A 114,337-nucleotide genomic window follows, 5' to 3' on the forward strand; every position below is an offset into this window, starting at 1 on the left:
GGCGCCCGCCCGTCCGGTCGACGGCGACCGTGGCGAGGTCGGCCGCCCGGCCCTGCCAGTCGGCGCCGTGCACCCGGGCGGCGGTCTCCCGCGTCCAGGCGGCGTGGTGCCGTTCGACGGCGGAGACCAGGGCGGCGTAGGCGTCCGCGGCGGCCGGCAGGGTGTCCGGGCGGGCGGCGGCGAGTGCGGCGGTATCCATGTCAGCGCGCCGGGGTGAGGGAGCGCAGGACGGCTTCGTCGGCGGCCGTGTAGCCGTCGGCGGTGCGGACGAGGTCGCCGCCGATGGTGTCGAGCTCGTCGGCGAGCCGCTCCAGGACGCGGTGCCAGGCGTCGGCGCAGTCGCGGAGCGCCGCGGCGGTGCGCCAGCCGGGGAGGGCCCCGACGGCGGCGTCGGCGGGGCCGAGGACGGCCCGCGCGTCGGCGCGCAGCCGTCCGGAGGTGCGCAGGGCGGCCTGCCCGGCGGCGGTCAGCTCACCGGGGTGCACACGGAAACCGGGGGACACGGGCGCCTCGCTCTGCAGGTCGGTCGGTCGGACGGCGGCCATGGTAGCCCTCCGTGCGCGTTCGAACACGCCGTGCGTTTCCGACGGACTGTCAAGAGCCGAATGAGTGGCGAGGCTGACAGGGCCCCAATTCGCACGCTAGTTTCTTGGCATGTCTCGTGGACGCCACCGTCATTCCTCCGTCCTCGGCCGGTCCGTGCCTCCTGCCGCCGTCGGCGTGCTGGTCCTTGCCGCGGTGGCCGCCCTGGTGGCCACGCCGGACCCGCTGGTCGCCCGGTCGGTGGGTGTCGCCGCCGTGGTGGCGGCCGTCGGCCTGGGCCTGGTGCTGCGTCAGCGCGACCGTGCCGCCCGCGCCGCCCTGCAGCTCGCGGCCACCCGTCGCCTGCGGGCCGAGGAGCGCTTCGAGGAGCAGCTCGCGGAGGCCGAGTACGCCGCCGAGGTCGCCGAGGAGCGCGCGACCCGGTTCGGCCGCCGGCTGACCGCGGAGAAGTCCCGTCTGGCCAAGGCCGAGACGGAGATCGCCCGGCTGCTGCGCGAACGCGCCGTGGCGGTCGCCGAGCAGACGCTGCGTGAGGCCGAGGCGGCCCGGCGTGCGCGCGACGCCGAGGTGCCCGCGCACCCGGTCAGCCCGGCGGCGTTCGTCCGGGCGGCCGCCGCGCTGCGCCGCATGGAGCGCCAGGGCGCCGAGGCCGCGGCCCGTCGTCAGGAGGGTGCGGCGCGCGCGCAGGTGGAGCTCCGCCCGCGGTCGCCGCAGCCGGTGCCGGTCGTCCGGCAGCAGGCCGTGGTGGCCGTTCCGGAGCCGTCCGTCCCGAGGTCCGGCACGGTGGTGCAGGCGGCCCGTCCGCGGGTGGGCCGCGGGCCCGGGTTCAGCTTCTTCGGGCGTCCGGCCACGGTCGCCGCGCTGCGGGCGGCGGCGCCGGCACCGGCGGTCGGCGACCTCGCCGACGTGGTGGGCGACGAGGCGCTCGCGGAGAGCGTGCGCTACGCGGCCCCGACGGAGGCCGTGCCGCGGGTGGCCGAGCCCGCTCCGGTGCCCGCCCGTCCCGAGCAGGACGAGGAGACGGAGCACCGCCGTCCCGAGGTGGTCGACCTGACGCCGCACGACGACACCGAGATGCTGCAGCTGCCGGAGCTCCGGGTGGGCCGTTCCTGACGGACCGCACGGCCGCGGCGCCGGCGGACACGCGAACGGGCGATGCCCGGACCCCTTCGGAGGGTCCGGGCATCGCCCGTTCGTGAGCGGCGGGCCGTTGACGGCCCGGGCGCGGTCGTGCCGCGCGTCCGCGGGTCAGACGTTGACGCCGAAGTCCTGCGCGATGCCGACCAGGCCGGAGGCGTAGCCCTGGCCGATGGCGCGGAACTTCCACTCCGCGCCGCTGCGGTAGAGCTCGCCGAAGATCATGGCGGTCTCGGTGGCGGCGTCCTCGGAGAGGTCGTAGCGGGCGATCTCGGCACCGCCGGCCGCGTTGAGCACGCGGATGTAGGCGTTGCGGACCTGGCCGAAGCTCTGGCTGCGGTTGACCGCGTCGTAGATCGACACCGGGAAGGTGATCCGGGTGACGTCGGCGGGCAGGCCGGCCAGGTTGACGTTGATCTGCTCGTCGTCGCCGGCGCCCTCGCCGGTGCGGTTGTCACCGGTGTGGACGACGGTGCTGTCCGGGGTGCTGGTGTTGTTGAAGAAGACGAAGTGACGGTCGGAGTACACCTTGCCGTCGTTGTTCAGCACGATCGCGCTGGCGTCGAGGTCGAACTCCGCACCGGTGGTCGTGCGGGTGTCCCAGCCGAGGCCGACGGTGACGGCCGTCAGACCGGGGGCCTCCTTGGTCAGCGAGACGTTGCCACCCTTGGAGAGGCTCACGGGCATGGTGTGTGTGTCCCTTCGGTCGCTTTTGTTCGGAAGAACGCTGGTCGCGGGGGCCATGGTTCCAGCCCGGGCCGGATTTCTCGTACGAACCGTAGCGGCGCGGCGCGGTCCGGCCGGTCAGATCCGCGGAAAACGGCCCTGGACCGTCCAGATGTTCGGATTGTCGGCCAGGCCCTCGTGGAGGTCCGCCAGATCCGCGAGCACGTCCTGCAGGAAGTCGCGGGCCTCGCGGCGGAGGTCGGCGTGGCGGACGACGGCCGGTTCGGCGTCCCGCAGCCAGGTGGCGGTGACCTCCACCCAGCCGAAGCGGCGGGCGAAGCGCAGCAGCTCGGTGTTCTGGGTGAAGTCGAGGTCGGCCGTCTGCACGGCGGCGGCGCGGCTGCCCTGCGGGTCGCGGTCCAGCTGTTCGACGACGTCGCACAGCGCCCAGGCGAAGTCGAGCACCGGCACCCAGCCCCAGCGCGTGCCGAACTCCCTGCCGTCCGCCTCCAGGTAGACGTCGCCGCAGAAGAGGTCGTGCCGCAGGCTGTGCACCGGGGCGTCCCGGTAGTCGGTCTGCGGGGGGTCGGGGAAGCGGGTGGAGAGGGAGTAGCCGAGCTCGATCACGGGCCCATTCTGCCCCGGGGCGATGCCGGCCGGGGCCGGAGCGGGTCCGCGGTGATAACCGCGTGACCGGGGGCGGTGCGGCGCGGGATGATGAACGCATGTCCGAGCCCATCCGCGTACGGGGGTCGGTGGTCGTCCCCGACGCCGAGCTCGTCTGGCGCTTCTCGCGTTCCTCCGGCCCCGGTGGCCAGCACGTCAACACCTCCGACACCCAGGTCGAGCTGCGCTACGACCTGGCGGCGTCCGCCGCGCTGCCGCCGGTGTGGAAGGAGCGCGCCCTGGAGCGCCTGGCGAACCGGCTGGTCGACGGCCGGGTGCTGGTCGTCCGGGCCTCCGAGCACCGCTCGCAGTGGCGCAACCGGGAGGTCGCCGCGGCGCGGCTGGCCTCGCTGCTCGGGGATGCCACGGCACCGCCGCCGAAGGCGCGCCGGGCGACCAAGCCGTCCCGCGGGATGGTCGAGCGCCGGCTGGAGAACAAGCGGCACCGGGCCCAGCTCAAGCAGGGCAGGAACCGGGTGCGCGGGGCGGAGTGACGTTTCGTCCGGCGGGTGCTCAGCCCAGCCGTCGGTAGTCGCCGCGGAAGTAGAGGAGCGGCCGGCCGCCCGCCGCGTCGACCCGGGCCTGCAGGACCCGGCCGAGCACCAGCGTGTGGTCGCCCGCGGGGACGCGCTCCTCGGTGCGGCACTCGACGGTCGCGAGGGCACCGTCGATCAGCGGGGAACCGGTGAACTCGCCCCGCCGGTGCGGGGTGTCGGCGAAGAGCAGACGGTCGCTGAGCCGGCCCTTCATGGCGAACCGCGAGGCGAGGGCCCGCTGCTCCTCGCCGAGCAGCGAGACGGCCCAGGTCTCGGCGCGGGCGAGCACGTCACCCATGCGGGAGTCCTCGCGGACCGAGACCAGCACCAGCGGCGGCTCCAGCGAGACGGACAGGAACGAGGTGGCCGTCATGCCCGCGTCCTCGCCGTCCTCGGGGTCGAGGGCTGTCACCAGGGCGACGCCGGAGGCGAGCTGGGAGAGCGCGGCCCGGAACTCGTCGGGTCCGGCGGCTCGGGCTTGGGAGGGCTGCGGGGAGCTTTGCACGTATCGCACGGTAGTCCGCGGGTCGGCGGGGCGGAATCGGGCCTCGGTCGTAGGACTCCGGGCTGACGCACCCCTCCCCGTACGACCGGTTGTCCGGTATCGTCCGGGTTTCCCTCGGCTCACCTGGGTATGGGCACGGGGGTGGCGTGTGATTTGAGTCACAAGTCATGGCCTATTGCTGACCGAGCGTGCCGATCGCTGTGCTCGCTGTGATTCAGTTCTTCTGGCAATCGGACGATAACCATCACCGCCAATCCGAAGCAGCCGGGGAGACCCCGCATGGAAGCCGAGTCGGAGCCTTACGTCCGCCTCGCGACCCTCCGCACCTTGCACCGGGTCGTGGCGGACCTCAACGCTGCCCGCAGCCTGGCCGGCACGCTGCAGGCGGTCGTCGAGGGGGCCGTCCACGGGCTCGGGTTCGACGCGGCGGCGGTGAGCCTGGTGAGGCCCGACGGCGACCTGGTGGTGGCCGCCGTCTGGGAGCTGGAGGAGACCGGCGTGGGCGGCCCGGCGGTGCTGCTCGGCCAGGTCGGCTCCCGGGAGTCCTGGGACCGCATGCTGAGCGTCAGCGACCACTGGGGCACCCTGCGCTTCCTGCCGTACGACCGCGGGTGGGCCATCGGCACCGACGTCCCGACCTGGACGGGCGACGGCCCGCTGCCGATCTACGCCAACGACTGGCACCCCCGCGACTTCCTCTTCGCCCCCATGTACAGCGCCGGCGGCGACCTGCTCGGCGTGCTCTCCGTCGACCGGCCGCGCAGCGGCAAGCGGCCCGGGGCCTGGACGCGCGAGGCGCTGGAGATGTTCTCCCTGCAGTCGTCCATCGCCATCGGCAACGCCCGGTTGCGGGCCGAGATGCAGCGGGCGCTGGCCCGGCTGGAGAAGGAGCAGCAGGCCCTGCGGGCCAGCGAGGAGAGCTTCCGGCAGGCCTTCGAGTACGCGCCGAGCGGCATGGCGATCACCGAGCTGCACGGGGTCGGGCGCGGCCAGCTGACCCGGGTCAACGACGCGCTCTGCCGCCTGCTCGGCCGGCCGCGGTCGACCCTGCGGCAGCAGAGCTTCGCCGACCTCGTCCACCCCGAGGACCTCGCCCTGCTGCAGCGCACCAGCGCCGAGGGCGGCCGGGCCGAGCTGCGGCTCTCCCGCCGGGACGGCGGCTACCAGTGGGTGTGCCTGCGCAACTCGGTGGTGGCCGACGCCGCCGAGGGCCCGAGCTTCCTCCTCACGCACGTCGAGGACATCGAGGACCGCAAGCGCCACGAACTGCAGCTGGCCCACCGCGCCAGCCACGACGCGCTCACCGGCCTGCCGAACGGCTCCGAGCTGAAGGCCCGGCTCGGCCGCCGCCTGTGCAGCCTCGCGCAGGGCGTCGGCGGGGCGGAGCACGGCACCGCGCTCGCCGCCTCCGGCCTCGGCCTCTACGGCGGCTACGGCGGCTCCGGCGCGGCCGGGCACGGCTACGGGCCCGCCGACGCGGCGCTCGACCGCGACCTGGAGGCCTTCGCCGCCGGCGAGGTGCTGGGCCGGTTCGACCACGGCCCCGCCCACGTGCACACCGCCGTGCCGGCGGACCTGCCCGACGACACCGAGCTGTGGGGCGCCCAGCACCGGCTGCAGCCGCTCGTCGACAAGGGCCTGGCCGTGCTCTTCTGCGACCTCGACGGCTTCAAGTCGATCAACGACCGGTTCGGCCACAACGCCGGTGACGCCGTGCTGATCGAGGTGGCCCGCCGCCTCCAGCAGATCGTCCGGGAGGGCGACACCGTCGCGCGGCTCGGCGGCGACGAGTTCGTCGTGCTGGCGGACGGCATCGGCCGCGAGGAGGCGAAGGACCTCGCGGGCCGGCTGCGCAACGCGATCATCCCGCCGATGCGGATCGACAACCGGGCGATGCGGGTCGGCGTCAGCCTGGGCATCGGGTGGGCGGGGTGCGGCATGTCCATCGAGGAGGTCCTGCGCGCGGCGGACGAGCGGATGTACGACGAGAAGCGGGCGCGTGGAGGTTCTGTGCGGGGCGCGCGGGGGGAGCGGTCCCACCGGCGTGCCGGGTGATGCGGGCGGTGATCGGCTTTTCCCGCAGTCCCCGAGGTTAGGTAGGGTGCCCCGGTACGAGCGTCCACCATCTGCCCGGGGAGTGACACCGTGACCACGGACGGCAGCAACGGAGCCCCCGAGGGCGCGGGCGACGACGATCCCTTCGCCTACCTCTACCGCCCGGCAGACGGCTCCACCGCGCCGAGCCAGCCGCGCAACGCGTACAGCCGCCCGATGGAGGTCGGCCGCGCCCAGTACGGGCAGCCGCCGGCCGCCCCCCAGCAGCCGTACGGACAGCCGCAGTACGGCGCCCAGCAGCAGTACGCGCAGCAGCCCGCCGCGGAGCAGGGGACGTCCCAGCTGCCGCAGCAGAGCCGCTACGCCGAGCGCTCCCGCCCGCAGCCGGGCGAGGACGGCCCGCGCGCCCGCCGCGGCAAGGGCGCGGTGATCGGCGCGGTCGCCGTCGTCGCGGCGATCGCGATCGGCGCGGGCATCGCGCTCTCCACCGGCGACCCGGACGGCACGCACAAGAACGGCAAGGGTGCCGCGAGCGCCTCGGCCGCGGCCAGCAGCGCCGCCCCGTCGCAGTCGTCCGCCGCGCCGAGCCCGACGCCGGACGCCGAGCCGATCGCCGACGCCGGCACCCTGCAGGCGCAGAACGCCCCCGCGGGCAGCGGCGTCAAGGGCGCCCTGTCGGCCGACGGCGGCTACCTGACGCTGCAGGCCGGCTCCACCGTCACGTGGACGGTGCTGGCCGACCAGGCGGGGCAGGCGAAGTTCTGGCTGCACTTCAACAACACCGCGGCCGACCTGCCGGCGCAGGTCACGGTCAACGGCAAGGACCACGTGAACGGGGTGACCTTCAAGAACTACTCGAAGGGCAGCACCGACGCGGACCACGCCTGGTACAGCACGAACATATGGCCGCAGCTGCAGGCCGGGAGCAACACCCTGACGGTGACGGTCCCGGCCGGGAGCAGCGGCACCATCCTGCTCGACCAGGTCGCGCTGACCCCGATGTCGGTCAGCACCTACCCGAAGGGCTGACGACCGCCGCGCGGCGGCGCCGGGCGTGCCCGTACCCGGGAGCGGGCGGCGGGACGTACGCCGCCGCCCGCTCCCGGTGGGACGGGGGTCAGGCCGCGACCGTCCTGGGGAGGCGGTCCGCGCCGGTGATCCACTCGCCGCGGCGCATCACCGCGACGAGGTCGTACGTGCCGGAGTCGAGGACGACGAGGTCGGCGTACTTGCCGGCCTCCAGCGTGCCGACGGAGTCCGCCAGACCGAGCAGCCGGGCCGGGACGGCCGAGAGCGACTCGGCGGCCTGGCCGAGGCTCAGGCCGTTGACGGTGACGGAGCGCTTGAACGCCACGTCGAGGGTGAGCGTCGAGCCGGCGATGGAGCCGCCCTCGACCAGGCGGGCGACGCCGCCGGTGACCTCGACCTCCAGCGGGCCGAGGAAGTAGCGTCCGTCGCCCATCGCGGCGGCGGCCATCGCGTCGGTGATCAGGGCGACCCGGCCGGCGCCGGCGGTGCCGTACGCGAGGTCGAGCACCGACGGGTGCAGGTGCACGCCGTCGTTGATCAGTTCGACGGTGACCCGCTCGTCCTCCAGCAGGGCGACGATCGGGCCCGGGTCGCGGTGCTGGATGCCCGGCATCGCGTTGAACAGGTGGGTGGCGACGGTCGCGCCGGCCTCGACCGCCTCCAGCGCCTTGGCGTAGTCGGAGTCGGTGTGGCCGACGGCGGCGATGATGCCGAGGTCGGCGAGCATGCGCACCGACTCCAGGCCGCCGGGGAGCTCGGGGGCGAGCGTGACCATCCGGGCGTGGCCGCGGGCGGCGTCCACGACCTTGCGGACGAGGGCCGGGTCCGGGTCGCGCAGCAGGTCCGGCCGGTGCGCGCCGCACCGGCCGGGCGAGATGAACGGCCCTTCGAAGTGCACGCCCGCCAGCACGCCGTCCTCGGCCAGCTCGGAGAGCACGGCGGCCTGGCGGCACACCTCGTCGATCTCGCCGGTGACGGTGGAGGCGACGGTGGTGGTGGTGCCGTGCTCCAGGTGGGCGCGGGCGGACCGCAGCGCCTCCTCGGCGATGCCGGTCGTGTAGGACGCGCCGCCGCCGCCGTGCACGTGGAGGTCGACGAAGCCGGGGACGACCGTGCAGCCGGTGAGGTCGAGGTCGCCCGGGGCGGAGTCCCCGCCGAAGGCGGCGATCCGCGCGCCCTCCACGGTGATGCGGCCGTTCTCGGTCACGCCGTCCGGCAGGACGAGTCGGGCGCCGGCCAGGGCAATGCGGTCCGCGGTCACGCGGTCACCTCCGTGGAGAGCAGGTCCCAGGCGAGCAGACCCGCGCCCAGGGAAGCAGCTGTGTCTCTGAGCGTGGCCGGGACCAGCTCGGGGGGCATCTGGAAGGTCAGCCGCTCGGAGACCGCCGCGCGCAGGGGTGCGAAGAGCGTCTCGCCGGCCTCGGCCAGTCCGCCGCCGATGATCACCGTCGACGGGTCGAGCAGGCTCTGCGCGAGCACGATCCCGTCCGCGAGGGCCTCGACGGCGTCGCGCCAGATGGCCTCGGCGCGCTCGTCGCCCGCCTCGACCGCGGCGGCGCAGGCCGCCGCGTCGGCGTCCGGGTCGTCGCTGGCCCCGGCCCAGGCCCGGGAGACGGCGGAGGCCGAGGCCAGCGTCTCCAGGCAGCCGCGGGCCCCGCAGCCGCAGAGCGGTCCGCCGGGGCGGACCACCACGTGGCCGATCTCGCCGCCGTAGCCGTGGGCGCCCGCCTCGATCCGTCCGCCGATGCCGATGGCGCCGGCGATGCCGGTGCCCAGCGCGATGAACAGGAAGCGGTCGACACCGCGGCCCGCGCCGATCCGGCCCTCGGCGAGCCCGCCGGTGCGGACGTCGTGGCCGAGGGCGACGGGCAGCCCGCCGAGGCGTTCGCCGAGGAGCTTGCGCAGGGGGAGGTCGCGCCAGCCGAGATTGGCGGAGAAGACCGCGATCCCGTTCTTCTCGTCGATCGTCCCCGGCACGGCGACGCCGGCGGCGAGGGGGTCGCACCCGAAGCGGGTGCGGCCCTCGTCCGCCAGGTCGGCGGCGAAGTCGAGGATGGCGGCGACGACGGCGTCCGTGCCGTGCTCCCGCCCGGTCGGTCGGCGTGCTTCGAACAGCACGGAGCCGTCCTGGGCGAGCAGCGCGGCTTTCATGCCGGTGCCGCCCACATCGAGTGCGATGACGTGCTTCACGGGGGACAGTCTCCCTTGTGGCGGTCCGAGAGGTCTAGTCCAGTTACTTGATTGGTCTGGTCCAGAACTGGTGAGGTTCGTCCCTTCCGGGGTGATCCGTGCCGGATTGCTCCTCCCGTGTCCGTCGTCTGTCTCCTTCCCCGTCGGGGCCCGGGTCGAGCACGGACGGGCGGGTCGATGTGCCGGCCGGGCGGGGCGGTCGGGGCTGCTGCGGGGCGGCCGGGGGTCGCCGGGGCCGGTCACCGTCGCGCCGTCGCCGCGGGGCTCCTCGCGGTCGGGCGATCGGTCGATCGGGTGTACGGGCGTGCGAGCGGGCGGGGCGCCGGGCCGGTCGCGGAGGTGGCGCAGGTCTTCACGGGAGCGGGCGCCGCGGTGGCCGCCGCCCGAACCCGCGTGGGGCGTGTCCCGATTCGTCCCGATCCGATTGCAGCCGGTGCAACGAGATCTGACACTTCGATAACTACCGTGCGGACAGGTCTGGACCACTTGCACGGGTGCTTGGGAGGGTGGCGGCGCTTCCCCTCCCGAAGGCGGTCCCCGCGTGAACACCCTCACTCGCACGCATGCGTTCCGCGCCGCCCGGCGCGTCCTCCTGCCCGCCCTCGCAGTCGCCCTCATCGCCGGCTGCGGCGCGTTCGGCAGCGGCTCCGGCGGCGACATCACCCTCCGTCTCGTCGCCGCCGACTACGGCGACAGCGAGGAGACGAGCACCGCCCACTTCTGGGACGACGTCGTCCACCGCTTCGAGGAGGCCAACCCCGGCATCAAGGTCCAGATCGACCTCCAGACCTGGAACGACATCGACAAGCGGGTCGCCTCCCTCGTCGCCGGCGGACACCCCCCCGACCTCGTGCAGACCGGCGGCTTCGCCGACCAGGTCGCCGCCGACCGGCTCTACCCCGCCACCGACGTGCTCTCCATCGACACCCAGGCCGGCATGATCGACGCCTTCGCCCGGGCCGGCCAGGTGCTGGGCAGCCAGTACGGCATCCCGTTCGTCGCCTCGACCCGCGTCTTCTTCTACAACCGGACGATCTTCGAGAAGGCCGGCATCGACCGACCGCCCACCACCTGGGACGAGCTCAAGCGCGACGCCGAGCTGATCCGCTCCAAGGTGCCCGGCGTGACCCCGTACGCGCTGCCGCTCGGGCCCGAGGAGGCGCAGGCGGAGTCCATGATCTGGACGATGGGCGGCGGCGGCGCCCTCGCCGACAACGCGGGCAACTACACCGTCGACAGCCCGCAGAACCAGGCGACGTTCGCCTGGCTGCGCACCAACCTCGTGGCCAGGCACCTCACCTACGCGGACCCGGCCACCACCGACCGCAAGACCGCCTTCAACGACTTCGCGGCCGGCAAGGTCGCGATGCTCAACGGCCACCCCGGCCTGATCAGCAAGGCCACCGCCGCCCGGATCGACTACGGCACGGCCGCCGTCCCGCGGCGCGACGCCTCCGTGAAGCCCGCCTCCTTCGGCGTGGCCGACTGGATCATGGCGTTCAAGGCCAACGGGCACCGGAGCGAGATCAAGAAGTTCCTCGGATTCCTCTACCGCACCGACAACCAGCTCGCCTTCGACGAGCAGTACAACCTGCTGCCGGTCACCCAGGACACCCGCGCCGAGATGACCGGCAGCGGCAAGCACAAGGACCTCACCGAGTTCCTCAACGCCCTGCCCACCGCCAACTTCTACCCGTACGGCGACCCGTCCTGGGACAAGGTCAGCGGCCTGGTCAAGCAGCAGATCGGCGGCGCCGTGAAGAGCGACGGCGCGGGGGCCCTCACGGCCCTGCAGACCGCCGCGGCCGCCGAGGCGGGGCGCTCCCGCTGACTCCCGGCCCCGGCTCCCCGGGTCGCCGGGGCCGCGGAGCCGGGGCCGGGCACCACCCGGTCAGGACAGCGTCAGCGCGTACGCCTTGCGCAGCGTCTCGTGCACCGTCCACGTGGTGCGGTCGCCCGCCCGCAGGACGGCGGCGTCGCCGGGCCCGACCTCCAGGGTCGGGCCGCCCTCGACCTCGATCGTGGCCCGGCCGCTCAGCACCACGAACATCTCGTCCGCCTCGGTGTCGGTCACCACGCCCGGGGTGATCTGCCACAGGCCGCGCAGCTCGCGGCCGTCCGGGGAGGTCCACAGCACGCGGCCGGTCACCTCGGGGGAGCCGGAGACGATCTGCGCCGGGTCGAGCGGTTCGGGCTCCAGCCCGGCGTCGGGGACGTGCAGGACGAAGGTCATGGCCCGACGCTAACCGCGGCGCCGCCCCGGCGGGTGCGGCAGAGTGTGTCGCACCCGCACGGCACAATGACACCCCGTAAGGGGAGGTGGCGATGACCGAGCTGACCGAGCGCGAACAGGCCGTGCTCGCCCTGGAGGCCCGCCCCTGGCGGACGGCCGGTGCCAAGGAGCGCGCCGTCCGCGCGGAGCTCGACCTGTCGGCGACCCGCTACTACCAGCTGCTCAACGCCCTGCTGGACCGCCCCGAGGCGCTCGCCGCCGACCCGGTGCTGGTCAACCGGCTGCGCCGGATCCGCGAGCGCAGGCGCGCCGCGCGCTGACGGTGTCCGGCCGCCGGGCCTGGGTACGGTCCCAGGCATGGGCATTCCTGAGCACCTCGTACCGAGCACCCCGGCCGGCCGGGACGGTCTGGCGGCACTGCGGGCCGACCCCGGCGGGGCCGTGCTGGCCTTCGACTTCGACGGCACGCTCGCGCCGATCGTCGCCGACCCCGACGCCGCCCGGGCCCACCCCGCCGCGGCCGCCGCGCTCGCCGCGCTCGCGCCGTTCGTCGACGCGGTCGCCGTGGTCACCGGCCGGCCCGCGGCGCTGGCCGTCGAGTACGGCGGCTTCGCCGGCGTGCCCGGCCTGGAGCACCTGACCGTCCTCGGGCAGTACGGCGCCGAGCGGTGGGACGCCCGCACCGGCGCGCTCACCGCCCCCGAGCCGCCGCCCGGCGTGGCCGCCGTGCGGGCCGCGCTGCCCGCCGTGCTCGCCCGCGAGGGCGCACCCGGGGGAACCTGGACGGAGGACAAGGGCCGCGCACTGGCCGTGCACACCCGCCGCACCGCCGAGCCGCAGCAGGCCATGGACGCGCTCCGCGCCCCGCTCGCCGCGCTCGCCGCCGAGCACGGCCTGATGGTCGAGCCGGGCCGTTTCGTGCTGGAACTCCGTCCGCCGGGCGTCGACAAGGGCGGCGCCCTGGCGGCCTTCCTCGCCGAGCGGCCCGCCGCCCGCACCGTGGTCTACGCGGGCGACGACCTCGGCGACCTGGCCGCGTACGCAGCCGTCGAGAAGCGCCGCACCGAGGGCCTGCCGGGCCTGCTGGTGTGCAGCGGTCCCACCACCGGCGAGGCGCCGGTGCGCGAGCTGGCCGACCGGGCCGACGTCGTCGTCGCGGGCCCGGCCGGCCTGGTGGAGCTGCTGGAGGCGCTCGCCGGGGAGCTCAGCGCAGGGCGTTGAGCTGGTCCAGGAACCACTGCTGCGGGGGCAGCGCGGTGGCCGCGGCGGCGAGCCGCTTGGTGCGGTCGGCGCGCTCCCCCGCGGGCATGGTGAGCGCCTGGTGCAGGGCCTCCGCGGTGGCGATCACGTCGTAGGGATTGACCGTGAGCGCGTCCTCGGCGAGCTCGGCGTACGCGCCGGCCTCGCGGGAGAGCACGAGCGCGCAGCCGTGGTCGGAGACCACGGGGATCTCCTTGGCGACGAGGTTCATGCCGTCCCGGATCGGGTTGACCAGGGCGACGTCGGCGAGCCGGTAGGCCGCCAGCGACCGCGGGAAGTCGTCGTTGACGTGCAGGATCAGCGGCTGCCAGGAGGCGGTGGCGAACTCGTCGTCGATCTCGTGCGCGATCCGCTGCACCGCCGCCGTGTACTCGCGGTACTCCGGCAGGTCGTGCCGGGACGGGTACGCGAAGGCGACGTGCACGACCCGGTCCAGCCACTCGGGACGGCTGCGCAGCAGGTGCCGGTAGGCGAGCAGCCCGCGGACGATGTTCTTGCTGAGCTCGGTGCGGTCGACCCGGACGATCGTCCGCCGGTCGCCCACGGCCTCCTGCAGCGCCGCGAGCCGGGCGTCGACGTCCGGCCGGTGCGCGCGCTCCCGCAGGAAGTCGGCGTCCGCGCCGAGCCCGTGCACGCCCAGGTGCGTGGTGCGCCCGGCGTGGGTGACCGTGCGCGCCGCCCGGTCGACGGTGGCCCCGAGCACGGCCTCGCAGCAGTCGGCGAAGGCGAGCGCCCAGCGCTCGGTGAGGAAACCGGCCCGGTCGGCGCCCAGGATGCCGGTGAGCACCTCGGCGGCGACGTCGTCGGGCAGCAGCCGGTAGTACTCGGGCGGCGCCCACGGGGTGTGCGAGAAGTGCCCGATCCGCAGGTCCGGGCGGAGCCGGCGGAGCTGCGCCGGGGCGAGCGAGAGGTGGTAGTCCTGCACGAGCACGGCGGCGCCGGGGGCCGCCTCGGCGGCGAGCGCCTCGGCGAAGGCGGTGTTGTACGCCGTGTAGGAGTCCCACTCGCGGCGGAAGCGGTCGTCGAAGACCGGGCTGACCGGGGTGTCGTACAGCAGGTGGTGGACGAACCAGAGGGTGGAGTTGGCGATGCCGTTGTAGGCCCGTGCGAAGGTGCCGGGCTCGATGTCCAGCATCCGGACGGCCTGGCCGCCGACGTCGTGCCCGGCGCGGTCCAGCCGGCCGTCCGGTGCCTGCCGGGCGGCCGTGCGGTCGGCGTCGCCGAGCGCGGCGCACACCCACACCGCGGACGGGTCGTCGATCGCGGACAGCCCCGAGACCAGCCCGCCGCCGCCTCTGCGGAGGGTCAGGGTGCCGTCGTCCTCGCTGGTGAAGGACACCGGGCCCCGGTTCGAGGCCACCAGGACGGGGGCGGCGCCGGACTGCTGCGGAGGTTCGAACGCGAGATCGGCCATATCCCCTAGCTTGCCGCCGGACCGGGGCGGCAAACCATTCGGCGGCGTTCCGGCCGGGTCGCCGCGCCGGCCGCTCAGCGCTCCCGGTACTCGGCGACCGTCCGCATCGGCGGCCGCTCCAGCGCCGTCACCGGGTGGGTGTGCGCGGTGAAGCCGCTGGTGCCCGGGTCACGGGTGAACTGCGTGAGCAGCGGGTGCACGAGGTCCTCGGCCGCCTTCAGCCGGTCCGCGCGGTCGAGCCGGTCCAGGGCGGTGCGGTAGATCGTGGCGGCCATCCGTCCGAGGGCCTGTCCGTCCTGGTGGCGGTGGTGCCGCACCCCGACGTCGACCTGCGCCAGCGCGTCCAGCCCGGCCGTCCCCAGGGCGTCGACCAGCAGGCCCAGCTCCACCCCGTACCCGGTGGGGAACGGCAGCCGCTCCAGCAGCGAGCGGCGCGCCGCGTACTCGCCGCCGAGCGGCTGCACGAAGCCCGCCAGCTGCGGCCAGTGCATGTTCAGCAGCGGCCGGGCGACCAGCTCGGTGACCCGGCCGCCGCCGGCCGGCACGACCGCGCCGTCGGTCTCCAGCGGCCGGTCGTACATCGCCTTCACCAGCTCGATGCCGGGATCGGTGAGGAGCGGGCCGACGATCCCCGAGACGAAGGCCGGGTCGAACTCGCGCAGGTCGGCGTCGATGAAGCAGACGATCGCGCCGGACGTCGCCAGCAGCGACCGCCAGAGCACCTCGCCCTTGCCGTGGACGGCGGGCAGCCCCGGCAGGATGTCGTCGCGGTGCACCACCCGCGCGCCGGCGGCCCGGGCGGTCTCCGCGGTGCGGTCGACCGAGCCGGAGTCGACCACCACCAGTTCGTCGACCAGCCGGTGGCGCTCCATCAGCTCCTCGCGGATCGCGGTCACGATCTCGCCGACGGTCGGTTCCTCGTCCAGCGCGGGCAGGACCACGCTGACCGTCCCGTCCCGTCCCGCCGCCCGTTTGGCGGCGAGCAGCAGCTCCACCGGGCGATCGGCCGCCGCCCAGGAGCGGCGGCGCAGCCAGGTCGCCACCTCCGGGAGGACGTCGGGACGGGGCAGCTCGGTCACGGTCTCGCTCCTCGTAACTTCTCGTCTCGCGTATCGGACGCGGGGTCTCGGCCCGCAGGCCTTCGGTTACAGTCTTCGTACTGCGGTCGCGCCTTCGCACGCCGGGGTCGCCGCAGCGCAGGACCGACAACTTCACAGAGCTCATCCAGAGGGACTGAGGGAACGGCCCGTCGACGTCCCGGCAACCTTCTCGCAGGGCGGTCACAGGCCCCCGCGGGACAGGTGCCAATTCCGTCCTGTGGCGCGCCCGCGTCACGGGGAAGATGAGGAGAGAGGCCTCCGCCACCATGGCTACCGCTACCCCTGCCACCGTTGACCTCGGCCCCGCCGCCGCGCTGTCCTGTCGCGAGTGCGGCACCCGCTTCCCGCTCGGACCGAGCTTCGCGTGCCTGGAGTGCTTCGGTCCGCTGGAGATCGCGTACGACTACGACGGCTACGACGCCGAGGAGCTCCGCAAGGCCATCGAGGCCGGCCCGGCCAGCATCTGGCGCTACGCCCCGCTGCTCCCCGTGCCCGCCGACGTCGCCGGCAAGCCCAACCTGAACCCCGGCTGGACCCCCCTCGTGAAGGCCGACAACCTCGGCCGTGAGCTCGGCTTCACCGCCCAGCTGCACGTCAAGGACGACTCCGGCAACCCGACGCACTCCTTCAAGGACCGCGTCGTCGCCTGCGCGATCGAGGCCGCCCGCGCCTTCGACTTCACCACGCTCTCCTGCTCGTCCACCGGCAACCTCGCCGGCGCGGTCGGCGCGGCCGCCGCCCGGGCGGGCTTCAAGTCCTGCGTGTTCATCCCGCACGACCTGGAGCAGGGCAAGATCGTCATGGCCGGCGTGTACGGCGGCGCCCTGGTCGGCATCGACGGCAACTACGACGACGTGAACCGCTTCTGCTCCGAGCTGATCGGCGACCCGATCGGCGAGGGCTGGGGCTTCGTGAACGTCAACCTCCGCCCGTACTACGGCGAGGGCTCCAAGACGCTCGCCTTCGAGATCTGCGAGCAGCTCGGCTGGCGCCTCCCGGAGCAGCTGGTCGTCCCGATCGCCTCGGGCTCCCAGCTCACCAAGATCGACAAGGGCCTGCAGGAGCTGATCAAGCTCGGCCTGGTCGAGGACCGTCCCTACAAGATCTTCGGCGCCCAGGCCGAGGGCTGCTCCCCGGTCTCCGCCGCCTTCAAGGCCGGCCACGACGTGATCCGCCCGGTCAAGCCGAACACCATCGCCAAGTCGCTGGCGATCGGCAACCCGGCCGACGGCCCGTACGTCCTCGACATCGCCCGCCGCACCGGCGGCACCGTCGAGGACGTCACCGACACCGAGGTGGTGGCCGCCATCAAGCTCCTGGCACGCACCGAGGGCATCTTCGCCGAGACCGCCGGCGGCGTGACGATCGGCGTGCTCAAGAAGCTGGTCGAGACCGGGCAGCTCGACCCGTCGAAGGAGACCGTCGCCATCAACACCGGCGACGGCCTGAAGACCCTCGACGCGGTCGCCGACTCCGGCCTCACCGCCACCATCCGCCCGACGCTGGAGTCCTTCCGCGCCGCCGGCCTCGTCTGAGCCCCCCTCACCACGTCCGCAAGGAGCACCGTATGAGCGCCACCGTCCGCATCCCGACCATCCTGCGCACCTACACCGGCGGCTCCGCCGAGGTCACCGCCGAGGGCACCACCCTGGCCGCCGTCATCGCGGACCTGGAGCAGAACCACGCCGGCATCGCCGCGCGCATCCTGGACGACGCCGGCAAGCTGCGCCGCTTCGTCAACGTCTACGTGAACGACGACGACGTGCGCTTCGCCGAGGGCCTGGAGACGGAGATCAAGGACGGCGCCAGCATCTCGATCATCCCCGCGGTGGCCGGCGGCTGCTGAGGCCCCGCCACGCGGACGGCCCCGGTCGCACCGGGCCGTCCGCGACGCGTACGCACCACCGGAGCCGCCGCCGGGAACGGAATGCCTTTTTCCGTTACCGGCGGCGGCTCCTGCCGTGCCCGGTGGAATTCGACGGGTCATGGGAGGAGTAGAGTGCCGAACGTGGCAGCGCCTCCCTCCGCGACGTCGCCCCTGAACTGCCGTAATACCCGGAATTCCCCGCGCGGCCGCGCCGGCCGGGCTGCGGGCGCCGGGCGCCCGGGCGGGCCGCAGGCCCCGTCCGCCCGCTGAGACGCCGCACGAAGGGCGCCAGGGCGAATCTGTCAGGCAAGTGTCAGAATTCCTGCAGCGTTATGTCGTGCTGCGCCCGTTATGTCCCGCGCGAATTGCGAAGATATGGCGCTTTCATCCCGTGATATCCCCCGGGATGGTGCGGGAATTCCCAGAAGTTGGCTCTGTTGCACAGGGCTCCTGTCCGGATACATTCAGCCGCGGTCGACGCATTCACCCGCCTGTCGGCCCCCTCCGCGGGGGCTCGTGCGGTGGTCTGCGGCGTACAGGCTGTGCCCAAGGGGGGGTTCCCTCGGGCCGGCCCACCGGACCTGGGAACGCATCCTGCGGACCCGTGAATGGCCAGCACAGCACAAGGGGAGTTCGGAATGGCTCAGGGCACCGTCAAGTGGTTCAACGCGGAGAAGGGCTACGGCTTCATCGCGGTCGACGGTGGTGCGGACGTCTTCGTCCACTACAGCGCGATCCAGATGGACGGCTACCGCACCCTCGAGGAGGGCCAGCGGGTCGAGTTCGAGATCTCCCAGGGTCAGAAGGGGCCGCAGGCGGACATGGTCCGTGCTGCTGCGGCCTGACACTGCGACCTGCGGAGCCCTCGGCTCGTCCCGAGCTGGTGGTCACACCTCGTCTTCGCGAAGGCCCGTACGACACCGTCGTACGGGCCTTCGACGTGTCCGGGCACGGGGTGCGGGCGGTGAATCATCCGGGCGGACACGGCGATCGGGCTTGCACTCGCCATCCGAGAGTGCTAACTATTGGCGTTAGCACTCACAGCATGAGAGTGACAAGCGGACCGGGTCGGTGAGGCCCCGGCGAGCGGTAGGGGAATGGACCCCCGCTCACAGGGCCGTCCGTCGCGGGCACCTCTGGTCCGAGCAGTCGACCGTGTCCCGGAGGACCACTTCTGATGGCCAAGATCATCGCCTTTGATGAGGAAGCTCGCCGCGGCCTTGAGCGCGGCATGAACCAGCTTGCCGACGCAGTGAAGGTCACGCTCGGCCCCAAGGGTCGCAACGTCGTTCTGGAGAAGAAGTGGGGCGCCCCCACGATCACCAACGACGGTGTCTCCATCGCCAAGGAGATCGAGCTCGAGGACCCGTACGAGAAGATCGGCGCGGAGCTCGTCAAGGAGGTCGCCAAGAAGACCGACGACGTCGCGGGCGACGGCACCACCACCGCCACCGTGCTCGCCCAGGCGCTCGTGCGCGAGGGCCTGCGCAACGTCGCCGCCGGCGCCAACCCGATGGCCCTCAAGCGCGGCATCGAGAAGGCCGTCACCGCGGTCTCCGACCAGCTCCTGGCCCAGGCCAAGGACGTCGAGACCAAGGAGCAGATCGCCTCCACCGCCTCGATCTCCGCCGCCGACACCCAGATCGGCGAGCTCATCGCCGAGGCGATGGACAAGGTCGGCAAGGAAGGCGTCATCACCGTCGAGGAGAGCAACACCTTCGGTCTGGAGCTTGAGCTCACCGAGGGCATGCGCTTCGACAAGGGCTACATCTCCGCGTACTTCGCCACCGACCTGGAGCGCATGGAGACCAGCTTCGAGGACCCCTACATCCTCATCGCGAACTCCAAGATCAGCTCGGTCAAGGACCTCCTCCCGCTGCTGGAGAAGGTCATGCAGAGCGGCAAGCCGCTCGTCATCATCGCCGAGGACGTCGACGGCGAGGCGCTGTCGACCCTGGTCGTGAACAAGATCCGCGGCACCTTCAAGTCCGTCGCCGTCAAGGCCCCGGGCTTCGGCGACCGCCGCAAGGCCATGCTCGGCGACATCGCCATCCTCACCGGTGGCACCGTCATCTCCGAGGAGGTCGGCCTCAAGCTGGAGAACGCCGGTCTCGACCTGCTGGGCAGCGCCCGCAAGGTCGTCATCACCAAGGACGAGACGACCATCGTCGACGGTGGCGGCGACAGCGACCAGGTCGCCGGCCGCGTGAACCAGATCCGCGCCGAGATCGAGAACAGCGACTCGGACTACGACCGCGAGAAGCTCCAGGAGCGCCTCGCCAAGCTGGCCGGCGGCGTCGCCGTCATCAAGGCCGGCGCGGCGACCGAGGTCGAGCTCAAGGAGCGCAAGCACCGCATCGAGGACGCCGTCCGCAACGCGAAGGCCGCCGTCGAGGAGGGCATCGTCGCCGGTGGCGGCGTCGCGCTGCTCCAGGCCTCGGTCGTCTTCGACAAGCTGGAGCTGGAGGGCGACGAGGCCACCGGTGCCAACATCGTCAAGGTCGCGCTGGAGGCCCCGATCAAGCAGATCGCGACCAACGCCGGCCTCGAAGGCGGTGTCGTGGTGGAGAAGGTGCGCAACCTCCCCGCCGGCCACGGCCTGAACGCCGCCACCAACGAGTACGTCGACCTCATCGCCGCGGGCATCATCGACCCGGCCAAGGTCACCCGCTCCGCGCTGCAGAACGCCGCCTCCATCGCGGCGCTCTTCCTCACCACCGAGGCCGTCATCGCCGACAAGCCGGAGAAGGCCTCCGCGGCCGCCGGCGGCGGCATGCCGGGCGGTGACATGGACTTCTGATCCCCTGCGGATCAGCGGTTCCGATCGTCCCGCGAGGGCGGTCTCCCCACGGGGAGGCCGCCCTCGCGGCGTTCCCGCCCGCCGCACCCCGCCGGGCACCGGGCCTCCCGGGTCCGCGACGGGCTGCGCGACAATGGGGGGATGGCCAGCCCTGAGATCGAAGCCGCCCTGCACGCCGCCCGTGCGCTGATCCTCGCCGACCTGACCGCCCGCGACGTCGCCGACGCCGCCGTCGTCTCGCTCGTCGAGAACGCCGTCACGCACCGCCGGTGGTGGCTGGAGCAGTGGCCCGACGGCACGGAGTACGTCCTCGGGCTGGTCGCCCAGGACGTGCAGGACGCCCTGCTGGAGGCGTACGGCCGCTGGCCGCTCTGCGAGGCCTGCGCGGCCGGGGGCGACCCGCACGCGCTGGGCGTCGAACCCGAGCTCGGCCCCGAACCGCACTGGGTGTGCGGCAAGGAGGGCGTGGCCGTCGCCGCCGTCGGGCACCTCGCGTGATCCTCATCGACCCGCCGACCTGGCCCGGTCACGGCAGGCTGTGGTCGCACCTCGTGAGCGACACGGGCTACGAGGAGCTGCACGCCTTCGCCGTGCTGCTCGGCGCTCCCGCGAAGGGCTTCGAGCGCGACCACTACGACATCCCGGCGGCCTGGTACGACCGCGCGGTCGAGCTCGGCGCCGAGCCGGTCGGCTCCAAGGAGCTGGTGGCCCGGCTGACCGCGGCCGGGCTGCGCCGCCGGAAGGCTAGCTTTCGAGACGGCTGAGCTCGGACGCCAGGTTCGTCCGGGCCGCCGCGTCGAAGCGGTCCCGGGCCTGCGCGGTGCGGTAGAGCGCCGGCAGTGCCAGCAGCTGCCGCAGGATCGCGGCGCGGCCCGCCCGGAAGGCGTCCTCCGGCACGAACGCGTACTCCTCGCGGACCTCGGCCGCGTACGCCGCGTACCGCTCCGGGGCCGACCCGAGGATCGCCAGGTCGGCGTCGCACAGCACCTCGCCGTTGCGGTCGCCCGCGGCGCAGTCGTGACCGGCCGTCAGGCGGACCAGCCGGGCGACCTCCTGGACGGACTCCTCCGCCAGCCCGGCCTCCCGCAGGGCGCGGACGGCGAGCTGGGCGCTGCGCTCCTCGTTCTCGGACCGGTCGGGCCGGTACACCGCGTCGTGGAACCACGCGGCCAGCCGCACCGCGTCGGCGTCGGCGGCGAGCGGGGCCAGCGCGTCGACGTGGTCGAGCACCGCGCGCAGGTGGCCGACGGCGTGGTAGCGGCGCTGCGGTTCGGCCCAGCGGGCCAGCAGGTCGCGGCCGTACGGCTCCGGGTCGGCGGTGGCGCCGCACCGGGCCAGCAGGGCGTTCCAGCGGTCGAGCAGGGCATCGGTCATGACGGTCATTCTGCTGCACCCGGGATTCCGCCGATCGGTGGACCCACAGGCCGTCCTGATGCGCACCGGCACCCCGTGCGGGGCCCCCGGCCGACTGCTCCGGCAGGGTCCGGCAGGGTCCGGCAGGGGTCCGGTCGAGGCCGGCCGGGAGGAGGCCGCCGCCCGGCCTCCGCCGGCGCGCCGCGGTCGCCGGCCGGCTCCCGGCGGGCCGTCGCCCCCTGCGGCGCCGGGCCGACGGATCGGGGGAGGGGGCTCGCCGGGGGGCGGGCCCGTGTGGCAAGGTAGCGATATGTCTAGACCAATTGTGGAAGTCATCGCGCTGACCGCCCAGGACGCCCTGGCCGCCGAGTCCGGCGGCGCCGACCGCCTGGAACTGGTCACCGACATGGCCGCCGACGGGCTGACCCCGTCGGTGGCCGACTTCGCGGCCATCCGGGCCGCCGTCGCCCTCCCGCTCCGGGTGATGCTCCGCATCCGCGACGGCTTCACCCCCGGCGACCTCGACGACCTGCTCGCCCGCACCGCCGCCCTGCGGGCCGAGGGCGCCGAGGAGTTCGTCCTCGGATTCCTCGACGCCGACGGCGCGGTCGACCTGGCCGCCACCACCGCCGTCGCCGAGGCGGTGGCGGGCTGCCGCTGGACCTTCCACCGGGCCATCGACCACAGCGCCGACCGCTCCGCAGTCCGCGCGGCCGTCGCCGACCTCCCCGGCCTGGACACCTTCCTCACCTCCGGCTCCCCGGCCGGCGTCGACGCGGGCCAGGGCGTCCTGGAGGGCGAGCTCGCCAAGGCCGGCGACCCCGGCTACCGCCAGCGCATCCTGGTCGGCGGCGGCCTGCGGGCCGAGCACGTGCCCGGGCTCCGCGCGGCCGGCTTCGACGCGTTCCACATCGGCGGGGCCGTCCGCGTCGACGGCTGGACGACGCCGGTCGACCCCGCCAAGGTCGCGGCCTGGCGCGCCCTGGCCGACGCCTGACCAGCGCCTGGACGCCTGACCGGCGCCTGGACGCTGGACGCCTGACCGGCGCCTGACCGACGGCCGCCCGGCGTCCGGCCGTCAGTCAGCCGTCAGCCGTCAGTCAGCCGTCAGCCTGCCGTCAGTCGGCCAGCTGGGCCGGCAGCGGCTCCGCGTGCAGCACCTGCAGGCCGGAGACCGCCCGGGTGAGCGCCACGTAGAGGCGGCGCAGCCCGGTCCGCTCGTCGGGCTCGCCCGCCACCACCGCGGCGGGCTCGTCGAGCACCACGTAGTCGTACTCCAGGCCCTTCGCCAGCGAGGCCGGCACCAGGGTCAGCCGGGCCTCGGCCGACGTCTCCGCGCCCGGGTCGAGGTACGGCAGCCCGGCCGCGGCGAGTGCCCCGGCGAGCAGCGGGATCCGGTCGTCCGCCGCGATCAGCCCGGTCGACCCCTCGAAGTCCAGGGCGGTGCGGCACGCCGCCACGACGGCGCCCGGCAGGTCGTCGTCGACCTTCCGGACCACCAGCGAGCCCGGCGCGTCGCGCACCGACCCGGCCGGTGCCAGCCCCGGTGCGATCGACGGCAGCAGCCGCGACGCGTACGCGATGACCTCCTCCGGCACCCGGAAGCCCTGCGTCAGCTCCTCCACGTGCGCGCCCGGCTTGCCCAGGTGGTGCAGGGCCTCCGGCCAGCTCGCCGTCGCCCACGGCGTCGTCCCCTGCGCGAGGTCGCCCAGGACGGTCGCCGAACCGGTCGAGCACCGCCGGCCGACCGCCCGGTACTGCATCGGCGAGAGGTCCTGGGCCTCGTCGAGCACCACGTGGCCGAGCGACGCGGTCCGCTGCACCAGGTCGCCCGCCTCGTCGACGAGCACCGCGTCGGCCGCCGACCACGGCGCCGTCCGCGGCGACCGGGGCGGCTTCGCCCACCGCACCGCGTCCTGCTCGTCCGCCGTCAGCACGCCGTCCGCGCACGCCGCGAGGAACTCCGCGTCCGACAGCAGCCGGTGCACCAGCTTCACCGGGTCGACCGGCGGCCAGCACTCCTTCACCACGGCCCTGACCGCGGCGTTGCGCGCCACGGCGTCCTGCACACGGTCGTCCGGTGCCTCGCCGCCGTGCTCCATCTTCACCAGCACCGTGTGGGCGATCCGCTGCGGCAGCGCCTCGCGGGCGGCGCCGTACCGGACGTCCCGGGCGCGCAGCTCCTCGATGATCTCCGTCAGCTCGTGCACCGGGACGCGCCAGCGCCGCGATCCCCGGACGACGACGCAGGGCTCCGACGGCAGCGTGATGCCGGACCGCACCGCGCGCCGCAGCACCTCGGCCATCCGGGCGTCGCCCTTGACCGTCGCCGCCGCCGCGGTGTCCGTGCCGCGCACCTCCACGTGCGCCACCAGCTGCTGGACGGTCGCCTGCGCGACGTCCAGCTCGCCGAGCGCCGGCAGCACCTGCTCGATGTACTGCAGGAACGAGCTGTTCGGCCCGATCACCAGCGTGCCGGTGCGGGCCAGCCTGTCCCGGTGCGCGTACAGCAGGTAGGCGACACGGTGCAGGCCGACCGCGGTCTTCCCGGTGCCCGGGGCGCCCTGCACGCAGACCGTGCCGCCGATGTCGGCGCGCACGATCTCGTCCTGCTCGGGCTGGATGGTGGCCACGATGTCGCGCATCGGGCCGACGCGCGGCTTCTCGATCTCCGCCGCGAGCAGTGCGGACCGGGTGTCGGTCTCCGCCGGGTCCGACAGGTGCTCGTCCTCGTACGCCGTCAGTTCACCGCCCGTGTAACCGAAACGGCGGCGCCGCTCGACGTCCAGCGGGTCCTTGCGGCTGGCCCGGTAGAACGGCTGCGAGACCGGCGCCCGCCAGTCGATCACCATCGGGTCGCCGCTCGCGTCGTGCACGTGCCGGCGCCCGATGTAGAACCGCTCGCCCGCGCCGCCCTCGGCCAGCTCCTCGCTGATCGCGTGCAGGTAGTCGAGGCGGCCGAAGAACAGCGGGGTGTGCGCCAGGTCGGCGAGCGCGAGGATGCGCTGCTCGATCTGGTGCTGCAGCACCGCCGCGGAGACCCAGGTGCCGGTGACGTCGCGCAGGTCGAGCGACTCGACGTCCTCGCGCATCGCACGCAGCGCCGCGCGCGAGGACGCCAGATGGTCGCGCTCGCGCTGCAGCGGATCGGCGGCGCCGGCGGCACCGGTGGCGGCGGTGCCGATGGTGGGGGTGGTGGGGGAGTGCACGGCGAACCTTCCCGGCTGCCCCGCCCGCACGGGACCGTACGGGGGCAGCGGACTCATCGTCAAAGCTCACGGCAGAAGGACACCGGCCGGTTGCCGAGCGGCCGGACCTCCCCCGGCTGCCGCACGACGGGGCACCACGGTTCGGGAGGGGCAGACCGGCGATGATAGCCGATCGGCCGCGAACCGTGCGAAGGCTTTGCCGAGGGCGGGCCCCGGTGCCTGCGGTGTCTGCGGTGCCTCCGGGGTCCGCCCGACGGCGGGCGGCAGGGCCGTCACCACCCGGATGGGGGCGGGCGCCCGGACCGCCCGTGAGCCGTCGGCCGGGCCCCGCCCCGACCGTCCCGGACGCCTCGGGGCTGCGGTCCGCACCCGTCCCGGCGGCTGCCCGGATCCGGCCGGCGGAGGCGCTCCGCCGCTGGCCCGCGCCCCTCGGGGCCTCCGCTCTCGGGGGCGTCACCCGCAGGACGTCGGGGTCGGGGTCCGCCGGAAGGACGACGCCCGGGCGGTCGCACGGCCGACCTCCGGCCGATGTGCGGCCGGCGGCCGGCTCCTTACCGTGGAACGCATGAGAAACGCACCGGACCACCCCGCAGCCCGACCCGCAGCCCACGCCGACGCCCCGCGCACCGCCGCGGGCCCCCGGCACCGCAGCCCGGTGGCGAGGGCCGTCCGCAACGTCGGGATCATGCTCGACACCGCCGCCCGGGTCGTCCTCCTGGGACGCGACGGCGTCGCCTCCTGAGCCACCGGGCCCCAGGCCCCGGCCCCCGGCCACCTGCCACCTGCCATCGGGCGCCGGCCGCCGGCCACCGGGACCGCGCGCCGGCCCCGGGCACCCTGCCCGCCGGACCGCCCGTCAGATGTCGTCCGCGTCGACGATCCGGTAGGCGTAGCCCTGCTCGGCGAGGAAGCGCTGCCGGTGCGCCGCGAAGTCCTGGTCGACGGTGTCACGGGCGACGACCGAGTAGAAGTGCGCCATGTGGCCGTCCGACTTGGGCCGCAGCACCCGGCCGAGGCGCTGCGCCTCCTCCTGCCGGGAGCCGAACGTGCCGGACACCTGGATGGCGACGGTCGCCTCCGGCAGGTCGATGGAGAAGTTCGCCACCTTGGAGACCACCAGCACGCTGATCTCCTTGGTGCGGAACGCCTCGAACAGCTTCTCCCGCTGGGCGTTCGACGTCTCGCCCTTGATCACCGGCGCGCCGAGCACCTCGCCGAGCTCGTCCAGCTGGTCGATGTACTGGCCGATGACCAGCGTCTGGTCCTTCTCGTGCTTGCGGACGAGGGCCTCCACCACCCGTCGCTTGGTCGCGGTGGTCGAGCAGAACCGGTAGCGCTCCTCGGCCTCCGCCGTGGCGTACATCAGGCGTTCCGAGTCGGAGAGCGTCACCCGCACCTCCACACAGTCGGCGGGCGCGATGTAGCCCTGCGCCTCGATCTCCTTCCACGGGGCGTCGAAGCGCTTGGGCCCGATCAGGGAGAACACGTCGCCCTCGCGGCCGTCCTCGCGGACCAGGGTCGCCGTGAGGCCGAGCCGCCGCCGGGCCTGCAGGTCGGCGGTGAACTTGAAGACCGGTGCGGGCAGCAGGTGCACCTCGTCGTAGACGACCAGGCCCCAGTTGCGGGCGTCGAACAGCTCCAGGTGCGGGTAGACGCCCTTCCGGCGGGTGGTCATCACCTGGTACGTCGCGATGGTGACCGGCCGGATCTCCTTGCGGGTGCCGCTGTACTCGCCGATCTCCTCCTCGGTCAGCGAGGTGCGCTTCACCAGCTCGTGCTTCCACTGCCGGGCCGAGACGGTGTTGGTGACGAGGATCAGCGTCGTCGACTTGGCCTCCGCCATGGCCGCGGCCCCGACCAGCGTCTTGCCGGCGCCGCACGGCAGCACCACGACGCCGCTGCCGCCGTGCCAGAAGCCCTCCACCGCCTGCTGCTGGTAGGGGCGCAGGGCCCAGCCGTTCTGGTCCAGCTCGATCGGGTGGGCCTCGCCGTCCACGTAGCCGGCGTGGTCCTCGGCGGGCCAGCCGAGCTTGAGGAGGGTCTGCTTGATCTGGCCGCGCTCCGAGGGGTGCACGACCACGGTGTCGGGGTCGATGCGGGCGCCGACCAGCGGGGCGACCTTCTTGGAGCGCAGCACCTCCTCCAGCACCGGCCGGTCGGTGCTGGAGAGCACCAGACCGTGGACGGGGTGCTTCTGGAGCTGCAGCCGCCCGTAGCGGCCCATGGTGTCGGCGATGTCCACCAGCAGCGCGTGCGGCACCGGGTAGCGCGAGTACGACACCAGGGCGTCCACGACCTGCTCGGCGTCGTGGCCGGCCGCCCGGGCGTTCCACAGGCCGAGCGGGGTGACGCGGTAGGTGTGCACGTGCTCGGGCGCGCGCTCCAGCTCGGCGAACGGCGCGATCACCCGCCGGCAGTCCGCCGCCCGGGGATGGTCGATCTCCAGCAGCAGCGTCTTGTCGCTCTGCACGATGAGCGGTCCGTCGTTCACGCGGGAAGCCTCCGGTACGTCGTGTCGCAGACTTTCCAGTGTCCCGCACTCGGGGGGCGTGCGGTGACCGGACGGCGGGCGGCTCGTTGGGCTGTTCATGAACAAGCGCTTTCTCGCCGCCGTCGCGCTCTCCGGAGCCGCCCTCGCCTCGTCCCTCGGGGCCGGCCAGGCCCACGCCGCGGAGCCCGGTCTCGACACCGTCGCCGACATGGGGCAGCCCGGCGGGCTGCTCGGTGCGGCCGCCTTCACCACCACCGGGCTGCTGACCGGCATGCAGCCCAAGATCCCGGACCCGCAGACCTTCGTCGAGCAGGCCAAGCAGCAGAAGGCCGACCAGGACGCGAAGGCCGCCCAGGGCCACTGACCCGCCCGCCCCGCCGTCCCCTCCCGGGGCGGCGGGCCTCAGGCCGGTTCGTCGACCTCGGCGACGCCGGTGATCCGGTGCAGGGCGAACGTCCGGACCTCGTCCGACAGGTGGTCGTAGGCGGTGACGAACCCGCCCTCGACCTTGACCGGGTCGACCACCCGCTGGGAGGCGATGCCCTCGGCGTTGACGAAGCCGATCCACATCCGCTCGCCGAGCAGCACCGCCGTCTGCAGGGCCGCCAGGGTGTCCGCCGCCGCGGTGCGCGGCAGCTGCCGCAGGTCGGTGCGGGCGGGACCGGTCTGCGTCCTCGTCGCCGCCGGGCCCGCCACGGTCTCCCGGCGGACGGCGGTCGCCGCGCGGTCGCCCGCACGGATCGCCCGGACCGCCGCGCCGAGCAGGGCGGAGTCGGGCCGCGGCGGCCCGTCGGGCACCGGCGCGGGGGCGCTGCGCGGCGGGGTGCGCCGGCTGTCCGGCCGGGTGACGAGCACGTCGCCCTCGGCGGACTCCGCCGCCGGCGCGTACCCCATCGTCCGCAGCACGGCGAGCAGGGTCTCCGGGGGGGCCTGCGCGGCGAGCACGGTCGGGGCGATCATGCGCAGCCGCAGCTCGACGGCGCGGCGGTCCGCGAGCACCTCGTTGAGCAGCGACGGGTCGTCGCACCGCAGGTACGAGGAGGCGGCACCGACCCGGAGCACGCCGTGCCGGCGGGCCACGTCGTCGATCAGGTAGGCGAGCGGCTGCGGCACCGGGGTGCGGGAGTGCTGGGAGAGGAACCCGTGCAGGTCGGCGGCGGTGCGGCCGGCGTCCAGGGCGCGCCGCACGGACTCCGCGGAGAAGCGGTAGACCGTCGCCCCGCCCTTCGACTCGACGTCCGCGCACAGGGCGAGCGCCTGCGAGAGCGGGGTGAGCAGCGGCCCCGGCGCGATGGCGGTCAGGTCGGGCTGCAGGATGACGTGGTCGAGGGGCTTCGGGAGCAGCGGTCCGAGCAGCGGCACCGGATCCCTGCCGTCCAGCAGGGCCCGGGCGGGGGCGGCGAGGGCGCCGCGGCCGGTGACCCCGAGCATCTCGGCCTCGTGAAGGGTCCAGTCGGTGAGGTGGTCGCGCAGGTCGCGGCCGTCGGCGGCGCTGGCCCCGCCGCGCAGCGGGCGCTGCCAGCGCAGCACGGGCAGCAGCGTGGTGGCGGTCGCGGTGCCGCCGGCGGGCAGGCCGGCGAGGAGCTGCAGCACCGCCCGGCGGACGGCCGGGGCGAGGGTGCGGTCGAGTTCGGGGCCGAGGGCGGCCCGGGTCTTGCCCTTGCCGTCGGGGGTGCCGGCGAGTCCGGCGACGCGGGTGGCGGTGAGCCAGCCGGTGGCGAGCCGTGCCCAGCGTTCGGCGACCGGCTGCTGCAGCCAGGTGTCGTAGGCGGGGGTGGGGGCCCACCGCTCGTCCGCCTCGCCGTCGGCGGCGAGCAGGCCGGCCGCGTAGGCGAGTTCCAGCCAGAAGGCGGCGGTCGGCTCGGGGCATTCCAGGGTGAGGGCGGCACGCTTGAGGTCGCGGACGCCGAGCCCGCCGGCCCGCAGGGTGGGCGGCGGCTGCAGGCCCCAGGCGTCGAGGATCTCCTCGACGGTGCGGACGGCGGTGTACGCCTGGCCGGCCGCGGCGGTGTCGGCGACGGCCGGATCCCGGTCGGCGGTGGGGGTGATCGCGGGAGGGGCCGCCTCGACCGTGCGGTGGCTGCGCCCGCCGCGCAGGTGGAGGGCGAGCTCGCGGGGCAGCACGACGGAGCCCGGCCCGGACGGCAGCAGCATCCCGCGGGCGAGCAGCCACTCCAGCGGGGTGCGCGCCTGGTCGGCGGTGACGGGGCGGGCGGCGTCGGGCAGCGTGCCGGTGGGCGGGCCCCACACGAGCCGGTCGAGCAGGGCGAGGGCGGGCGCCGGGGCACCGGCCAGCAGTGCCGTGCACTGCTTGCGGTCCTCGAACAGTCCGGCCAGGGCGGCGACGGCGGTCACCGGGTCGGGGGTGGCGGGCAGGCCCGCCCCGGCGAGCAGCTCCTGCAGGCGGGCCGGTGACATGCCCGTCGTGGCGTCGGCGACGGTCGGGCCGAGGCCGGTGCGGCCCGGGTTGGCGGCGCTCGGGGCGAGCGCCTCGCGGACGGCGATGACGAGCCGGAGTGCCTGGTCGGGGCCCCAGAGCAGGGCCCGGCTGCGCAGTTCGGCGAGCGCGCCGGGCAGGGCGGCGGTGACGGCGGCCCGGTCCACGGGGTCGGCCTGCGGGTGCGGCCTGACCCGGGCGGGGCCGGTCAGCAGGTTGCGGACGACGGTGTCGGGGCCGCCGTCCGGCGCGGCGGCCAGTGCCTCGGCGACCTGGAGGGTGAAGCGGTCGAGGCGTTCGAGGGCGCGCAGCGCGGAGGCGCGCCCGGAGAGCCGGGCGGAGAGCTGGGTGAGGTCGCCCGGTACGGGGTTCAGCAGGTCGGGCCTGGCCCGCAGCAGCCCGGCGAGCTCCTCGTCGCTGCGGGCACGGAGCTCCTCGGCGAGGGTGCGGGGTGCGGTCGTCCGCGTACGGGAGGCGCCGCTCTGCTGCGTGGTCATCCGACCCAGGTTAGTCGGCCCGGGTGACCGCGGCCCAGTGCCGGGGACGCGGCAGGGTGCCGCGGGGCGGGACACCGGGCGTGGCGGGCGCGCCGCGGGTGCCGCGGGCGCGGGTGTTCCGGCCCGGCGGCGCCTCTCGCCGGGACGGGGTACGAGTCGGTACCGTCGGCACGGTCGGGGGCGGGCCGAGCGGGCAGGGGGTGCGGGCGATGGCGGACGGCGGGGCCGGAGGCACGGCGGAGGACGGCGCGGGCGGCGAGGGCGCGCGAGGCGGCGGGAGCGGTCCCGTCGGGGAGTGGTGGCGGATCGAACGCCCGGCCCGGGTGCTCGGGCCGCCCCGCAGGCCCGCCGACGACGACCACGGGGACGGGGCGGGCGTGTACGCCTCCGGCAGCCAGGCGCCGCCCGTACCGCCTGCGCCGCCCGTACCGCCTGCCCCGCGGCCGTCCGGGCCGTCCGGGCCGTCCGCCGGAGGGCCGGCCTTCGGGTCGGGCGCGCCGGTGCAGGGCTTTCCCGGCTGGGACGTGCGGTTCGAACCGGAGGAGCCGCAGGCGGAGGCCGTGCCCGCCCCGCGGGCGGAGCCGGAGCCCGCGCCCGTCGAGGCGCTGCCCGCGGCGCCGACCGGGGGCCGCGCCCGTCGGGGCCGCCGGGCCGCGTCCGGCCCGGCGGGGGGAGCCGCGGGCCCGAAGGCGGGGGACGCGAAGGCCGCAGGCCCGAAGGCGGGCGCCGTGCGGGCCCCGCGACGGCCGTCGCCGCTGCTGCTGTTCGCGGCCCTGGCACTGCTGGCCGGGGCGGTGACGGGGCAGCTGCTGGTCATGCTGCTGGGCTGGGGCGCGGCCTACCTGTCGCGCCGGCTGTCGGACGCCGTCCGCAAGTTCGTGGTGCTGGGCACCCCGCTGGCCGCGCTGGGCGCCGAGGCGGTCTGGTACTGGGGCCGCACCGCGGGCCGCTGGGGCGAGCCGCTGGCGGAGGGGGCGCCGATGAACGAGGCGCTGTGGGCGGCGGCGCCGGGCGTGCTGCGGGTGGCGGCGGTGCTGACGGCGCTGGCCGTGCTGCTGCTGACGCTGCGCCGCCGGGCCGAGGGGTAGGCCGGCGGTGCGGGCTCAGCCGCCGAGGAAGCGCTGGAGTTCGCCGATGAGCAGGTTGGCCCCGGTGTAGCCGACGCCCTGGAACCACAGCTGGTCGTCGACGGGGAAGGCCCGGTGCGCGCGGACGACGCCCAGGGACTGCCAGACGGGGCCGGCGAGGGTCGCGGTGGTGCCCGCGCGGCCGGGGTCGCCGTAGGTGGCGTAGAAGAGGAAGTCGGCGTCGGCGCGGCCGAGCTGGCCGGGCGGCAGGTCGATCTCGTCCTGGGCGGTGTTCTGGAGGTCGGGGCGGCCGAGTCCGAGGTCGGTGAACACGGTGCCGAGGAAGCTCTGCCGACCGTAGGTGCGTACGCCGGGCGGCGGCCCCTCGACGAACCGCAGGACGCTGATGCGCCGGCCGCCCGACCCGGCGTCGCGGATCACGGCGGTCGCGCGGTCGGTGTGCCGGCGGTACTCGGAGGTGACGGCCGCGGCCTGTTCCTGGCGGCCGAGGGTCTGGGCGTGCAGCTGGAAGTTCTCCTTCCACGGCGGGCCGGGGGTGCGGGTGAGGACGGTGGGGGCGATCCGCTGCAGGGTGGCGAGGCGGGTGCCGTCGCGGTCCTGGCTGCCGAGGACGACCTGCGGCTCCACGGCGCGGATGCGGGCCGGGTCGGGGCTGCCGGTGTCGCCGACGTGGGCGATCTCGGCGAGGCGGGAGGCGGGCCAGTAGTCGGGCAGGCCGGGGTCGAGGGCGGACCGGGTGGCGCCGACGGGGGTGATGCCGAGGGTCATGGCGGAGTCGAGTTCGGGGCTGCCGAGCACGACGACGCGCACGGGCCCGCCGGGCACGGCGACCGGGCCGGTCGCCGTGGTCACCGTGACGCTGGGGGTGGGACGCGGGCTGGGGCTGTCGGTGGGCGTGGCGCCGCCGGCGGAGGCGGCGGGGGCCGTGCTGCGGACGCTGTGCGTGGTGCAGCCGGTCAGGGCCGTGCCGGTCAGGGCGGCGCCGGTGCCGGCGGCGAGGGCGGTCAGGACGGCCCGGCGGGTCGGCTGGTGCGGCATCGGGACCTCCCGTGAGGCGGGCATCTCCGACCGATTATGGGTGATTTGCCCGCTTTCTCCGGGGAGCCGTTCCCGCCGCAGCCGTTCCCGTCGCGGCCGTTCCCGCCCCAGCCGTTCCCGCCGCAGCCGTCGGCGGCGGGGCCGGTCACGGCCGCGGGTCGGTGAGGTGCTCGCCGAGCCAGCCCAGCGAGGCGGGCAGCATCCGCGACCAGGTGTGGAAGTTGTGGCCGCCGGTGTCGAGGGTGATCGAGGAGATCTTCGTCGGGCCGTCCCCGGCGGCGGCGGTGAAGCGCCGGGTGGCGGCGTAGTAGTCGCCGTCGCCCTCGCGGCTGCCGCCGACGAGCAGGGCCACGGGCGGGTGCGGCCGGTGGCCGAGGCGCCAGGTCAGGTCGGCGTCCTCGCGCCGGTGCTCGTCGCCGTGGAAGAGGTCGCCGGTGGTGGCGTCCTCGGCGGCCCGGTAGTAGCCGGAGAGCGAGACGGCCGCGGAGAAGACGTCCGGGTGGCGCATGGCGAGCTTCAGCGCGCAGTAGCCGCCGGTGGAGTTGCCGATCAGGCCCCAGCTGCCGGGCCCGTCGGCGACCCGGTACGCGGCGCGGACGGCGGCGGGCACGTCGCGGGTGAAGTAGCTGTCGGCCTGCGGCCCGCCGGGGACGTCCTCGCACTCGGTGTCCCGCGGCATCGCGGGGGAGGGGCGCATCAGGACGAGCACGGTCGGCTTCGTCCGGCCCTCGCGGAGGAGCTGCAGCTCGGTGGCCGGGTAGTTGAGCTTGGTGATGAGGTTGCGGGCGTCGCCGGGGAATCCGGTGATGGCGATCGCGGCGGGGAAGCGCCGGTTCTCGTACGCGGGCTGGAAGTACTGCGGCGGCAGGTAGACGTACCCCTCGGTGGACAGCCCCGTCCCCGCGCCGGGGATGCGGACCTTCTCCAGGCGTCCGACCTCGGCGGGGGCGCGGCCGAGGGTGTTGCTGCTGCGGATGTTCTCGGCGGAGATCCGCCGTACGCCGTGGTCGCGGCCGTCGAGCCGGTTCTGGATGGTCACCGGGCCGTCGTCACCGGTGCCGAGGAGGTCCTGCCAGCTGCTGTAGAAGGCGAAGTAGTTGTTGGCGAGCAGTCCGAGGGTGCACATCACGGCGAGCTGGGTGCCGATGACGGTGCCGAGCCTTCCGGCGACGGCCGTCCAGGTGGGCCGGGCGAGCCGGGGCCAGAGCCAGACGGTGGCCACGACGGCGGCCGTGGTCATCAGCGCGGACAGCGCGAGGACCTTGTGGCTGGTCAGTCCCATGGCATGCGCTCCCGTTCCCCGTGGTCAGCCTCAGTTTCAAGGATGGCCGCGGGATTTCCGGGAGGACTCGGCGCACAGGGTGAACCTCCCCCCGCCGTTCGGCGGGGGCGTTCTGCTGCGAGACTGACGGATGTCCGTGCTGTGAGGAGCCTGTTGTGAGCAATCCGTCCGCCGACCGCGGTGACGCCCTCGTCCGCGCCGGGGTGATCGTCTTCGCCGCCGGCGCGGTCGCGACCCTCGTGACGTTCGTGCCGCTGTTCTTCGACCTGACACCGCTGCCGTCGGCCGCGTACTGGCTCTGCATGCTGATGCCGGCGGGTTTCCTGCTGTCGATGGCGGGCGTGCTGGCGTCGGCCCGGGCGCAGAAGCGCCGGGCTCAGGCCGGGACGCAGCCCGCGCGGTAGCCGGCGAGCCAGTCGGGGAAGGCCGTGAGGTCGTCGAGGACGACGTCCGCCCCGGCGGCCCGCAGCGCGTCGGGGCCGTACGGGCCGGTCGCGACGGCCACGGCGACGGCGCCGGCGGCGCGGGCGCCGACGATGTCGCCGAGGTGGTCGCCGACGTACACGTCCGCGCCGTGCTCGCGCAGCGCGTCGCCCTTGGTCTCGGCCCAGAGGTCGCCGACGAGGACGTCCGCGTCGAGACCGGCGTGGTCGAGGTGGAGCCGGGCGTTCGGCTCGTACTTGCCGGTGATCACCGCGACCCGCCCGCCGTGGCTGCGGACCGCGGCGACGGCCTCCCGGGCGCCGGGCAGCAGCACGGTGGGGGCCAGCGCGTGCTCGCGGTACATCTCCCGGTACCGGGCGGCGACCGCGTCGAGCCGCTCGGCGGGGAACCAGTGGGCGAGCTCCTGCAGGAGCGGCGGCCCGAGCCGGGTCACCGCGAGCGCGCTGTCGATCGGGGTGCCGGTCTCCGCGGACAGCGCGTCGTACGTGGCCCGGATGCCGGGCCGGGTGTCGAGCAGCGTCATGTCGAGGTCGAAACCGACGGTGAGGGCCATGCGGTCACCCTATGCGCTGCGGGCGGGCACGTGGTGTCCGTCACTGCCCGCAGTTCTCCGGGGACGCAAAGTTTCGACCGCGGGCCGGGCCGGGTATGCAGCCCTCGCACGGGGTTGATCGGTTGCCCCGCTTCGTCCGGGGGGTGCTCGCCAGTGGATCGCGTCTCGCCGCGTCCCGGCCGCTCCCGGCCCCCGTCCCGATCGTGCGCCGCTCGCGAGTGAGCGTCGAGGGATCGTTAATCTGCTGAGCGACGCCGTCCGTCCGCGTAGGGTGGTCGGCCCGCCGTCCGCCCGGCGGGGCCGGTCCACGGCCCGTTCCCCGCCCACACCCACACCGAGGACAGTTCGAGATGCCCACCGGCCAGGTCAAGTGGTTCAACGAGACGAAGGGTTTCGGCTTCCTGTCGCGCGACGACGGGGGAGACGTCTTCGTCCACACCAAGGCGTTGCCCGCCGGGGTCACCACGCTGCGGCCGGGCCAGCGCGTGGAGTTCGGCGTCGTCGCCGGTCACCGCGGTGACCAGGCGATGAGCGTCACGCTGCTGGAGGCCCTGCCGTCGGTGGCCGCCGCCCAGCGCAAGAGTCCGGACGACATGGCGCCGATCGTGCAGGACCTCATCACGACGCTCGACGCGGTCCTGCCCGGCCTGCAGCGGGGACGCTACCCGGCCAAGCCGACCGGCCAGAAGCTGGCCGTGCTGCTCCGGGCGGTCGCCGACCAGTTCGACGTCTGACCCGCGCTCAGCGGGCGCGCAGCGCACCCGGGTCGACGGAGGGCACCAGGCCCTCCCCGGCGGCCCGGGTGAGCAGGGCCTCCACCGCCGCGTAGCCCTCCTCGCCGAGGTCCGCGGTGAACTCGTTCACGTACAGCCCGATGTGCTGGTCGGCGACGGCCGGGTCCATCTCCTGGGCGTGCGCGAGCACGTACGGCCGGGAGCTCTCCGGGTCCTTCCAGGCGGCCTCCACGGAGGCGCGGACGGTGTCGGCGAGCTCCCGCAGCCGGTCGGCGCCCAGGGACCGGCGGGCGACGATCGCGCCGAGCGGGATCGGCAGGCCGGTCGCCCGCTCCCAGGCCTCGCCCATGTCGGCGAGGCTGTGCAGCCCGTACTGCCGGTACGTGAACCGGGCCTCGTGGATGACCAGACCGGCGTCGACCCGGCCGTCCCGGACGGCCGGCATGATCTCGTGGAACGGCATGACGACGATCTCCCGGAAGCCGCCGGGCACCGCCCGCGCCGCCCACAGCCGGAACAGCAGGTACGCGGTCGAGCGCTCGCTCGGCACCGCCACCGTGCCGCCCGTCAGGTCGGCGCCGGGCTCCCGGGTGAGCACCAGCGGCCCGCAGCCGCGTCCGAGCGCCCCGCCGCACGGCAGCAGCGCGTACTCGTCGAGCACCCAGGGCAGCTGCCCGTAGCTGATCTTCAGCACGTCCAGCTCGCCGCGTTCGGCCATGCCGTTGGTGACGTCGATGTCGGCGAAGAGCACCTCGGGTGCGTCGGCGCCGGGCACCAGGCCGTGCGCCCAGGCGTGGAAGACGAAGGTGTCGTTCGGGCAGGGCGAGTACGCGACCCGCAGCGGCTCAGCCATCGGCGGACTCCTGGAGCAGTTCTCGGTACGGCAGCGCCGCGAAGGCCCGCTCCAGGGCCTCCAGCGCCTCCTTGATCCGCCACGCCGCGCGGTCGCGCGGGCCGACGGGGTTGGACACGGTCCTGATCTCGAAGGCGGGCACCCCGAACAGCGCCGCCGCCTCGGCGACCCCGAAGCCCTCCATGGCCTCCGCCGCCGCACCCGGGTGGCGGGCCGCCAGTTCGGCCGCCCGTCCCGCGCTGCCGGTCACCGTGGTGACGGTCAGCACCGGGCCGGCGGCGGCGTCCAGCGCCGTCGCGAGCCGGGCCACCAGCGGCGGCGCCGGGACGTGCCGGACCCGGCCGAAGCCCAGCGCCGCGACGTCCGTGAAGCCGTCCGGCGTCTCGGCGCCCAGGTCGGCCGCCAGGATCGCGGACGCGACGACCACGGAGCCCACCGGCGCGACGCCGGGGAAGCCGCCCGCGATGCCCGCCGACACGACCGTCCGGTGGCGGCGGCCGGCCAGCACCGCCGCCGTCGCCGCGGCGACCGAGGCCGGGCCGACCCCGCCCGCCAGGACGTCCACCGGAATGCCCGAGGCGTGCACGGTCCGGTGCAGCGTCCCGCCGGGCCCCGCCACCGGGCGGGCGGCGGCGCCGACACCGCGCAGCACGGCGTCCGCCTCGGCCTGCACGGCGACGACGACGAGCAGCCCGGCCGCGGGGCCGGACTGCTCGTCGTCGTGGTGCTGGCCCATCGCCGGAACGGTCAGCTGTCCTTGGTGTTCAGGTCGAAGTACCAGATGCCGAGGATCTCCTGGGTCTTCTGGTCGGCCTCGACCACGGTCACCAGGGTCTTGCCGGTCGAGTTCAGCACCGTGGAGGCCGGCACCGAGCCGGACCAGGTCGTCCCGCGGGAGTCCTGGGCGAGCGGGGCCTGGCCCTGCGAGCCGCCGTCGGTGAAGGCGAACCAGCCGCGGTCGGCGACGCCGGTGGGCACGCCCACGCCGATCCGGTCGCTCGCACGGACGTCCGAGGTGGGCAGGGAGCCCTTGTCGCGGGCCGTCTTGGCGTCCGCCTGGCACTTCGCGAGGGCGTCCTGCCCGAGCGCCTTGCCGCCGTTGTCGCAGAACGGCGCAGAGGTGATCGAGGAACGGCCGACCGTCAGGGTGGCGACGTTCTCGTCGGGCTTGCCCTGGTCGCTGGCGTGCCAGACGGAGAAGCCGACCGTGCCGGCGCCGATCACGACCACGGCGCCGAGGGCGGCGATTGCACGGGTGCTGAGGCTCATGGGCAAGAGGCTACCGGGCATTCGTGATCACGCGACGCGGGGGTGGCCGACGCGCAGGCCCGTGCCACCCCCGGCCGAGCGGTCCGGCCCGCGCCGGCCCGGCCGGGCGGCCGGCCTACGCCACCCGCGGCCTGGCCGCCGGCCCGCGCAGCCCCACCTTGAACAGCGACCGCAGCGTCCACAGCAGCATCAGCCCCATCGCCCCGGCGGCCGTCGCCAGCCCCAGCGTGGGGTTCAACGGCATGGAGATGCCCACCACGCCGCCCGCCACCCAGCACAGCTGCAGGATCGTCTCCGAGCGGGCGAAGGCCGAGGTGCGCACCGACTCCGGCACGTCGCGCTGGATCAGCGCGTCCAGCGCCAGCTTGCCGAGCGACGCCGCCATGCCCGAGGCCGCCGCGAACACCGCCACCGTGACCAGGCTGTACCAGAGCGCCGCCGCACCCGCCGCGAGCGCGGCCAGCAGCAGCATCGCCGTCACCGTCGCCTCCGAGCCGCGCGTCCGCAGCCACGACCCCAGCACCGACCCGAGCGCGTTGCCGACGCCCGCCGACGCGGCCACCACGCCCAGCGCCGCCGTCGACGGCAGGCCGCCCACCGGGTCGTTGCGGATCAGGAACGCCAGGAACATCACCAGGAAGCCCACCAGTCCGCGGAGCCCCGACACGCCGCGCAGCGCCAGGATCACCGACGGGCCGACCGCGCGCAGCCGGGCCCGCGACCGCTTCGGGCCGTGCTCGTCGGCGTGCAGGACGGCACGCTGCTCGCCCTTCGCGGAGTCCACCTTGTGCGGCAGGTGAAACGCCATCAGCGTGCCCACGACGAACACCAGGAACGCCCCGCGCAGCGGCCACCCCGGCCCCGCCAGGTGCAGCAGCCCGCCCACCCCCGCCGCGACCATCGTCGCCAGCAACCCGGCGAGCGTCACCCGCGAGTTCGCCTTGACCAGCGACAACTGCGGTGGCAGCAGGCGCGGTACGACCACGCTGCGCACCACTCCGTACGCCTTGGAGGCGACCAGCACCCCGAGCGCCTCCGGATAGAGCGCGAGGCCGCCGCCCGAGATCGAGCCGGCCATCGTCCACGCCAGCACCGCCCGGGCGAGCATCGCGATCGCGATCGCCGACCGCCGGCCCTGCGGCAGCCGGTCCAGCAGCGGCCCGATGACCGGCGCGAGGAGCGCGAACGGCGCCATGGTGATGAGGAGGTACAGCGCGACGCGGCCGCGGGCCTCACCGGTGGGCACGGAGAAGAAGATGGTGGACGCCAGTGCGATGGTGATCAGCATGTCGCCGAAGGAATTCAGCGCGTGCAGCTCGATCAGCTTCGCCAGGCCCGACTCGCCCGCGCCCTCCGCGGAGGTCGCCCGGCGGATCCGCCGCCCGGTGCCGTGCACCACCCGCCCGGTCCGCACGCCGGCCGCCGAAGCCCCGCGGACCAGCACGTTCTTCGCCCGTCCGGCCCGCGGCGGGGCCGTCCCGCCGTCGGGCGGAGCGGGGTCGCCGGCGGAATCAGGCTGCTGCGGCGGCACAGCCGTCGCCCCGGTGGGGCCATCCGGCTGCGGAGCGTCCACGCCGTGCTGCGAGGGAGTCTCGTCCGCCACATACGCCATCCTGCCCGAGAACGTCCCTCCGTACGACCGAGACCGCGCACGGCTTCCCCGGAGTCGTGCCGCCGCCCCGGGCTGTGCCCGGACGCCGACCGGCGGGTAGCCTGCACCAAGCACGTACGGGCGGGACGCACCGCGCGGGGGCGGCGCGGCCGGTCCCGGGGACGGGTCCGGGTCGCGCAGAATAGAGGTGCCCCTCGTGCAGATTCCGGCGGCGGGCGGGGCATGACTCCCCCGGACGGCCCGCCGGGCCGTGCGAGGGTGACCGCCGGACAACAGGACTGGGAGAGAATCGACGCCGTGAGCGCTGCGATGCGAAGCCGTACCCCCGACCGGCTCTGTGCCGAAGCCGTGGAACTCGCCCGCCAGGCCGCCGTCGAGATGGTCGGCCCGGAGACCGTCGGGGCCTCCCTCGGCGTGCGCGCCGAGGCCGACCGGGTCGTCACCCACTCCTTCGAGTGCCTCGACGCCGCCTACCGGGGCTGGCACTGGGCCGTCACCGTGGCCCGGGCCCCGCGGGCCAAGAACGTCACCCTCGACGAGGTCGTCCTGCTGCCCGGCGAGGACGCGGTCCTCGCCCCGCAGTGGGTGCCGTGGAGCGAGCGGCTGCGGCCCGGCGACATGGGCCCCGGCGACCTCCTGCCGACCGGCGCCGACGACCTCCGCCTGGAGCCCGGCTGGAGCGGCGAGGACGAGCCCGCCCCCAACTCCGTGTTCGGCGAGGCGGCCGACGAGGACGTCGTCCTCAGCGACCCGCACGTGCAGCCGGTGCCCGCCCGCGCCCGGATCGGCGCGATCGCCGAGGAGCTCGGCCTGGCCCGCCCGCGGGTGCTCTCCCGGCTCGGCCTCCACCTGGCCGCCGAGCGCTGGGACTCCACCTACGGCCCGCAGACGCCGATGGCGCAGGCCGCCCCGGCGAACTGCGACAGCTGCGGCTTCCTCATCCCGATCGGCGGCTCGCTCGGCCAGGCGTTCGGCGTGTGCGGCAACGAGTTCGGCCCGGCCGACGGCCAGGTCGTCGCGTTCGGCTACGGCTGCGGAGGCCACTCCGAGGCCGCCGTGCTGCCCGCCCCGCCGACCCCGTCCGAGCTGATCCTCGACGAGACCGTCGTCGAGCCGCTCACCCTCCACCCCGACCGCACCGGGGGCTCCGTCGAGCCCGACGCCCCCGCCGAGGAGCTCGGCCACTCCTGACCCGCCGTCGGCCGCCACCGCGACCCGCGCCGTCCCCCGGTCCGAAGTCCGCTCCGGACAGGGGAGAATGCGGACCGTACGCAGCGCAGGGTGCAGACGGCGGAAGGCGGCAGGGCCAGTGGAGCCTCGGATCATCGGCGGTACGGACGGACAGGCGACGGACGTCTTCGACACGGCAGGGCTGCGCCGCCGGGTGCTGGACGCCTGGACGGCCGCCCCCGCACGCTTCCGCGAGGACGCCAACGCCGAGGAGGAGCTCGCCCTCGGCGGCTACCGCGACCGGCTGATCGTGGAGCTCGCACAGAACGCCGCCGACGCGGCCTCCCGGGCCGGCGGCGCCCCCGGCAGGCTCCGCCTCACCCTGCACGAGGGCGTCCTCGCCGTCGCCAACACCGGCGCCCCGCTGGACGCCACCGCCGTCGAGTCGCTCTCCACCCTCCGCGCCTCCGCCAAGCGCGCGGAGGACGGCACCCCGACCGTCGGCCGCTTCGGCGTCGGCTTCTCCGCGGTGCTCGCCGTCACCGACGAGCCCGCCGTGCTCTCCACGCACGGCTCGGTGCGCTGGTCGCTCAGCGAGGCACACGCCCTCACCGAGGCCCGGCCCCAGCTCGCCGGGGAACTGCGCCGCCGCGAGGGCCACGTGCCGCTGCTGCGGCTGCCGTTCCCCGCCGAGGGCGCCGCCCCCGACGGCTACCACACCGTGGTCGTCCTGCCGCTGCGCGACGCCGCGGCCGAGGACCTCACCCGGCGACTCCTCGCCGACATCGACGACGCGCTCCTGCTCACCCTGCCCGGCCTCGCCGAGATCGTCGTCGAGACCTCGGCCGGGGTCCGCACCCTGACCCGGTCCGCCGACGCGCCGCGCCCCGACAACCTCACCACCGTCACCATCACCGACGGCGACCGCCGTACGGTCTGGCAGACCGCGGGTGCCCAGGGCGCCGTCACGGCCGACCTCCTCGCCGACCGCACCACCGAGGAGCGCGCCCGCCCGTTCTGGTCCGTCACCTGGGCCGTGCCCGTCTCCGACTCCGGCGTGCCGCAGCAGCTGCGCACCGCCGCCGTCGTGCACGCACCCACCCCCAGCGACGAACCGCTCGGCGTCCCGGCGCTGCTGATCGCCGGATACCCGCTCGACCCCACCCGGCGGCACGTCGCACCCGGCCCGCTCACCGACTTCCTCACCCAGCGCGCCGCGGACGCCTACGCCGACCTGCTGCGCGCCCGCGGCGGCGACCTCGGCTCGCTCTCCCTCGTCCCCGGCCCCCTCGGCAGCGGCGCCCTCGACAACGCGCTGCGCGCCGCGATCCTCGACCGGCTGCCCGACACGCCGTTCCTGCCGCACCCCGGCCCCGTCGAGGAGGGCACCCCGGCCCTCCGCCCGCGCGACGCGACCCTGCTGGAGGGCGCCGACACCTCCGTCGTCGCCGCACTCGCCCCGATCTTCCCCGGCCTGCTGCCGGCCGGCCTGGAGCGCCGCCCCGAGCTGCGCGCCCTCGACGTCCGGCGGGTGCCGCTGGCCGAGGTCGTCGACCAGCTCGGCGGCCTGGAGCGGGAACCCGCCTGGTGGCGCAACCTCTACGCGGCGCTGGCCGGCGCCGACCCGGAGTCGCTGGGCGCGCTGCCCGTGCCGCTGGCCGACGGCCGGACGGTGACCGGGCCGCGCCGCGTCCTGCTGCCCTCCGACGCCTCCGACTGGGCCGGTTACGAGGGGTACCCCGAGACCCTCGCCGAGGCCCTCGGCCTGCTCGACCTGCGGCTCGCCCACCCGGAGGCCGCCCACCCGCTGCTCGCCAAGCTGGGCGCGGCCACCGCGACCCCGGCCGGCGTGCTGGACACCCCCGAGGTGCAGGCCGCCGTCGCCCGCTCGCTGGAGGTCGGCGAGGACGACTTCGACGCGGCCGTCGACCTCGCCGACGCCGTCCTCGCGCTGGTGAAGGCCGCCGAGGCCTCGCCCGGCGACCGCCCGTGGCTGGCCCGGCTCGCCCTGCCGGACGACGAGGGCGAGCTCAGCCGCGCGGGCGAGCTGATCCTGCCCGACAGCCCGCTCGCCGCGCTGGCCCGCGAGGGCGACGCCGCGTACGTCGACGAGGACCTGCTGGAGCGCTGGGGCCCCGACGTGCTGGCCGCCGCCGGTGCGCTGGCCGGCTTCGTCCTCGTCCGGGCCGAGGACGTCGTGCTCGACCCGGACGACCTGGAGCGCCTCGACCCGACCGCGCCCGCCGACCGGGCCGCCGGCGGCGCCCCGACCGGGCTGCTCGACGAGGCCCCGGACGGCCTCGCCGAGTGGTGCGAGGACACCCTGGAGGCCCTGCACGCCGACGACGCCGGCGAGCTGGGCGTGCCGCCGGTCGCCGCCGAGCTGCTCGCCGTCCGCGACCTCGACCTGGTCGACGACTCCGCGTGGCCCGAGGCGCTCGCCGTGCTCGCCCGCCCGCCGTACCGGGCGGCCGTGGTCGACCCGGTCCGCACCCTGCTGCCGGACGGCCGGTACGTCGACCTGCCGCCCTACACCGCGTGGTGGCTGCGCGACCACCCGGTGCTGGACGGCCGCGAGCCCGCCGGGCTGCGCGCGGCCGGCGCCGACCCGCTGCTGCGCGGCCTCTACGACGAGGCGCGCACCACCCTCGACGAGACGTTCCTGCACGCCCTCGGGGTGCGCACCACCCTCGCCGCGCTGCTCGCCGAGACCCACGGACCGGACGAACTGCTCGACCGCCTCGTCGACGAGGTCTCCGAGGTGTCCCACCGCCAGCTGCACGGCATCCACACGGCGCTGGCCGCCCTGCCGGCCGACCGGGTCGACCCGCCGGACGTCGTCCGCGCGCTGGCCCCGCTCGACCCGGAGATCGGCCGCCGCCCCGACACCACCGTGATCGTGGACGCCTCCGAGGCGGTCGTCGCCGACGCCCCCGACCTCGTCGCGCTGCTCCACGACCACCCGGTGCTGCCGGTCGCCCCGGAGTTCGCCGCGGCGCTCGCCGAGCGCCTGCACGTCTCGCTGGCCAGCGAGGTGGCGGGCGGCCGGGTGCTCTCCGAGGGCGCCCTGCACCGGGTGCCCGCGGTCGTGCGCGAGCTCCTGCCGGGCTGCCCGGCGGTGTACGAGGAGCACGACGAGCTGCTCGTCGTCGGGCCGGACGGCGGGGAGGCGCACGTCGACTGGCGCTGGGACACCGCCGCCGAGGCCCCGGAGGCGCCGTACGCCCCGGAGGACGCCGAGCCGGGCGACGAGGACGACGAGTTCGAGGTGCCGCCGGTGCCGGGGCTGCTGCACGCGGCCACGCCCGAGGGGCTGGCGGCGGGCCTCGCCTGGTCGGTCGGCCAGTGGCACCGCCGCTTCGAGGTGCTCGCCGCGCTCGCCGAGCCGGACCGCGCCTACGAGCTGCTCGCCGCCCGCGACTACGAGTCCTGAGCCGCCCGGCCCGCTCCGCCCCGGCCCGCCGCGCCCGGGGCGGAGCGGGCCCCGGCGGCTCCGGCCCCGGCGGCTCCGGCCTTGGCCTCCTGGGCCGCCCTCGCCGCCCGTGCCGTCCGCAGGGCGCGGGCGGCCGGGCGCACCCGCAGCCGGTGGTACGTCCCCAGCGTCGCCGTGGCCGCGGCGACGGCCGCCGCCCAGGTCGGCAGGTGGACGAGCGCCCCCAGCAGCCAGCCGCCGAAGAGCGTCGCCAGGCCCGCGCAGAAGGCCATGAAGGCCTCCAGCTCCCCGCCCCTGCGCCCCATCCCGCGCCCCCCTCCGTCCGGCGTGAGGCTACCCGGCCCGCGCCTCCGCGAAGCCCTCGCCGCCGTCCTCCGGCGGGTCGGTGCGCAGCACCACGATCCGCCAGGTGATCTCCAGGAGCACCCCGGCGACCCCGGCGATCAGCACACCGGTCAGCGGGCCGCGCACGCCGACCAGTTCCAGCTGGAAGAAGTCCGACAGCCACGGCACCAGCAGCACCAGCGCGAACGCCCCGCCCATCGCGGCGATGAGCAGCAGCCGCCACCACGTGTACGGCCGGGCGACGATCGCCAGCACCCACATCGCCACGAGGAACAGCGTCAGCGTCGCCACGCTGGTGTCCGCCTCCAGCCCGGTGGACGTGTCGAGCCGGGCCAGCATGTACGCGGTGAAGCAGGCCGTGCCCGCGATCACCCCGCCCGGCACGGCGAGCCGCAGCACCCGCCGGACGAACCCGGTGCGGGCCCGCTCGTTGTTGGGCGCCAGTGCGAGGAAGAACGCGGGCACGCCGATCGTGAGGGTCGACAGCACGGTGGAGTGCCGCGGCAGGAACGGGTACGGCACGTGCGTGCAGACCACGAGCAGGGCGAGCAGCACCGAGTAGACCGTCTTCACGAGGAAGAGGTTGGCGACCCGTTCGATGTTGCCGATCACGCGTCGCCCCTCGGCGACCACGGAGGGGAGGGTGGCGAACGAGTCGTCGAGCAGGACGATCTGCGCCACCGCCCGGGTGGCGTCGCTGCCGGTGCCCATGGCGACACCGATGTCGGCGTCCTTCAGGGCGAGCACGTCGTTGACGCCGTCGCCGGTCATAGCGACGGTGTGGCCCCGGGACTGCAGGGCGGCGACGAGTTCGCGCTTCTGCTGCGGGGTGACCCGCCCGAAGACGGACGTGCGGTCGGCGAGGTCGGCGAACTCGGGGGAGCCGTGCGCCGGGAGGGTGCGGGCGTCCACCGGCTGCTCGGCCCCGGGCAGGCCCAGGTGCGTGGCGACCGCGCCGACGGACACCGCGGCGTCGCCGGAGATCACCTTGGCCCGCACCTGCTGGCCCTCGAAGTAGCGCAGGGTCGCGGAGGCGTCGGAGCGCAGCCGCTGCTGCAGCACCACCAGTGCCGCGGGTTCCAGCCCGGCGGCCGGGTCGGGCGCGTCCAGCGGTACGGCCGAGCGGCCCAGCAGCAGCACCCGCAGTCCCCGGGCGCCCAGGGCGTCGGCCTCGCCGAGGGCGGCGTGCCCGGAGGGCAGCAGCACGTCGGGGGCGCCGAGCAGCCAGCTGGCCTCGCCGCCCGCCGGGTCCGCGAGCCGGGCCGCGCTCCACTTGCGGGCCGAGGAGAACGGCATCGCCGCGAGCACCGGCCGCCGGCCGTCCGGGGGCGGCCCGCACGCGTCGATCACCGCCTGCATGGACGCGTTGGGGCGGGCGTCCGCGGCGCCCAGCGCGGCGAGCACCTCGCGCAGCACCTGCCGGTCGGCGTCGGTGACGCGGCCGTCGGTGAGCGGCCGCAGCTCGACGAGGTCCATGCCGCCCTCGGTGAGGGTGCCGGTCTTGTCGAGGCAGACGGTGTCGACCCGGGCGAGGCCCTCGATCGCGGGCAGCTCCTGCACGAGGCACCGGCGGCGGCCGAGCCGCACCACGCCGATCGCGAAGGCCACCGAGGTCAGCAGCACCAGTCCCTCGGGGACCATCGGCACGATGCCCGCCACCATGCGGCGGACGGCCTCCTGCCAGTCGCGGCCCTCGACCGCGAGCTGGCTGATGACCAGGCCCACCGCCGTGGGCACCAGCAGGAAGGTGATGAAGCGCAGGATCTGGTCGATGCCGGTGCGCAGCTCGGAGCGGACGAGGGTGAACCGGCTCGCCTCCTCGGCGAGCTGGGCGGCGTACGCCTCACGGCCGACCCGGGTGGCGGTGAACGCGCCGGAGCCGGCGACCACGAAGCTGCCGGACATCACCTGGTCGCCGGGCCGCTTCAGGACGGGGTCGGGTTCGCCGGTGAGGAGCGACTCGTCGATCTCCAGCCCGTCGGCCTCGGCGACGGAGCCGTCCACGACGACCTTGTCGCCGATGGCCAGCAGCACGGTGTCGCCGAGCACGATCGCGGAGGTGGCGACGGTCTGCGCGGTGCCGTCGCGGCGTACCCGCGGCCTGGCCTCGCCGATCAGCGCGAGTCCGTCGAGGGTCCGCTTGGCGCGGAGCTCCTGGACGATGCCGATCAGCGTGTTGGCGACGATGACGAGGCCGAAGAGGCCGTCCTGGACCGGGCCGACGACCAGGATGATCGCGAACATCACGCCGATGATGCCGTTGAAGCGGGTGAAGACGTTGGCGTGGACGATCTCGCGGGTCGAGCGGCTGGAGCGGACGGGGACGTCGTTGACCTCGCCGCGCGCGACCCGCCGGTCGACCTCGGCCGCCGTGAGCCCGCCGTGCCGCCCGCCCGGGCCGGGGTTCCCGGCCTCGGCCATGCCCTCCGCGGGATGCGTCATGGCATCGACTCTAGGTGGGCGGAATGTCCGGTGCGCCGGTTGTGCGGCGTTCGGGCTGCGGGGGAGGGGCGGCCCCCGGGGGATCAGTCCAGGTGCGTGGCGGGGCCGTCCGGGGCGGGGCCGTCGGCGCCGGTGGCGGCCCCGGCCTCCGCGGCGCGGGAGCGACGGATGGCGTCCCGGCGGGCCCGGCAGTACCAGAGGCCGATCAGCCCCAGCAGGCCGCCCGACAGGCAGATCCACGGCCAGCTGCCGTGGCCGTGGTCGGAGAGCGCGCCCTGGAAGGGCAGCAGCACCACGAACGCGACGAACCACAGCACCGTGCCGCCGCCGACGATCGCGACGTCGTTGGCCTCCAGCGGCGGGGGCGAGGGGCGCAGGGGGGTCTTGGCCATGGCCCCTAGGGTACGGGGGCGGGTGCGGGCTGCTGCGGAAGGCCCGGGCGGAACGGCCCGCGCCGGGTAAGGGGCCTTTTCTACGCGCGAAGATGGCGCGTGCACGAGCGAAAACTCATACTGGACATTCCGGTTGCTGTCCGCGCGTCCGTCGGACCGCCCCCCCAGGCCGCCGGTGGACCAGGCAGCGCCGCCACGGTCCCTCCCCGTGCCCCCCACCACCCGCGAGGACCCCCGCATGCCTCCGAAGGCCCAGTCGACCCCCGTGGCCGACGCGCCCTCCCCCGCTCCGAAGCCCTCCGCCGGAGCCCTCGACCGCTTCTTCCGGATCTCCGAGCGCGGCTCCACGCTGCCCCGCGAGCTCCGCGGCGGCGTCGCGACCTTCTTCACCATGGCCTACATCCTGGTGCTGAACCCGATCATCCTGGCCAGCGCCACGGACATGAACGGCGCCCACCTCGACAGCGGCCAGCTGGTGACCGCCACCGCGCTCACCGCGGGCCTCACCACGCTGCTCATGGGCGTCATCGGCAACGTGCCGATCGCCCTGGCCGCGGGCCTCGGCGTCAACAGCATCGTGGCCCTCCAGCTCGCACCCCGGATGACCTGGCCCGAGGCCATGGGCATGGTGGTGCTCGCCGGCATCGCGATCATGGTGCTGGTCGCCACCGGCCTGCGCGAGCGCGTGATGAACGCCGTGCCGCTCGGCCTGCGCAAGGCCATCGCCATCGGCATCGGCCTCTTCATCGCCCTGATCGGCCTGGTCGACGCCGGCTTCGTCAGCCGCATCCCCGACGCCGCCCACACCACCGTGCCCCTGCAGCTCGGCGGCACCGGGCACCTGGTCGGCTGGCCCGTGCTGGTCTTCGTCGTCGGCCTGGTGCTCACGCTGGTGCTGATGGTGCGCAAGGTGCCCGGCGCCATCCTGATCAGCATCGTCGTGGCCACCGTCGTCGCCCTGGTGATCGAGCAGGTCGCGAACATCGGCCAGGGCTGGGGCCTCACCGTGCCGACCTGGCCCGGCAACCCGGTGGCCGCCCCCGACTTCGGCCTGATCGGCGACGTCGACCTCTTCGGCGGCTTCCAGCACGTCGGCATCCTCACCGGCGTGCTGTTCACCTTCACCGTGCTGATGTCCTGCTTCTTCGACGCGATGGGCACCATCCTCGGCGTCGCGGACGAGGCGCACCTGCTCGACGAGAAGGGCGACCTGCCCGGCATCAACAAGATCCTCATGGTGGACGGCATCGCCACCGCGGCCGGCGGTGCGGCCTCCTGCTCCGCCAACACCTGCTACGTCGAGTCCACCGCGGGCGTCGGCGAGGGGGCCCGCACCGGCTTCGCGTCGATCGTCACCGGCGCGCTCTTCCTGGTGGCGCTCTTCCTCACCCCGCTGGCCACCATGGTGCCCGCGCAGGCCGCCACCCCGGCCCTGGTCGCCGTCGGCTTCCTGATCCTGGCGAACTCGATCCGCGAGATCGACTGGGACGACTGGACGATCGCGATGCCGGCGTTCCTGACGATCGTCATGATGCCGTTCACCTACTCGATCACGAACGGCATCGGCTTCGGCTTCATCTCCTTCTGCATCCTGCGCCTGGCCGTCGGCCGCGGCCGCGAGGTGCCGGTCGCGTTCCGCGGGGGAGGCCGCCGCGGCCGAGCGCGGGCGAGGCGGGCGGGCGCAGGGGGAGCGCGACGAGTGGCGTACGGGTGGCGTACGGGTGGTGATCCGGCGGTGGTCCGGCGGCCGGGACGGGTGTTCGGGGAGAGTGTTGTGCAGGGCCTGCACCCGGTCGCGATCCAGGATGTTGCGTGTCCATGACCATGGTTGGATGACCGGACCCGCCGGCCCGCCGACGGGTGCGACCCGGTCCGTGACGCCGCCTCCGCGCCCGGGCGCACCCCGGTGCGCCCGTACCGGCCGGGCACACCCGCAGCACTGCTGACATGCCGTCGGAGGGCCACTTTGCGCATCCTGCTCGTCGCCAGCGCGTTCAACAGCCTCACCCAGCGCGTCCACACCGAACTCCGTGCCCGCGGGCACACCGTGGCCGTCGAACTGGCCCTCGGCGACGAGCCCGTCCGGGCCGCCGTCGCCCGCTTCTCACCCGACCTCGTGCTCGCCCCGATGCTCACCCGGGCCGTCCCCGAGGACATCTGGAGCCGGCACACCGTCCTCATCGTCCACCCCGGCCCGAAGGGCGACCGCGGCCCGTCCTCGCTCGACTGGGCGATCCACGAGGGTGCCGAGGAGTGGGGCGTCACCGTGCTGCAGGCGGTCGCCGAGATGGACGCCGGGCCCGTCTGGGCGTCCGTCCCGTTCCGGATGCCCGCCTGCGGCAAGAGCGAGGCCTACCGCAACGAGGTCGCCGACGCGGCCCTGGAGGCCGTCCTGCTCGCCGTCGAACGCCACGAGAGCGGCTGGTTCGAACCCGAGCCGCTCGACACCACCCGCTGGGACGTCCGCGGCCGCCTCCGGCCCTACCACGCCCAGGAGCACCGCCGGATCGACTGGGCCGCCGACGACACCGCCGCCGTGCTGCGCAAGCTCCGCTCCGGCGACTCCCAGCCCGGCGTCCTCGACGTGATCCACGGCACCGAGTACTTCCTCCACGGCGGCCACCCCGAGGACGAGCTGCGCGGCACCCCGGGGACGGTCGTCGCCACCCGGCACGGCGCGATCTGCCGCGCCACCACCGACGGCGCCGTCTGGATCCCCCAGCTGCGCCCGCGCCGCACGCCCGGCGGCCCGGCCACCTACAAGCTGCCCGCCGCACAGGTGCTGGGCGCCCTCCTCGACGGCGTGCCGGAGGTGCCGGTCACCCCGTGGGACGCGGCCCGCCGCGCCACCTGGTCGGAGCTGCGCTACCACGAGGACGCCGGCGTCGGCTTCCTCGAATTCGCCTTCCCCGGCGGCGCGATGAGCACCGGCCAGTGCCGCCGCCTGCTCGACGCCTACCGGGCCGCCTGCACCCGCCCCACCGGGGTGATCGTGCTGGGGCCCGGACGCGACTTCTACTCCAACGGCATCCACCTCAACACCGTCGAGGCCGCCGCCGACCCCGCCGAGGAGTCCTGGCGGAACATCAACGCCATGGACGACCTCGTCGAGGCGATCCTCACCACCACCGACCGGGTCACCGTCTCCGCCGTGGCCGGCAACGCGGCGGCCGGCGGCGTGATGCTCGCCATCGCCGCCGACGAGGTCTGGTGCCGCACCTCCGCGGTGCTCAACCCGCACTACCGGCTGATGGGCCTGTACGGCTCCGAGTACTGGACGTACACCCTGCCCCGCCGCGTCGGGGCGGACACCGCGGCCCGGCTCACCGGCGCGGCCCTGCCGGTCGGCGCCCACGAGGCCGAACGCCTCGGCCTGGCCGACCGGGTGATGCCGGGCAGCGCCGCGGAGTTCCGCCGCCGGGTGCACCGCGAGGCGGTGGCCCTCGCCGCCTCGCCCGACCTCGACACCCGGCTGCTGGAGAAGAAGCGCCGCCGGGCCCGCGACGAGGAGGAGAAGCCGCTCTCCGCCTACCGGGCCGAGGAGCTGGAACGGATGCGGCGCAACTTCACCGCCCCGGACGAGCCCTACCACGGGCTGCGCCGTGCCTTCGTGCACAAGGTCTGCCCGACGGAGACGCCCGCCCACCTCCGCGGCTGAACGGCACCGGGGCCGGACGCACCGCGGGGGAGGACGGCCGGTGGGCCGTCCTCCCCCGCGGCGGGGCCGTGGTTCAGCGCTGGCGCGGTGCGGCGGGCTCGTCGAAGGCCTGCGGACCGGACCAGGCCGGCACCACCCGGCCGGCCACCGGCGCAGCGGCGGGCCGGGCGGCGCCGGGCCGGCGGCCGGCGGGCTGGTCGGCGCGGGGCTGTTCGGCGCGGGCCGTGCGCTCGCCGGGCAGCGGTGCGGCCGGACCGGTCAGGATCGGCCGCTCGCGGCCGTGCTTGCTCGGTGCCACCGCGAACGCCAGCGCGCTGATGAAGACGTAGGTGCCGAAGCCGACGGCGAGCGGGAAGACGAACTGCAGCGCCACCGGTCCGGGCGGGGCCCGCAGGTCGTCCGAGAGGTGCACCGAGACGGCCGCCATGCCGGTGAAGTGCATCGCGCAGACGGCGATGCCCATCACCGGGGAGGCGGCCAGCACGGCCGCGGTGCCCCGGATGTTGAGGGCGGCCCAGAGGGCGGCCGTCGCGGCGAGCACGGCGATGGCGACGGAGACCGCCACGGTCACCGGGTCGTAGGAGAGGTGGCCGGGCACCCGGACGGCGGCCATGCCGAGGTAGTGCATCGCGGCGACGCCGAGGCCGGTGGCCGCGCCGCCGGCCAGGACCGCCCCGCGGGGGCGGGTGCTGTAGCCGACGGTGAAGATGCCGACGCCGACGAAGCCGAGGGCGACGACCAGGCTCACCAGGGTGAGCGGGACGGCGTAGTGGATCTCGACGCCGCTCACGGCGAAGCCGAGCATGGCGACGAAGTGCATGCTCCAGATGCCGCCGCCGAGCGACACCGTGCCGAACAGCAGCCAGTTGCGCCGCGAGCGGCCCTCGGACAGCAGGGCCCAGCGGGTGCTGCGCAGCGCCACGAGGGCGCCGAGGCAGGCGATGACGTACGAGATCGCCGGTGTCAGCCAGCCGTAGACAGCGTGGTGGACGTGACCCAAGGGGACTCCCAGGACGGAGTGGGGTGCACAGTGCCGGCGTGCTGTGTTCCTGACAAGACGGACCCTAGTGGTCGCCGTCACTCATGGGCAATGCCGGGAGGTTCGGTGAACTCGCAGGTGGGAGGCGGTACTTCACGTTTGGGGCAAGAAGTCGTCACCGGAGATTGACGCGATGTCCCGGGGAACTGCGCACCGGCCGCGGATCGGGGGGCGGAAGCGGCGGGAATCCCGTTTTCCTTAGAGAGAGTAATGACGTAGTCTAATGACCATGCCCGAGATGTCCGAGGACGATCTTGCAGCCGTCAGTCAGCTGCGGTCGTCCACGATGCGCCTTGCCCGCCGGTTGCGACACCAGCGGGTCGAGGAGTCGCTGAGCCCCACCGAGATGGGGGTGCTCGGCACCCTGGCCCGCTGCGGCCGGGCGACCCCCGGCGAGCTCGCCCGACGCGAGCACGTCCAGCCGCCGTCCATGACCCGCATCATCGCCATGCTGGAGGAGAAGGGGCTGGTGCGGCGCGAGCCGCACCCGGACGACCGCCGCCAGGTGGTCGTCAGCAGCACCGAACAGGCGGAGGAGATCCTCGCGGAGAGCCGCCGCCGGCGGAACGCCTGGCTGGCCGAACTGGCCGCCGGGCTCACCGAGGAGGAATGGGCCCTGGTCCGCGCCGCGGCACCCGCGCTCTACAAACTCGCCCGCCTCTGAGGCACGACATCCCACGGCACCGACGAAGGAGTACCGCATCACCGCAGGACACACCAGTGAGATCAGCCGCGTGGCGCCGCGCCTGCCCGCCGCCACGCACCGAGGGGAGCCCCACGTGACACCGCCGGCCGCAGCCAGCGCAGCCGCCACCCGTACCGACGACAGCACCGCGGACCGGACGGCGGCCGCCGCCGCCACCGCCGTGAGCCGGGCACCCGCCCCCGTGGGCCTGCCCGGCAGCGGCGACGACGACCCCTGCGAACGCACCGCGGCGGCCACCACCGCCGCATCCGCCGCCCCCTCCCGGGCGCGCAAGACCCGGTCCGGCGGGATGTTCTCCTCCCTCCGGATCCGTAACTACCGCTACTACTTCGCCGGCCAGGTCGTCTCCAACACCGGCACCTGGATGCAGCGCATCGCCCAGGACTGGCTGGTGCTCAGCCTCACCGGCAGCCCGTTCGCCGTCGGCATCACCACCGCCATGCAGTTCCTGCCGATGCTGCTGCTCGGCCTGTGGGGCGGCGTCCTCGCCGACCGGCTGCCCAAGCGCCGCCTGCTGATCGCCACCCAGGGCGCCATGGGCCTGCTGGCCGCCGGCCTGGCCGTGCTCACCGTCACCGGCGCGGTGACCGCCGGCCACGTCTACGTCTTCGCGCTGCTGCTGGGCCTCGTCACCGTCGTCGACAACCCGACCCGGCAGGCCTTCGTCAGCGAGATGGTGCCCGCCAAGGACCTCTCCAACGCGGTCAGCCTCAACGCCGCCAACTTCCAGACCGCCCGCCTGGTCGGCCCGGCCGTCGCCGGCCTGCTGATCGCCGCGGTGGGCAGCGGCTGGGCCTTCGCCGTCAACGCGCTGTCCTTCGCCGCCGTCATCGGCGGCATGCTCGCCATGCGGGAGAGCGAACTGCGGCCGGTCGAGCCGGTCGCCCGCCGCGGCGGCCAGCTCCGCGAAGGGCTGCGGTACGTCCGGGAACGCCCCGAACTGCTGTGGCCGATGGTGCTCGCCGGGTTCATCGGCACCTTCGGGTTCAACTTCCCGACGCTGCTCTCCGGCTTCGCCTACGACACCTTCAAGGTCGGCGCCGGCGAGTACGGCCTGCTCAACACCGCGATGGCGGTCGGCTCCCTCACCGGGGCCCTGCTCGCCGCCCGGCGCGGCGCCCCGCGGCTACGGCGGCTGGTCGGTGCGGCCCTCGCGTTCGGCGCGCTGGAGGTGCTGGCCGCGTTCGCCCCCGGCTACTGGACCTTCGCCCTGCTGCTGACCCTGACCGGCGTCTTCGGCCTCACCTTCAACACCTCCGTCAACTCGGCGCTGCAGCTGGCCACCGAGCCCGCCATGCGCGGCCGGGTGATGGGCCTGCTGGTGCTGGTCTTCACCGGCGGCACCCCCATCGGCGCACCGATCGTCGGCTGGGTCACCGACGTGTACGGGCCGCGGCTCGGCCTGCTCGCCTGCGGACTGGTCTCCGCCGCCGCCGCCGGCACGGTCGCCGTGGTGCTGGCCCGCGCCGCCGGCCTGAAGGTCCGCGTCGACCTGCACCCCGGTGCGGGCGGCCGGGTGGTCGCGGTCGTGCCGCGCACCCTGCCCAAGGACGACCTCGTGCCCGCCTGCTGAGCACCTGACGGCACCGCTGTACCGCTGTACCGCTGTACCGCTGTACCGCTGTACCGCTGTACCGAGCCCGGCCCGGCCACCGCCGGGCCGGGCTCGTCCGTCCCGCCGGGCGGCGAGGCGGATGCGCCCGGCGGTAAAGCGGATGAGCCCGGCGCCGGCGGACGGCAGGATGGGCCCATGAGGCTCTTCGTGGTGGTCGACCCGCCGACCGCGGCGGTGCAGGAACTCGTCGACGCGGCCGCCCCGCTGCACGGCCTGCCCGGCGCCGACCGGCTGCGCTGGACGGAGGTCGAGGGCTGGCACCTCACGCTCGCCTTCCTCGGCGAGGTGCCCGTCACCGACGTCCCGGCGCTGGAGGCCGCGCTCGCCCGGACGGCCGGCGAGCACGGCGCCCACCGGCTCCGGCTGGCCGGCGGCGGCACCTTCGGCGACCGCGCGCTCTGGGCGGGCGTCGACGGCGAGGTGTGGGCGCTGCGCAGGCTCGCCGAAGCCGTCCGCGCGGCCGTGGGCGAGCTGGGCGTGGAGCTCGACCAGTACGGCTTCCACCCGCACCTGACCCTCGCCAGGTCCGGGTCCTTCCGGGGGCGGCGCCGCGCCGAGCAGCGCGGTACGGCCTCCGCGCTCCAGCACCTCGCGGCGGCCCTGGACGGCTTCCGCGGCACGGAGTGGGAGGCGTCGGAGATGCACCTGATGCTCAGCGAGACGGGCTTCGGGCCGTCCCGCTACCGCAGCCTGGCGGCGTGGCCGCTGGCCCGCTGGGAAGCCTGAACCCGCCCGCATTCGGCCCCGTCGCACCCGGCGCCCCGGCCGCGTCCCGGCCGCGCCTCAGCCGAGGCCGGCCTCCGGCCGCAGCTCGATCCGGTCGGGAGCCGCGTCGCCCAGTTCCAGCAGGACGAAGGTGTTGCGGCCCGGCCGCAGCACCGGCTGCGGGCAGTAGAGGGTGCGCTGGGGGCCGCGGGCGTCGTAGCGGCCGAGGAGGAAGCCGTTGGCCCACAGGTAGCCGTGGTGCCCGCCCGGGACGGCGAGGAAGGCGTCGCCGGTCTCCGCGAGGTCGAGCGTGCCGCGGGCCAGCCCCTCCCCGTCACCGGCGGTGAACTCCGCCGCCGGCAGCGGGTCCAGCGGCAGCGGCTCGGCCCGCCAGCCGTGCACGTACTGGCGCTCGTGCCGGACACCGCCCGTGACGCCCTTGGTCTCGCCGACCTGCGGCCCGTAGTTGACCCGGCCGAGGGACTCCACCAGCAGCTCGATCCGGGCGCCGCCGGCCACCTGGGGCGGTTCCTGCCCGGTGCCGCGCTCCAGCTCGGCGGTCCGTCCGCCGTCGACGCGCAGGGTGGCCCGGTCGCGCAGCCCTTCGACGGTGAGCGGCAGCGGCGGCCGGGGGCCGGGGAGCTCCGCGGTGTACCGCACCAGCCCGTGCTCCAGGCCGAGCTCCTCGAAGGTGGGCGGCACGGGCGAGGAGACGGCCGGGCCGAACGGCAGCGCAGCCCGTTCCGTCAGCGGCACCACGGCCGCGGGCAGCACCGGTGCGACGGGCGGGAGCGCGGGCTCCCGGTCGTCCAGGTACCGCGCCTCCTCGGGACGCGCCGCCGCGAACTCCGCCAGCACCTCCCGGAACAGCCGGTACTTGGCGGTCGGTGCACCGCGCTCGTCCAGCGGCGCGTCGTAGTCGTACGAGGTCGTCACCGGCTGGAACGGCGAGTGCTCCCAGTCGGTCGAGTTGAACGGCGGGTCGGCGTGGTTCGCCCCGGCGGTGGTGCCGAAGCTGGTGCCGCCGTGCGCCATGTAGAGGTTGACCGAGCCGCCCGCCGCGAGGATCCGCCGCAGCGTGCCGGCGGCGTTCTCCGCGTCGCGGGTGTGGTGCGGGCGGCCCCAGTGGTCGAACCAGCCGTTCCAGTACTCCATGCAGAACGGCGGGTCCGCGGGGCGGTGGCGGCGCAGTGCCGCGAACGCCTCCTCCGGGTCGGAGCCGAAGTTCACCGTGGCCAGCACCCCCGGCAGGGTGCCGCCGGTCAGCATGTGGTCCTCCGGGCCGTCCGAGGTGAAGAGCGGCACGGTGACGCCGCGGTCGCGCAGCCCGTCGGCGAGGTGGCGCAGATAGGCGCCGTCGCTGCCGAACGACCCGTACTCGTTCTCCACCTGCACCATGAGCACGTTGCCGCCGCGGTCGCCCTGGCGGGCCACCACCGCGGGCAGCAGCACGTCGAAGAAGGCGTCCACCGCCGCCAGGTACTCCGGGTCGGACGTCCGCGCCCGCCGGCCCACCCGGGCGGTGAGCCAGCCGGGCAGCCCGCCGTTGTCCCACTCCGCGCAGATGTACGGGCCGGGCCGGACGATCGCCCACAGGCCCTGCCGGGCCGCCTCGTCGAGGAACTCCCCGAGCTCCGCGAGCCGCTCGTACCGGCCGGGCGCGGGCTCGTGGAGGTTCCACGGCACGTACGTCTCGACGGTGTTCAGCCCCATCGCGCGGACGGCGGCGAGCCGCTGCGGCCACTGCCCGGGACGGGTCCTGGCGTAGTGCACGGCACCTGACAGGATGCGCAGCGGGCGGCCGTCGAGCCGGAATCCGGCGGAGTCGTAGGTGAGCATGCCGCCAAGCCTGCGCGACCGGGCGGGGCCGCGGCTATGGACGGAACTCCCCGGCGTGTTGGATTGTCGTGCGACCCGGCACCGGCCGGCGGAGGCGACCCCGGGGCGGGAGCGGGGGCAGGAGTGGGAGCGGGAGCGGGAGCGGGGGCCGACACGGAGACGGAGACGGGCATGGAGCGCTGGTGGCACTACCTCACACCCGGGCCCGCCCAGCTCGCGACCGGCCTGGCCTGCCTCGGCACCGGCGTGCAGCGCGGGCGGCTCCCCGTCGTCGGGCCGCGCACCCTCGACCGCTGGGTGGCGGTGCTGGTCACCGAGGGCCGCGGCTGGTCCGCCGCCCCGGACGGCACCCGCCGGACCGTCGTGGCACCCGCGGTGCTGCTGCTGCGCCCGGGCGTGGCCCACCACTACGGGCCGGACGCCGGCGGCTGGGCGGAGTGCTTCGTCGACTTCACCGGCCCGGCGCTGGCCGCCTACGCCGAACTCGGGCTGCTGCCGGAGGCCGACGTCGTCCCGCTGACCGCCGCGGAGCCCGTCCGGCGGGTGATCGGCCGGATCGCCGCCGCCTGCCGCCGCGGCGGTCCCCTGGCCGGGGTGGAGGCCGGGGCGGGCGTCCACGAGCTGCTGGTGGAGCTGCGCCGCCACCGGGCCGACCTCGGCCCGGCGGGCGACCCCGTCGTCGCCGCGCTGCGGCAGGGCGCGTTCCTGCCGCTGCCGGTCGCCGGGCACGCCCGGCGGGCCGGGGTGACGGTGGCCGGGCTGCGGCGCGCCGTCCGTGCGGCCGGCGGGGTCGGCCCGCGGGAGTACGTGCTGGCGGTACGGCTCGACGAGGCCAAGCGGCTGCTGGCCGCGGGCGGGCTGCCGGTCGCCGAGGTCGCCCGGCGGGTGGGGTACGAGGACCCGGCGTACTTCAGCCGCATCTTCACGCGGCGGGTGGGCGTGGCGCCGACCGTGTTCCGCGCCCAGGAGCACCGCGGCGGCCTCCCGCCCGTGCAGGGCGGTGGCTCCGGCGCTCCGGCGACCGACTAACCTCGGAGCGTGGACCCGAAGACTCGCATGCGGATCGTGACCGGCGCGCTGTTGCTGCTGCTGGCCGTGGTGATCGTCAGTTCGCTCGTCCGGCGCTGACCGCGGACGAGGCCCGGCACCGCCCGTCCCGTCGGGTCGGTCGCCCCGCCCCCCCCGGCGGACCGGGAACGGCGACGGCCCCCGGTGCCGTGGGGCGGGCCGGGGGCCGTCGGTCGTGCGGGTGCGCGGTCCGTCACCCCGTGCGGGGCGCCGGGCGACGGGTCAGAGCTGCTCGATCACGTAGTCGATGCAGGCGGTGAGCGCCTGGACGTCGGCCGGGTCGATCGCCGGGAACATCGCGACGCGCAGCTGGTTGCGGCCGAGCTTGCGGTACGGCTCGGTGTCGACGATGCCGTTGGCGCGCAGCGCCTTGGCGATGGCGGCGGCGTCGATCGAGTCGTCGAAGTCGATGGTGCCGACGACCTGCGAGCGCTCCTCGGCCTTCGCCACGAACGGCTGGGCGAAGGAGGACTTCTCGGCCCACGAGTAGAGGATCGAGGAGGACTCCGCGGTGCGGGCGACGGCCCACTCCAGGCCGCCGTTGCCGTTCAGCCACTCCAGCTGGTCGGCCAGCAGGAAGAGCGTCGACACCGACGGGGTGTTGTACGTCTGGTCCTTCGACGAGTTGTCGATCGCGGTCGGCAGGTCGAAGAACGGCGGGATGTAGCGGCCGGAGGCGGCGATCTCGGCGGCGCGCTCCAGGGCGGCCGGGGAGAAGGTGGCCAGCCAGAGGCCGCCCTCGCTCGCGAAGGACTTCTGCGGCGCGAAGTAGTAGACGTCCGTCTCGGTGATGTCGACCGGCAGGCCGCCGGCGCCCGAGGTGGCGTCGACCAGCACCAGCGAGCCCGCGTCCCCGCCCGCCGGGCGGCGGATCGGCATGGCGACACCGGTGGAGGTCTCGTTGTGGGTGAGCGCGTAGACGTCCACGCCGGCCTCGGCGACCGGCAGCGGGTGGGTGCCCGGCTCGGACTTGATCACGGAGGGGTCGCCCAGCCACGGGGCGGCCTTCACCGAGGAGGCGAACTTCGACGAGAACTCGCCGAAGTTGAGGTGCTGCGACTTCTCGCGCACCAGGCCGAAGGCGGCGATGTCCCAGAACGCGGTCGAGCCGCCGTTGCCGAGCACCACCTCGTAGCCCTCGGGCAGCGAGAAGAGGCTGCTCACGCCCTCGCGCACGCGCTTGACCAGGTTCTTCACCGGGGCCTGGCGGTGCGAGGTGCCGAGCAGGGAGGTTCCGGTCGCGGCGAGGGCACTCAGGGCCTCGGGGCGCACCTTGGACGGTCCGCAGCCGAAACGGCCGTCTGCGGGCTTGATGTCAGCGGGGATCTGGATCTGAGCCACACGCGCAGCCTACCGGCCCGTGTTGCGGGGAGGTGACGGACGTCCGCACGCTGAGATGTGATCTTCACAGGTGCGGGCGGGTCCGGCCGCGTGCCGGACCCGCCCGAACGAGTGAAGCGTCAGTGCGCGATCGAGGCGTAGCCCTCGACCTCGCGCGGGCTGCGCGGGCCGGGGCCGAGGTAGCGCGCGGACGGCCGGACCAGACGGCCGGTGCGCTTCTGCTCCAGGATGTGCGCGGACCAGCCGGCGGTGCGGGCACAGGTGAACATCGAGGTGAACATGTGGGCCGGCACCTCGGCGAAGTCCAGCATGATCGCGGCCCAGAACTCGACGTTGGTCGCGAGCACGCGGTCGGGGCGCCGGTTGTGCAGCTCCTCCAGCGCGGCCTTCTCCAGCGCCTCGGCGATCTCGAAGCGCGGCGCGCCGAGCTCGCGGGCGGTGCGGCGCAGCACGCGGGCGCGCGGGTCCTCCGCGCGGTAGACGCGGTGGCCGAAGCCCATCAGGCGCTCGCCCTTGTCGAGGGCCTTCTTCACGTAGCCCGCCGCGTCGCCGGTGCGCTCGATCTCCTCGATCATGCCGAGCACGCGGGACGGCGCGCCGCCGTGCAGCGGGCCCGACATCGCGCCGACCGCGCCGGACAGCGCCGCCGCGACGTCGGCGCCGGTGGAGGCGATGACGCGGGCGGTGAAGGTCGAGGCGTTCATGCCGTGCTCGGCGGCGGAGGTCCAGTACGCGTCGACGGCCTTGACGTGCTTCGGGTCCGGCTCGCCGCGCCAGCGGATCATGAACCGCTCGACGACCGTCTCGGCCTTGTCGATCTCGCGCTGCGGCACCATCGGCAGGCCCTGGCCGCGGGCGGACTGGGCGACGTACGACAGCGCCATGACGGCCGCGCGGGCGAGGTCGTCGCGGGCCTGCTCGGCGGAGATGTCGAGCAGCGGCTGGAGGCCCCACACCGGGGCGAGCATGGCGAGCGCGGACTGCACGTCGACCCGGATGTCGCCGGAGTGCACCGGGATCGGGAAGGGCTCGGCGGCGGGCAGGCCGGGGTTGAACTTGCCGTCCACCAGCAGGCCCCACACGTGGCCGAAGGAGACGTGGCCCACGAGGTCGTCGATGTCCACGCCGCGGTAGCGCAGTGCGCCGCCCTCACGGTCGGGTTCGGCGATCTCGCTCTCGAAGGCGACTACACCTTCGAGTCCGGGTACGAAGTCGGACATCAGACGGCTCCTTCAGTGATCCGATCCGGGACGCCGCGGAGAGTGGGGCGGCGGTCCGGGTGACCGTTCGGTGGGGTTGGCACTCGGTGTCAGCCTTGCAGGCACGGAGTGCATTGCGCCATACACCACGACGGTGATGTTTCCCCCACCGGTAGCCCCGGCCCGGGCTCCGGGGTCCGGGCCCGTCGGCGGACGGACCGGGGAAAACCGGGTCGTACGGCACGATTCCCCGCACGGCGGGTGGCCATGCAGTGGGGGGACACCTTAACTCCGACCGGGGTTTGCCGGGACGTAGCAGCCCGCCACGCTTGTCGTACGGGATGATGTTGCCGTGCCTACCGCGGAACATCCCCCGACAGCCCTGACCGCGCCGACCGAGGACCGGCCCGGGCCGGACCTGGCCGTCATGCGCAAGCACTACCAGCACGACGGCCTCGCGGAGGGCGCCCTCGCGGCCGACCCGGTCACCCAGTTCACCACCTGGTTCCACGAGGCGTCCGAGGCCGGGGTGACCGAGCCGAACGCCATGGTCCTCTCCACCGCCGACGCGGCGGGGCGGCCCAGCTCCCGCACCGTGCTGCTCAAGGGCTACGACGACCGCGGCTTCGTGTTCTTCACCAACTACGGCTCGCGCAAGGGCGCCGAGATCGCCGTGAACCCGCAGGCCGCGCTGCTCTTCCCGTGGGTCGCCCTGGCCCGCCAGGTCATCGTCTGCGGCCGGGTCGAGAAGGTCGGCCGCGACGAGACCGCCGCCTACTTCCGCACCCGCCCGCACGGCTCCCAGCTCGGCGCCTGGGCCAGCGAGCAGTCCAGCCCCGTCTCCGGCCGCGACGTCCTGGAGCAGCGCTACGCCGACCTCGCCGCCCGCTACCCGGAGGGCGAGGGCGTGCCGGTGCCGCCGTTCTGGGGCGGCTACCGCGTCGTGCCCGAGACGGTCGAGTTCTGGCAGGGCCGCGAGAACCGCCTGCACGACCGCCTGATCTTCGTCGCGGACGGCGGCGGCTGGCGCGTCGAGCGGCTGTGCCCCTGACGGGCACGGTGTCGACCGGGGGTGGACCGCTCGGGCAGCCCGTGCCGGGTGGTCGGCCGAAAGAGCTGACGCATCGTCAATTCTTCTTGTAGGGCGATATTATTCCCTTGCAAGGGTCTGGAATCCGCCCGGAGGGCGCCGTTCGCCGGCCGTGGCGCACGCTCAGGTCGTTGCGCCGTGCCCCCTGTGGCGCTTCGGCCTTGAAGAAACGGGACCTCCCATGGTTGATGCATCCACTGCCCGGCCGGCGGACGGGGTGGCCGAGGGGACTGCCGTGCGGCCCTCGCTCGCCTCGCTCGCCGCCACGGGTGCCGACGAACTGGCCGCGCAGCTGCATCGCGCCCTGCCGGATGTCGACTCCGGCCGGATGTCCGTGGCCGCGTTCAACTCCTCCGTCTGACGGTCGCGGCCCGCAGTGCGGCCCGGCCGCCCTGCCGGCGGTGCCGTTCTCCCGGTGCGTCCGGAGGGTGCACGGCCGCCGCGACCTCGCGTGCGGGCGCTGCCGGGTCCGCGGACGCGGACGCCGGCCGGTGCGGCGGGCCTCGGGCTGTCGCGGGACCGTCGAGTCCCGGGAGGGCCGGGAGGGCCGCCGTTCTTCGGTGCGGAGGGTGGCGGTCGGCGTGTCGAGCGCCTGTACTCCCGGCGAACGCCCGTGTCGCGCCGGGGTGAGCCGTCCGAATGACGCTTATCAAACGGCTCAGCGATGATGCTGATAGTTCGTCAAATTTGCTGTCAGGGGTTTAGGGTTCTGAGTGGGTGCAAAGGCCTGGGGCCGGGACTCGGCGTTTCCCGGCCGGGTGCCGGAGGGCGACGCCTGCCTCGCCGGGAACAGCCCCGGGGCTCCGGGCGCGTAGACCCGGTCCCCCCGTCCCAGGTGCTTCGAACCCGAAGAAACGAGATTCCCATGGTTGCTGCCCTCGCCACCCGGCCGACCGACGGCCCCGCCGCCGACGAGGCGGCCGTGCGGCCATCACTTGCCGACCTCGCTGCCCTCAGTGTCGACAGGCTGATCGAGAACCTTCAGCGCGCCCTGCCGGGCGCCGATTCGGGACAGGTGGCCGTGGCCGCCTTCCAGTCGTCCATCTGACGGAGATGGAAGCGCCCGTGGGCTCGCACGCCCTGGCCGCCACGCCGCTGGTGCCGTTCTCGCAGTTCGTTCTCAAGATCCACAGTCGTTGTGATCTTGCGTGCGACCACTGCTACGTCTACGAGCACGCCGACACCAGCTGGCGTGGCAAGCCCAGAGTCGTTCCCGACGCCGTCCTCGCCCGGACGGCCGAACGGATCGCCGAGCACGCGGGCGCTCACGGCCTGCCCGCGGTGCACGTGGTGCTGCACGGTGGTGAGCCCCTCCTCGCCGGTCCCGCCGTCATCCGCCGCGCCGCCGACGAACTGCACCGGGCACTCCCCGCCGGCTGCAGCCTCGACCTGCGCATCCACACCAACGGCGTCCTGCTGTCCCCGCGCCACCTCGACCTGTTCGCCGAGTACGGCATCCGGGTCGGGATCTCCCTCGACGGCGACCGGGCCGCCAACGACCGCCACCGCCGCTTCGCCGACGGCCGCAGCAGTCACGACAAGGTCCTCGCCGCGATCGGCCTGCTGCGTCGCCCCGAGTACCGCCACCTGTACGCCGGGCTGCTGTGCACCATCGACGTCGACAACGACCCCAAGGCGGTCTACGACGCCCTCGCCGAGCTCGAACCGCCCCGGATCGACTTCCTGCTGCCGCACGCCACCTGGGACACCCCGCCGCACCGCCCGCCGCACCTCGGCCCGCACCCGTACGCCGACTGGCTGCTCGCCGTCCACGACCGGTGGACGGCCCGGGGCAGGCCCGTGCCGGTCCGCATCTTCGACTCGGTGCGCCGGACGCTCCGCGGCCTCTCCAGCCTCACCGAGTCCCTCGGCCTCGACCCGGCCGACCTGGTCGTCATCGACACCGACGGGTCGTTCGAGCAGGCCGACAGCCTGAAGACCGCCTACGACGGTGCCCCCGCCACCGGCTTCACCGTCTTCGAGCACACCCTCGACCAGGTCGCCGACCATCCCGGCATGCGCGAACGCCAGTCCGGCCTGGCCGGGTTGAGCGCCGAGTGCCGCGCCTGTCCCGTCGTCCGCTCCTGCGGCGGCGGCCTCTACGCCCACCGCTACCGCACCGGCAGCGGCTTCACCAACCCCTCGGTCTTCTGTGGAGACCTGATGCGCCTCATCACCACCGTCCGCGACCGCGTCGCCGACGAAGCCCCCGCCGCGGTCACCGTCCCCGCACAGGCCTCGCCCACCGAGGGCGATCTGACGGAGGGGCAGCTCGACCAGATCGCGTCCGGACACGGCGACGCCGCCACCGTCGCCGCCCTCGCCGCGGGCCAGCTCGGCCTCACCCGCCGGATGGTCGCCGCCCTCGCCGACGGGCGCCCCGACGCCTGGCAGGTCCTGGTGGACCTCGACGGCCGCGCCCCGGACGCCCTCGACGCGGTGTTCGCGCACCCGTACGCGCGCGCCTGGGCCGCCCGCTGCCTGCGCGGCGAACCCGGCGCGGACCTCGGCGGGCTCGCCGAACTCGCGGCCGCCGCCGCCCTGCGCGCCCGGATCGCCTTCGACCTCCCCGTCCCCGTCCGCGCTGGCGCCGTGCACCTGCCCACCCTCGGCCGGGTCGCCGTCGGCGGGGTCGGTGAGGCCAGGCTCCGCGGCACCGCGGACGGGTTCACGGTCCGCGGTGCGGACGTCGCCTGGAGCACCCCGGCGGGCGCGGTCTGGCAGCCCGTCCGGCGGGTCGCCCTGCCCGGCTGGACGCTCGCCCTGGAGGACACCGACCCGCAGCGCGACTGCCACCAGTGGCCGGTGGCCGACCGCCTCGACGACGCCGGACTCCTCGACTGGACGGGCTCGCTGCGCGAGGCCTGGGAGCTCATCGGCCGCGACCTGCCCGGCCACGCCCCGGGCCTCGCCGTCGGCCTCTCCACCGTCACCCCGCTGCGGCCGGCGCCCGAGGGGCGGGACATCAGCGCCGCCGCCCGGCAGGCCTTCGGGGCGGTCGGGATCGCCCGGCCCGCCACGGCGCCGATCCTCGCGCTGCTGCTGGTCCACGAGTTCATGCACGTCAAGCTGGGCGCCGTGCTCGACCGGCACGACCTCTACGACCCCGCCGACGACCGGCTCTACCACGCCCCCTGGCGGCCCGACCCGCGGCCGCTCGAAGGCCTGCTCCAGGGCACGTACGCGCACCTCGCCGTCACCGAGTTCTGGGCCGGCCGCGTCCGCGCCTACGACGGTCTGGCCGGAACACCCGCCGACCACGCCCGCCGGCAGCTCGCCACCTGGCGGGGGTACACCGCCGCCGCCGTCGAGACCCTCGCCGGCTCGGGCTCGCTCACCCCGCTCGGCATCCGCATGGTCGCCCGGATGCGCACCGCCGTCGCGCCCTGGCTCGACGTGCCCGTCGGCGCCGCCGCGGAGGCCGCGGCCCGCGCCTCCGCGGCGGCCAACCGCGCCGCCTGGGAGGCCCGGTCGGACATGGCCGAAACGCGCACGTGAAAAAGGACGTTGACGCCGTGTCGGCTGCCGTCGCGATGGCAGAGTGGGCGCATGACGGCATTCACCGAAGTGACGCTGGGGGACGGCACCTCCGTGCTGCTGGAACTCTCCGACCTGGCGGCACCGGCCGCTGAATCATCGGGCGGGCCGGGCAACCCGGACCTTCCGGACGGATCGGGCGAGACGGTCGCGGTCGGCCGGGCACGCGACACCGCCCGCACCGGCGTCACCGCCCTCCGCGACGCCCTGCAGCCCCTGGGCGGTGTCCTCGACCTGGTGCACGGCGCCGTGCGCTCCGCCGTCCGGCCGCCCGACCAGGTCGAGGTCGAGTTCGGCATCAAGCTCTCCAAGGACCTGCGGCTGGGCATCGTCGGGGTCGGCGCCGAGGCCACCCTGACCGTACGGGCCTCCTGGCGCATCGGCGCCGTCCCCGCGCCGCGGCCGGCCGAGGCCGGCGCCGGGGCGCCGATGGAGGGGGCGGCGCCCTGAGCCCGTTCCCCGGCCCGTACGGCACCGGACCCGCCGACCCCGACGCCGCGGTCAAGGCGGCCCACGTCGCGCTGTACGGCACCGCCGACACCCAGGCCTCCGGCGGCGGCCTGCTCGTGGCCGGCGGTCTGGTGCTGACCTGCGCGCACGTCGTCAACCTGGCCCTCGGCCGGCCCGCCTTCGAGCCCGACCCGCCGCAGGAGCACGACGGAATCGTTCCCGGGCTCGCCGTCATCCTGCCCGGCCGCGGGCCGCACCGGCTGCGGGTCGCCGTCGACCGCTGGCTGCCCGGCGTCCGCGACGACCGGCAGCCGGCCCGGCCCGGCGACCCGGAGTGGGCCGACGACCTCGCCCTGCTCCGGCTGGTCGACCCGGCCCCGCCCGGACCCGACGGACCGCACCTCGGCGACCACCGCACCGGCCCGTCCGCCTTCGCGTGGTTCGGCAGCGGCAACGCCAGCACCGTTGCCCCCGTACGGGTCCAGGGCGTCACCGACCGCTGGCTGGTGCTGGACACCCCGGCCTCGTCCCAGGCCCTCGTCGAGGGCTACAGCGGCAGTCCGCTCTGGGACCGCGACCGGCAGCGGGTGGTCGGCCTGGTCGTCAGCCGCCGCAAGACCCGGGCCTTCGCCATACCCGTACAGGTGATCACCCGCCACTTCCCCCGGCTGGCCCCGATCGGCGCCCCCGGCGCCGACGGTGCCGGGGCACGCCCGCACGCCTGGCAGCACCTCCTCGACACCGTCCGCCGTGCCCTGCCGCACCAGGCCGACCGGGAGGGCGTGGCCCGCGCCCTCGCCGCCGAACTCGCCGAGCCCCTGCCGCCGGACGGCGAACCCGCGACCCCGGAGCGGCTCGTCCTCACCGCGTCAGCCGCCGACCACGGCACCGCCACCCTGCTCGCCCTGCTCGCCGACCGGGCCGCCACCACGGCCGACCGCCTCGACATCCAGGCCGCCGCGGTGTTCACCGCCCCCGACGAACTCCTCACCGCCATCGAGCACCGCACCCTGCAGGAGCTGCTCCGAGGCCACCCGGGAAGCCCCGCCGCGGTCGCCGCCACCCTCCCGTCCGGTCTCGTGCACGACGACCCCGGATGGCCCGGACTCACCCGGCGCCTGGAGGGCTACCGGCCCCGCCACGGCGCCGTACCCGCCCTGCTCGACCTGGTGGAGGCCGCCGCCGACACGGCCCCCGAACCCCTCGGGGCGGCCCTGCGGGCATGGAACGACCGGGTCGCCGACCGGCTCGGTGTGGCCCCGGCCCTGGTCGAGGGGCGCGCCCGGGCGGCCGAGGCCCGGCGGGCCGCCCGCCCCGGAACCGCCTCCGGCCCGGTGGTCCAGCTGCAGCTCTGGCCCGCCGGCCCGCCGCACACCTACCGGGCCGTCGTCCGCACCCGTGACGCGCACGGCACCGCCCGTCACCTGGTCTGCCTCGACACCCCGACGACCCGCACCGCCCTCATGGAGCACCTGGCCGGATTCATCGCGGCCTCCGTCCGCGAAAGCGCACCGGGAGCGATGCCGACCGTCGAGGTCTTCGTCCGCAAGGACCAGCTCGACCTCGACGTCGACCGCTGGGTGTACCGGCCCGACGAGATCTTCCCCAGCATCCTCGGCGAGGACTTCCAGGTCGTGCTGCGCTGTCCCGAACTGCGCCGCCCCGAGTACTGGCCCGAGCTCCGGTACCGCTGGCAGGCCCGGCACACCGGTGCCGTGCTGGCCCAGCACCGGCGCGAACCCGCCGTCCAGGAACGCGGTCGGCCCGAACCGGTCAGCGGCGTCGCGCTCTGCGGTCCGCTCACGCTCACCGCCCGGCTGCGCGCCATCGCGCTCGCCGTCGGCGTACCCGCCGTCGCCTGGCCGCGTCCCGCGGCCGGCCCCGAGGGCGCGTCCCATCTGCACGGACTCGCCACCGGCCTCAGAGCCGCCCAGCTGCCCCGTGCCGTGTACGAGGCCCGGCTCGGTGCGGCGGACGGCGGTCCGGGCCGCCATCTCGCACTCGTCTACGACGGGCCCGACGGCCTGCCGGAGACCCTGCAGCTCGGCGACCCGCAGTGACACCCGCCCTGGAACCGTCGGAGGAGAGGACCCGCACGATGAACGGCGCCACAGAGGACACCGATGCCACGGCCGTGGATGCCACGGGCGGCACCGACGGCTGGCGGCTCTACCGCGGTGACCGGGTGCGCCGCGCCCGCGCGCTGCCGCCGCCCCCGCCATGGCGGCGCTTCCCCAGCGACGGCGTGGCCCGTCACGCCGCCCGCTACCACATCGGGGACGCCGAGGCCGACATCGTCAACGCCGCCCTCCACCTGCGCCGTCCCCTGCTCGTCACCGGCCCGCCCGGTACCGGGAAGTCCTCCCTCGCCCACTCCGTCGCCCACGAACTCGGCCTCGACGCCCCGCTGCGCTGGGACGTCAACAGCCGGACGGTCCTCGCCGACGGCCTCTACCGCTACGACGCGGTCGGGCGGCTGCGCGATGCCGGGACGGCCGGCCGCACGGCCGGCACCGAGTCGGACATCGGCGCCTACGTCAGGCTCGGAGCCCTCGGCACCGCCCTGGCCACCGGCACACCCGGCCGCCCGCGCGTCCTGCTCGTCGACGAGCTCGACAAGGGCGACGCCGACCTCCCCAACGACCTGCTGGTGGTCTTCGAGGAGGGGGAGTTCCGGATTCCCGAACTGGCCCGGCTAGGCCCCGACCAGGAGGAGGTCCGGGTCATGGTGGAGGGAAGCCCGGACCGGTTCCCCGTGCACCGGGGCCGCGTCGCGTGCCGGGAGTTCCCCGTCACCGTTCTGACGAGCAACGGCGAACGGGACTTCCCGCCCGCGTTCCTCCGGCGCTGCGTCCGTCTCGACCTCAAGCCGCCCACCGGCGACCAGCTGCGGGCGATCGTCGGCGCCCACCTCGGGGACGAAGGCCTCTCCGTCGCCGAGGACCTCATCGCCGACTTCCTCGACCGGCGCGACTCCGGGCAGGCCGTCCTCGCCACCGATCAACTGCTCAACGCCGTCCACCTGCGGATCGGCGGTGTGGACCTCGACCGCGGCCACCTCGCGGAGGCCGTCCTGCGCTCCCTCGACGACGGCGGGCTGCCCGCGTGAACGGCGGCGGCCCGGACCGGCTCCGCTCGGTGCTCGAAGGCGCGGGCGTCGCACTGACCGCCCTCGAACTCGCCGAGGTGCTCTGGCTCGCCGACCGGATGGGGCGGCCCGCCGACCGGGAGCCCGTACCGGCCGCCGGGGCCGCGCCGCCCCGCCCGGCCCCCGGCGGGGACGGGACCGCCCCGCCCGCGTACGGCCACCAGGAGCCGCCCCAGCCGGCCGGCACCGACGTGTACGCCGCCGCCGGCGACCCCGACCAGGGCGGCGCGGCGCTGCCGGTGCTGGTGCGCGCCGAACGTGCCGTGCCCGGCCAGCGCGGACTCGTCCGCGCGCTGCGGACGCTGAAGCGCCCCGTCCCCTCCGTGCACGAGGAGGAGGTCGACGAGGAAGCGACCGCCGACCTCATGGCCGAAACCGGCCTCGCCGACGTCGCCGTCCGCCCCCGCGCCGAACGCTGGCTGGACCTCGTCCTGCTGGTGGACGACGGCCTGTCCATGGAGATCTGGCGCGAACTCTCGGACGGGCTCCGCACCCTCCTGGCCGGCGCCGGGGTGTTCCGCCGGGTGCGCACCCTCGGCCTCGACACCCGCCACCCGGACGGCCCCTACCTGCACCGCCACCCCTTCGCCGGGCACGCCGCCCCGGCCCTCACCCCCCGGGCGGTCTGCCCCGCCGACGGCCGTGCAGCCGTCCTCGTCCTGTCCGACGCCGTCGGGGCGGCCTGGCGGGACGGCCGGACGGACCCGCTGCTCGACGCCCTTGCCCGCCGGTGCCCCACAGCCGTCCTGCAGCCGCTCCCGCAGCGGCTGTGGGCAGGGGCCGGACTGCCCGTGGAGACCCGGCTGCTGCGGCCGGCCCGCCCCGGCGGCGCCAACCCGACCTGGCGGGCCACCGATCCCGTCCTGCCCGACCTCGCCCCGTTCGACGGCGTGCCCGTTCCCGTCCTCGAACTCGACCCTGCCTCCCTCGCCGCCTTCACCGGCCTGGTCGCCGGCACCGCACCGGCCGTCCTCCAGGTCACCGGCGCCGGCCGGCGGCCCGAGCCGCTCCCGGCCCGCCGTGAACCGGCACCCGTGGACATGCGCGCCCGGCTCGCCCTGTTCCGGGCCGCGGCCTCACCCGAGGCCTACCTGCTCGCCGGGCACCTCGCCGCCGTACGGCCGCTCACCCTCCCCGTCATGCGGATCGTCCAGCGAGCCGTGCTGCGCGGCCGCAGCACCCCGGCCCAGCTGGCCGAGGTCCTGCTCGGGGGACTGCTGCGCCGGGCCCCCCGGCCGGACGGGCCCGCAGGCCGGCAGCAGCGCTACGACTTCCGGCCCGGCCTGCGGGACCTGCTCCTCGACTCGGTGCCCGTCCGCGCCGCCCTCGACACCGCGGTGCTCGTCGGCGCGGCCATCGACCGCAACCCCCCACAAGGGGCGTACACGCCCGCACTGCGCGCCGACACCGCAGGCACCCGCGCCCTGCCGCCCGGGGCCTCCGCGTTCGCCGGCACCGGCTCCCCGCTGCTCGCCCGGTTCGCCCCCGCCGCGGGCGGCCCGCGCGTCGACGACGTACCGTTCGGGTCGCTCGCCGAGCAGGACCCGGTGCTCGCCGCCCATGTCGAGGGGCGGCGCTGGCACGACGCCGTCGAACTCGGTGAGCAGGTGCTGGAGGACCTCCTCGTCCGGACCGGGCCCGACCACCCCGCCGTGCTCGGCGGCCGGGCCGACCTCGCCGAGTGGATCGGTGAGGGCGGCGCACCCCAGACCGCCCGCCGGCTCTGCCGCGACCTGCTCGCCGACCTCGCCGGCCGCCTCGGCGCCGACCACCCGCGAACCCTCCACCTGCAGGCCCGGAACGCCCACTGGCAGGGCATGTCGGGAGAGTGGCAGGGCGCCGCCGACGCCTACCGCGACCTGCTGCCCGACCAGGAACGGCTGCTCGGCCCGGACCACCCCGACTGCCTCCGCACCCGGCACCAGTCCGCCTTCTGGACGGGGTGGGTGGACCGGAGGGCAGCCCTGGTCCTCTACACCGACCTGCTGGAACGCCAGACCCGCGTCCTCGGCCCCGAACACCGCGAGACCCTGCGCAGCCGTGCCAACATCGCCTCGCACACCGGCCAGAGCGGCGACGCCGAGACCGCCCTCACCCTCTGGCGCGACCTGCTCCCCGACATCCGGCGCGCCCTCGGCCCCGACGACCAGCTCGCCGTCATCACCGAGGCCGAGATCGGTCACTGGACCGGCGTCACCGGCGACCCGGAGGCAGCCCTGAGGATCATCGTGCCGCTGATGCCCCGGCTCACCGCCGTCCTCGGCCCCGGCCACTTCACGCCCTACGGGTTCCGTGTCAGGGTCGCCCAGTGGGCGGGTGAGACCGGCGACGCCGCCGGCGCCGTCCGGCTGCTGGGCGAACTGCTGGACGACCTCGGGCACGTCATGCCGCCCGACCACGTGACGTTCCTCCGCTGCCGCGGCGACCACGCCTACTGGACGGCGCGGACCGGCGACCGCGAGGACGGCCTCGGCCGGCTCCGGGACCTCCTCCCCGAGCTCGACGGCATCCTCGGCCCCGACGACCCGTACACCCGCTGGGCCAGGGAATCGATCGCGGCCCTCGAACGGGAGGAGTGAAACGCCCCGAACGAGTGGTCCGACGGTGCCGCCGGATCGTCGAAGTGCCGCCACCGGCAAAGGACATGATGATACGGCAGGCCACGTGCGCTACAGACGGCCGCCGTCGCCGTGCACTACCGTGAGCGCTCGGCCCGCATGCCGGGCGCTGGGCCCGCGGACATCGGGCCCGGCTGACGGAGGCGCGGCATGTACTCCCGGACGGAGCTGGCGGACCACCTGCGGGGCCTCGGCGTACGCGAGGGCGAGACACTCCTCGTGCAGGCCTCCGCCCGGGCGGTCGGACCGGTCGAGGACCGCACCGGGACCATCACCGCGGCCCTCCGCGACACCCTCGGCCCTGCCGGAACCCTCGTCGCCTACACCGCAACCCCCGAGAACTCCTACACCTCCCCGCTGCACCGGCAGGCCACCGCCGGCCTCGACCCGGCCGGACTCCGCCGCCACCGGGCCACCATGCCCCCGTACGACCCGGTGGCGACCCCGGCCTCGCCCACCATGGGCCGGCTCGCCGAGGAGATCCGGCTGCTGCCCGGCGCCGTCCGCAGCACGCACCCGCAGACCTCGTTCGCCGCCCTGGGGCCCCGCGCCGAAGCGCTGACCGGCGGCCACCGGCTCACCTCACACCTCGGGGAGGACTCCCCGGTGGGCCGACTGTACGACGCGTGCGCCCGGGTGCTGCTGGTCAGCGTGCCGTGGTCCTGCTGCACCGTCCTCCATCTCGCGGAGTACCGGCAACCGGATCCTCCGGTGCAGCGGTACGGCGCGGTGGTGAAGGATCGGCGCGGATTCCGGCAATGGGTGCACTTCGACGCGCCCTCCCTGGCCATCGCCCACCTCGAACGCATGGCGGCCGACCTCGCCCGCGATCTCCCGGGCCTGGTCAGGGGCCGCCTGGGCGACGCCGAATGCGTACTCATGCCGATCGCCGACGCCGTCGACCTGGCCACCAAATGGCTTCTGGATCAAGTCCGTTGACCCGTTTCGAGCGTGTTCGGGGATACGCCCTATTCCCACGGGGAACAGGACCTTCCTAGACTGACAATCCCCGCAAGGGGCAGGGATGGACGGTCTCGGGGGAGGCGCCGGTGAACAACCCGGGGGGACGGGGCAAGAACGAGGTACGCCCGTACTTCTTTCTCAGCTATGCCCACACGCCACGCGCCACCAGCCGCGTCGGCGATCCCAACCACTGGGTGGCCAAGCTCTACGAAGATCTGTCGGAGGCGATCACCCAGCTCACGGACGTACCGGACGGCGTGCCCGTCGGTTTCATGGACCAGTCGATGCACCAGGGGCAGTTCTGGGCCGAGCGTCTCGCCAAGGAACTCTCCAACTGCCGCGTCTTCGTGCCGCTCTACTCGCCCCGCTACTTCAAGAGCCACGCCTGCGGTCAGGAGTGGCACGCCTTCAGCCAGCGGCCCGTCTACCAGCGGCGCCGCGACGGCGAGGAGACCAGCGGCATCGTCCCGGTGCTGTGGGTCGCCATGGACCACTACACCCTGCCCCGCTGCGCCGGCGAGCTGCAGTTCAACCACGGCAGCTTCGGCCCGGACTACGCCACCGAGGGCCTCTACGCCCTCATGAAGCTCACCGCGTACCGGACGCAGTACGAACTCGCCGTCCACCGCCTCGCCCAGCGCATCGTCGACGTCGCCGAGCAGACCGTCATCCCGGTCGGCCGGCAGGCCGACTTCGAGGCGCAGCCCAGCGCCTTCGGCCCGCCGGAGCCCACCAACACCCTGCGGATCTCCGTGTACTCCTACCGCCGGAACGAACTGCCCCCCGGACGCGGCCCCGAGTGCTACGGCGCGCGCCGTACCGACTGGCAGCCCTACCGGCCCGACTCCCGCCGCCCGCTCGCGGAGGACGCCGTCGAGGTCGCCCGCGACATGGGGTTCCGCGCCACCATCCACGAGTTCGAGAGCGAGGCCACCGCCCTGCTCGGCAGCGCCGAACCCAGCGCCCCCGGCGTGGTGCTGGTCGACCGCTGGGCGCTGTACGACACCCGCCGCCGGGAGACGCTCCGCAACCTCGACCGCCGCGACCACGGCTGGCTCTCCACCCTCGAACCGTGGAACACCGACGACGAGGAGTGCGCCGCCCACGACGCCGAACTCGGCCGGATCAGCGACGACGTGCTGCGTCACGCGCACGGATCCCACCGGCCCACCCTGCGCGGCGCCGGCACGGGCCCCCCGACCACCCTGGAGGAGTTCCGGGGTGAGATGCAGCGGGCCCTGATCCGCGCCAACGAGGGGTTCGAGCGCCGCAGCGAACCCGACACCCAGCTGCCGGGCCCCCGCAGGCCCAGCCTGCGGGCCGAGCCAGACGCCGGACAGCGGCCCCGCCAGTTACCGCCCGACGCACGGCACGACGAGGACGGCGAGGGCACCGTGAGGGCCACGCCCGGGGGAGGACAGCCATGACCGACAGGCAGACCGAGGCCGAAGCGCCGGGCGGGGCCGCACCCGCGGCGGCCGAGGACCGGCAGGGCCGCATCATCACCTTCTACTCCTACAAGGGCGGCACCGGCCGCACCATGGCCCTCGCCAACACCGCCTGGATCCTCGCCTCCAACGGCTTCCGCGTGCTCACCGTCGACTGGGACCTCGAAGCGCCCGGACTCGGCCGCTTCTTCCACCCCTTCCTCGACCAGGCCGCGGTGGACGCCACCACCGGCATGATGGACCTCTTCGCCGACTACTACGAGGAGGCCCGGCGCCCCGTCGAGCGCGCACCCCACTGGTACGAGGACTTCGCCCGGATCCACCCGCACGCGATCTCGCTCGCCTGGCGGTTCCCCGGCACCGGCGGCCTCGACTACGTCCCCGCCGGCCAGGTCAACCGCGACTACGCCGCCAACCGCGTCGACTGGGACGACTTCTACGAGCGCTACGACGGCCAGCGCTTCCTGCAGTTCCTGCGGCGGGACATGAAGCGCCACTACGACTACGTGCTGATCGACAGCCGCACCGGCCTCACCGACACCGCCGACATCTGCACCGTCGAGATGCCCGACGACCTGGTGGTCTGCTTCACCCTCAGCGACCAGAGCATCGACGGCGCCGCCGGCATCGCGCACACCGTCGACGGCCGCTACGGCGACCGCGGCATCCGCATCCTGCCCGTGCCGATGCGGATCGACGAGAACGAGAAGGAGCGTGCGGACGCCGGCCGCGCCCACGCCCGGATCCGCTTCGCCGGGCTGCCCACCGGCCTCGGCGAGGCCGAACTCGCCCAGTACTGGGCCTCCGTGGAGATCCCCTACCGGCCGTTCTACTCGTACGAGGAGATCCTCGCCCCCTTCGGTGACCAGCCCGGTCAGCCGTCCTCGCTGCTCTCCGCCTGCGAACGCCTCACCTCCGCCGTCACCCGCGGACGGATCACCGCCCTCCCGCCCATGGACGAACTGGAACGCCTCCGGAACCTCGACTCGTTCATCCGCCGCCGGCCCACCGCCCCCGCCGACCTCTACCTCAGCTTCGTGCCCGAGGACCGCGTCTGGGCGGACTGGATCGCCTCCGTCCTCACCGACGCCGGTTTCCGCGTCGTCTCCCGCGACCTCGGCATCGGCTCGGACCCGCGCGCCTCCACCGAGCAGGGGATCGACGCGGCGTTCCGCACCGTTGCCGTGCTCTCCTCCGCCTACCTGGTGTCGCCGCAGGCCCAGGCCCTGTGGGAGCGCACCGTCGGCGGCGACCCGGCCGGCACCCGGCGGCAGGTCATCCCCGTCCGCGTCGGCGACGTCCGCCTGACCGCGCCGTTCAACAACCGCAACCCCGTCGACCTCGTCGGCCGCGACGAGACCCAGGCCGCCCTCACCCTGCTGCGCGCCCTCGGGCACAACGACCCCGTCGAGCGGAGCCCCGGCGCGCCCCGCTTCCCCGGCACCAAGCCGGCCTACTGGTCGGTGCCGCAGCGCAACCCCTCCTTCACCGGCCGTATCGGCGTCCTCGACGACCTGCGCGAGCAGCTCGTCGGCGGCCCCACCGCCGTCCTGCCCACCCCGCAGACGCTGTACGGCCTCGGCGGCGTCGGCAAGACCCAGGTGGCCCTGGAGTACGCCCACCGCTACATGTCGCACTACGACCTGGTCTGGTGGATCGACGCCGAGCAGGCCGAGACCGTCGCCCAGAGCCTCGCCGAACTCGCCGACCGGCTCGGCCTGCGCGTCAGCGACAGCGTCAACGAGGCCGCCGAGGCCGCCCGCGAGGCGCTGCGCCGCGGCACCCCGACCCCCCGCTGGCTGCTGATCTTCGACAACGCCGACGAGCCGTCCGAGGTCCGCCGGTACTTCCCCGGCGGCTCCGGGCACATCCTCATCACCTCCCGGAACCAGGGCTGGTCCGGGCAGGCCGGAGTGCTCGGCGTCGACGTCTTCACCCGCGGCGAGAGCATCGACCACCTGCGGCGCAGGGTCCGCGGGCTCTCCCGTCCCGACGCCGACCGGGTCGCCGAGGCCGTCGGCGACCTGCCGCTCGCCGTCGAGGTCGCCGCCGCCTGGCTGGAGACCACCCGGACCCCCGTCGACACGTACGTCGCCCAGCTGCAGGCCGAGGCCACCAAGGCCCTCGCGGCCGGCGACACCCCCGTCGACTACCCCACCCCGGTCGGCGCCACCTGGAACGTCTCCATCGCCCGCCTCCGCGAGCAGTCCCCGGCCGCCGTCCGCCTCCTCCAGCTCTGCGCGTTCTTCGCGCCCGAGCCGATCTCCCTCACACTCTTCTACAACGACCAGATGACCCGGGCCCTCGCCCCGTACGACGACGAACTCACCGACAGCTTCATGCTCGGCAAGGTCATCCAGGCGGTCAGCCGCTACGCCCTGGCCAAGACCGACGCCAACAGCAACAGCTTCCAGGTGCACCGGCTCGTGCAGGCCGTCGTCCGCAGCGGCATGTCCGCCGACGAGCAGAACGACGCCGTCCACGACGTGCACCGCATCCTCGTCAACGCCCGCCCGGCGCTCGGCGACACCGACGACCCGCAGAACTGGCCCGCCTTCGAGAAGATCTGGCCGCACCTCGGCCCGTCCAAGGCCCAGGACTGCGACGAGCGCGAGACCCGCGAACTCCTCATCGACCGCGTCCGCTACCTGTGGAAGCGCGTCGACCTCGACCGCGCCATGACGCTCGCCCGCGCCCTGGACGCCGCGTGGTCGGCCCGCTACGAGGCCGAGACCAAGGCCGGCGAACGCCGCTTCCTGCGCCGCCAGATGCTGAGCCTCAACTTCCAGCTCGGCAACGTGCTGCGCAGCCAGGGCGCCTACAACGAGGCCCTGGAGCTCGACCGCGCCACCATGGCGGGACAGAAGGACCTCCTCGGCGACCACAACGCCTTCACCCTGATGACCGCCGGTTCGCTCGGCGCCGACCTGCGCTTCCTCGGCAGGTTCCAGGAGGCGCTGATCCTCGACATCGACACCTACAACCAGTTCCGCGACCTCTTCGGCGACGACAACCCGCGCACCCTGTCCGTCGCCAACAACCTGGCCATCGACCACCGGCTGGTCGGCAACACCCAGCTCGCCCGCGACCTCGACCAGGAGACGTACGACCGGCGGGCCGCCGTCCTCGGCGCACGCCACCCGTACACCCTCTCCAGCAAGTCCAACCTCGCCCGCGACCTCCGCGAACTCGGCGACTACAAGGGCTCGGTGGAGATTCTGCGCGAGGTCACCCAGGCGCTCGACAGCGTCCTGCAGCCCGACGCCCCGGAGAACCTCCGCAACGCCAAGTCGCTCGCCGTCTCGCTCCGCCGCGCGGGCGAGTCCCGCGAGGCCCGCCGTCTCACCGAGCAGACCTACGAGCGGTACGTCGAGCAGTACGGTCCGGAGAACGCCGACGCGCTCGCCTGCCGGCTCAACCTCGCCGCCGACCACAGCGCCGCCGGCGACAAGGAGACCGCCCGCGACATCGCCCAGGAGGCGTACGACGGCTACCGGCGCCTCAACGGCGACCACCACCCCTTCACCGCCCTCTGCCAGAACAACCTCGCCATCTACCTCCGCGGCAGCGGTGACATCGCCGGGGCGATCCGGCACGGCGAGGAGGCCGTCGCCGGCCTCGCCCACGCCCTCGACCCCGACCACCCCTACACGCTCAACGCCACCATCAACCTCGCCAACGCCTACGCGGACAACCACCAGCTGGCCAAGGCCGAGGAGCTGGGCCGCGCCGCCTACGCGGGCCTGCACAACCGGTACGGCCCCGGCCACCCCGACGCCGTCGTCTGCGGCCTCAACCTCGCCGTCACCCTCCGCGCCTCCGGACGCCAGGACGAGGCCGAGACCCTGCGCCGACAGGCCATCGCGGCACTGGTGGAGCTCTTCGGCGACGACCACCCGACCATCGTCTCGGCCCGCGGCTGGCAGCGGATCAACCGCGACCTCGAACCGCAGCCGCTCTGACCGGTCCGGGCGTCGGAGCCGGTCACCGGGCCCGCAGGCGGTGTAGCCTGCGGGCCTGATGACCGACATCCGCACGTCCGCCGGCACCCGCACCGCCGCACCCCGGGTGCTCGTCACCCGGCGGCTGGCCCCCGGCGTCGTGGAGCGGCTCGCCGCCGCCTGCGAGGCGACCGTGCACGACGCCGAGCAGCCCATGCCGCGCCCCGAACTGCTCGCCGCCGCGGCCGGCCGCACCGCACTGATCACCACCCTGGACGACGCCGTCGACGCCGAACTCCTCGACGCCGCAGGCCCCGCCCTCCGCCTGGTGGCCAACCACGCCGTCGGCACGCACAACATCGACCACGCGGCCTGCGCCGCCCGCGGGGTCGCCGTCTCGCACACCCCGGGGGTGCTCACCGAGGCCACCGCCGACATGGCGTGGGCCCTGCTGCTCGCGGCCGCCCGGCGCGTCGGCGAGGGCGAACGGCTGCTGCGCTCGGGGCGTCCCTGGGCGTGGGCGCCGACCTTCATGCTCGGGATGGAGCTCGGCGGCACGCCGCTGGGCATCCTCGGCATGGGCCGGATCGGCCGGGCCGTCGCCCGGCGCGCCGCCGCGTTCGGCATGCCCGTCGCCTACCACAACCGCCGCCGGCTGCCTGCCGACCAGGAGGCCGGCGCCGAGCTGCTGCCGCTGGACGAACTCCTCGCCACCTCACGGGTGCTGGTGGTCACCGCCCCGCTGAACGACGCCACCCGGCACCTGGTCGACGCCCGCAGGCTCGCACAACTGCCGTCCGGCGCGGTGCTGGTGAGCATGACCGCCGGTGTCGTGGACGAGGCCGCGCTGGCCGGCGCCCTCGACTCCGGCCATCTGTTCGCGGCGGCGGTCGACAACTTCGAGCACGAGCCGGCCGTCCACCCCGCTCTGCTCGCCCAGGAACGCGCCGTGCTCGTCCCGCACCTCGGCAGCGCGACCGTCCGCACGCGTCAGGCGATGGGCGACCTCGCGGTCGACAACGTGCTGGCCGTCCTCGCGGGCGGCGAACCGGTGACCCGCTTCAGCCCGCCGCCCACTTCAGCGCCTCCGTCATGACCTTCAGCGCCCCGAAGTGCGCCGCCCCGGGCTCCAGGTAGAGGTCGGCCCCCGGGATCTGGTCCGCCAGCCAGCGGGAGTGGTCGACGGGCGAGAACTGGTCGTCCGCACCGTGCCACAGGCGGGTCGGCACCGTGATCGACGAGACCTCGAAGCCCCAGGGGGTGGTGAACGCCAGCACGTCGTCGATCCACCCGTCGGCGCCGTAGCGGAACGCCTCCTGGTACGTCGCGAGCAGCATCCGCCGGATGCCCGCGTCCGACACCAGGGCCCGGTCGGTGGGCGGGAGTTCCGGCACGAGTTCGTTGATCAGGGCGTGCGGGTTGTCGCGGATCAGGCCGGACCTGAAGCGGAACGAGTCGGCGAAATGCTCCTCGCCGCGCTCCACGTCGGTGTAGTCCCGGACGTTCGACCGGGTCATGCCGCCGTACCAGTCCAGGCCCTCGGCGTGCCGGGGCGCCAGGCTGACCAGGGCGGCCACCCGCACCACCCGGTCGGGCAGCAGGGCGGCGCAGGCCAGTGCGTGCGGGCCGCCGCCCGACCGGCCGAGCACCGAGAAGCCGTCCAGGCCGAGCGCGTCCGCGATGGCGGCCGTGTCCTCCGCGGCGGCGGCGACGGTCCGGCCGGGCAGCCGGGCGGACTCGCCGTACCCGGGCCGGTCGAAGGAGATCAGCCGCATGCCCAGGCGGGCCAGCACGCTGCTGCGCGGCACCGGGCCGACCCTGCTGCCGGGCGTGCCGTGCAGCAGGAACACCGGTCTGCCGCGCGGGTCGCCGGTGGTCTCCACTGCGAGCTTGCGACCTCCTGCGGCTTCGACCAGTTGTAGTACCACGCAGTACCTCCAGGTCAGTTGGGAACGTCCAGACTGCGCACTTCGCGGCGTGCCTGCCAGGTGGTGTGCTCCCGCGAGATGGCGTCCTCGGCGTCACGGGCCAGTCGCGCCCAGGTCTCCTCGGCGTCCTCGGAGTCCGGCCGCAGCTGGTCCAGCTGCCGTTCCACCAGTACGAGTTCGGAGCCCGCAAGGGAGTAGGCGGCCGCCTGCGGCCGGTACTGCCGCAGCTGGGCCCAGGCGGACACGGACGCCGCCACCGCGGAGACCGTGCCGAGCGCGTCGTAGGTGAACCAGCCGAGCGCCCGCAGCACCGCGAGCACCAGGCCGAGCATGGGCAGGGCGATGCCGAGCCGGCCGGCCCGGCGTCCGGCGTTGGCGCACTGCCGGGCCTTGTTCTGGTACCAGACCCGCTGGGCGTGCACCCGTTCGCGGAGGTACACCTCGCGCCGGACGGTCAGCGGCTGGTCCCGCAGCTGCTGCATCCGCTCGGTGATCTGCGGGTGCCGGCCCGGGCCCCGCCAGGCCTGCAGGTCGGCCCGCACGCGGTCCATCTGCGGGATCACCCGGTCGGTCTCGAACTCCCCGAGGATGCCGTCGAGCTGGATGGCGTACAGCCGCTCGGCGTCGGGGAGCTTCTTCGGCGGCGGCTGGTAGGAGTCGGCCCGCACCGCGTACTTCCACGACAGGGTCTTCACCGACTCGGCCACCGCCCGGCCCTCGTACCAGAGGCCCTGCGGATTCTGCACGGTGACCAGAGCGGCCATCAGCACGGTGCACAGGTACGCGAACGCCGCGACCCACGCCCACGCGGTGCCGTCGGCGGATCCGGCGGCGGCGGCCCCCACCAGCAGCAGGAGCTCCCAGCGGGCGAGCGCCACCGCCCTGCTCTGCCCCTGCAGGGAGGACGAGTCCGCGGCCCAGAAGAGCTCGGGCAGCAGGTCGTCCTCGCGTACGTAGCCGATCGCACGTGCCGGCCCCGCGGTCATGTCGGCCCCCCGCCGTCGCTCCGACCCCAGCAGGTGAGTTGTGCCCCGCGCGGCGGCGCGGTACGCCTGGGGAACGGCCAGTATGGGTGCGGACCGTCCCCGGCGGACAGGGGGAGTTCGGACAGAACCCGCTCCGACGGACGGCAGCGCACCGGGGGCGCGCGGAGGCCCGAGGGGAGCAGGGCCGGGTGGATCAGTAGGCGTAGAAGATCCGGTCGCGGTTGTCGGCCATCACCTTGGCGTTCCACGCGGTGCCGCCGTCGACGTTGCCGGAACGGAAGAGCGGCGGCGTGACGCCGCGGTCCGCCAGCTTGCCCACCGCCGACGCGACGACCGCCTGCATCAGCGCGCTGGTGACGATCGTGGAGACCGACCCGAAGGTCGTCTCCGCACCCGCGCAGGACAGCTCGCCGTCGCCGACCGCGATCTTGCTGTCGAGCACGACGTCGCAGTTGTCCTTCAGGTACGTCCCCGACGGGTGGTTGGACGTGACCGCGCCCGGATACGCCAGCGAGGTCACACCGACGACCTTCATGCCGCGGTCCCGCGCGTGCCGGGCCAGCTCGACCGGCATCACCTGGCGGCCGGAGAGGGAGATCAGGAAGAGCAGGTCGCCCTCGCCCGCCGGGGTCAGGTCGAGGGTGGCCGTGGCGAGGCCGGAGACCCGCTCCAGGGCGCTGCCCAGCGGGGCCGGCATCACGTTGACCCCGGTCATGCCCGGCACGTTCAGCAGGTTGACCACGACCAGGCCGCCGGCCCGGTAGACCACGTCCTGGGCCGCCAGCGAGGAGTGACCGGCGCCGAAGGCGAAGATTCTTCGGCCGTCCGCGACGGCCCCGGCGAGGAGTTCGGCGGCCGCGTCGATGCCCGCACCCTCCTCGCTCCGGATCCGCTCCAGGTGGGCCACGGCGGCGTCGAGGTACTGCCCGACCAGGTCGGTCATCGAAATCTCCGAACGTGTGGGCGGCCAGGTGGTCCAGACCGCGCAGGGAGGAAGATACGGCGAGCACGGTCCTGCCTGCGGCGCCTCGCTGTCAACCGGCACGAAATTCCACCGCCGGATACCACGGGCGGCGCCGATTGTCAGCGCGGTGCGTCAGAATTGGCGGTGAGGACACCGAAGAACGGAGACCAGCGGCGATGTCTGGCCTGATCGACACCACGGAGATGTACCTCCGCACCATCCTCGAACTCGAGGAGGAAGGCATCACCCCGATGCGCGCCCGCATCGCGGAGCGCCTGGAACAGAGCGGGCCCACGGTCAGCCAGACCGTCGGCCGGATGGAGCGTGACGGGCTGCTCCGGGTCGCCGGCGACCGCCACCTGGAACTGACCGGGGAAGGCCGTCGGCTGGCCGTCCGCGTCATGCGCAAGCACCGGATCGCCGAGTGCCTGCTCGTCGACGTGATCGGCCTGGAGTGGGAGCAGGTGCACGAGGAGGCCTGCCGCTGGGAGCACGTGATGAGCGAGACGGTCGAGCGCAAGGTGCTCGCCATGCTCGGTCACCCCACCCAGTCGCCCTACGGCAACCCCATCCCGGGTCTCGACGAGCTCGGCGACACCAAGGCCGAGGGCGAGGGATTCGACGCCGCGCTGCTCACCCTCGACAGCGTCGTCGACGGCGGCGGCAGCACCAGCGTCGTCGTCCGCCGGATCGGCGAGCCCATCCAGACCGACGAGGACCTCATGCGCACGCTGCGCACGGCCGGGATCCGGCCGGGTGCGACCGTGCAGGTCGCCCCCGCCGTCGGCGGCGTCCTCGTCGGCGAGGGCGAGACCGCGGCCGAGCTCGGCAAGGAGATGGCGGCGCACGTCTTCGTCGTCCGCGCGTAGCGTGCGCGGCGGCGTCCGAGGCCCGGTACCGGCCGGGCCCACTTCGCCATGTCCTCCCGGGCCTGACAGCGCGGGGCCCGGTGCTCCCCGGCACCGGGCCCCGCGCTCCCTCCCGTCCCCCTCGCTCCCCTCCTGACCTGCTGCGCCGCGACACCGGCCACCCCGAGCCGGGACGGTGTCGCAGCCCCCTTCCGCACCCCTCCGCATCCCCCGCGGCCCCCGTTCCCCCGCGTCCGGCTTCCCCGGCCGAACGCCCCTCCCCGGCCCCCCGGTCCCTGTCGCCTCCTTCGCCGTGTGCGGTCCGTCCTCCCGCAGTCATCGTCCCCTCGGCAGATCGCCGCAATCCTTGAGCGATGTCACCCGTACGAGCGGCTTGCCGCTCTGACCAGCGGGTACACCGAGGCCTCAGGGCGGACACGCGTCCGGCGGGCCCCGCCCCCGGTGGGGGGCGGGGCCCGCCGGACGTTCGCGCGGATCCCGCGCGGTTCCGCCCTCACCCGGTAGGAGCAGGGCGGCGGTCGGCGGACGGGTGAATCCCCGTCAGGCGCGGCTCAGCGGCTCCCCGCCGCGACCGGCCGCAGCGGCTTGCGGTCGGGCTGCGCGGCCTCGCGGCCGCAGGCGTACGCGAGCGGGTTGATCAGCTCCGCGGCGTCGGGCAGCCAGCGGTTGATCGCGGACGGCGGCCGGGCCCACTGCGCGAAGCTGTACGGACCCACCCGGGAGGGCGGGGCGACGATGAAGTCGCCCTCCCCGCGGGCGACCAGGTCGAGCCGGCCCGCCGTCCAGCCGAGCTTGCGGAGCATCTCCGGCAGTTTGGCGGCGACCCCCGGCAGCACCAGGAAGTGCAGCCGCCGGCCGGCCTGCCCGGCGGCGGCCGGCGCAGCCACCACAGGCCCCAGCTGCAGGCCCATCCGCTCCATCCGGGCCAGCGCCAGGCAGCCCGCCACCTCCGGCACGTCCAGCACGTCGAAGGAACTGCCGGTGGGCAGCAGGATCGAGGCGTCCGGCTGCTCGGTCCACCAGCGGCGCACCACCCCGGGACCGGCGCTCGCCCGGCTCCGCCAGTCGTCCTCCGCCTGGTGCGCACCGGGCAGGGGGCACCGGGCGTCCCCGCACGAGCAGTGCGCGGGGCCGTCGCCGTCGATGAGCCGGGTGCCGGGGACGACCTCCCAGTGACGGTCCTCCGCATAGCTGACGGCTTCGATGAGGAGCGGGGGCAGACCCTGCTCGCGGGCTCCTGGGGTGTTGTCCACGTGCTGCTCAACTACCGTGCGTGAACGGGGTTACGGGCGGGTGCCGGGTGATCGGCCGGACGCGGCCGCTGTCACCCGTGCCGGTGAGGCGGGCCCGGCGGGAGTGCCCGCGGCCGGGGGCGGTAACGGGCGCAGCGGGGGCGCACGGGGGCATTCATCAGGGCGCGTGGGGAGTGGATACGTCACGCTGGGTATTCCGCTGGTGTCGCCGGGTTCCGGTCGTGGGGGAGGTCGGGCCCCCGCCTGCCGGCGTACCCATCTGAGCAGCAGAATCGTCGCCCCGCGGTCAGGGCCGGGGGCGTTGGGGAGGCGAAGTCCATGGCCGCGAGACCACTGGTGGCACGGGAGCCCAACGAGCGCCTGCAGCAGCTGATCCAGGAGGCGGGCTGCTCCAACGCGGGCCTCGCCCGCCGGGTCAACCTCTGCGGCGCCGAGCACGGCCTGGACCTGCGGTACGACAAGACCTCCGTGGCGCGGTGGCTGCGCGGGCAGCAGCCGCGCGGCCAGGCACCCGCGGTGATCGCCGAGGCGCTCGGCCGCAAGCTCGGCCGCGGGGTCACCGTGGACGAGATCGGCATGGCCGACGGCAAGGGCCTGAGCTCCGCCGTGGGCCTGCAGTTCGCCCCGAACCTCGGTGCCGCGCTGGAGCAGGTGTGCGAGCTGTGGCGGAGCGACGTCGGCCGCCGTGACTTCCTCGCCGGTGCGACCGTCGCCGCCTCGGCGCTGGTCGAGCCCAGCCGGGACTGGCTGATCACCCCGCCGGACCCGGTGGTCGCCCGGACCGGCGCCACCCGGGTCGGCCCCACGGACGTCGCGGCCGTCCGCGCCACCACCCAGATGCTGGTCGAGCTCGACCACCGGTTCGGCAGCGGCCACGTGCGCCCCGTCGTCGTGCACTACCTCAACAGCGTGGTCTCCAACCTGCTCTCGGGCGGCTACCGTGACGAGACGGGCCGTCAGCTCTTCGCGGCGGTCGCCCGGCTGACCGAGCTGGCCGGCTACATGGCGGTGGACACCGGGCAGCCGGGCCTGGCCCAGCGGTACTACATCCAGGCGCTGCGGCTCGCCCAGGCCGCCGACGACCGCGGCTACGGCGGATACGTCCTGGCGGCGTCGATGAGCCACCTCGCCGCGACCCTCGGCAACCCGCGCGAGATCGCCCAGCTCGCCCGGGCCGCGCAGGAGGGCGCCCGGTCGGTCGCCACCCCCACCGCGATGGCGATGTTCTACGCCGCGGAGGCGCGCGGTCACGCCCTGCTCGGCGACGTGCGGTCGTGCGAGACGGTCGCGGCACGGGCCCAGGAGGCGATGGCGGACCGCAACCCCGAGGACGACCCAGACTGGATCGTCCACTTCGACGAGGCCTACCTCGCCGACGAGCTCGCGCACTGCCACCGCGACCTCGAACAGGGCGCGAAGGCGGAGGCGTACGCCCGTACCGCGCTGGAGCTGCACCCCGTGAGCCGGGTGCGCCGGCGGGCGGTGGACCTCGTGCTGCTCGCCACCGCGCAGCTCCAGCAGCGCGACGTGGAACGGGCCTGCGAGACGGGCACGCAGGCGGTGCGGCTGCTGAGCGGGCTGCGTTCCAACCGGGGCGTGGAGTACCTCGACGACTTCCGCACCAGGCTGGAGCCGTACCGGGAGCACCGGGTCGTCCGGGAGTTCCAGGCCCGGCTGGCGGGGGAGGCGGCCTGAACGGGCGGGTCCGCTTCGTGAGGAGCAGGTGAGGAACGCCCTCCCTGCGTAGTCACCCGTACCGGTGACCGGGTAGCGTGGGCGTGATATGCAGCGTTACCGAGGTCGTCGAGCAGTTGTGGTCCGCCGTCAGCGAGCGCGCGGCACAGGTGAGGAATCGCGTTGAGCCAGCGCCGCTCGTTCTCCCACTCCCATTCCTCCCAGGACTTCAATCTGGACGATCTGTTCAGGCCGGAGCCCGGGGCGGAACAGCAGGGGCAGCCTGCCGTGCCCGTGCAGCAGCCCCTGCCGCCGGCCCAGCCCGTGCCGGGCCAGGGCGGCCCCGAGTACTGGGGGCCGCCGCCCGGTGCCGCGCAGCCCGCCGAGGCCGCCCCGGAGACGCAGTACCTGCCGCCGTACCCGTCCGCCGACCCGTCGGTGGGCGGTGTGCCGCAGCAGACGCAGGGTCAGCCGATCCCGGGTCAGGCCGCCTACGGCGCGGGCCAGTCCTTCGGCGGGCAGCAGTCGTTCGGCGGCCAGCCGTCCTACGGCGCCGAGCAGCAGCAGGCGTACGGCGGGGGCTTCCCCGCACAGGCCGAGCAGCAGCCCGGCTACGGCGCCCAGCAGACCTTCGGCGGGCAGTCCTTCCCGGGTGCGCCCGCCGCCCCGGTGCCGTCGGGCCGTCGGGCCGCTGCGGGACGGCCGTCCAACCGGCTGGTCATCGGCGGCGTGATCGCGGGCTGCGCGGCGGCGGGCATCCTCGTCGCGGTGCTGATGAGCGGCGGTGACGACCCGGAGTCCGGGCCCGCGGCGCCGGTCGCCCAGGCCTCCTCGGGCTCCCCGGTGCAGGCCGGTGCGGGCGGCATGACGCCGGCCGCGCAGGCACAGGCCAAGGCGCTGTCGGACCTGCTCGGCACCGCCAGTGCGAGCCGGCAGGCCGTGGTGAACGCCGTGACCTCGGTCACCGGCTGCCAGAAGCTCCCGGAGTCGCAGGCGGCGCTGACGGACGCGGCCGCGCAGCGGCAGGCGCTCGTCACGAAGCTGGGCACGCTGAAGGTGGACCAGCTCACCGGCGGCGGCGAGCTGGCCGAGCAGCTGCAGAAGGCCTGGCAGGCCTCTGCCGCGGCGGACGCCGAGTACGCGGCGTGGGCGGGCGACGTGACGGCCGGGTGCGACCCGGCCACGGTCAAGAACAACCCGCACAACAAGGCCGGCAACGAGGCGAGCGGCACCGCCAGCAACGCCAAGCTGAAGGCCTCCTCGCTGTGGAACGCGATCGCCGCGCAGGCGAAGCTGCCGGAGCGCACCGACAAGGAGCTCTGACGCGGGGCGCGGGGCGCAGGACGCACGACGGCGGAACGGGCGGAGGGCGGACGGGGTACCCCGTCCGCCCTCCGCCCGTTCCTGGCCGGGTCACGCAGGCGGGTTGCCGCCCGCGAGCACCCAGCGCACGTCCACGAAGCCCTGGTGCTGTTCGACCAGCCGGCCGCCCTGCACCTGCTGGAAGGTCACCGAGGTGTTGACCAGCCGGGGCGAGTCCGCGCTGGCGAGCATGTTGGTCATGCCCCAGCTGAGCGGCGGCGTGGCGCCGTGCGTGTCGATCGGGTCGCCGCTGTCGAGCACGGCGCGCAGCGTCTTGGCCGTGAGCGGCTTGGCCTTGTCGACGCGGTCGGCGGCGGCCCGGAAGACCTCGTACGCGACCCAGGTGGTCTGCACGCCGGGGTCGGCGACGTCGATCGCGGTCTCGCCGGCGCCGTGCGTCCGGACGGTGTCGCGCAGCGCGTCCCAGACCGGCGAGGCCTCGGCGGGGAACCAGCCGGTGGCGTACGCGTGGCCGAGCGGGCCGTTGTCGCCGCCGGTGGCGTCGACCACCGACTGCTGGAAGCTGCCGATCACCGACGCCAGCGAGGTGTTCTTCGCGCCGAGCCGGCGGAGCGGGTCGAGCAGGTTGGCGGTCGGCTCCGGGCCGAGGGCGAGCGTGACGCAGTGGCCCTTGCGGTCGTCGCCGATCGCGCGCTGCGCGATCGCGGTGTAGTCGTTCGACTGCTCGGGCGCCTTGATGTCGGTGAGCCGGATGCCGGCGGGCTGCAGGGCGCTGTCGAGGTAGCCGACCAGGGTGTCGCCGGCACGGGTGTCCGGGCGCACCAGGGAGACGCTCTTGCAGCCGGCTTCGACCAGCTGGCGGCCGCTGCCGGCGATCAGCGCGGGCGTGCCGCCGGCCACCGGGTAGGAGAGCGGGCTGCTGAACTCGGGCGTGGAGAGGCCGTAACCGCCCAGGTAGGGGATGCCGGCCTGCTCCAGCATGGCGACGAAGCTGCTGCCGTACTGGCTGTAGGAGCCGACCACGGCGACCGCGTGCGCGTCGACGGCCTGGCGGGCGCAGGCGGTCACGCCCTCGGCGGTGTTGTGCTCGTTGCAGGTGAGCACCCGCAGCTTTCGGCCGTGCAGGCCGCCCGTGCCGTTGATCTCGCGGCCGACGGCCTCGGCGAGCGCCGTCATGCCCGGGCGGTCGGCGGAGCCGGTGCCGGACGGTGCCCAGGTCATCACCGTGAGGTCGCTGGAGGCGGAGGCGGCGTCGGCCGGCCCGCCGCAGGCCGAGGTGGCGAGCAGGGCCGGGGTGACGAAGGCTGCTGCGGCGAGGGCGGCTGCTCTGCGGCGGCGTCCGCGGCGGAGGCCTGTGGTACGACGAACGGCAGGCTGATGGACGTCGGGCGATCCGTTCCGCCTCATGATGGCTGTCCCTCCCCGGGGTGCACACGGCCGTTGTGATCGGCCGAATCCAGCCTTGACCTGGCCGGGCAAGCAGAGAGGGACGAAAAGCGAACGCCAGGACAACGCAGATGGAACACCAGGAGGTGACGCGTGTAGAGCCTGTCGGTGTGGGAACGTACGATCGACGGACCATGCCCGACACCGCAGATTCTTCGTATCGGTCCGCCAACAACTCTTCTCGTGGCGGGCGTCGCTCCAGCACGATGGGCGGCATGCCGCTGAACGATCTCCCCTGGTGGCGCTGGCGGGCCCGGATCCGCTCGGCGCTGCACATGCTCTCCGACCCCTCCTTCCAGCACCACGCCTGGCTGTCCGGCCAGGACGGCTACGGCGACGTCACCGACGCCGTCTACCGCCTGGTCGAGGACACCTGGCTGGACCGCTGGTCGGCCGAGAAGTACGTCGGCACGATCGTGCGCGACACCACCGAGGCGGCCGCCGTCGACGCGGCCGTGCTGCGCGCCCTGCAGGTGCTGCACCAGGTCGGTGCGGACGCCCAGGCCGCCGCGTACCTCGGCCACCCGCTCTGGCCGGAGGCCGTCCGGGCGGCGCGCGAGGCCCACGTCCTGCTGGCCGGCAACGACGGCGAGGACCCGGACGCGCCGCCGCGCTCCCTGGAGGTGCTCCGCATCATGACCCGGGCCGCCTGACCGCGCCCGCTCGCCTGCGCCCTCCCGTGCCGCCCGCCCGCACCGTCCCGCCCGTACCGGCGGGCGTCGGTGCGGGCAGCCGGGCGGGCGGCGTCGGCCGGTCCGCAGTGCGGTCGGCGGCGCGTCGGCGCGCGGCGATGTGCCACGCTTGACCGTCGTGTCGTGAACGAGTGAAGGAAGCCGCAGTGGAAGACCAGCCGGCCCGCGCCCAGTACGTCCTCACCCTGTCCTGCCCGGACAAGCAGGGCATCGTGCACGCGGTCTCCAGCTACCTCTTCATGACCGGCTGCAACATCGTCGACAGCCAGCAGTTCGGCGACGCCGACAGCGGGCTGTTCTTCATGCGGGTGCACTTCTCGGCCCCGGAGGCCGTCACCGCGGAGAAGCTGCGGGCCAGCTTCGCCGCCGTCGGCGCCTCCTTCCACATGGACTGGCACCTGCACCCCTCCGCGGAGCGGATGCGGATCGTGCTGATGGTGTCGAAGTTCGGCCACTGCCTGAACGACCTGCTCTTCCGCAGCCGGATCGGCGCCCTGCCGGTGGAGATCGCCGCGGTGGTCTCCAACCACACCGACTTCCGCACGCTCACCGAGTCGTACGACATCCCGTTCCACCACATCCCGGTCACCCGGGACACCAAGGCCGACGCCGAGCAGCAGCTCCTCGACCTCGTCGCCGAGGAGCGCGTCGACCTCGTGGTGCTCGCCCGCTACATGCAGGTGCTCTCGGACGACCTGTGCAAGGCGCTGTCCGGCCGCGTGATCAACATCCACCACTCGTTCCTGCCGAGCTTCAAGGGCGCGAAGCCGTACCACCAGGCCCACGCCCGGGGCGTGAAGCTGATCGGCGCCACCGCGCACTACGTGACCGCCGACCTCGACGAGGGCCCGATCATCGAGCAGGAGGTGGCCCGGGTCACCCACGACGTCACCCCGGACCAGCTCGTCGCGCTCGGCCGGGACGTCGAGTGCCAGGCGCTCGCCCGCGCCGTGAAGTGGCACAGCGAGCGGCGGGTGCTCCTCAACGGCAGCCGTACGGTCGTGTTCACCTGAGCCGCTGAGCCGTCGGCCGGCGCGCCGGGCCCGGCGCCCGGCCCGGCTCACGGCCGGGAGAGCAGTGGCAGCGCGTGCAGCACCCGGCGGATGGCCTCGCGGTCGCCGTCCTCGCCGACCGGCACCCGGTCGGGGTCGCGGTGGGCGGCCGCGAGGTAGCAGAACTCCAGGCTGTCGAGGGCCATCTCGGCGACCGGTTCGCCGGCCCCCTCCGCCCCCTCCGGCCCCTCCGTGCCGTCCAGCGGGATGAGCCACCGGCCGCCGGCCGGGCCGTCGATCACCAGCCGCAGGGTGCGGCCGGGGCCGCCCGGCGCGGGGCCGGGGCCGGCGGCCTGCCGCTGCGCGGCCATCAGGGCGGGCAGGCTCCGTACGCCGAGGTCGACGAGCCGGCGCAGGTGCTGCGGGGCGGGCGGCGGGTACGGGTAGTCGACCGCGCGGGCGATGTCGCCGCCGTGGATCCAGCACTCGAAGGCGCGGTCGAGGAAGGCGTCCTGGAGCGGCAGCACGGCGAAGCCGTAGTCGACGGGCGCGCTGCCGTCGCTGCTGCCGCGGGTGGCGCCCTCCAGGAGGGCGTGGCTCTGCCGGCGCCAGCGGGCCCGCACCGTGTCCGGGTCGTCGCCGCCGGCCGCGGTGATGAGGGCCAGGGTGCGGTCCAGCACGCCGTCCGGGCGGTGCGGGGCGGTTCCGTGGCGGGCCGGGGTGAGCGGGTCGGGCAGGCCGACCGCCGTCGAGAGGTAGCTGTCCACGGCGGTCAGGTGGCACAGCACCTCGGCGGGGCGCCAGTGCTGCACGCCGCCGTGCCAGGGGAGTTCGGCGACCTCCTGCCACTCGTCGGGGCCGAGGTCGCGGATCAGGGCGTCGAGTCTGGCGCTCTCGGCCGCGTACGGTCCGGCCCACGGCGGTACGGGCAGCTCGGCGGGGCGCCGGGCCAGGCACCAGTCGACGACCTGCAGGCGCAGGGCGGCGGGCAGGTCGAGCGGGTCGCCGGTGGTGTGTTCGGCGGCGGCGCCGCTGAGCCGGGCCGCGTCCTCGGCGCACTCGGGGCACTCCGCGAGGTGCCGCAGGAGCCCGGCCGTCTCCTCGTGCGGCCAGGTGCCCGCGGCCCACGCCGCCAGCCGGGGGTGCAGGGCGTCGTGGCGCTGTGCGGGCGTCACGGGGCGGACCGTCCGGTGGGGACGGGGACGGGGACGGGGGTGCGGGGTCCGGGTACGGGTACGGCGTCGGCCGCCGGGCCGCGGCCGGCGCCGTGCAGGTGTTCCACGGCGCGGCGGTGGGTGAGCGTGCCGAGCCAGGACCGCAGGCTGCCCTCGTCGGGCCGCCAGGAGGACGGGTCCGTCCACAGCTGGGCGAAGACCTCGCGGGTGAGCTGTTCGGCGGCGTCCTGGTCGTCGAGCACGCGGGTGGCGAGGCCGTGGACGAGGGGGGCGAACCGGTCGTACAGCTCACCGAGGGCGGCCTCCTCGCCGCGGGCGAGGCGGAGCTGGAGCCGGGCGTCGGCGTCGGGCGTGCTCATGGCCCTCGGGTTCTCCTCACACGCCGTGGTGCGGGGGCGGGCAACCGACGGTGCGCAGGCCGGCGGTGCCCTCACCACGGTATCCAAGGGGGCGGACCGGCCGGGGGAATTGGCGGAATGAGGCGGCGGGAAGTTCCGTGCCGTCAGGGCGTGCCGGGCCCGCGGGTCCTCCGCGGGCCGGGGCGGGGCGCCGGCCGGAATCCGCTCGGCCGGGTTCGCTCGTGGCGGTCGCCCCGACAGGCCGTCGTGGCGGTACCGTCGTTGTGCTCGTGCACCGCCCCCGACCGCCCGGACGATCATCGGTGCGACGCTCGTCAGGGTGAGCGGGACAGTATGCACCGAGCTGTCCCCCGATCGCTGGAATATGCCCGAAGCGCTTGCTCCGACCCTCCGGTCTCCTCATCCTGGGGCGTATTCGTGTCGAAGCCGTGGGTGATCCGACCGGGCGGAACCGGCCGTGGACGGCCGGCCGACCGGCGTGATGAAGGCCCCTGCCGCCCGGGCCGGGCGGCAGGGCGAGGGTGGCCGATTACCGAGTGCGGGTGGTGGAGCGGTGCAGGTACTTCAGGTGCAGCTGGCGGTCCAGGCGGACCCGGCCGAGGTCGGCAGGGCGCGCCGGTGGGTACGGAGCAGGCTCCGGGGCCACGGCCTCGACCCGGAGGCGCCGCTGGCGGAGACGCTCGTGCTGGTCGTCTCCGAACTGGTGACCAACGCGGTGGTGCACACGGGCTGCCCGGCCGTGCTCCGGCTGACCATGCCGGTGGCCGACGGGACGTCGGTTGACGCGGATTCACCGCCGCTGCGGGTGGAGGTCGCCGATGCCAGCTGTTCGGCGCCGGCTCCCCGCCATGCCGACGGCGAGGCGACCAGCGGGCGCGGGCTGGAACTCGTCGAGCTGCTGTGCGAGCGCTGGGGCTGGTACCCGGAGGGGTCCGGCAAGCGGGTCTGGTGCGAGATCGACCCGTCCGCGCCGGCCCCCGTGCTCGTGCCGGAGCCGGTGCTCGACGTGTACGCCTGGCAGCTCTGACACCGGGCGCCCCGAGGACCGACCCGCGCGGACGCGCGGGGTCCGTGCCGTGCGTGCCGTGGCGGTGGTGCGAGGGCGTACGGGTGGTGCGGCGGCGGCCTGCCGTGCCTCCGGTCGCCACGATGCGCCGCAACCCGGACCGAATTTCCGACAAGCCATTGACGTGACGTATCCGACTGATCACCCTAGGGTGCAGCTCTTCGTTGCGAGGGGACGCCGAGGGATGCCCGGGTGGTGCCAGCACTTCAGGGGGACCGGCTGCCGACCACCCGCAGGCCTCCTCGGCGAGTGCGGAGAGCCGGTGCGCGGGTTCAGGCCTCGCGCGTCAGCCCGGACGGTGTCCCGGCGCGCGATGCTCGGGGCGCGCGCGGCGGGGCCCCGTCCGGCGTCCGCCGACGGCTGCGCGGCTCCGTGGTGCGGAAGGTGCGCCGGTAGTCGGTCGGTGCCACGTCGAGGCGGTCCCGCAGCTGCAGGCGCAGCGACGCCGCGGTGCCGAACCCGGCCCGCCGGGCGACCTCCTCGATCGACAGGTCGGTCTGCTCCAGCAACTGCCGGGCCAGCTCGGTGCGCTGCACCGTCAGCCAGGCGCCGGGGCTGCTGCCCGTCTCCTCGCGGAAGCGCCGGGTGAAGGTGCGCACGCTCATGCCCGCCCGTGCGGCGAGCGCGCTCAGCGGGAGCGGCCCGGCGAGGTGCTCCAGCGCCCAGGCGCGGACGGCCGCGGTGCCGGAGCCCGTCTCCGGTGCCCCGGGGCCCGGCGTGCCGACGTACTGCTTCTGGCCGCCCTCCCGCCACGGCGGCACGAGGCAGGTGCGGGCGACGGCGTTGGCCACCGCGCTGCCGTGGTCGCGGCGCACCAGGTGCAGGCAGAGGTCGACGCCGGCCGCGACGCCGCCCGAGGTGAGGACGTCGCCGTCGTCGGTGAAGAGCACGTCCGGGTCGAGCGCCACCTGCGGGAACATCCGGGAGAAGCGCTCGGTGTACGCCCAGTGGGTGGTCGCCGGGCGGCCGTCGAGCAGGCCCGCCGCGGCCAGCACGAACGCGCCGGTGCAGATCGACACCAGCCTGGTGCCGGGCCGCACCCGGGCGAGGGCGGCGGTGATCCGCGGGTCGAGGACGCCCGCCACGACGTCGTCGGCGCCGTCGCGCTGGGCCGGGATCACCACGGTGTCGGCCTCGGCGAGGAGTTCGGGCCCGTGGTCGACGACGATCCGGAAGTCCGTGCTGGTGGTGACCGGGCCGCCGTCCACGGTGCAGGTGGCGACCCGGTAGAGCGGGGTGCCGCCGGGGCCCCTCGCGGATTCGAAGATCCTTGCGGGGATCGCGAGTTCGAAGGCGATCACCCGGTCGAGCGCGAGCACCACGACCCGGTGGGGTGCTGGTCCTGCTGCCATCGTCCGCTCCGTTCCCGCAGGTTGCTGCCACATTGTGACCCGAAAACCACTGGCCCGGGCAAGTGGTCTGGACCAAAACTGCTGCCGTGCCCGAACTGATCTCACCGCCCGCCCAGGCCGCCGCGACCCCGATCGACGCCGGCTCCGCCATCTGGACCCGCAACTTCCGGCTGTACTTCACCGCCCGCAGCTCCGGGCTGCTCAGCGACGCCATGCTCCCCGTCGCCGTCGCCGCCGGTCTGATCGGCGCCGGGCACCCGCTCGGCAGCGTCGGCTACGCCATGGCCTTCCTGCTCGCCCCGTTCGCGGGGCTGGTGCTGGTCGGCGGCGTCCTCGCGGACCGCTTCACCGCCCGCCGCCTGATGATCACCGCCGACCTGGTCAACCTCGCCACCCGGGTGGCGATGGCGTTCGTCTTCTTCACCGGCGTCGACCGGCTCTGGCAGCTGTACACCCTGCTCGCCCTCGCCGGTACGGCCGCCGCGATGTTCCAGCCCGGTGCGGCCTCCACCGTGCCGCTGACCGCGCGCGACGTCCAGGGCGCGAACGGCGTCCTGCGCACCTCGGAAGCGCTCACCGTCCTGCTCGGCCCCGCCCTCGCCGGCCTGCTCGCCGGGGCCGCGGCCACCGGCTGGGTGATGGTGATCGCCGCGGTCGCGTACGGGCTGAGCGCCTGCTGCCTGCTCGCCCTGCGCCTCGGCCCGGCCCCCGCCCGCCCGGCCGGCGACCGGCTGTGGCGCAACCTCGTCGAGGGCTGGCACGAGTTCCGCTCCCGCAGCTGGATGTGGGGCGTCATCGTGATCTTCATGTTCTTCAGCGCGCTCTGCTTCGGACCGCTGCTGCCGCTCGCCGCCGGCGTGCTCGTGCCGGAGCACGGCTCCACCGCGTACGGCCTGCTCAACTGCGCGTTCGGGGCGGGCACCGTGCTCGGCGGCCTCCTCGCGATCCGCCTGCGCCCGGTGCGGCCGCTGCGCGCCGGGGCGCTGGCCATGCTGGCGTTCCCGCTGTACCCGCTGGGCATCGTGCTCGGCCTGTCCGTGCCCGTGCTGGCCGGCTGCTTCCTCGTCACCGGCGCGGGCGTCACGTTCTGGAGCGTCATGTGGGCCACCAGCGTGCAGACCCAGGTCGCGCCCGACGTCCTCAACCGCATCCACGCCTACGAGGTCGCCGGCTCGGTCTGCATGGCGCCCGTCGGCGCGGCGCTCGCCGGGCCCGCGGCGGAGGCGTTCGGCCCGCGGGCCGTCCTGGCGACCGGCGGAGGGGTCGCGGTGCTGGTGGTCGCGGCCCTGCTCGCGGCGGCTCCGATCCGGCGGCTGCGCCGGGTCGACGCCGGGTGAGCCGCAGCCGGGCCCCCATGGCCCGATCCTGACGAAAGCTGGCGGTCCGGCCACTCGTCGGGCCGCCGGCACTCCGGGACACTCGACCGGTGACCGATCTGACCAGCCGCACGACCGCGCCGCCCGCCGGCACCAGGGCCCCCCGACTCCACTACGCCTGGGTGGTGGCCGGCGTTGCCCTGCTCGTCCTCCTCGGCTCCGCCGGGTTCCGCTCCACCCCCGGCCTGATGATGGACGCCCTGAACGGCGAGTTCGGCTGGTCGCACGCCACGATCGGCAGCGCCGTCTCGGTCAACCTCACGCTGTACGGCCTCACCGCGCCGTTCGCCGCCGCCCTGATGGACCGCTTCGGCATCCGGCTGATCGTCGTCTGCGCCCTGCTCGCCATATCCGTCGGCGCCGGCCTCACCGTGCTGATGACCGAGAGCTGGCAGCTGATCCTCTGCTGGGGCGTGCTCGTCGGCCTCGGCAGCGGCTCGATGGCGGGCGCCTTCGCCACCACCGTCACCGGCCGCTGGTTCCACGCCCGGCAGGGGCTCGTCACCGGGGTGCTCACCGCGGCCGGCGCGGCCGGCAACCTCGTCTTCATGCCGGTGCTCGCCGCCCTCGTCGAGCACCAGGGCTGGCGCACCGCCGTCGTCGTGGTCTCGCTGTCGGCGACCGTCGTGGCCGTGCCCGTGCTGCTGCTCATGCGCGAGCGCCCGGCCGACGTCGGCCTGCTCCCGTACGGCGCGACCGAGGCGCCGCCCGAGCCGGTCACCGACGGCAGTGCGCTGGCCCGCTCCCTGCGGGTGCTGCGGGTGGCGATGCGCAGCCGGGCGTTCTGGCTGCTCGCCGGGTCGTTCGCGATCTGCGGCGCCACCACCGCGGGGCTGGTCGGCACGCACTTCATCCCCGCCGCGCACGACCACGGCATGCCGGTCACCACCGGGGCGAGCCTGCTGGCGCTGGTCGGGGTGTTCGACGTGGTGGGCACCGTCGCCAGCGGCTGGTTCACCGACCGCTTCGACTCCCGGCGGCTGCTCGTCGTCTACTACGCGCTGCGGGGCCTGTCGCTGCTCTTCCTGCCGCAGCTCTTCGGGCACTCGCTGCAGCCGCCGATCCTCGCGTTCGTCGTCTTCTACGGGCTCGACTGGGTGGCCACCGTGCCGCCGACCGTCGCGCTCTGCCGCCGGCACTTCGGCGCGGACGCCCCGATCGTCTTCGGCTGGGTGCTCGCGGCGCACCAGATCGGTGCGGCCGTGGTGGCGGGCCTGGCGGGCCTGGCCCGTGACCGCTTCGGCGACTACGACCTCGCCTGGTACGCGGCCGGCGGGCTGTGCGCCGTCGCCGTCGTGCTGTGCCTCGCGCTGAGCGGCCGGCGTGCCGCCCCGGCCGTCGCGGTGGCCGTTCCGTGACAGCCCCGATCACGGTGGCCGTAAGGGCCGGGTAGCGTTGTCGACCATGACACTGGCCTTCACCCTGGACCCGGACCTCACCCCCGGGCTCCGCGCCGAGATCGTCGACCTGTGGACGGACGTCACCAACGCGGGCGGGGCCGTCGGCTTCGTCGCCCCCGTCACCGCGGACCGCGTCCGCACCACCGCCGACGAGGAGTTCGAGGGCCTCGCCCCGCACGGCCCGGACCACCTCCTCGTCGGCCGCGACCCGCAGGACGGCCGGCTCGCCGCCGTCCTCTTCCTCACCTCCCTGCGCTTCGACCTCATGGACCACTGGCGCCTCCTGAAGCGCGTCATGGTCCACCCCGCCTTCCAGGGCCGCGGATACGGCGCCGAACTCCTCGCCGAGGCCGCCCGCACCGCCCGCACCTGGGGCCTCGCCGGCCTCAAGCTCACCCTGCGCGGCGGCCTCGGCCTGGAGACGTTCTACGGCCGGTGCGGCTACACCGAGACGGGCCGGGTGCCGGGCGCGATCCGGGTCGCCCCGGGCGACGACCGCGACGACGTCACCATGTGGCTCGACCTCCGCTGAGCCCCGTGCGGACGCCGCCGCACGGCATGCTTCACTGGGAGACCGGCGCCGCCCGCACCCGGCGGCCCGGCCGGCACGCCCCATGACCGCCGTTCCGCCGCAACCGCCGTACCCGAGCAGTGAAGGACGCCACCCGTGAGCAGCCGCACGTCGCACGCCACGCTCCGCTACACCTCCCTGCGGGCCAGCATCTTCCTCGGCTGCCTGCTCCTGGCCCTGCTGCTCGGGCACTTCGGGGTCATCCCCGTCGGCGGCGCCTCCGGCGTGATCTTCCTGGTGCTCGTCGCGGGCCTGGTCTCGGCCCCGATCAGCTACGTCGTGCTCAGCAGGCAGCGTGACGCGATGTCCGAGCAGATCGCTGGCAAGGTCGGGGGCCTGCGCGACCGCACCGCACAGCGGATCGCCGCCCGGAACGCCGAGGAGGACGCCGCGGACGACGCCGCCCGCGCCGCCGTCGCCCGGCAGGACTGACCTTGGCCGACCCCGCGCCGCCGCGCCGCCCCACCGGGCGGGACGTGGCCCGGCTGGCCGGCGTCTCGCAGGCCACCGTCTCCCTGGTCTTCTCCGGGTCCGAGGCCGGCCACCGGGTCTCCGGGGCCACCCGCGAGCGCGTCCGCGAGGCCGCCCGCACCCTCGGCTACCGCCCGCAGGCCGCCGGCCGCCAGCTCCGCCTCGGCCGCAGCGGCATGGTGATGCTCGCCGTGCCCAACCTGCTCGGCCCGTTCTTCGGCCGGGTGCACTCCGGAGTCCACGCGGAGGCCGGACGGCGCGGCCTCGCCGTCGTCGTCAGCTCCGGCTGGGACAGCGCCACCCTCGCCGACGCCGCCGTCGCCGGACGCTTCGACGGCCTGCTGATCTGCTCGCCGGACGACAGCCAGCTCGGCGACCTGCCCGCCGCCACCCCCGCCGTCCTCCTCGACGCAGACCCGGCCCGCAACCCGGGCCGCCCCACCGTCGAACTCGACGTCGCCGGCGGCATGGGCGACGCCGTCCGCCACCTCGCGGCCCTCGGCCACCGGCGCATCGGCCACCTGCGCGCCACGCTCTCCGCCCACACCTTCCGCATCCGGCAGGCCGGCTTCGAGGCCGCCGCCGCCGGACTCGACGTCGTCGAGGTCGGCGTCCGCCTCAACGAGGGCGTACCGGCGGCCCGCGAGGCGGCCCGCAGCCTCCTCGCCCGCCCCGACCGCCCGACCGCCGTCGTCTGCGACGACGACGTGGTGGCCTCCGGCCTCTACCAGGCCGCGGCCGACCTCGGCCTGCGCATCCCGGCGGACGTCTCCGTCGTCGGCATCGACAACATCCCGGTCGCCGGCCTGCTCGCACCGCCCCTCACCACCGTCGACCTGCCCGGTGAGGAACTCGGCCGCACCGGCGTCACCGCCCTCGCGGCCCTCCTCGCCGGCGAACCCGCCGTGCCCGTGCCACCGCTGCCGACCCGCCTGGTGCTGCGCGCCTCCACCCGGCCCGCCGACTGAACCGCACGGCGTTGCGCCGCGGGCCCGGCCCCGGCGGTCAGGCCGCCGCGGCGAGCCCCGCGACGGCAGGACGTACGGCCGTCCGGAACCACCCGCGGCAGGCGAACAGCAGCAGCCCGCCCACGCCGATCCCCGCCGCCGCACAGACCGCGACCGCGAACAGCGACCCCTCCACCAGGAGCCCGGACACCGCGTACCCGGCCGCGTTGCCCGTCGCGAACAGCGTGACCAGCCAGGCGAACGCCTCCGTCACGGTGCCCGCCGGCGCGAGCTCCGCGATCAGCACGAACGCCGCCGCCAGCAGCGGAGCCAGCCCGATGCCCGACAGCAGCGACAGCCCCGCCATCGCGTACGGGCCCGGCAGCCACAGCAGCGGCAGGTAGGAGACGGCCATCAGCAGGGCGATCACCCAGGTGCGGGTCGCCGTGCCGCTGCGCCAGCGCACCGCGCCGTAGCCGAGCGCGCCGACGAGCCCGCCGAGCGCCGCCAGTGCGAGCATCAGGCCGGCGCCGCCGGGCAGGGCGCCCGGGTGCCGCTCGGCGTAGGCGATGAAGAGCACGCTCTGTGCGCCGACCGTCCAGCCGGCCCCGGCCAGACCGACCAGCAGCAGCACCAGGCCGCGGGAGCGGAGCGGGCCGAGCAGCCCGGACGACGCGCCCCGCGCGGGCGCCCGCCAGGCCCGGGCCGGGGCGGCCGTCGCGACCACGAGCGAGCCGAGCAGACCGAGCCCGGCCGCCGTCCACAGGGCGGCGGCCGGGCCGGGGCCGGCCGCGATGCCCGCCACCGCCAGCGGCCCGGCGACGTACAGGACCTGCTGCGAGGCGGAGTCGAAGGCGTAGGCGGTGTCGAGCTGTTCGTCGCGGACCACGGACGGCCAGAGCGCCCGCAGGCACGGCTCCAGCGGGGGCATCGCGAGACCGGCCAGGGCGGCACCGACCGGCGCGGCCAGGGCCGAGCCGGGGGCGAGGGCCAGCAGGGCGTAGCCGAGGCCGGCGACGGCGGCGGTGACGAGCAGCACCCGCGGCTGGCCGGTGCGGTCGACGAGGCGCCCGAGCACGGGCCCGCCCACCGCCGCGGCGATCGCGTACGCGGCGGTGGCGACGCCGATCCGGCTGTACGGCGCGCCGGCCTCGCGCAGCGCGAGCGCGATCACCAGGCCGGTCATGCCGGCGGGCAGCCTGCCGAGCAGGGTGCCGAGGAGCAGCCGGGTGACGTGCGGGGCGCGGAGCAGCGCGAGATAGCCCATGGTGGGAGTTATACGTATAACCAGCCTGCCCGTCAAACGGCTCCCGCTCCGGGGGCGGCTGGTTCGTGCCCGCAATTCAAACAACAACTTTGAACATCTCAAATGTTTACTGCTAATCTCCAGCCCATGACCACGCCAGGCGCCGCGCACCAGCACGGGACGAGCACCCCGCTCGCCCCCTGCCGCCCGCGCCTGCCGCGGGCCGCCGCCCGCCCGCTCCCGGGCCGCCGCGCCTGCCGCGTCTGCGGCTGTCCCCGGGCGGCACGCCACTCCTGAGCCCGGCCCCGCAGCGCGCCCCACGGCGCGCCCGGCCCGCGCGTGCCGCCCCGCCCGCCGTCCCGGCCCGCCGCTCTCCCCACCACCTGCCTGCCACCCGCCTGCCACACCCGGAGCACCACCATGCCCACCGCGCCCACCGCGCCCAGTGCCGAGCCCACCCCCGGCCTCCTCGCCACGATCCGCCGCACCCCGTTCTGGGCCCAGATCGTCGGCGGCCTGGCCCTCGGCCTGATCCTCGGCGGCATCGCCCGCACCTACGACGTCGCCTGGCTCGCCACCACCCTGGAGACCGTCGGCAAGACCTTCGTCCAGCTCCTCAAGCTGGCCGTGCCGCCCCTCGTCTTCACCGCGATCCTCGTCAGCGTCGCCAACCTGCGGAACGTCACCAACGCCGCCCGCCTGGCCGCCCGCACCCTGCTCTGGTTCCTCATCACCTCGCTGATCGCCGTCGCCGTCGGCCTCGTCCTCGGCCTGCTCACCGACCCCGGCAAGGGCGCGGGCCTCTCCACCCAGGGCCTGGAGGCCCCCGAGAAGGCCGGCAGCTGGGTCGACTTCCTCACCGGCATCGTCCCGACCAACATCGCCACCGCGTTCGTCGAGGTCAACGTCCTCCAGATCGTCTTCCTCGGCATCGTCGCCGGCGCCGCCGTCCTGAAGACCGGCGAGAAGGCCGCCCCCGTCCGCCGCCTCGCCGAGTCCGTCCTCGACCTCACGCAGACGGCCCTCTGGTGGGTCATCCGGCTCGCCCCGCTCGGCACCCTCGGCCTGATCGGCAAGTCCGTCGCCGTCTACGGCTGGGACCTCCTCAAGCCGTTCGCCACCCTCACCGCCGACGTCTACATCGGCTGCGCGATCGTGCTGTTCGGCGTCTACTCGCTGCTCCTGCGCTTCGCCGCCGGCCTCAACCCGCTCCACTTCTTCCGCGGCGCCTGGCCCGCGATCCAGCTGGCCTTCGTCTCCCGCTCCTCCGTCGGCACCCTCCCCGTCACCCGCCGCGTCACCGGCCGCCTCGGCGTCCCCCGCGAGTACGCCGACTTCGCCGTCCCGTTCGGGGCGACCACCAAGATGGACGGCTGCGCCGCGATCTACCCCGCGCTCGCCGCGATCTTTGTCGCCCAGGTGTACGGCGTCGACCTCGGCATCGGCGACTACCTGCTGATCGCCTTCGTCTCCGTGATCGGTTCGGCGGCCACCGCCGGCCTCACCGGCGCGATCGTCATGCTGACCCTCACCCTCTCCACCGTCGGCCTGCCGCTGGAGGGCGTGGGCCTGCTGCTCGCGATCGACCCGATCCTCGACATGGTGCGCACCGCCACCAACGTCGCCGGGCAGGTCGTCGTGCCGGTGATCGTCGCGGCCCGCGAGAAGACGCTCGACCTCGTCGCGTACAACGCGCCTACCGGTGACCTGCTCGCCGGGCCGGCCGACGCCGACACCCCGGCCGCCGGGCCGGTGGGTGCCGCGGCCTGACGCACGGTCCGTTCCGCAGCCCCTTCCCCGGTGTCCGGGGGAGGGGCTGCGGCATGTCCGGGGCCGGTGGGCCGGGCGAACAGGCGGGCGCAAGAATCGACTTGATGGCCGGATCTACTGAGCAAAGTCGCGAAAATATCTTGCACAAGCCTTGTGGGGCGGGCTCCGTGCGTCCTACTGTCACGTGACTCCCCGGCGTCCGCTCCGCCGCGAGGCGTCCTCAGTGCCACCTTGAGAGAAACGAGCATCCGATGTCACGGAGCATCACAGGAGCTGCAGCGAGACGGTCGGGTCTGCCTCTGCGCGGCGCGGCGACGGCGCTCGCCGCGGTGACCGCTGCCGCCGGTCTCACCGGCACGGCCTTCGCCGGCACCTCCCCGGCCGGCGCCTCCGCCGCCGTGGTGACGCGCGCCGGCCTCGCCCCCTCGCTCGTCGCGGGCCGCGGCGCCGAGCTCGGCATCGCCGAGCAGGAAGCGGAGAACGCCGCGACGAACGGCACCGTCCTCGCTCCCGACCGCACCGCCTACACGCTGCCCGCGGAGGCCTCCGGCCGGTCCGCGGTCAAGCTGGCCCCCGGCCAGTACGTCGAGTTCACCCTGCCGGCCGCGGCCAACGCGATCACCGTGCGGTACAGCATCCCGGACGCGCCGAACGGCGGCGGCATCACCGCGCCGCTCGACGTCACGGTGAACGGCAAGAACCGCAGCACCATGACGCTGACCTCGCAGTACTCCTGGCTGTACAACCAGTACCCGTTCACCAACGACCCCGGCGCCGACCTGCTGCACTCCGACTGGTGGATCACCGAGTGCGGCTGCGTGCCGAGCGCGACCACCCCCACCCCGCAGATCACCAAGCCGTTCCGGCAGAACCACTTCTACGACGAGCAGCGCCTGCTGCTCGGCCGGACGTACAAGGCCGGCGACAAGGTCCGCCTCTCGGTGCCGGCCGGCTCCGCCGCCGCGTGGACGGCCGTCGACCTGCTCGACTCGCAGCTCGTCGGTGCGCCGCACGTCGAGCTGGCCGCCGCGAACGTGCTGGCGTTCGGCGCCGACCCGTTCGGCAAGCGGGACTCCGCGGACGCCTTCGACAAGGCCGTGGCCTTCGCGAAGCGCGCCCACCTCAAGGTGTACATCCCGCCGGGCACGTACCAGGTGAACCGTCACATCGTCGTCGACGACGTGACGATCGAGGGCGCGGGCAGCTGGTACACCGTCGTCAAGGGCCACCAGGTCACGCTCGCCACCCCGGCGGCGGACGGCTCGGTGCACACCGGCGTCGGCTTCTACGGGAAGACCGCCGCCGAGGGTGGCAGCCGCAACGTCCACCTCTCCGGTTTCGCGATCGAGGGCGACGTCCGCGAGCGCATCGACACCGACCAGGTGAACGGCATCGGCGGCTCGCTCAGCGACTCGTCCGTCGACGGCCTCTACATCCACCACACCAAGGTGGGCATGTGGTTCGACGGCCCGATGAAGAACTTCACCGCGACGAACAACGTCATCACCGACCAGATCGCGGACGGCCTGAACTTCCACACCGGCGTGACCGACTCGGTCGTCCGGAACAACCTCGTCCGCAACTCGGGCGACGACGGCCTCGCGATGTGGGCCGAGAAGACCCAGGACGCCCGCAACACCTTCGACCACAACACCGTGCAGTCGCCGGTGCTGGCGAACGGCATCGCGATCTACGGCGGCACCGACAACACGGTCTCGAACAACCTGATCGCCGACCCGGTCCGCGAGGGCAGCGCGATCCACGTCGGATCCCGCTTCGGCGCCGAGCCGTTCACCGGCCACCTGTGGATCACGGACAACACCACCGTCCGGGCCGGCACGTACGAGCTCAACTGGAACATCGGCCTCGGCGCGATCTGGTTCTACGCGCTGGAGAAGAACATCGACGCCGACATCCGGGTGACGGGCGACACCTTCCTCGACAGCACCTACAACGCGATGATGCTGGTCGCGGACTGGCCGGTGAAGGACCTCTACTCCGTCACCGACCTCCACTTCAAGGACATCAAGGTCGACGGCACCGGTACCTCGGTGCTCAGCGCCCGCGTCGCGGGCTCCGCGACCTTCGAGAACGTGGACGCCCGCAACGTCGGCGCCGTCGGCGTCAACAACTGCGGCACCTTCCACTTCACCCCGGCCGGCTCGGAGTTCTCCCTGACCGACCTCGGCGGCAACGACGGCGGCGGCACCACCGGCCCCTGGCTGGCCTCGTGGGAGCTGCCCAACACCATCACCTGCGACGACCGCCCGCCGGTCGTCGTGCCGCCGGCCCCGTCGGCGTGGTGACGTCCGTGCGGTGACGTCCGTGCGGTGACGTCCTCGCCATGACGCCCGGGGGGCGCCGCCCGTGCGACGGCGGTCGCCCACCGGTCTCCGCGCCGTGCCTCGCGCCGGGTGGGTCGAGGTGCGGTGCGGTGCGGAAAAGCGTCGGGGCGGTCGCCCGGGAGGTGCTCCCGGGTGACCGCCCCGACGCCGTACCCGTCAGGGCCTAGCGGGTCACCACTTGTCCCAGGCGACGTTCCAGCCGCTCATGCCGTTGTCCGGGCGGACCTGCTGGCCGACCGAGTTCTGGACGGTCACCACGTCGCCGACCATCGCGGAGTCGTAGAAGCGGCCGGCCGACGAGCCCGGGGAGCCGTCCTTCGCGGAGGTGTCCTCCAGGCCGATGCAGCCGTGGCTGGTGTTGGTGTGGCCGAAGACACCCGGGGCGTACTTGCCGTGCACGTAGGTGCCGGTGGGGGTGAGACGCAGGGCGTGCGGCATCTCGACCTTGTAGTCCGGGCCCTCGTGGTTGACCACGGTGGAGGAGTCCATGACGGTCGTCCCCTCCTTCGCCATGATCACCATCGTGCCGTTGAAGGTGTTCTGCGAGGCGGGCGAGGTGGCCCCGGCGCTGATCGGGATCGTCGCGTCGGGCTTGCCGTCCTCCTTCACCACCATCTGGTGGCTCTTCGCGTCCGCGACCGCGATGCGGGAGCGCCCGACGGTGAAGGTCTGGTCGCTGTCGACCTCGCCGTAGACGCCGGGGGAGGTCTCGACGCTCTTCAGCCGGTAGTGCACGGTCACCTTGGTGTTCGGCGTCCAGAACTTCTCCGGCCGGAAGTCGACCCTGGTGGCGTTGAACCAGTGCGGCTTCACGACGGATCCGTCGGACGTCTCGAACGTGACGGCCTTCTCGACCGAGGCCTTGTCCGTGACGGACTTCTTGAAGTTCAGCGAGACGATCATGCCGACGCCGTACGTCTGGCCGTCGGCGACGTTGTCGTACGGGCTGGCGCCCTTGGCGGGCGTGAGCGTGGTGAAGGTGCTCTCGGTGGTCGTGGCCAGGCCCGCGGCGTCCGCGGCCTGTGCGGTGACCTTGTACTCGGTGGAGACCGAGAGGTTCTCCGAGGGCGCCCAGCCGAGGCCGTCGGCGGAGATCGTGCCGGGCACGGCCTTGCCGTCCTTGCCGGTCACCGTCACGGTGGTGAGCTTGCCGTTCGCCACGGCGACCTTGAGCACACCCTTCGGCTTGACCTGCGTGGCGCCGTTGGCCGGCTCGACGCTCACCACGGCGGCGGACTTCTTCTGCTCCGCCTTCTTCGGCCCGTCCGTGGACGAGCCACCACCGCCACCACCGCTGCACGCGGTGGTCAGGGCGAGCGCCCCGCCGAGCACCGCCGCTGCCACAACCCTGCCTGCCGCCCGCTTCACTGCCCACTCCTTCGCCGACTTCCCCCCGTTAGACGCTCGGGCGGGCCCGGCAGTTTCGTATCGGGGGCGAATCATCCGGTCACGAATCGACAACGGGTCGACCGTCACTCCCGGCGACCGTCCGGTCGTGTACCGACCGGCCGGGAGCGGTGGGCACAGGCAGGGGGCCCGCCACGACAGTGGCGAGCCCCCTTGGTACTGCTCGTCGTGCTCTGGTGGCGGCCGGGTGGCCGCCGGCGGACCCGAAGGGGTCCCGAGCGATCAGATCATCAGAGGATGGTCAGACAGCGGTGACGTTCTCCGCCTGCGGACCCTTCGGGCCCTGCGTGACGTCGAAGGTGACCGCCTGGTTCTCCTCCAGCGAGCGGAAGCCGTTCGCGTTGATGGCGGAGTAGTGGACGAAGACGTCGGGGCCGCCACCCTCCTGGGCGATGAAGCCGAAGCCCTTCTCAGCGTTGAACCACTTGACGGTTCCCTGAGCCATGCCGTTCTCCTTGCGAGGGACGTATTGGAGGCCACACCGCGTGACCGCCGGTCCGCTGCGCTGATCGCCCTGCCTCCGGTCCGGGCCCGGAGTTTTTCGCACAGTGCTCAATCAATGCTCAATTGATGCTGTAACTGCTGAAAAACTACAAAAAGCCCGCGGTTACATGCTCCGCAGGCTTCAAGTACTGCAAGGGGAATCAAACTGCAACTGAGGGAGACGGTAGCACGCGGGGGCGGCCCCGACCAGGGGTGACCGGAGGGCCGCACCGGTGTGTCGCACGCCTGGTGTCGGCACCCCGCTGAGGCAGGCATACGCTGCCGGGGAGAGTACGAACGGCAGAGGGAGCACGCGGTGGCGGGTCGGGATGCGAGCAGCTCGGTGGCAGTGAAGCCCCGGGTCGGACATATTCAGTTCCTCAACTGTCTGCCCCTCTACTGGGGCCTTGCCCGGACCGGCAACCTCCTCGACCTCGACCTCACCAAGGACACCCCGGAGAAGCTCAGCGACCAGTTGGTCGCCGGCCTGCTCGACATCGGCCCGATCACCTGCGTCGAGTACCTGCGGCACGCCGACGAGCTCGTCCTGCTCCCCGACATCGCGGTCGGCAGCGACGGCCCGGTGATGTCCTGCGTCATCGTCAGCAAGGTGCCGCTCGCCGAACTCGACGGCCGGCCCGTGGCGCTCGGCTCCACCAGCCGCACCTCCGTCCGCCTCGCCCGCCTCCTCCTGGAGGAGCGCGAAGGCGTCCGGCCGGAGTACTTCTCCTGTCCGCCCGACCTCGACGCGATGCTGGAGCACGCCGACGCCGCCGTGCTCATCGGGGATCCCGCCCTGCGCGCCTCCCTCGAACAGGCCCCCGACCAGGGCCTCGACGTGCACGACCTCGGCGCGCTGTGGAAGGAATGGACGGGCCTCCCCTTCGTCTTCGCCGTCTGGGCCGCCCGCCGCGACTACGCCGCACAGCACCCGGAGACGGTCGCCGCCGTGCACCGCGCCTTCCTGGAGTCCCGCGACCTCTCCATCGACGAGGCCGCGAAGGTCGCCGAACAGGCCGCCCGCTGGGAGTCCTTCGACGCGCCGCTGCTGGAGCGCTACTTCACCGAGGCGCTCGACTACTCGCTCGGCACGCGCCAGCTCGCCGGCATCGCGGAGTTCGCCCGCCGCGTCGCCCACGACACCGGCTTCGCCCCGGACGTCTCCGTCCGCCTCCTGGAGCCGGTGCCCGTCGTCGGCTGACCCGCCGTCGGCCGTCCGCCGCTCGGGCTGACCCGCCGTCGGCCGTCCGCCGCTCCGGCTGCCGGGCCGTCCGCCGTCCGTGGTGCGCCCGCGCGCCGACGCACCGCGCCGCGGCATCACCACCCGGGCGTCGCCGACGGGTAGTACTGTCCCGCGCGGGGGCGCGGAGCCGGGCCCCGGTGCGGGAGGCGGGGCGATGGAACCACTGGGCGGGTCGGATCCGGCACGGATCGGCGCCTACCTGCTGCTGCGCAGGCTCGGCGCGGGCGGCATGGGACGCGTCTACCTCGGGCGCACCGCAGGCGGCCGGACGGTCGCCGTGAAGGTCGTCCGCGGCGAACTCGCCGACGACCACGAGTTCCGGGCGAGGTTCCGCCAGGAGGTGGCCGCCGCCCGGCTGGTCGGCGGACGCTGGACCGCCCCCGTGCTCGACGCCGACACCGAGGGCGAACAGCCCTGGGTGGCCTCCGGCTACGTCGCCGGGCCCTCCCTCGACGCCGCCGTCCGCCGCCACGGCCCGCTGCCCGTCCCGGTCGTGCACACGCTCGGCGCGGCCCTCGCCGAGGCGCTCCAGCAGGTGCACGGCCTCGGCCTGGTGCACCGCGACGTCAAGCCGTCGAACGTGCTGCTGGCCCTCGACGGGCCGCGCCTCATCGACTTCGGCATCGCCCGCGCCCTCGACGCCGCCACCGCGCTCACCCGCTCCGGCTACGTGGTCGGCTCGCCCGGCTACCTCTCGCCCGAGCAGGCCGCCGGCGAGCAGGCGGGCCCGGCCGGCGACGTCTTCTCGCTCGGCGCGGTGCTGGCCTTCGCCGCCACCGGCACCGCCCCCTTCGGCGAGGGCGTCAGCGCCGCCGTGCTGCTCTACCGGGTGCTCCACGAGGAGCCCGACCTCGCCGGACTGTCCGGCCCGCTGCGCGGCGTTGTCGCGGCCTGCCTGGCCAAGGACCCGGCGGCCCGGCCCGGCCCGGCCGAGCTGCGGGCGCTGCTGGCGCCCGGCGCCGTGCCGCCCGCCACGGGGGAGTGGCTGCCGCCGGCCGTCTCCGCGGCGGTGGCGCGCAGCGCCGTGGAGCTCCTGGACCTGGAGGCGCACGGCGCCGCACCGTACGGCCCGCCCGCCGGTGCGCCGCAGCAGTGGGACCGCTCACCCACCGAGGTCGCACAGCCGGCACCCCCGCCCGCCCCGCCCGCCTACGCCGCACCCCCCGCCCACACCGCTCCGCCCGCCTACGTCACTCCGTCCGCCCCTACCGCTCCGTCCTCGCCGACCGGCGGGCCCGCCCGCGCCCGCCGGGGCGTCCTCGCCGCCGTCCTCGCCGCCGCCGTCCTGGCGACGGGCACCGTGCTGTGGTGGACGTCCCCCTGGGACCGCGACGGTGGCGCCCGGAGCCAGGACGGCGCGAGCCCCGGCGCGTCCTCCCCGGCCGTGCCCGGCACCTCGGGCCCGGCCTCGCCGTCCGCCGGTCCGTCCGGCAGCGGCGCGGGCTCCCCGGGCCCGTCCGGCGGTGGCGACGCCCTCCCGGCGGCGTACCTCGGCACCTGGCGGGGCACCATCACCACCCGGATCATCCCGCTGCCCAGCACCTTCGAGGTGGAGTTCACAGCCGGACGGGTCGGCCAGAAGGTCGGCACGACCTCCAACACCTCCGCCACCGACGGCACCGTGTGCCGCGGCGAGCTGACGCTGCTCTCGGTCGGACCGGAGAGCATCGAACTGCAGGAGAAGGCCGTGGGCACCGACCCCGGCTGCACCGGGGTTCCCGAGAAGCAGGCCTACCGGCTGGCGTCGTCGCGCACGCTGCACCTGCAGGTCAGCGAGGCGCCGCTGGGCTCCGACCCGTCCGGCGACCTCGCCAGGCAGGGGTGACCGGCCGCGGAAACCGGCTGGCGTAGGCTGGTTCGGTCATACCGGCCGGACGTCCCGGCTCCGGCCGAGGCGACCCGACGTTGGACAGAAAGAAGGCCCGCCAGGTGTCCGAGCAGACCCTTCCCCAGCCTTCGGCCGGGGGCGCCCCCACCCCCGCCTCGGCCCAGGATGCCCCCGCCGCCGACCTGCAGGCCGTCCTCGACCGTGCGGCCGCCGGCGGCCGGATCACCCCCGAGGAGGCGCTGGAGCTGTACCGCTCCGCGCCGCTGCACGCGCTGGGCTCCGCCGCCGACGCGGTGCGCCGCCGCCGCTACGCGGGCGTCGAGCACATCGCGACGTACATCATCGAGCGGAACATCAACTACACGAACGTCTGCGTGACGGCGTGCAAGTTCTGCGCGTTCTACGTGGCCCCGAAGAGCGACAAGGGCTGGTCGCGCGACCTCGACGAGATCCTGCGCCGCTGCGCGGAGACCGTCGAACTGGGCGGCACCCAGATCATGTTCCAGGGCGGGCACCACCCCGACTACGGCGTCGAGTACTACGAGCGGGCGTTCTCCGCGATCAAGGCGGAGTTCCCGCAGCTGGTGATCCACTCGCTGGGCGCCTCCGAGGTCGAGCACATGGCGCGGATCTCCGGCGTGACGATCGAGGAGGCCATCTCCCGCATCCACGCGGCCGGCCTGGACTCCTTCGCCGGCGCCGGCGCCGAACTCCTGCCGGAGCGGCCCCGCAAGGCCATCGCCCCGCTCAAGGAGTCGGGCGAGCGCTGGCTGGAGATCATGGAGGCCGCGCACGGCCTCGGCGTGGAGTCCACCTCCACCATGCTCATGGGCACCGGCGAGACCAACGCCGAGCGGATCGAGCACCTCCGGATGATCCGCGACGTGCAGGACCGCACCGGCGGCTTCCGCGCGTTCATCCCGTACACGTACCAGCCGCAGAACAACCACCTCAAGGGCTCCACCCAGGCCACCGTCTTCGAGTACCTGCGCATGATCGCCGTCGCGCGGCTCTTCCTCGACAACGTCGCCCACATCCAGGGCTCCTGGCTGACCACCGGCAAGGAGGCCGGCCAGCTCTCCCTGCACTACGGCGCCGACGACCTCGGCTCGGTCATGCTGGAGGAGAACGTCGTCTCCGCCGCCGGGGCCAAGCACCGCTCCAACCTCACCGAGCTGATCCACCTGATCCGCGCGGCCGGCCGCACCCCCGCACAGCGCGCCACCACCTACGAGCACCTGCGCGTCCTCGACGACCCGGCGAACGACCCGGTCGACCCGCGCGTCGCCTCGCACATCGCCTCCACCGCCATCGAGGGCGGCACCGCGCACCCGGAGCTGAAGATCCTCTCGGCGACCTGATCCGGCGACCCGATGCTGACGCTGCACCGCGCCGCCCTGCTGCTCGCGGACCCGGCCGACCCGGACGTCCCGCCGGTGCCCGACGGCGCGGTGCTCGTCGACGGCGGCCGGGTGGCCGCGCTGGGCCCGTACCCCGGGCTCGCCGACAGCGGCGCCCGCGTCCGGGAGTGGCCGGGCGTCCTCACCCCCGGCCTGCTCAACCCCGCCGCCGGGTGGCTGCTCGAACACCGCTACCACCCCGACCCGCGGGACGGCCTCGGCGAGGCACCGCTCGCCCTGGACGTACCGGACGACCGGCGGGGCGGCTCCGCCCGGCGCGGACTCCAGCGCATGCTCGCACACGGCACGACCGCCGTCGCCGGGCCGTTCACCCACCCCGCGGTGCGGACCGCCGTCACCCGCTCCGGGCTCTCCGTGCTGCCCGGCGACGGCGCCGAGGGCGGGCTCGACCCGCTCGCCGGCCGCACCCTCGCCGCCGCCGTGCACCGCCCGCTGACCGTCGGCGGCCCCGCCGACCTGGCCGTCTTCGCCGCCGCCTCGGCGGCCGCCCTGGAGGCGTCCGGCGCCTCCTGCTGCCTGGCGACCGTCCTCGCCGGGCGGCTGCAGTACCGGCGCCGCTGACCCCGCCCCGGCACCGCCGGGCACGTGGCGCCGCGCACGCCCGCACAAACCCCTCACCTCCCGCCGTGACCTGAGGCACCGCCAGCGGCTACGATCCCGGACAGTCACTCAGACGCGAGTCCGAGCGGCCCCCTCACCACCGGGCCCACACCGGGGCCCGTGTCCGGCAGCCAGGACAGGAACGATGCCACCCGCCACCGCTCCCCTCCCGCCCGCCAAGCGGCTGGGCCGAGGCTGGTACCTCGCGGCGGTGCTCAGTGCCGTGCTGGCCCTCGGCATGTGCCTGCTCGGCTGGCGCCAGGCCGACCAGGCCGACCGGATCACCGCCAACCCCGTCCGCGTCGAGGGCACCGTCACCCAGCTCCCCGGCGGCAGCGGCAGCTACAGCCAGGTCGGCTACACCGCGGAGGGCCGCCGGCTCACCGCCGTCGACCTCTGGCTGCCGCACGGCGCCGCGGTCGGCGACCCCGTCTGCCTGGAGCACGCCGCCGACGACCCGGGCGCCGTCCGGGTCTGCGGCAAGCGCTACCCGCAGCCCGTCGGCATCACCCTGGCCCGGATCAGCGTGCCCGTCGCCCTGCTCTGCCTCGTGCTCTGCCTGGCCCGCATCGTCCGCCACCGCCGCAGCCACCCCGCGGGCACCGGCCGCACCCGGGTGCGCACGACGATGGTGCTGGCCGCCGAGGGCATGCCCGCGCTCACCCACGGCAAGCGCTCCCGGCGCCGCCGCAAGGGCGGCCGGCGGGCCCTGCGCTGACACCGTTCCGCCGCGAAGGAAGCGCGCGGCGGCGGCACGCCGCGTCCCGAAACGCACCCGTCTCCCACGCCGTCGCACCCAGGGTGAACAATGGGGGCGTGACCCGAGCCTCTCTCGACAAGCAGCCCCACGAAGTCGCCGCCATGTTCGACGACGTCGCGGAGAAGTACGACCGCACCAACGACGTGCTCTCCCTCGGCCAGGCACGCGCCTGGCGGCGGGCGGTGGCCGACGCGGTCGGCGCCGAGCCGGGCCAGCTGATCCTCGACCTGGGGGCCGGCACCGGCACCTCCTCGCTGCCGTTCGCGGAGGCCGGGGCCAAGGTCGTGCCCTGCGACTTCTCCATCGGCATGCTCGCCGAGGGCAAGCGCCGCCACCCCGAGCTGGCGCTCACCGCCGGCGACGCCACCCGCCTGCCGTTCGCCGACGGCACCTTCGACGCCGTCACCATCTCCTTCGCGCTGCGCAACGTGCAGGACACCGACGCGGCCCTCGCCGAGATGCAGCGGGTGACCAGGCCCGGCGGCAAGATCGTCATCTGCGAGTTCTCCACCCCCACCTGGACGCCGTTCCGCACGGTCTACACCGAGTACCTGATGCGCGCCCTGCCGCCGGTCGCCTCCGCGGTCAGCAGCAACCCGGACGCCTACGTCTACCTCGCCGAGTCGATCCGCTCCTGGCCCGACCAGCCCGAGCTCGCGACGAAGCTGCAGCAGGCCGGCTGGACGAAGGTGGCCTGGCGCAACCTCACCGGCGGCATCGTCGCGCTGCACCGGGGCTTCAAGGCGTAGCCGGGCGTCCGGCCGCACCCGGCGGCACCCTCCCCGGGTGCTCCTCCGGCACGTGAGCGCTGGCTAGACTCGTCCACGCCCAGCCGTCCGCAGTGCAGGAGTGTGCCCCGTGTCCGAGACCGCAGCCGACCTGAGCGGCACCGTCGAGAGCACCGCTGACGTCATCGTCGTCGGCGCCGGCCCCGCGGGCTCCACCACGGCGTACTACCTGGCGCAGGCCGGGCTGGACGTGCTGCTGCTGGAGAAGACCGAGTTCCCGCGGGAGAAGATCTGCGGCGACGGCCTCACGCCGCGCGCCACCAAGCAGCTCGTCGACATGGGCATCGACGTCTCCACCGACAACGGCTGGCTCCACAACAAGGGCCTGCGGATCATCGGCGGCGGCGTCCGCCTGGAGCTCGACTGGCCCGAGCTGTCGTCGTTCCCCGACTACGGCCTCGTCCGCAAGCGCGCCGACTTCGACGAACTGCTCGCCCGTCAGGCCGTCAAGGCCGGCGCCCGGCTGTACGAGGCCTGCAACGTCAGCGGGCCCGTGCTCGACGAGCGCACCGGCCGGATCACCGGCGTCACCGCGAAGCTCGGCGAGGAGAAGCGCGCCGTCGAGTTCCGCGCGCCGCTGGTCGTCGCCGCCGACGGCAACTCCACCCGGCTCTCCGTCGCCATGGGCCTGCACCGCAGGGAGGACCGCCCGATGGGCGTCGCCTACCGCACGTACTTCACCTCGCCCCGCCACGACGACGACTACCTCGAATCCTGGCTGGAGCTGTGGGACACCCGCGGCGGCGAGCGGAAGCTCCTGCCCGGCTACGGCTGGATCTTCGGCATGGGCGACGGCACCTCCAACGTCGGCCTCGGCATCCTCGACTCCTCGCCCGCCTTCGGCGACCTCAACTGGCGCGAGGTGCTGAAGAGCTGGTGCGCCTCCATGCCCGAGGAGTGGGGCTACACGCCGGAGAACATGACCGACCCGATCCGCGGCGCCGCCCTCCCGATGGCGTTCAACCGCCAGCCGCACTACACCCGCGGCCTGCTGCTCGTCGGCGACGCGGGCGGCATGGTCAACCCGTTCAACGGCGAGGGCATCGCCTACGCCATGGAGTCCGGCCAGATCGCCGCCGGCGTCGTCGTCCAGGCCCTCGCCCGCATCACCGACCACGGCCGCGAGCGCGCCCTGCACCGCTACCCGCAGATCCTCAAGGACGTCTACGGCGGCTACTACACGCTCGGGCGCGGCTTCGTGAAGCTGCTCGGCAACCCGAAGATCATGCAGATGGCCGCCGAACGCGGCCTCACCCACCCGGTGCTGATGAAGTTCGTCCTCAAGCTGCTCGCCAACCTGACCGACCCCCAGGGCGGCGACGCGATGGACCGCATCATCAACGGCCTGGCCAAGGTCGCGCCGAACGCCTGACGGCCCGTCCCCGCCCGCCGCCCCACGGCCCCCCGGAACTCCACCGGGAGGGCCGCTGGACAGCGCCGACGGATGCGCCCGACAATCGCCCCATGGCGTCAGCAGAGTTCGGCACAGAGGTGGCCAGGCCGTCCGAGGCCGACCGCGAGCGGGCGCTCGGAGCGCTCCGCGACGGTGTCGGCACCGGGCGCCTCTCCCACGACACGTTCATGCGGCGGATGGAGCTCGTGCTCGTCGCCCGCACCCGCGCGGAGATCCAGGACGCCCTGACCGGCCTGCCGACCGGCGGACCGCTCGGCCGGCTGCTGCTGCGCGCCGTCGGCGGCGTCTCGGCGTTCAACGTCCGGCTGCGGCGCACCTGGCAGAACCAGCAGCTGCCCGAACTCGGCCTGCCGCAGCCCGGCCCCGCCCCGCTCCGGATCGGCCGCAACCACGGCTGCGGGCTGCGGCTGTCCGACTCCACCGTCTCCCGCGTGCACGCCGAACTCCGCCACCGGGACGGCGCCTGGGAGCTGCACGACCTGGGCTCGGCCAACGGCACGTACGTCAACGGGCGCCGGGTGACCGGGCCCGTCCGGGTGGGGCCCGGCGACCAGGTCGGCTTCGGCAGCACGTCGTTCCGCCTCAGCGGGCGCTGAGCGGGGCCTCCCAGCGGCGCTCCCCGTCGTGCACGCGGTCCGTCGGGTGCAGGCCCGCCGCGGCGGCCACCCGCTCCGAGGCCCGGTGCTCCGGGTGGACGTGCGCGACCACGAGCTCCGCACCGGCGTCCGCGAGGGCGCCGACGAGTGCCGTCGCCGCCTCGGCGGCGAGCCCGCGGCCCTGCCAGGGCGTGCCCACCACCCACGCCACCTCCGCGGTGCGCCCGCCGTCGGTGACGGTGGCCTGGACGTACCCGGCGAGCCGCCCGTCGGCGCGCAGCCGCAGCACGCGGTTGACCCAGCCGACGGCCGGGTCGGGGGAGCCCGCGGCGAGCCGCGCGTACCGGGCGCGGAGCTCCTCGACGCCGTACGGCGTGCCGCCGGTGAACGCGTACAGCGCCGGATCGGCCAGCACGGCGGCCATCTCCTCGGCGTGCGCGGGCCCCAGGGGCGGCAGTTCCAGCCGGGGCGTGGGGGCGACGGTCAGCAGCACGGTGTCGTCACGGCTCCCGGTGGGCGGCCAGCGACCGCTCCTCGATGGCGGTGAGCCGCCGGGCGAAGACCCCGGCCGCGTCGGGGGTGAG

General features: G+C 74.7%; 100 protein-coding genes, 1 pseudogene and 1 riboswitch (2 of these 102 only partly in view). Of the genes and pseudogenes, 60 read left to right on the plus strand and 41 right to left on the minus strand.

The genetic code is table 11. From position 1 onward, the window contains the following. Positions 1-199, minus strand: partial view of an alpha/beta hydrolase gene (locus SNE206_RS04505; protein WP_407912025.1) — the beginning only. Its footprint begins 1,346 nt before the window's first position; only the first 199 of its 1,545 coding nucleotides appear in the window; it begins with the start codon at positions 197-199; its stop codon lies off the left edge, out of view. Position 200: 1 nt separating this feature from the next. Further along, positions 201-545 (minus strand): hypothetical protein, encoded by a 345-nt coding sequence (locus tag SNE206_RS04510; RefSeq protein WP_407912026.1) that lies wholly within the window; start codon positions 543-545, stop codon positions 201-203. 109 nt (positions 546-654) lie between these two features. Between SNE206_RS04510 and SNE206_RS04515 the strand changes: the two genes are divergently transcribed. Next, entirely contained in the window at positions 655-1,656 is a 1,002-nt protein-coding gene (locus tag SNE206_RS04515) for a hypothetical protein (protein WP_407912027.1), read from the plus strand. 135 nt (positions 1,657-1,791) lie between these two features. Here the strand turns inward: SNE206_RS04515 and SNE206_RS04520 are convergent, their stop codons facing one another. Both SNE206_RS04520 and SNE206_RS04525 read right to left on the minus strand, forming a co-directional pair. Then, positions 1,792-2,367, minus strand: a complete 576-nt coding sequence (locus SNE206_RS04520; RefSeq protein ID WP_405012045.1) for a TerD family protein — start codon at positions 2,365-2,367, stop codon at positions 1,792-1,794. Positions 2,368-2,484: 117 nt separating this feature from the next. Beyond that, positions 2,485-2,973 (minus strand): hypothetical protein, encoded by a 489-nt coding sequence (locus tag SNE206_RS04525; RefSeq protein ID WP_407912028.1) that lies wholly within the window; start codon positions 2,971-2,973, stop codon positions 2,485-2,487. Between the two features lie 98 nt (positions 2,974-3,071). Here SNE206_RS04525 and arfB point away from each other — a divergent pair, with 98 nt between their 5' ends. Next, the gene (gene arfB / locus SNE206_RS04530) at positions 3,072-3,506 is read left to right on the plus strand and encodes an alternative ribosome rescue aminoacyl-tRNA hydrolase ArfB (RefSeq protein ID WP_407912029.1); all 435 of its coding nucleotides are present in this window, start codon (positions 3,072-3,074) and stop codon (positions 3,504-3,506) included. A 19-nt stretch (positions 3,507-3,525) separates the two neighbouring features. Here the strand turns inward: arfB and SNE206_RS04535 are convergent, their stop codons facing one another. After that, a complete protein-coding gene (locus tag SNE206_RS04535; RefSeq protein WP_407912030.1) occupies positions 3,526-4,053 on the minus strand; it encodes a flavin reductase family protein in 528 nt (175 codons plus the stop codon). A gap of 279 nt (positions 4,054-4,332) precedes the next feature. Here SNE206_RS04535 and SNE206_RS04540 point away from each other — a divergent pair, with 279 nt between their 5' ends. Together SNE206_RS04540 and SNE206_RS04545 are read left to right on the plus strand one after the other, a co-directional pair. Further along, positions 4,333-6,108: a diguanylate cyclase domain-containing protein gene (locus SNE206_RS04540; RefSeq protein WP_407912031.1), complete on the plus strand. Its 1,776-nt coding sequence runs from the start codon at positions 4,333-4,335 to the stop codon at positions 6,106-6,108. A 90-nt stretch (positions 6,109-6,198) separates the two neighbouring features. After that, entirely contained in the window at positions 6,199-7,137 is a 939-nt protein-coding gene (locus tag SNE206_RS04545) for a hypothetical protein (protein ID WP_407912032.1), read from the plus strand. Between the two features lie 88 nt (positions 7,138-7,225). On the opposite strand, the gene nagA is transcribed toward SNE206_RS04545, so the two are convergent. Together nagA and SNE206_RS04555 are read right to left on the minus strand one after the other, a co-directional pair. Further along, positions 7,226-8,398: an N-acetylglucosamine-6-phosphate deacetylase gene (nagA, locus tag SNE206_RS04550; protein WP_407912033.1), complete on the minus strand. Its 1,173-nt coding sequence runs from the start codon at positions 8,396-8,398 to the stop codon at positions 7,226-7,228. Next, a complete protein-coding gene (locus SNE206_RS04555; RefSeq protein ID WP_407912034.1) occupies positions 8,395-9,327 on the minus strand; it encodes an ROK family protein in 933 nt (310 codons plus the stop codon). Before SNE206_RS04555 ends, nagA begins: the two co-directional genes overlap by 4 nt. Before the next feature lie 541 nt (positions 9,328-9,868). Between SNE206_RS04555 and SNE206_RS04560 the strand changes: the two genes are divergently transcribed. Then, positions 9,869-11,158: an extracellular solute-binding protein gene (locus tag SNE206_RS04560; protein ID WP_407912035.1), complete on the plus strand. Its 1,290-nt coding sequence runs from the start codon at positions 9,869-9,871 to the stop codon at positions 11,156-11,158. A 60-nt stretch (positions 11,159-11,218) separates the two neighbouring features. Here SNE206_RS04560 and SNE206_RS04565 read toward each other — a convergent pair whose 3' ends face one another. Then, positions 11,219-11,560 (minus strand): cupin domain-containing protein, encoded by a 342-nt coding sequence (locus tag SNE206_RS04565; protein ID WP_407912036.1) that lies wholly within the window; start codon positions 11,558-11,560, stop codon positions 11,219-11,221. Positions 11,561-11,652: 92 nt separating this feature from the next. On the opposite strand from SNE206_RS04565, the gene SNE206_RS04570 reads away from it, so the two are divergent. After that, positions 11,653-11,880: a DUF3263 domain-containing protein gene (locus SNE206_RS04570; protein WP_407912037.1), complete on the plus strand. Its 228-nt coding sequence runs from the start codon at positions 11,653-11,655 to the stop codon at positions 11,878-11,880. A gap of 37 nt (positions 11,881-11,917) precedes the next feature. Next, a complete protein-coding gene (gene otsB, locus SNE206_RS04575) occupies positions 11,918-12,781 on the plus strand; it encodes a trehalose-phosphatase (RefSeq protein WP_407912038.1) in 864 nt (287 codons plus the stop codon). Here the strand turns inward: otsB and SNE206_RS04580 are convergent. After that, positions 12,765-14,234: a trehalose-6-phosphate synthase gene (locus SNE206_RS04580; RefSeq protein ID WP_407912039.1), complete on the minus strand. Its 1,470-nt coding sequence runs from the start codon at positions 14,232-14,234 to the stop codon at positions 12,765-12,767. The two genes, otsB and SNE206_RS04580, sit on opposite strands and share 17 nt — an antisense overlap. 74 nt (positions 14,235-14,308) lie before the next feature. Continuing rightward, positions 14,309-15,313 (minus strand): glucosyl-3-phosphoglycerate synthase, encoded by a 1,005-nt coding sequence (locus SNE206_RS04585; protein WP_407912040.1) that lies wholly within the window; start codon positions 15,311-15,313, stop codon positions 14,309-14,311. Between the two features lie 138 nt (positions 15,314-15,451). Next, positions 15,452-15,583: riboswitch (SAM riboswitch) on the plus strand. A 17-nt stretch (positions 15,584-15,600) separates the two neighbouring features. On the opposite strand from SNE206_RS04585, the gene thrC reads away from it, so the two are divergent. The 6 genes from thrC to SNE206_RS04615 all read left to right on the plus strand — a co-directional run bounded on the left by thrC (position 15,601) and on the right by SNE206_RS04615 (position 20,765). Further along, positions 15,601-16,869 carry a threonine synthase gene (gene thrC / locus SNE206_RS04590; protein WP_407912041.1) on the plus strand — a complete coding sequence of 423 codons (1,269 nt, stop codon included), beginning with the start codon at positions 15,601-15,603 and terminating at the stop codon, positions 16,867-16,869. Between the two features lie 32 nt (positions 16,870-16,901). Further along, positions 16,902-17,180, plus strand: coding sequence for a MoaD/ThiS family protein (locus tag SNE206_RS04595; RefSeq protein ID WP_407912042.1), 279 nt, complete (start codon positions 16,902-16,904; stop codon positions 17,178-17,180). Positions 17,181-17,839: 659 nt separating this feature from the next. Next, positions 17,840-18,046 carry a cold-shock protein gene (locus SNE206_RS04600; protein WP_100888966.1) on the plus strand — a complete coding sequence of 69 codons (207 nt, stop codon included), beginning with the start codon at positions 17,840-17,842 and terminating at the stop codon, positions 18,044-18,046. Positions 18,047-18,378: 332 nt separating this feature from the next. After that, a complete protein-coding gene (gene groL / locus SNE206_RS04605) occupies positions 18,379-20,001 on the plus strand; it encodes a chaperonin GroEL (RefSeq protein ID WP_407912043.1) in 1,623 nt (540 codons plus the stop codon). 141 nt (positions 20,002-20,142) lie between these two features. Next, positions 20,143-20,499: a hypothetical protein gene (locus SNE206_RS04610; RefSeq protein WP_407912044.1), complete on the plus strand. Its 357-nt coding sequence runs from the start codon at positions 20,143-20,145 to the stop codon at positions 20,497-20,499. Next, positions 20,496-20,765, plus strand: a complete 270-nt coding sequence (locus tag SNE206_RS04615; RefSeq protein WP_407912045.1) for a DUF4031 domain-containing protein — start codon at positions 20,496-20,498, stop codon at positions 20,763-20,765. Before SNE206_RS04610 ends, SNE206_RS04615 begins: the two co-directional genes overlap by 4 nt. Here the strand turns inward: SNE206_RS04615 and SNE206_RS04620 are convergent. Then, complete coding sequence (locus tag SNE206_RS04620) at positions 20,746-21,375, minus strand: hypothetical protein (protein WP_407912046.1); 630 nt, start codon at positions 21,373-21,375, stop codon at positions 20,746-20,748. The genes SNE206_RS04615 and SNE206_RS04620 overlap by 20 nt on opposite strands. Positions 21,376-21,664: 289 nt before the next feature. Here SNE206_RS04620 and SNE206_RS04625 point away from each other — a divergent pair, with 289 nt between their 5' ends. After that, positions 21,665-22,351 (plus strand): copper homeostasis protein CutC, encoded by a 687-nt coding sequence (locus SNE206_RS04625; RefSeq protein WP_407912047.1) that lies wholly within the window; start codon positions 21,665-21,667, stop codon positions 22,349-22,351. 121 nt (positions 22,352-22,472) lie between these two features. Here SNE206_RS04625 and SNE206_RS04630 read toward each other — a convergent pair whose 3' ends face one another. Then, positions 22,473-24,620, minus strand: a complete 2,148-nt coding sequence (locus tag SNE206_RS04630) for a HelD family protein (protein WP_407912048.1) — start codon at positions 24,618-24,620, stop codon at positions 22,473-22,475. 508 nt (positions 24,621-25,128) lie between these two features. Between SNE206_RS04630 and SNE206_RS04635 the strand changes: the two genes are divergently transcribed. Continuing rightward, positions 25,129-25,305: a hypothetical protein gene (locus SNE206_RS04635; protein WP_407912049.1), complete on the plus strand. Its 177-nt coding sequence runs from the start codon at positions 25,129-25,131 to the stop codon at positions 25,303-25,305. A gap of 114 nt (positions 25,306-25,419) precedes the next feature. On the opposite strand, the gene SNE206_RS04640 is transcribed toward SNE206_RS04635, so the two are convergent. Beyond that, on the minus strand, positions 25,420-27,054 hold the full coding sequence (locus tag SNE206_RS04640) for a DNA repair helicase XPB (protein WP_407912050.1): 1,635 nt from the start codon (positions 27,052-27,054) through the stop codon (positions 25,420-25,422). A 97-nt stretch (positions 27,055-27,151) separates the two neighbouring features. Here SNE206_RS04640 and SNE206_RS04645 point away from each other — a divergent pair, with 97 nt between their 5' ends. Beyond that, positions 27,152-27,418: a hypothetical protein gene (locus SNE206_RS04645; protein WP_407912051.1), complete on the plus strand. Its 267-nt coding sequence runs from the start codon at positions 27,152-27,154 to the stop codon at positions 27,416-27,418. 38 nt (positions 27,419-27,456) lie between these two features. Here SNE206_RS04645 and SNE206_RS04650 read toward each other — a convergent pair whose 3' ends face one another. Then, positions 27,457-29,988: a helicase-associated domain-containing protein gene (locus SNE206_RS04650; protein WP_407912053.1), complete on the minus strand. Its 2,532-nt coding sequence runs from the start codon at positions 29,986-29,988 to the stop codon at positions 27,457-27,459. Positions 29,989-30,197: 209 nt separating this feature from the next. On the opposite strand from SNE206_RS04650, the gene SNE206_RS04655 reads away from it, so the two are divergent. Further along, positions 30,198-31,076 carry a hypothetical protein gene (locus SNE206_RS04655; protein WP_407912054.1) on the plus strand — a complete coding sequence of 293 codons (879 nt, stop codon included), beginning with the start codon at positions 30,198-30,200 and terminating at the stop codon, positions 31,074-31,076. A 15-nt stretch (positions 31,077-31,091) separates the two neighbouring features. On the opposite strand, the gene SNE206_RS04660 is transcribed toward SNE206_RS04655, so the two are convergent. Both SNE206_RS04660 and SNE206_RS04665 read right to left on the minus strand, forming a co-directional pair. Further along, entirely contained in the window at positions 31,092-32,114 is a 1,023-nt protein-coding gene (locus tag SNE206_RS04660) for an ABC transporter substrate-binding protein (protein ID WP_407912055.1), read from the minus strand. Positions 32,115-32,259: 145 nt separating this feature from the next. After that, the gene (locus SNE206_RS04665) at positions 32,260-33,396 is read right to left on the minus strand and encodes an alpha/beta hydrolase (RefSeq protein WP_407912056.1); all 1,137 of its coding nucleotides are present in this window, start codon (positions 33,394-33,396) and stop codon (positions 32,260-32,262) included. A 155-nt stretch (positions 33,397-33,551) separates the two neighbouring features. On the opposite strand from SNE206_RS04665, the gene SNE206_RS04670 reads away from it, so the two are divergent. Next, complete coding sequence (locus tag SNE206_RS04670; RefSeq protein WP_407912057.1) at positions 33,552-33,800, plus strand: hypothetical protein; 249 nt, start codon at positions 33,552-33,554, stop codon at positions 33,798-33,800. Here the strand turns inward: SNE206_RS04670 and SNE206_RS04675 are convergent. Beyond that, the gene (locus SNE206_RS04675; RefSeq protein WP_407912058.1) at positions 33,773-34,393 is read right to left on the minus strand and encodes an HAD family hydrolase; all 621 of its coding nucleotides are present in this window, start codon (positions 34,391-34,393) and stop codon (positions 33,773-33,775) included. The two genes, SNE206_RS04670 and SNE206_RS04675, sit on opposite strands and share 28 nt — an antisense overlap. A gap of 350 nt (positions 34,394-34,743) precedes the next feature. Here SNE206_RS04675 and SNE206_RS04680 point away from each other — a divergent pair, with 350 nt between their 5' ends. Further along, positions 34,744-35,127, plus strand: a complete 384-nt coding sequence (locus tag SNE206_RS04680) for a cold-shock protein (protein ID WP_407912059.1) — start codon at positions 34,744-34,746, stop codon at positions 35,125-35,127. Between the two features lie 7 nt (positions 35,128-35,134). Here SNE206_RS04680 and SNE206_RS04685 read toward each other — a convergent pair whose 3' ends face one another. The 4 genes from SNE206_RS04685 to SNE206_RS04700 all read right to left on the minus strand — a co-directional run bounded on the left by SNE206_RS04685 (position 35,135) and on the right by SNE206_RS04700 (position 38,780). Then, the gene (locus SNE206_RS04685) at positions 35,135-35,980 is read right to left on the minus strand and encodes a 1,4-dihydroxy-6-naphthoate synthase (RefSeq protein ID WP_407912060.1); all 846 of its coding nucleotides are present in this window, start codon (positions 35,978-35,980) and stop codon (positions 35,135-35,137) included. Further along, positions 35,973-36,716, minus strand: a complete 744-nt coding sequence (locus SNE206_RS04690) for a futalosine hydrolase (RefSeq protein ID WP_407912061.1) — start codon at positions 36,714-36,716, stop codon at positions 35,973-35,975. The genes SNE206_RS04685 and SNE206_RS04690 overlap by 8 nt, the downstream gene beginning before the upstream one ends. Positions 36,717-36,727: 11 nt before the next feature. Next, positions 36,728-37,249, minus strand: a complete 522-nt coding sequence (locus SNE206_RS04695) for a hypothetical protein (protein WP_407912062.1) — start codon at positions 37,247-37,249, stop codon at positions 36,728-36,730. A 115-nt stretch (positions 37,250-37,364) separates the two neighbouring features. Further along, entirely contained in the window at positions 37,365-38,780 is a 1,416-nt protein-coding gene (locus SNE206_RS04700) for an MFS transporter (RefSeq protein ID WP_407912226.1), read from the minus strand. Between the two features lie 390 nt (positions 38,781-39,170). On the opposite strand from SNE206_RS04700, the gene SNE206_RS04705 reads away from it, so the two are divergent. Continuing rightward, complete coding sequence (locus tag SNE206_RS04705) at positions 39,171-40,052, plus strand: DUF3027 domain-containing protein (RefSeq protein WP_407912227.1); 882 nt, start codon at positions 39,171-39,173, stop codon at positions 40,050-40,052. 118 nt (positions 40,053-40,170) lie between these two features. After that, a complete protein-coding gene (locus SNE206_RS04710; protein WP_407912063.1) occupies positions 40,171-43,464 on the plus strand; it encodes a sacsin N-terminal ATP-binding-like domain-containing protein in 3,294 nt (1,097 codons plus the stop codon). Here SNE206_RS04710 and SNE206_RS04715 read toward each other — a convergent pair. From SNE206_RS04715 to SNE206_RS04725, 3 genes are all read right to left on the minus strand, one after another. Beyond that, positions 43,452-43,769, minus strand: a complete 318-nt coding sequence (locus SNE206_RS04715; protein ID WP_407912064.1) for a hypothetical protein — start codon at positions 43,767-43,769, stop codon at positions 43,452-43,454. The genes SNE206_RS04710 and SNE206_RS04715 overlap by 13 nt on opposite strands. Before the next feature lie 28 nt (positions 43,770-43,797). Next, entirely contained in the window at positions 43,798-46,251 is a 2,454-nt protein-coding gene (locus SNE206_RS04720) for an HAD-IC family P-type ATPase (RefSeq protein WP_407912065.1), read from the minus strand. Positions 46,252-46,334: 83 nt separating this feature from the next. Then, on the minus strand, positions 46,335-46,643 hold the full coding sequence (locus SNE206_RS04725; RefSeq protein ID WP_407912066.1) for a DUF2530 domain-containing protein: 309 nt from the start codon (positions 46,641-46,643) through the stop codon (positions 46,335-46,337). Between the two features lie 238 nt (positions 46,644-46,881). On the opposite strand from SNE206_RS04725, the pseudogene SNE206_RS04730 reads away from it, so the two are divergent. Continuing rightward, a pseudogene (locus SNE206_RS04730) lies at positions 46,882-48,276 on the plus strand (NCS2 family permease); the annotation flags it as partial. A 333-nt stretch (positions 48,277-48,609) separates the two neighbouring features. After that, positions 48,610-50,301 carry an enoyl-CoA hydratase-related protein gene (locus SNE206_RS04735; RefSeq protein WP_407912067.1) on the plus strand — a complete coding sequence of 564 codons (1,692 nt, stop codon included), beginning with the start codon at positions 48,610-48,612 and terminating at the stop codon, positions 50,299-50,301. A 73-nt stretch (positions 50,302-50,374) separates the two neighbouring features. Here SNE206_RS04735 and SNE206_RS04740 read toward each other — a convergent pair whose 3' ends face one another. Continuing rightward, complete coding sequence (locus SNE206_RS04740; RefSeq protein ID WP_407912068.1) at positions 50,375-51,301, minus strand: MHYT domain-containing protein; 927 nt, start codon at positions 51,299-51,301, stop codon at positions 50,375-50,377. Between the two features lie 268 nt (positions 51,302-51,569). On the opposite strand from SNE206_RS04740, the gene SNE206_RS04745 reads away from it, so the two are divergent. The 3 genes from SNE206_RS04745 to thpR all read left to right on the plus strand — a co-directional run bounded on the left by SNE206_RS04745 (position 51,570) and on the right by thpR (position 54,387). Then, on the plus strand, positions 51,570-52,004 hold the full coding sequence (locus SNE206_RS04745) for a MarR family winged helix-turn-helix transcriptional regulator (protein WP_407912069.1): 435 nt from the start codon (positions 51,570-51,572) through the stop codon (positions 52,002-52,004). Between the two features lie 331 nt (positions 52,005-52,335). Next, positions 52,336-53,619 (plus strand): MFS transporter, encoded by a 1,284-nt coding sequence (locus tag SNE206_RS04750; protein WP_407912228.1) that lies wholly within the window; start codon positions 52,336-52,338, stop codon positions 53,617-53,619. Positions 53,620-53,796: 177 nt separating this feature from the next. Then, positions 53,797-54,387 (plus strand): RNA 2',3'-cyclic phosphodiesterase, encoded by a 591-nt coding sequence (thpR, locus tag SNE206_RS04755; protein ID WP_407912070.1) that lies wholly within the window; start codon positions 53,797-53,799, stop codon positions 54,385-54,387. A gap of 57 nt (positions 54,388-54,444) precedes the next feature. On the opposite strand, the gene SNE206_RS04760 is transcribed toward thpR, so the two are convergent. After that, positions 54,445-56,205 carry a glycoside hydrolase family 35 protein gene (locus tag SNE206_RS04760; protein WP_407912071.1) on the minus strand — a complete coding sequence of 587 codons (1,761 nt, stop codon included), beginning with the start codon at positions 56,203-56,205 and terminating at the stop codon, positions 54,445-54,447. A gap of 171 nt (positions 56,206-56,376) precedes the next feature. Between SNE206_RS04760 and SNE206_RS04765 the strand changes: the two genes are divergently transcribed. Beyond that, positions 56,377-57,234 carry an AraC family transcriptional regulator gene (locus tag SNE206_RS04765; protein WP_407912072.1) on the plus strand — a complete coding sequence of 286 codons (858 nt, stop codon included), beginning with the start codon at positions 56,377-56,379 and terminating at the stop codon, positions 57,232-57,234. A 261-nt stretch (positions 57,235-57,495) separates the two neighbouring features. Here SNE206_RS04765 and serC read toward each other — a convergent pair whose 3' ends face one another. Together serC and SNE206_RS04775 are read right to left on the minus strand one after the other, a co-directional pair. Beyond that, positions 57,496-58,614, minus strand: coding sequence for a phosphoserine transaminase (serC, locus tag SNE206_RS04770; RefSeq protein ID WP_407912074.1), 1,119 nt, complete (start codon positions 58,612-58,614; stop codon positions 57,496-57,498). Between the two features lie 119 nt (positions 58,615-58,733). Continuing rightward, the gene (locus SNE206_RS04775; protein WP_407912075.1) at positions 58,734-59,834 is read right to left on the minus strand and encodes a citrate synthase 2; all 1,101 of its coding nucleotides are present in this window, start codon (positions 59,832-59,834) and stop codon (positions 58,734-58,736) included. Between the two features lie 331 nt (positions 59,835-60,165). On the opposite strand from SNE206_RS04775, the gene pdxH reads away from it, so the two are divergent. From pdxH to SNE206_RS04835, 12 genes are all read left to right on the plus strand, one after another. After that, complete coding sequence (pdxH, locus tag SNE206_RS04780; RefSeq protein ID WP_407912076.1) at positions 60,166-60,864, plus strand: pyridoxamine 5'-phosphate oxidase; 699 nt, start codon at positions 60,166-60,168, stop codon at positions 60,862-60,864. Between the two features lie 220 nt (positions 60,865-61,084). After that, complete coding sequence (locus SNE206_RS04785) at positions 61,085-61,264, plus strand: hypothetical protein (RefSeq protein WP_407912077.1); 180 nt, start codon at positions 61,085-61,087, stop codon at positions 61,262-61,264. Between the two features lie 504 nt (positions 61,265-61,768). Then, positions 61,769-61,951, plus strand: a complete 183-nt coding sequence (locus tag SNE206_RS04790) for a hypothetical protein (protein ID WP_407912078.1) — start codon at positions 61,769-61,771, stop codon at positions 61,949-61,951. Positions 61,952-61,968: 17 nt separating this feature from the next. After that, entirely contained in the window at positions 61,969-64,401 is a 2,433-nt protein-coding gene (locus tag SNE206_RS04795; RefSeq protein WP_407912079.1) for an FxsB family cyclophane-forming radical SAM/SPASM peptide maturase, read from the plus strand. A 51-nt stretch (positions 64,402-64,452) separates the two neighbouring features. After that, a complete protein-coding gene (locus SNE206_RS04800; protein WP_407912080.1) occupies positions 64,453-64,890 on the plus strand; it encodes a CU044_2847 family protein in 438 nt (145 codons plus the stop codon). Between the two features lie 116 nt (positions 64,891-65,006). Continuing rightward, positions 65,007-66,950, plus strand: coding sequence for a trypsin-like peptidase domain-containing protein (locus SNE206_RS04805; RefSeq protein ID WP_407912081.1), 1,944 nt, complete (start codon positions 65,007-65,009; stop codon positions 66,948-66,950). 38 nt (positions 66,951-66,988) lie between these two features. Next, complete coding sequence (locus tag SNE206_RS04810) at positions 66,989-67,999, plus strand: AAA family ATPase (RefSeq protein WP_407912082.1); 1,011 nt, start codon at positions 66,989-66,991, stop codon at positions 67,997-67,999. Further along, a complete protein-coding gene (locus SNE206_RS04815; protein WP_407912083.1) occupies positions 67,996-70,617 on the plus strand; it encodes an SAV_2336 N-terminal domain-related protein in 2,622 nt (873 codons plus the stop codon). The genes SNE206_RS04810 and SNE206_RS04815 overlap by 4 nt, the downstream gene beginning before the upstream one ends. 189 nt (positions 70,618-70,806) lie before the next feature. After that, positions 70,807-71,595 (plus strand): aminoglycoside N(3)-acetyltransferase, encoded by a 789-nt coding sequence (locus tag SNE206_RS04820; RefSeq protein ID WP_407912084.1) that lies wholly within the window; start codon positions 70,807-70,809, stop codon positions 71,593-71,595. A gap of 110 nt (positions 71,596-71,705) precedes the next feature. Beyond that, complete coding sequence (locus SNE206_RS04825; protein WP_407912085.1) at positions 71,706-73,046, plus strand: TIR-like protein FxsC; 1,341 nt, start codon at positions 71,706-71,708, stop codon at positions 73,044-73,046. After that, complete coding sequence (fxsT, locus tag SNE206_RS04830) at positions 73,043-77,029, plus strand: FxSxx-COOH system tetratricopeptide repeat protein (protein WP_407912086.1); 3,987 nt, start codon at positions 73,043-73,045, stop codon at positions 77,027-77,029. Before SNE206_RS04825 ends, fxsT begins: the two co-directional genes overlap by 4 nt. Before the next feature lie 58 nt (positions 77,030-77,087). Beyond that, positions 77,088-78,104: a 2-hydroxyacid dehydrogenase gene (locus tag SNE206_RS04835; RefSeq protein WP_407912087.1), complete on the plus strand. Its 1,017-nt coding sequence runs from the start codon at positions 77,088-77,090 to the stop codon at positions 78,102-78,104. On the opposite strand, the gene SNE206_RS04840 is transcribed toward SNE206_RS04835, so the two are convergent. The 3 genes from SNE206_RS04840 to SNE206_RS04850 all read right to left on the minus strand — a co-directional run bounded on the left by SNE206_RS04840 (position 78,070) and on the right by SNE206_RS04850 (position 80,865). Next, a complete protein-coding gene (locus SNE206_RS04840; RefSeq protein WP_407912088.1) occupies positions 78,070-78,936 on the minus strand; it encodes an alpha/beta fold hydrolase in 867 nt (288 codons plus the stop codon). The genes SNE206_RS04835 and SNE206_RS04840 overlap by 35 nt on opposite strands. A gap of 14 nt (positions 78,937-78,950) precedes the next feature. After that, positions 78,951-79,922, minus strand: coding sequence for a DUF4231 domain-containing protein (locus tag SNE206_RS04845; RefSeq protein ID WP_407912089.1), 972 nt, complete (start codon positions 79,920-79,922; stop codon positions 78,951-78,953). Positions 79,923-80,115: 193 nt separating this feature from the next. Further along, positions 80,116-80,865 carry a sugar isomerase domain-containing protein gene (locus SNE206_RS04850; protein ID WP_405011988.1) on the minus strand — a complete coding sequence of 250 codons (750 nt, stop codon included), beginning with the start codon at positions 80,863-80,865 and terminating at the stop codon, positions 80,116-80,118. Positions 80,866-81,062: 197 nt separating this feature from the next. On the opposite strand from SNE206_RS04850, the gene SNE206_RS04855 reads away from it, so the two are divergent. Then, complete coding sequence (locus SNE206_RS04855) at positions 81,063-81,755, plus strand: metal-dependent transcriptional regulator (protein ID WP_407912090.1); 693 nt, start codon at positions 81,063-81,065, stop codon at positions 81,753-81,755. Between the two features lie 551 nt (positions 81,756-82,306). Here the strand turns inward: SNE206_RS04855 and SNE206_RS04860 are convergent. Further along, entirely contained in the window at positions 82,307-83,008 is a 702-nt protein-coding gene (locus SNE206_RS04860) for a bifunctional DNA primase/polymerase (RefSeq protein WP_407912091.1), read from the minus strand. Positions 83,009-83,326: 318 nt separating this feature from the next. On the opposite strand from SNE206_RS04860, the gene SNE206_RS04865 reads away from it, so the two are divergent. After that, positions 83,327-84,703, plus strand: coding sequence for a transcriptional regulator (locus tag SNE206_RS04865; protein WP_407912092.1), 1,377 nt, complete (start codon positions 83,327-83,329; stop codon positions 84,701-84,703). A gap of 162 nt (positions 84,704-84,865) precedes the next feature. Beyond that, positions 84,866-86,005 (plus strand): hypothetical protein, encoded by a 1,140-nt coding sequence (locus tag SNE206_RS04870; protein WP_407912093.1) that lies wholly within the window; start codon positions 84,866-84,868, stop codon positions 86,003-86,005. Between the two features lie 90 nt (positions 86,006-86,095). Here SNE206_RS04870 and SNE206_RS04875 read toward each other — a convergent pair whose 3' ends face one another. Further along, entirely contained in the window at positions 86,096-87,412 is a 1,317-nt protein-coding gene (locus tag SNE206_RS04875) for an ABC transporter substrate-binding protein (RefSeq protein WP_407912094.1), read from the minus strand. A 173-nt stretch (positions 87,413-87,585) separates the two neighbouring features. On the opposite strand from SNE206_RS04875, the gene SNE206_RS04880 reads away from it, so the two are divergent. Together SNE206_RS04880 and purU are read left to right on the plus strand one after the other, a co-directional pair. Beyond that, the gene (locus tag SNE206_RS04880; RefSeq protein ID WP_407912095.1) at positions 87,586-88,104 is read left to right on the plus strand and encodes an SCO4402 family protein; all 519 of its coding nucleotides are present in this window, start codon (positions 87,586-87,588) and stop codon (positions 88,102-88,104) included. Positions 88,105-88,289: 185 nt separating this feature from the next. Continuing rightward, a complete protein-coding gene (gene purU / locus SNE206_RS04885; protein WP_407912096.1) occupies positions 88,290-89,156 on the plus strand; it encodes a formyltetrahydrofolate deformylase in 867 nt (288 codons plus the stop codon). A 47-nt stretch (positions 89,157-89,203) separates the two neighbouring features. Here the strand turns inward: purU and SNE206_RS04890 are convergent, their stop codons facing one another. Together SNE206_RS04890 and SNE206_RS04895 are read right to left on the minus strand one after the other, a co-directional pair. Next, positions 89,204-90,310, minus strand: coding sequence for an MDMPI N domain containing protein (locus tag SNE206_RS04890; protein ID WP_407912097.1), 1,107 nt, complete (start codon positions 90,308-90,310; stop codon positions 89,204-89,206). Next, positions 90,307-90,669, minus strand: coding sequence for a sigma factor (locus SNE206_RS04895; protein ID WP_407912098.1), 363 nt, complete (start codon positions 90,667-90,669; stop codon positions 90,307-90,309). Before SNE206_RS04895 ends, SNE206_RS04890 begins: the two co-directional genes overlap by 4 nt. A gap of 553 nt (positions 90,670-91,222) precedes the next feature. Here SNE206_RS04895 and SNE206_RS04900 point away from each other — a divergent pair. Continuing rightward, a complete protein-coding gene (locus tag SNE206_RS04900) occupies positions 91,223-91,696 on the plus strand; it encodes an ATP-binding protein (RefSeq protein ID WP_407912099.1) in 474 nt (157 codons plus the stop codon). Positions 91,697-92,007: 311 nt separating this feature from the next. Here the strand turns inward: SNE206_RS04900 and SNE206_RS04905 are convergent, their stop codons facing one another. After that, positions 92,008-93,087 carry a GlxA family transcriptional regulator gene (locus SNE206_RS04905; RefSeq protein ID WP_407912100.1) on the minus strand — a complete coding sequence of 360 codons (1,080 nt, stop codon included), beginning with the start codon at positions 93,085-93,087 and terminating at the stop codon, positions 92,008-92,010. Between the two features lie 86 nt (positions 93,088-93,173). On the opposite strand from SNE206_RS04905, the gene SNE206_RS04910 reads away from it, so the two are divergent. The 5 genes from SNE206_RS04910 to SNE206_RS04930 all read left to right on the plus strand — a co-directional run bounded on the left by SNE206_RS04910 (position 93,174) and on the right by SNE206_RS04930 (position 97,873). Beyond that, positions 93,174-94,424, plus strand: coding sequence for an MFS transporter (locus SNE206_RS04910; RefSeq protein ID WP_407912101.1), 1,251 nt, complete (start codon positions 93,174-93,176; stop codon positions 94,422-94,424). Positions 94,425-94,513: 89 nt separating this feature from the next. Beyond that, on the plus strand, positions 94,514-95,821 hold the full coding sequence (locus SNE206_RS04915; protein WP_407912102.1) for an MFS transporter: 1,308 nt from the start codon (positions 94,514-94,516) through the stop codon (positions 95,819-95,821). 46 nt (positions 95,822-95,867) lie between these two features. Then, positions 95,868-96,395 carry an N-acetyltransferase family protein gene (locus SNE206_RS04920; protein WP_407912103.1) on the plus strand — a complete coding sequence of 176 codons (528 nt, stop codon included), beginning with the start codon at positions 95,868-95,870 and terminating at the stop codon, positions 96,393-96,395. 135 nt (positions 96,396-96,530) lie between these two features. Further along, positions 96,531-96,866 (plus strand): DUF4229 domain-containing protein, encoded by a 336-nt coding sequence (locus SNE206_RS04925; protein WP_407912104.1) that lies wholly within the window; start codon positions 96,531-96,533, stop codon positions 96,864-96,866. A gap of 2 nt (positions 96,867-96,868) precedes the next feature. After that, on the plus strand, positions 96,869-97,873 hold the full coding sequence (locus SNE206_RS04930; protein ID WP_407912105.1) for a LacI family DNA-binding transcriptional regulator: 1,005 nt from the start codon (positions 96,869-96,871) through the stop codon (positions 97,871-97,873). A 37-nt stretch (positions 97,874-97,910) separates the two neighbouring features. Here SNE206_RS04930 and SNE206_RS04935 read toward each other — a convergent pair whose 3' ends face one another. Continuing rightward, complete coding sequence (locus SNE206_RS04935; protein ID WP_407912106.1) at positions 97,911-99,119, minus strand: MFS transporter; 1,209 nt, start codon at positions 99,117-99,119, stop codon at positions 97,911-97,913. Positions 99,120-99,518: 399 nt separating this feature from the next. On the opposite strand from SNE206_RS04935, the gene SNE206_RS04940 reads away from it, so the two are divergent. Next, positions 99,519-100,868: a dicarboxylate/amino acid:cation symporter gene (locus SNE206_RS04940; protein WP_407912107.1), complete on the plus strand. Its 1,350-nt coding sequence runs from the start codon at positions 99,519-99,521 to the stop codon at positions 100,866-100,868. Positions 100,869-101,119: 251 nt separating this feature from the next. After that, positions 101,120-103,174, plus strand: a complete 2,055-nt coding sequence (locus tag SNE206_RS04945; protein ID WP_407912108.1) for a glycosyl hydrolase family 28-related protein — start codon at positions 101,120-101,122, stop codon at positions 103,172-103,174. Positions 103,175-103,384: 210 nt separating this feature from the next. Here SNE206_RS04945 and SNE206_RS04950 read toward each other — a convergent pair whose 3' ends face one another. After that, positions 103,385-104,581: an Ig-like domain-containing protein gene (locus SNE206_RS04950; protein ID WP_407912109.1), complete on the minus strand. Its 1,197-nt coding sequence runs from the start codon at positions 104,579-104,581 to the stop codon at positions 103,385-103,387. Between the two features lie 280 nt (positions 104,582-104,861). Continuing rightward, on the minus strand, positions 104,862-105,065 hold the full coding sequence (locus tag SNE206_RS04955; protein ID WP_030287184.1) for a cold-shock protein: 204 nt from the start codon (positions 105,063-105,065) through the stop codon (positions 104,862-104,864). Between the two features lie 381 nt (positions 105,066-105,446). On the opposite strand from SNE206_RS04955, the gene SNE206_RS04960 reads away from it, so the two are divergent. From SNE206_RS04960 to SNE206_RS04995, 8 genes are all read left to right on the plus strand, one after another. Continuing rightward, a complete protein-coding gene (locus tag SNE206_RS04960; RefSeq protein WP_407912110.1) occupies positions 105,447-106,304 on the plus strand; it encodes a menaquinone biosynthetic enzyme MqnA/MqnD family protein in 858 nt (285 codons plus the stop codon). A 196-nt stretch (positions 106,305-106,500) separates the two neighbouring features. After that, the gene (locus SNE206_RS04965; RefSeq protein ID WP_407912111.1) at positions 106,501-108,171 is read left to right on the plus strand and encodes a serine/threonine-protein kinase; all 1,671 of its coding nucleotides are present in this window, start codon (positions 106,501-106,503) and stop codon (positions 108,169-108,171) included. A gap of 185 nt (positions 108,172-108,356) precedes the next feature. Further along, entirely contained in the window at positions 108,357-109,535 is a 1,179-nt protein-coding gene (gene mqnC / locus SNE206_RS04970; protein ID WP_407912229.1) for a cyclic dehypoxanthinyl futalosine synthase, read from the plus strand. A 12-nt stretch (positions 109,536-109,547) separates the two neighbouring features. Beyond that, positions 109,548-110,156, plus strand: a complete 609-nt coding sequence (locus tag SNE206_RS04975) for a hypothetical protein (protein WP_407912112.1) — start codon at positions 109,548-109,550, stop codon at positions 110,154-110,156. A 184-nt stretch (positions 110,157-110,340) separates the two neighbouring features. After that, entirely contained in the window at positions 110,341-110,913 is a 573-nt protein-coding gene (locus SNE206_RS04980; protein ID WP_407912113.1) for a hypothetical protein, read from the plus strand. Positions 110,914-111,011: 98 nt separating this feature from the next. Continuing rightward, positions 111,012-111,704 carry a demethylmenaquinone methyltransferase gene (locus tag SNE206_RS04985; RefSeq protein WP_407912114.1) on the plus strand — a complete coding sequence of 231 codons (693 nt, stop codon included), beginning with the start codon at positions 111,012-111,014 and terminating at the stop codon, positions 111,702-111,704. A gap of 130 nt (positions 111,705-111,834) precedes the next feature. After that, complete coding sequence (locus tag SNE206_RS04990; protein WP_407912230.1) at positions 111,835-113,115, plus strand: geranylgeranyl reductase family protein; 1,281 nt, start codon at positions 111,835-111,837, stop codon at positions 113,113-113,115. Positions 113,116-113,207: 92 nt separating this feature from the next. Continuing rightward, entirely contained in the window at positions 113,208-113,753 is a 546-nt protein-coding gene (locus tag SNE206_RS04995) for a DUF1707 and FHA domain-containing protein (RefSeq protein WP_407912115.1), read from the plus strand. On the opposite strand, the gene SNE206_RS05000 is transcribed toward SNE206_RS04995, so the two are convergent. Together SNE206_RS05000 and SNE206_RS05005 are read right to left on the minus strand one after the other, a co-directional pair. Beyond that, positions 113,740-114,246 carry a GNAT family N-acetyltransferase gene (locus tag SNE206_RS05000; protein WP_407912116.1) on the minus strand — a complete coding sequence of 169 codons (507 nt, stop codon included), beginning with the start codon at positions 114,244-114,246 and terminating at the stop codon, positions 113,740-113,742. The two genes, SNE206_RS04995 and SNE206_RS05000, sit on opposite strands and share 14 nt — an antisense overlap. 7 nt (positions 114,247-114,253) lie before the next feature. Then, a protein-coding gene (locus SNE206_RS05005; RefSeq protein WP_407912117.1) for a MazG-like family protein crosses the window boundary here: on the minus strand, positions 114,254-114,337 show its 3' end. It continues 246 nt past the right edge of the window; only the last 84 of its 330 coding nucleotides appear in the window; its start codon lies beyond the right edge, outside the window; it ends in the stop codon at positions 114,254-114,256.

The sequence above is a fragment of the Kitasatospora sp. NE20-6 genome (genome assembly GCF_045862635.1).

Excerpts from the sequence above, each read along its gene's own strand:
- SNE206_RS04510 (WP_407912026.1), bottom strand. The coding sequence starts at position 545 with ATGGCCGCCGTCCGACCGACCGACCTGCAGAGCGAGGCGCCCGTGTCC.
- SNE206_RS04515 (WP_407912027.1), top strand. The coding sequence starts at position 655 with ATGTCTCGTGGACGCCACCGTCATTCCTCCGTCCTCGGCCGGTCCGTG.
- SNE206_RS04520 (WP_405012045.1), bottom strand. The coding sequence starts at position 2,367 with ATGCCCGTGAGCCTCTCCAAGGGTGGCAACGTCTCGCTGACCAAGGAG.
- arfB (WP_407912029.1), top strand. The coding sequence starts at position 3,072 with ATGTCCGAGCCCATCCGCGTACGGGGGTCGGTGGTCGTCCCCGACGCC.
- SNE206_RS04540 (WP_407912031.1), top strand. The coding sequence starts at position 4,333 with ATGGAAGCCGAGTCGGAGCCTTACGTCCGCCTCGCGACCCTCCGCACC.
- SNE206_RS04565 (WP_407912036.1), bottom strand. The coding sequence starts at position 11,560 with ATGACCTTCGTCCTGCACGTCCCCGACGCCGGGCTGGAGCCCGAACCG.
- SNE206_RS04570 (WP_407912037.1), top strand. The coding sequence starts at position 11,653 with ATGACCGAGCTGACCGAGCGCGAACAGGCCGTGCTCGCCCTGGAGGCC.
- otsB (WP_407912038.1), top strand. The coding sequence starts at position 11,918 with ATGGGCATTCCTGAGCACCTCGTACCGAGCACCCCGGCCGGCCGGGAC.
- SNE206_RS04580 (WP_407912039.1), bottom strand. The coding sequence starts at position 14,234 with ATGGCCGATCTCGCGTTCGAACCTCCGCAGCAGTCCGGCGCCGCCCCC.
- thrC (WP_407912041.1), top strand. The coding sequence starts at position 15,601 with ATGGCTACCGCTACCCCTGCCACCGTTGACCTCGGCCCCGCCGCCGCG.
- SNE206_RS04595 (WP_407912042.1), top strand. The coding sequence starts at position 16,902 with ATGAGCGCCACCGTCCGCATCCCGACCATCCTGCGCACCTACACCGGC.
- SNE206_RS04600 (WP_100888966.1), top strand. The coding sequence starts at position 17,840 with ATGGCTCAGGGCACCGTCAAGTGGTTCAACGCGGAGAAGGGCTACGGC.
- groL (WP_407912043.1), top strand. The coding sequence starts at position 18,379 with ATGGCCAAGATCATCGCCTTTGATGAGGAAGCTCGCCGCGGCCTTGAG.
- SNE206_RS04610 (WP_407912044.1), top strand. The coding sequence starts at position 20,143 with ATGGCCAGCCCTGAGATCGAAGCCGCCCTGCACGCCGCCCGTGCGCTG.
- SNE206_RS04620 (WP_407912046.1), bottom strand. The coding sequence starts at position 21,375 with ATGACCGATGCCCTGCTCGACCGCTGGAACGCCCTGCTGGCCCGGTGC.
- SNE206_RS04625 (WP_407912047.1), top strand. The coding sequence starts at position 21,665 with ATGTCTAGACCAATTGTGGAAGTCATCGCGCTGACCGCCCAGGACGCC.
- SNE206_RS04630 (WP_407912048.1), bottom strand. The coding sequence starts at position 24,620 with ATGAGTCCGCTGCCCCCGTACGGTCCCGTGCGGGCGGGGCAGCCGGGA.
- SNE206_RS04635 (WP_407912049.1), top strand. The coding sequence starts at position 25,129 with ATGAGAAACGCACCGGACCACCCCGCAGCCCGACCCGCAGCCCACGCC.
- SNE206_RS04645 (WP_407912051.1), top strand. The coding sequence starts at position 27,152 with ATGAACAAGCGCTTTCTCGCCGCCGTCGCGCTCTCCGGAGCCGCCCTC.
- SNE206_RS04650 (WP_407912053.1), bottom strand. The coding sequence starts at position 29,988 with ATGACCACGCAGCAGAGCGGCGCCTCCCGTACGCGGACGACCGCACCC.
- SNE206_RS04655 (WP_407912054.1), top strand. The coding sequence starts at position 30,198 with ATGGCGGACGGCGGGGCCGGAGGCACGGCGGAGGACGGCGCGGGCGGC.
- SNE206_RS04660 (WP_407912055.1), bottom strand. The coding sequence starts at position 32,114 with ATGCCGCACCAGCCGACCCGCCGGGCCGTCCTGACCGCCCTCGCCGCC.
- SNE206_RS04665 (WP_407912056.1), bottom strand. The coding sequence starts at position 33,396 with ATGGGACTGACCAGCCACAAGGTCCTCGCGCTGTCCGCGCTGATGACC.
- SNE206_RS04675 (WP_407912058.1), bottom strand. The coding sequence starts at position 34,393 with ATGGCCCTCACCGTCGGTTTCGACCTCGACATGACGCTGCTCGACACC.
- SNE206_RS04680 (WP_407912059.1), top strand. The coding sequence starts at position 34,744 with ATGCCCACCGGCCAGGTCAAGTGGTTCAACGAGACGAAGGGTTTCGGC.
- SNE206_RS04685 (WP_407912060.1), bottom strand. The coding sequence starts at position 35,980 with ATGGCTGAGCCGCTGCGGGTCGCGTACTCGCCCTGCCCGAACGACACC.
- SNE206_RS04690 (WP_407912061.1), bottom strand. The coding sequence starts at position 36,716 with ATGGGCCAGCACCACGACGACGAGCAGTCCGGCCCCGCGGCCGGGCTG.
- SNE206_RS04695 (WP_407912062.1), bottom strand. The coding sequence starts at position 37,249 with ATGAGCCTCAGCACCCGTGCAATCGCCGCCCTCGGCGCCGTGGTCGTG.
- SNE206_RS04705 (WP_407912227.1), top strand. The coding sequence starts at position 39,171 with ATGCGAAGCCGTACCCCCGACCGGCTCTGTGCCGAAGCCGTGGAACTC.
- SNE206_RS04715 (WP_407912064.1), bottom strand. The coding sequence starts at position 43,769 with ATGGGGCGCAGGGGCGGGGAGCTGGAGGCCTTCATGGCCTTCTGCGCG.
- SNE206_RS04720 (WP_407912065.1), bottom strand. The coding sequence starts at position 46,251 with ATGACGCATCCCGCGGAGGGCATGGCCGAGGCCGGGAACCCCGGCCCG.
- SNE206_RS04725 (WP_407912066.1), bottom strand. The coding sequence starts at position 46,643 with ATGGCCAAGACCCCCCTGCGCCCCTCGCCCCCGCCGCTGGAGGCCAAC.
- SNE206_RS04745 (WP_407912069.1), top strand. The coding sequence starts at position 51,570 with ATGCCCGAGATGTCCGAGGACGATCTTGCAGCCGTCAGTCAGCTGCGG.
- SNE206_RS04750 (WP_407912228.1), top strand. The coding sequence starts at position 52,336 with ATGTTCTCCTCCCTCCGGATCCGTAACTACCGCTACTACTTCGCCGGC.
- thpR (WP_407912070.1), top strand. The coding sequence starts at position 53,797 with ATGAGGCTCTTCGTGGTGGTCGACCCGCCGACCGCGGCGGTGCAGGAA.
- SNE206_RS04760 (WP_407912071.1), bottom strand. The coding sequence starts at position 56,205 with ATGCTCACCTACGACTCCGCCGGATTCCGGCTCGACGGCCGCCCGCTG.
- SNE206_RS04765 (WP_407912072.1), top strand. The coding sequence starts at position 56,377 with ATGGAGCGCTGGTGGCACTACCTCACACCCGGGCCCGCCCAGCTCGCG.
- SNE206_RS04775 (WP_407912075.1), bottom strand. The coding sequence starts at position 59,834 with ATGTCCGACTTCGTACCCGGACTCGAAGGTGTAGTCGCCTTCGAGAGC.
- SNE206_RS04785 (WP_407912077.1), top strand. The coding sequence starts at position 61,085 with ATGGTTGATGCATCCACTGCCCGGCCGGCGGACGGGGTGGCCGAGGGG.
- SNE206_RS04790 (WP_407912078.1), top strand. The coding sequence starts at position 61,769 with ATGGTTGCTGCCCTCGCCACCCGGCCGACCGACGGCCCCGCCGCCGAC.
- SNE206_RS04800 (WP_407912080.1), top strand. The coding sequence starts at position 64,453 with ATGACGGCATTCACCGAAGTGACGCTGGGGGACGGCACCTCCGTGCTG.
- SNE206_RS04810 (WP_407912082.1), top strand. The coding sequence starts at position 66,989 with ATGAACGGCGCCACAGAGGACACCGATGCCACGGCCGTGGATGCCACG.
- SNE206_RS04820 (WP_407912084.1), top strand. The coding sequence starts at position 70,807 with ATGTACTCCCGGACGGAGCTGGCGGACCACCTGCGGGGCCTCGGCGTA.
- fxsT (WP_407912086.1), top strand. The coding sequence starts at position 73,043 with ATGACCGACAGGCAGACCGAGGCCGAAGCGCCGGGCGGGGCCGCACCC.
- SNE206_RS04835 (WP_407912087.1), top strand. The coding sequence starts at position 77,088 with ATGACCGACATCCGCACGTCCGCCGGCACCCGCACCGCCGCACCCCGG.
- SNE206_RS04845 (WP_407912089.1), bottom strand. The coding sequence starts at position 79,922 with ATGACCGCGGGGCCGGCACGTGCGATCGGCTACGTACGCGAGGACGAC.
- SNE206_RS04850 (WP_405011988.1), bottom strand. The coding sequence starts at position 80,865 with ATGACCGACCTGGTCGGGCAGTACCTCGACGCCGCCGTGGCCCACCTG.
- SNE206_RS04855 (WP_407912090.1), top strand. The coding sequence starts at position 81,063 with ATGTCTGGCCTGATCGACACCACGGAGATGTACCTCCGCACCATCCTC.
- SNE206_RS04865 (WP_407912092.1), top strand. The coding sequence starts at position 83,327 with ATGGCCGCGAGACCACTGGTGGCACGGGAGCCCAACGAGCGCCTGCAG.
- SNE206_RS04875 (WP_407912094.1), bottom strand. The coding sequence starts at position 87,412 with ATGAGGCGGAACGGATCGCCCGACGTCCATCAGCCTGCCGTTCGTCGT.
- SNE206_RS04880 (WP_407912095.1), top strand. The coding sequence starts at position 87,586 with ATGCCCGACACCGCAGATTCTTCGTATCGGTCCGCCAACAACTCTTCT.
- SNE206_RS04895 (WP_407912098.1), bottom strand. The coding sequence starts at position 90,669 with ATGAGCACGCCCGACGCCGACGCCCGGCTCCAGCTCCGCCTCGCCCGC.
- SNE206_RS04905 (WP_407912100.1), bottom strand. The coding sequence starts at position 93,087 with ATGGCAGCAGGACCAGCACCCCACCGGGTCGTGGTGCTCGCGCTCGAC.
- SNE206_RS04920 (WP_407912103.1), top strand. The coding sequence starts at position 95,868 with ATGACACTGGCCTTCACCCTGGACCCGGACCTCACCCCCGGGCTCCGC.
- SNE206_RS04935 (WP_407912106.1), bottom strand. The coding sequence starts at position 99,119 with ATGGGCTATCTCGCGCTGCTCCGCGCCCCGCACGTCACCCGGCTGCTC.
- SNE206_RS04940 (WP_407912107.1), top strand. The coding sequence starts at position 99,519 with ATGCCCACCGCGCCCACCGCGCCCAGTGCCGAGCCCACCCCCGGCCTC.
- SNE206_RS04945 (WP_407912108.1), top strand. The coding sequence starts at position 101,120 with ATGTCACGGAGCATCACAGGAGCTGCAGCGAGACGGTCGGGTCTGCCT.
- SNE206_RS04955 (WP_030287184.1), bottom strand. The coding sequence starts at position 105,065 with ATGGCTCAGGGAACCGTCAAGTGGTTCAACGCTGAGAAGGGCTTCGGC.
- SNE206_RS04965 (WP_407912111.1), top strand. The coding sequence starts at position 106,501 with ATGGAACCACTGGGCGGGTCGGATCCGGCACGGATCGGCGCCTACCTG.
- SNE206_RS04975 (WP_407912112.1), top strand. The coding sequence starts at position 109,548 with ATGCTGACGCTGCACCGCGCCGCCCTGCTGCTCGCGGACCCGGCCGAC.
- SNE206_RS04980 (WP_407912113.1), top strand. The coding sequence starts at position 110,341 with ATGCCACCCGCCACCGCTCCCCTCCCGCCCGCCAAGCGGCTGGGCCGA.
- SNE206_RS04995 (WP_407912115.1), top strand. The coding sequence starts at position 113,208 with ATGGCGTCAGCAGAGTTCGGCACAGAGGTGGCCAGGCCGTCCGAGGCC.